107 protein-coding genes, 2 tRNA genes and 2 pseudogenes are annotated in these 110,616 nt (G+C 72.2%); 66 read left to right on the top strand and 45 right to left on the bottom strand.

From position 1 onward, the window contains the following. Window positions 1-111 precede the first annotated feature (111 nt). Window positions 112-645, top strand: a complete 534-nt coding sequence (locus tag ADL34_RS09535) for a peptidylprolyl isomerase (protein WP_062665966.1) — start codon at window positions 112-114, stop codon at window positions 643-645. A gap of 124 nt (window positions 646-769) precedes the next feature. After that, window positions 770-1,654 carry a rhomboid family intramembrane serine protease gene (locus tag ADL34_RS09530; RefSeq protein WP_062666075.1) on the top strand — a complete coding sequence of 295 codons (885 nt, stop codon included), beginning with the start codon at window positions 770-772 and terminating at the stop codon, window positions 1,652-1,654. Window positions 1,655-1,967: 313 nt separating this feature from the next. Here ADL34_RS09530 and crgA read toward each other — a convergent pair whose 3' ends face one another. Continuing rightward, window positions 1,968-2,222, bottom strand: a complete 255-nt coding sequence (crgA, locus tag ADL34_RS09525) for a cell division protein CrgA (protein ID WP_062665968.1) — start codon at window positions 2,220-2,222, stop codon at window positions 1,968-1,970. Between the two features lie 140 nt (window positions 2,223-2,362). Here crgA and ADL34_RS09520 point away from each other — a divergent pair, with 140 nt between their 5' ends. The 6 genes from ADL34_RS09520 to ADL34_RS09500 are packed head-to-tail and all read left to right on the top strand — an operon-like array spanning window position 2,363 to window position 6,811. Continuing rightward, window positions 2,363-3,139 (top strand): DUF881 domain-containing protein, encoded by a 777-nt coding sequence (locus ADL34_RS09520; RefSeq protein WP_079034058.1) that lies wholly within the window; start codon window positions 2,363-2,365, stop codon window positions 3,137-3,139. Window positions 3,140-3,157: 18 nt separating this feature from the next. Continuing rightward, entirely contained in the window at window positions 3,158-3,892 is a 735-nt protein-coding gene (locus ADL34_RS09515) for a class E sortase (RefSeq protein WP_062665973.1), read from the top strand. 53 nt (window positions 3,893-3,945) lie between these two features. Continuing rightward, the gene (locus tag ADL34_RS35575) at window positions 3,946-4,107 is read left to right on the top strand and encodes a hypothetical protein (RefSeq protein WP_086866155.1); all 162 of its coding nucleotides are present in this window, start codon (window positions 3,946-3,948) and stop codon (window positions 4,105-4,107) included. Further along, the gene (locus ADL34_RS09510; RefSeq protein ID WP_062665976.1) at window positions 4,104-4,742 is read left to right on the top strand and encodes an aminodeoxychorismate/anthranilate synthase component II; all 639 of its coding nucleotides are present in this window, start codon (window positions 4,104-4,106) and stop codon (window positions 4,740-4,742) included. Before ADL34_RS35575 ends, ADL34_RS09510 begins: the two co-directional genes overlap by 4 nt. Beyond that, window positions 4,739-6,031 (top strand): class E sortase, encoded by a 1,293-nt coding sequence (locus ADL34_RS09505; RefSeq protein WP_062665978.1) that lies wholly within the window; start codon window positions 4,739-4,741, stop codon window positions 6,029-6,031. The genes ADL34_RS09510 and ADL34_RS09505 overlap by 4 nt, the downstream gene beginning before the upstream one ends. A gap of 6 nt (window positions 6,032-6,037) precedes the next feature. Continuing rightward, on the top strand, window positions 6,038-6,811 hold the full coding sequence (locus tag ADL34_RS09500) for a class E sortase (RefSeq protein ID WP_179199224.1): 774 nt from the start codon (window positions 6,038-6,040) through the stop codon (window positions 6,809-6,811). An 84-nt stretch (window positions 6,812-6,895) separates the two neighbouring features. Here the strand turns inward: ADL34_RS09500 and pknB are convergent, their stop codons facing one another. From pknB to ADL34_RS09470, 6 genes are all read right to left on the bottom strand, one after another. After that, window positions 6,896-8,884: a Stk1 family PASTA domain-containing Ser/Thr kinase gene (gene pknB, locus ADL34_RS09495; RefSeq protein ID WP_062665980.1), complete on the bottom strand. Its 1,989-nt coding sequence runs from the start codon at window positions 8,882-8,884 to the stop codon at window positions 6,896-6,898. Window positions 8,885-9,053: 169 nt separating this feature from the next. Continuing rightward, complete coding sequence (locus tag ADL34_RS09490; RefSeq protein WP_062665982.1) at window positions 9,054-10,529, bottom strand: peptidoglycan D,D-transpeptidase FtsI family protein; 1,476 nt, start codon at window positions 10,527-10,529, stop codon at window positions 9,054-9,056. Beyond that, window positions 10,526-11,968, bottom strand: a complete 1,443-nt coding sequence (locus tag ADL34_RS09485; RefSeq protein WP_062665983.1) for an FtsW/RodA/SpoVE family cell cycle protein — start codon at window positions 11,966-11,968, stop codon at window positions 10,526-10,528. Before ADL34_RS09485 ends, ADL34_RS09490 begins: the two co-directional genes overlap by 4 nt. A 27-nt stretch (window positions 11,969-11,995) precedes the next feature. Beyond that, a complete protein-coding gene (locus tag ADL34_RS09480; protein WP_062666078.1) occupies window positions 11,996-13,570 on the bottom strand; it encodes a Stp1/IreP family PP2C-type Ser/Thr phosphatase in 1,575 nt (524 codons plus the stop codon). 90 nt (window positions 13,571-13,660) lie between these two features. Continuing rightward, the gene (locus ADL34_RS09475; RefSeq protein ID WP_062665985.1) at window positions 13,661-14,176 is read right to left on the bottom strand and encodes an FHA domain-containing protein FhaB/FipA; all 516 of its coding nucleotides are present in this window, start codon (window positions 14,174-14,176) and stop codon (window positions 13,661-13,663) included. Window positions 14,177-14,186: 10 nt separating this feature from the next. Continuing rightward, window positions 14,187-15,050 (bottom strand): FhaA domain-containing protein, encoded by an 864-nt coding sequence (locus ADL34_RS09470; RefSeq protein ID WP_062665987.1) that lies wholly within the window; start codon window positions 15,048-15,050, stop codon window positions 14,187-14,189. A 581-nt stretch (window positions 15,051-15,631) separates the two neighbouring features. Here ADL34_RS09470 and ADL34_RS09465 point away from each other — a divergent pair. Further along, window positions 15,632-15,715, top strand: a tRNA-Leu gene (locus tag ADL34_RS09465). Between the two features lie 139 nt (window positions 15,716-15,854). Here the strand turns inward: ADL34_RS09465 and ADL34_RS09460 are convergent. Further along, window positions 15,855-16,505: an FMN-dependent NADH-azoreductase gene (locus ADL34_RS09460; protein ID WP_062665989.1), complete on the bottom strand. Its 651-nt coding sequence runs from the start codon at window positions 16,503-16,505 to the stop codon at window positions 15,855-15,857. 157 nt (window positions 16,506-16,662) lie between these two features. On the opposite strand from ADL34_RS09460, the gene ADL34_RS09455 reads away from it, so the two are divergent. The 4 genes from ADL34_RS09455 (at window position 16,663) to ADL34_RS09440 (ending at window position 20,185) form a co-directional block, all read left to right on the top strand. Further along, window positions 16,663-17,025, top strand: coding sequence for a winged helix-turn-helix transcriptional regulator (locus tag ADL34_RS09455; RefSeq protein WP_062665991.1), 363 nt, complete (start codon window positions 16,663-16,665; stop codon window positions 17,023-17,025). A gap of 256 nt (window positions 17,026-17,281) precedes the next feature. Then, on the top strand, window positions 17,282-18,733 hold the full coding sequence (locus ADL34_RS09450; RefSeq protein WP_062666080.1) for a DUF2252 domain-containing protein: 1,452 nt from the start codon (window positions 17,282-17,284) through the stop codon (window positions 18,731-18,733). A 112-nt stretch (window positions 18,734-18,845) separates the two neighbouring features. Next, window positions 18,846-19,760 carry a hypothetical protein gene (locus ADL34_RS09445; protein WP_062665993.1) on the top strand — a complete coding sequence of 305 codons (915 nt, stop codon included), beginning with the start codon at window positions 18,846-18,848 and terminating at the stop codon, window positions 19,758-19,760. 77 nt (window positions 19,761-19,837) lie between these two features. Next, window positions 19,838-20,185 carry a rhodanese-like domain-containing protein gene (locus ADL34_RS09440; RefSeq protein ID WP_062665995.1) on the top strand — a complete coding sequence of 116 codons (348 nt, stop codon included), beginning with the start codon at window positions 19,838-19,840 and terminating at the stop codon, window positions 20,183-20,185. A gap of 37 nt (window positions 20,186-20,222) precedes the next feature. Here the strand turns inward: ADL34_RS09440 and ADL34_RS09435 are convergent, their stop codons facing one another. Further along, a complete protein-coding gene (locus tag ADL34_RS09435; RefSeq protein ID WP_062665996.1) occupies window positions 20,223-21,356 on the bottom strand; it encodes an acyl-CoA dehydrogenase family protein in 1,134 nt (377 codons plus the stop codon). A gap of 206 nt (window positions 21,357-21,562) precedes the next feature. Between ADL34_RS09435 and ADL34_RS09430 the strand changes: the two genes are divergently transcribed. The 3 genes from ADL34_RS09430 to ADL34_RS09420 are packed head-to-tail and all read left to right on the top strand — an operon-like array spanning window position 21,563 to window position 24,308. Continuing rightward, on the top strand, window positions 21,563-22,321 hold the full coding sequence (locus tag ADL34_RS09430) for a DUF5819 family protein (RefSeq protein WP_062665998.1): 759 nt from the start codon (window positions 21,563-21,565) through the stop codon (window positions 22,319-22,321). Continuing rightward, on the top strand, window positions 22,318-23,544 hold the full coding sequence (locus ADL34_RS09425) for an HTTM domain-containing protein (protein ID WP_062666000.1): 1,227 nt from the start codon (window positions 22,318-22,320) through the stop codon (window positions 23,542-23,544). The genes ADL34_RS09430 and ADL34_RS09425 overlap by 4 nt, the downstream gene beginning before the upstream one ends. Continuing rightward, on the top strand, window positions 23,541-24,308 hold the full coding sequence (locus ADL34_RS09420) for a TrmH family RNA methyltransferase (protein WP_062666002.1): 768 nt from the start codon (window positions 23,541-23,543) through the stop codon (window positions 24,306-24,308). The genes ADL34_RS09425 and ADL34_RS09420 overlap by 4 nt, the downstream gene beginning before the upstream one ends. Here the strand turns inward: ADL34_RS09420 and paaN are convergent. Next, a complete protein-coding gene (gene paaN, locus ADL34_RS09415) occupies window positions 24,293-25,999 on the bottom strand; it encodes a phenylacetic acid degradation protein PaaN (RefSeq protein WP_062666004.1) in 1,707 nt (568 codons plus the stop codon). The genes ADL34_RS09420 and paaN overlap by 16 nt on opposite strands. 160 nt (window positions 26,000-26,159) lie before the next feature. Between paaN and ADL34_RS09410 the strand changes: the two genes are divergently transcribed. Both ADL34_RS09410 and ADL34_RS09405 read left to right on the top strand, forming a co-directional pair. Continuing rightward, window positions 26,160-27,683 (top strand): 3-hydroxyacyl-CoA dehydrogenase, encoded by a 1,524-nt coding sequence (locus ADL34_RS09410; RefSeq protein WP_062666006.1) that lies wholly within the window; start codon window positions 26,160-26,162, stop codon window positions 27,681-27,683. A 19-nt stretch (window positions 27,684-27,702) separates the two neighbouring features. Then, a complete protein-coding gene (locus ADL34_RS09405) occupies window positions 27,703-28,293 on the top strand; it encodes a TetR/AcrR family transcriptional regulator (RefSeq protein ID WP_062666008.1) in 591 nt (196 codons plus the stop codon). A 27-nt stretch (window positions 28,294-28,320) separates the two neighbouring features. Here the strand turns inward: ADL34_RS09405 and ADL34_RS09400 are convergent, their stop codons facing one another. Further along, the gene (locus tag ADL34_RS09400; RefSeq protein WP_062666010.1) at window positions 28,321-28,806 is read right to left on the bottom strand and encodes an Lrp/AsnC family transcriptional regulator; all 486 of its coding nucleotides are present in this window, start codon (window positions 28,804-28,806) and stop codon (window positions 28,321-28,323) included. A 190-nt stretch (window positions 28,807-28,996) separates the two neighbouring features. Between ADL34_RS09400 and pdhA (ADL34_RS09395) the strand changes: the two genes are divergently transcribed. The 6 genes from pdhA (ADL34_RS09395) (at window position 28,997) to ADL34_RS09370 (ending at window position 36,061) form a co-directional block, all read left to right on the top strand. Then, window positions 28,997-30,142 carry a pyruvate dehydrogenase (acetyl-transferring) E1 component subunit alpha gene (gene pdhA / locus ADL34_RS09395; RefSeq protein ID WP_062666012.1) on the top strand — a complete coding sequence of 382 codons (1,146 nt, stop codon included), beginning with the start codon at window positions 28,997-28,999 and terminating at the stop codon, window positions 30,140-30,142. Beyond that, the gene (locus ADL34_RS09390; RefSeq protein WP_062666014.1) at window positions 30,139-31,143 is read left to right on the top strand and encodes an alpha-ketoacid dehydrogenase subunit beta; all 1,005 of its coding nucleotides are present in this window, start codon (window positions 30,139-30,141) and stop codon (window positions 31,141-31,143) included. The genes pdhA (ADL34_RS09395) and ADL34_RS09390 overlap by 4 nt, the downstream gene beginning before the upstream one ends. Continuing rightward, window positions 31,143-32,546: a dihydrolipoamide acetyltransferase family protein gene (locus ADL34_RS09385; RefSeq protein WP_062666016.1), complete on the top strand. Its 1,404-nt coding sequence runs from the start codon at window positions 31,143-31,145 to the stop codon at window positions 32,544-32,546. Before ADL34_RS09390 ends, ADL34_RS09385 begins: the two co-directional genes overlap by 1 nt. A gap of 67 nt (window positions 32,547-32,613) precedes the next feature. Further along, window positions 32,614-33,588: an NTP transferase domain-containing protein gene (locus ADL34_RS09380; RefSeq protein ID WP_063892271.1), complete on the top strand. Its 975-nt coding sequence runs from the start codon at window positions 32,614-32,616 to the stop codon at window positions 33,586-33,588. Then, window positions 33,585-34,967, top strand: coding sequence for a molybdopterin molybdotransferase MoeA (locus ADL34_RS09375; RefSeq protein ID WP_062666018.1), 1,383 nt, complete (start codon window positions 33,585-33,587; stop codon window positions 34,965-34,967). Before ADL34_RS09380 ends, ADL34_RS09375 begins: the two co-directional genes overlap by 4 nt. Continuing rightward, window positions 34,955-36,061, top strand: coding sequence for a potassium channel family protein (locus tag ADL34_RS09370; RefSeq protein ID WP_079034060.1), 1,107 nt, complete (start codon window positions 34,955-34,957; stop codon window positions 36,059-36,061). Before ADL34_RS09375 ends, ADL34_RS09370 begins: the two co-directional genes overlap by 13 nt. A 14-nt stretch (window positions 36,062-36,075) precedes the next feature. Here ADL34_RS09370 and ADL34_RS09365 read toward each other — a convergent pair whose 3' ends face one another. After that, a complete protein-coding gene (locus ADL34_RS09365; protein ID WP_062666021.1) occupies window positions 36,076-36,924 on the bottom strand; it encodes an ABC transporter permease in 849 nt (282 codons plus the stop codon). Continuing rightward, on the bottom strand, window positions 36,921-37,928 hold the full coding sequence (locus tag ADL34_RS09360) for an ATP-binding cassette domain-containing protein (protein WP_062666023.1): 1,008 nt from the start codon (window positions 37,926-37,928) through the stop codon (window positions 36,921-36,923). The genes ADL34_RS09365 and ADL34_RS09360 overlap by 4 nt, the downstream gene beginning before the upstream one ends. A gap of 192 nt (window positions 37,929-38,120) precedes the next feature. Here ADL34_RS09360 and ADL34_RS09355 point away from each other — a divergent pair, with 192 nt between their 5' ends. Further along, window positions 38,121-39,101, top strand: a complete 981-nt coding sequence (locus tag ADL34_RS09355) for an NAD(P)H-quinone oxidoreductase (RefSeq protein WP_062666084.1) — start codon at window positions 38,121-38,123, stop codon at window positions 39,099-39,101. Window positions 39,102-39,108: 7 nt separating this feature from the next. Here the strand turns inward: ADL34_RS09355 and ADL34_RS09350 are convergent, their stop codons facing one another. Further along, window positions 39,109-39,831 carry a hypothetical protein gene (locus ADL34_RS09350; RefSeq protein ID WP_159038905.1) on the bottom strand — a complete coding sequence of 241 codons (723 nt, stop codon included), beginning with the start codon at window positions 39,829-39,831 and terminating at the stop codon, window positions 39,109-39,111. Window positions 39,832-40,065: 234 nt separating this feature from the next. Between ADL34_RS09350 and ADL34_RS09345 the strand changes: the two genes are divergently transcribed. Next, window positions 40,066-40,605 carry a bacterial proteasome activator family protein gene (locus ADL34_RS09345; RefSeq protein WP_062666027.1) on the top strand — a complete coding sequence of 180 codons (540 nt, stop codon included), beginning with the start codon at window positions 40,066-40,068 and terminating at the stop codon, window positions 40,603-40,605. A gap of 67 nt (window positions 40,606-40,672) precedes the next feature. Here the strand turns inward: ADL34_RS09345 and ADL34_RS09340 are convergent, their stop codons facing one another. Continuing rightward, window positions 40,673-42,307 carry a protein kinase domain-containing protein gene (locus ADL34_RS09340; RefSeq protein WP_062666029.1) on the bottom strand — a complete coding sequence of 545 codons (1,635 nt, stop codon included), beginning with the start codon at window positions 42,305-42,307 and terminating at the stop codon, window positions 40,673-40,675. 351 nt (window positions 42,308-42,658) lie between these two features. Between ADL34_RS09340 and ADL34_RS09335 the strand changes: the two genes are divergently transcribed. The 4 genes from ADL34_RS09335 to ADL34_RS09320 all read left to right on the top strand — a co-directional run bounded on the left by ADL34_RS09335 (window position 42,659) and on the right by ADL34_RS09320 (window position 48,265). Further along, window positions 42,659-44,215, top strand: a complete 1,557-nt coding sequence (locus ADL34_RS09335; RefSeq protein ID WP_062666031.1) for a protein kinase domain-containing protein — start codon at window positions 42,659-42,661, stop codon at window positions 44,213-44,215. Window positions 44,216-44,672: 457 nt separating this feature from the next. Beyond that, window positions 44,673-45,851 carry a pyruvate dehydrogenase (acetyl-transferring) E1 component subunit alpha gene (pdhA, locus tag ADL34_RS09330; protein WP_062666033.1) on the top strand — a complete coding sequence of 393 codons (1,179 nt, stop codon included), beginning with the start codon at window positions 44,673-44,675 and terminating at the stop codon, window positions 45,849-45,851. Window position 45,852: 1 nt separating this feature from the next. Next, window positions 45,853-46,833: an alpha-ketoacid dehydrogenase subunit beta gene (locus ADL34_RS09325; protein ID WP_062666035.1), complete on the top strand. Its 981-nt coding sequence runs from the start codon at window positions 45,853-45,855 to the stop codon at window positions 46,831-46,833. Window positions 46,834-46,843: 10 nt separating this feature from the next. Further along, window positions 46,844-48,265, top strand: coding sequence for a dihydrolipoamide acetyltransferase family protein (locus tag ADL34_RS09320; protein ID WP_062666037.1), 1,422 nt, complete (start codon window positions 46,844-46,846; stop codon window positions 48,263-48,265). 76 nt (window positions 48,266-48,341) lie between these two features. Here the strand turns inward: ADL34_RS09320 and ADL34_RS09315 are convergent, their stop codons facing one another. After that, the gene (locus ADL34_RS09315; RefSeq protein ID WP_062666040.1) at window positions 48,342-49,220 is read right to left on the bottom strand and encodes a D-alanyl-D-alanine carboxypeptidase family protein; all 879 of its coding nucleotides are present in this window, start codon (window positions 49,218-49,220) and stop codon (window positions 48,342-48,344) included. A 231-nt stretch (window positions 49,221-49,451) separates the two neighbouring features. Between ADL34_RS09315 and ADL34_RS09310 the strand changes: the two genes are divergently transcribed. Continuing rightward, window positions 49,452-50,114, top strand: coding sequence for a GntR family transcriptional regulator (locus tag ADL34_RS09310; protein WP_062666086.1), 663 nt, complete (start codon window positions 49,452-49,454; stop codon window positions 50,112-50,114). After that, entirely contained in the window at window positions 50,111-51,409 is a 1,299-nt protein-coding gene (locus tag ADL34_RS09305) for an MFS transporter (protein WP_062666042.1), read from the top strand. The genes ADL34_RS09310 and ADL34_RS09305 overlap by 4 nt, the downstream gene beginning before the upstream one ends. A gap of 2 nt (window positions 51,410-51,411) precedes the next feature. On the opposite strand, the gene ADL34_RS09300 is transcribed toward ADL34_RS09305, so the two are convergent. Together ADL34_RS09300 and ADL34_RS09295 are read right to left on the bottom strand one after the other, a co-directional pair. After that, entirely contained in the window at window positions 51,412-52,197 is a 786-nt protein-coding gene (locus ADL34_RS09300) for an SAM-dependent methyltransferase (RefSeq protein ID WP_062666044.1), read from the bottom strand. A gap of 73 nt (window positions 52,198-52,270) precedes the next feature. Beyond that, the gene (locus ADL34_RS09295) at window positions 52,271-53,095 is read right to left on the bottom strand and encodes a maleylpyruvate isomerase family mycothiol-dependent enzyme (RefSeq protein WP_062666046.1); all 825 of its coding nucleotides are present in this window, start codon (window positions 53,093-53,095) and stop codon (window positions 52,271-52,273) included. Window positions 53,096-53,324: 229 nt separating this feature from the next. On the opposite strand from ADL34_RS09295, the gene ADL34_RS09290 reads away from it, so the two are divergent. Then, on the top strand, window positions 53,325-54,119 hold the full coding sequence (locus ADL34_RS09290) for a carbon-nitrogen family hydrolase (protein ID WP_062666047.1): 795 nt from the start codon (window positions 53,325-53,327) through the stop codon (window positions 54,117-54,119). Between the two features lie 8 nt (window positions 54,120-54,127). Here the strand turns inward: ADL34_RS09290 and ADL34_RS09285 are convergent, their stop codons facing one another. Then, window positions 54,128-54,625: an LURP-one-related/scramblase family protein gene (locus ADL34_RS09285; protein WP_062666049.1), complete on the bottom strand. Its 498-nt coding sequence runs from the start codon at window positions 54,623-54,625 to the stop codon at window positions 54,128-54,130. Between the two features lie 89 nt (window positions 54,626-54,714). Here ADL34_RS09285 and ADL34_RS09280 point away from each other — a divergent pair, with 89 nt between their 5' ends. Then, window positions 54,715-56,541 carry an NHL domain-containing thioredoxin family protein gene (locus tag ADL34_RS09280; RefSeq protein ID WP_062666052.1) on the top strand — a complete coding sequence of 609 codons (1,827 nt, stop codon included), beginning with the start codon at window positions 54,715-54,717 and terminating at the stop codon, window positions 56,539-56,541. Here ADL34_RS09280 and ADL34_RS09275 read toward each other — a convergent pair. The 3 genes from ADL34_RS09275 to ADL34_RS09265 all read right to left on the bottom strand — a co-directional run bounded on the left by ADL34_RS09275 (window position 56,529) and on the right by ADL34_RS09265 (window position 60,282). Continuing rightward, the gene (locus ADL34_RS09275) at window positions 56,529-56,774 is read right to left on the bottom strand and encodes a DUF6458 family protein (protein WP_062666054.1); all 246 of its coding nucleotides are present in this window, start codon (window positions 56,772-56,774) and stop codon (window positions 56,529-56,531) included. The two genes, ADL34_RS09280 and ADL34_RS09275, sit on opposite strands and share 13 nt — an antisense overlap. Before the next feature lie 253 nt (window positions 56,775-57,027). Then, window positions 57,028-58,323 carry a M18 family aminopeptidase gene (locus ADL34_RS09270; RefSeq protein WP_062666056.1) on the bottom strand — a complete coding sequence of 432 codons (1,296 nt, stop codon included), beginning with the start codon at window positions 58,321-58,323 and terminating at the stop codon, window positions 57,028-57,030. Between the two features lie 132 nt (window positions 58,324-58,455). Then, the gene (locus ADL34_RS09265; RefSeq protein WP_062666058.1) at window positions 58,456-60,282 is read right to left on the bottom strand and encodes an acyl-CoA dehydrogenase; all 1,827 of its coding nucleotides are present in this window, start codon (window positions 60,280-60,282) and stop codon (window positions 58,456-58,458) included. Between the two features lie 194 nt (window positions 60,283-60,476). Here ADL34_RS09265 and ADL34_RS09260 point away from each other — a divergent pair, with 194 nt between their 5' ends. From ADL34_RS09260 to ADL34_RS09250, 3 genes are all read left to right on the top strand, one after another. After that, on the top strand, window positions 60,477-60,959 hold the full coding sequence (locus ADL34_RS09260) for an SseB family protein (RefSeq protein ID WP_062666060.1): 483 nt from the start codon (window positions 60,477-60,479) through the stop codon (window positions 60,957-60,959). 180 nt (window positions 60,960-61,139) lie between these two features. Next, window positions 61,140-62,120: a pirin family protein gene (locus ADL34_RS09255; protein WP_062666062.1), complete on the top strand. Its 981-nt coding sequence runs from the start codon at window positions 61,140-61,142 to the stop codon at window positions 62,118-62,120. Window positions 62,121-62,241: 121 nt separating this feature from the next. Then, window positions 62,242-63,336, top strand: coding sequence for an AI-2E family transporter (locus ADL34_RS09250; protein WP_062666063.1), 1,095 nt, complete (start codon window positions 62,242-62,244; stop codon window positions 63,334-63,336). Here the strand turns inward: ADL34_RS09250 and ADL34_RS09245 are convergent. Beyond that, entirely contained in the window at window positions 63,270-65,366 is a 2,097-nt protein-coding gene (locus ADL34_RS09245; RefSeq protein ID WP_420714241.1) for an ATP-binding SpoIIE family protein phosphatase, read from the bottom strand. The two genes, ADL34_RS09250 and ADL34_RS09245, sit on opposite strands and share 67 nt — an antisense overlap. A 286-nt stretch (window positions 65,367-65,652) precedes the next feature. Between ADL34_RS09245 and aspS the strand changes: the two genes are divergently transcribed. Continuing rightward, window positions 65,653-67,416: an aspartate--tRNA ligase gene (aspS, locus tag ADL34_RS09240; RefSeq protein WP_062666065.1), complete on the top strand. Its 1,764-nt coding sequence runs from the start codon at window positions 65,653-65,655 to the stop codon at window positions 67,414-67,416. 75 nt (window positions 67,417-67,491) lie between these two features. On the opposite strand, the gene ADL34_RS09235 is transcribed toward aspS, so the two are convergent. The 5 genes from ADL34_RS09235 to ADL34_RS09215 form a co-directional block, all read right to left on the bottom strand. Further along, window positions 67,492-68,262, bottom strand: a complete 771-nt coding sequence (locus ADL34_RS09235) for a nucleotidyl transferase AbiEii/AbiGii toxin family protein (protein ID WP_062666067.1) — start codon at window positions 68,260-68,262, stop codon at window positions 67,492-67,494. A gap of 19 nt (window positions 68,263-68,281) precedes the next feature. Beyond that, entirely contained in the window at window positions 68,282-68,647 is a 366-nt protein-coding gene (locus ADL34_RS09230) for a PH domain-containing protein (RefSeq protein WP_062666069.1), read from the bottom strand. Between the two features lie 58 nt (window positions 68,648-68,705). After that, on the bottom strand, window positions 68,706-69,182 hold the full coding sequence (locus ADL34_RS09225; RefSeq protein WP_062666071.1) for a hypothetical protein: 477 nt from the start codon (window positions 69,180-69,182) through the stop codon (window positions 68,706-68,708). Between the two features lie 146 nt (window positions 69,183-69,328). Further along, window positions 69,329-70,204 (bottom strand): hypothetical protein, encoded by an 876-nt coding sequence (locus ADL34_RS09220; protein WP_062739783.1) that lies wholly within the window; start codon window positions 70,202-70,204, stop codon window positions 69,329-69,331. Between the two features lie 149 nt (window positions 70,205-70,353). Next, on the bottom strand, window positions 70,354-70,899 hold the full coding sequence (locus ADL34_RS09215) for an ATP-binding protein (RefSeq protein WP_062673038.1): 546 nt from the start codon (window positions 70,897-70,899) through the stop codon (window positions 70,354-70,356). Window positions 70,900-71,054: 155 nt separating this feature from the next. Between ADL34_RS09215 and ADL34_RS09210 the strand changes: the two genes are divergently transcribed. Next, window positions 71,055-71,906, top strand: a complete 852-nt coding sequence (locus tag ADL34_RS09210; protein ID WP_062673036.1) for a helix-turn-helix domain-containing protein — start codon at window positions 71,055-71,057, stop codon at window positions 71,904-71,906. Continuing rightward, entirely contained in the window at window positions 71,903-72,121 is a 219-nt protein-coding gene (locus tag ADL34_RS09205) for a DUF397 domain-containing protein (RefSeq protein WP_062673034.1), read from the top strand. Before ADL34_RS09210 ends, ADL34_RS09205 begins: the two co-directional genes overlap by 4 nt. Here the strand turns inward: ADL34_RS09205 and metG are convergent. Next, the gene (gene metG / locus ADL34_RS09200) at window positions 72,094-73,803 is read right to left on the bottom strand and encodes a methionine--tRNA ligase (protein ID WP_062673032.1); all 1,710 of its coding nucleotides are present in this window, start codon (window positions 73,801-73,803) and stop codon (window positions 72,094-72,096) included. The genes ADL34_RS09205 and metG overlap by 28 nt on opposite strands. 168 nt (window positions 73,804-73,971) lie before the next feature. After that, window positions 73,972-75,300, bottom strand: coding sequence for a VWA domain-containing protein (locus ADL34_RS09195; RefSeq protein ID WP_062673030.1), 1,329 nt, complete (start codon window positions 75,298-75,300; stop codon window positions 73,972-73,974). A 265-nt stretch (window positions 75,301-75,565) separates the two neighbouring features. Between ADL34_RS09195 and ADL34_RS09190 the strand changes: the two genes are divergently transcribed. Beyond that, window positions 75,566-77,629, top strand: coding sequence for a PhoX family protein (locus ADL34_RS09190; protein WP_062673028.1), 2,064 nt, complete (start codon window positions 75,566-75,568; stop codon window positions 77,627-77,629). Window positions 77,630-77,646: 17 nt separating this feature from the next. On the opposite strand, the gene ADL34_RS09185 is transcribed toward ADL34_RS09190, so the two are convergent. Next, window positions 77,647-78,594: a LysR family transcriptional regulator gene (locus ADL34_RS09185; RefSeq protein ID WP_062673026.1), complete on the bottom strand. Its 948-nt coding sequence runs from the start codon at window positions 78,592-78,594 to the stop codon at window positions 77,647-77,649. Between the two features lie 172 nt (window positions 78,595-78,766). On the opposite strand from ADL34_RS09185, the gene snpA reads away from it, so the two are divergent. Beyond that, the gene (gene snpA / locus ADL34_RS09180) at window positions 78,767-79,438 is read left to right on the top strand and encodes a snapalysin (RefSeq protein WP_062673024.1); all 672 of its coding nucleotides are present in this window, start codon (window positions 78,767-78,769) and stop codon (window positions 79,436-79,438) included. A 72-nt stretch (window positions 79,439-79,510) separates the two neighbouring features. On the opposite strand, the gene ADL34_RS09175 is transcribed toward snpA, so the two are convergent. The 3 genes from ADL34_RS09175 to ADL34_RS09165 form a co-directional block, all read right to left on the bottom strand. Next, entirely contained in the window at window positions 79,511-80,488 is a 978-nt protein-coding gene (locus ADL34_RS09175) for an endonuclease/exonuclease/phosphatase family protein (RefSeq protein ID WP_062673023.1), read from the bottom strand. A 64-nt stretch (window positions 80,489-80,552) separates the two neighbouring features. Continuing rightward, a complete protein-coding gene (locus ADL34_RS09170; protein ID WP_062673021.1) occupies window positions 80,553-81,470 on the bottom strand; it encodes a hypothetical protein in 918 nt (305 codons plus the stop codon). 223 nt (window positions 81,471-81,693) lie between these two features. Continuing rightward, window positions 81,694-82,137: a hypothetical protein gene (locus tag ADL34_RS09165; protein WP_062673019.1), complete on the bottom strand. Its 444-nt coding sequence runs from the start codon at window positions 82,135-82,137 to the stop codon at window positions 81,694-81,696. 143 nt (window positions 82,138-82,280) lie between these two features. Between ADL34_RS09165 and ADL34_RS09160 the strand changes: the two genes are divergently transcribed. Further along, window positions 82,281-83,468: a PP2C family protein-serine/threonine phosphatase gene (locus tag ADL34_RS09160; RefSeq protein WP_234374972.1), complete on the top strand. Its 1,188-nt coding sequence runs from the start codon at window positions 82,281-82,283 to the stop codon at window positions 83,466-83,468. 70 nt (window positions 83,469-83,538) lie between these two features. Next, window positions 83,539-84,603, top strand: a complete 1,065-nt coding sequence (locus tag ADL34_RS09155) for a hypothetical protein (protein WP_062673017.1) — start codon at window positions 83,539-83,541, stop codon at window positions 84,601-84,603. Between the two features lie 35 nt (window positions 84,604-84,638). On the opposite strand, the gene ADL34_RS36340 is transcribed toward ADL34_RS09155, so the two are convergent. Next, window positions 84,639-84,809, bottom strand: a complete 171-nt coding sequence (locus ADL34_RS36340; RefSeq protein ID WP_179199353.1) for a hypothetical protein — start codon at window positions 84,807-84,809, stop codon at window positions 84,639-84,641. 98 nt (window positions 84,810-84,907) lie between these two features. Here ADL34_RS36340 and ADL34_RS09150 point away from each other — a divergent pair, with 98 nt between their 5' ends. From ADL34_RS09150 to ADL34_RS09140, 3 genes are all read left to right on the top strand, one after another. Beyond that, complete coding sequence (locus tag ADL34_RS09150; RefSeq protein WP_062673015.1) at window positions 84,908-86,257, top strand: helix-turn-helix domain-containing protein; 1,350 nt, start codon at window positions 84,908-84,910, stop codon at window positions 86,255-86,257. Between the two features lie 260 nt (window positions 86,258-86,517). Next, window positions 86,518-87,255, top strand: a complete 738-nt coding sequence (locus ADL34_RS09145; RefSeq protein WP_062673013.1) for a GAF and ANTAR domain-containing protein — start codon at window positions 86,518-86,520, stop codon at window positions 87,253-87,255. Window positions 87,256-87,287: 32 nt separating this feature from the next. Continuing rightward, entirely contained in the window at window positions 87,288-87,566 is a 279-nt protein-coding gene (locus ADL34_RS09140; RefSeq protein ID WP_062673044.1) for a ribosomal protein L7/L12, read from the top strand. 25 nt (window positions 87,567-87,591) lie between these two features. Here the strand turns inward: ADL34_RS09140 and ADL34_RS09135 are convergent, their stop codons facing one another. Then, a complete protein-coding gene (locus tag ADL34_RS09135; protein ID WP_062673011.1) occupies window positions 87,592-88,350 on the bottom strand; it encodes a hypothetical protein in 759 nt (252 codons plus the stop codon). Between the two features lie 310 nt (window positions 88,351-88,660). Here ADL34_RS09135 and ADL34_RS09130 point away from each other — a divergent pair, with 310 nt between their 5' ends. Beyond that, window positions 88,661-89,632, top strand: coding sequence for a nucleoside hydrolase (locus tag ADL34_RS09130; RefSeq protein ID WP_062673009.1), 972 nt, complete (start codon window positions 88,661-88,663; stop codon window positions 89,630-89,632). Window positions 89,633-89,708: 76 nt separating this feature from the next. Here the strand turns inward: ADL34_RS09130 and ADL34_RS09125 are convergent, their stop codons facing one another. Then, on the bottom strand, window positions 89,709-90,647 hold the full coding sequence (locus tag ADL34_RS09125; protein WP_062673007.1) for an LAETG motif-containing sortase-dependent surface protein: 939 nt from the start codon (window positions 90,645-90,647) through the stop codon (window positions 89,709-89,711). A gap of 253 nt (window positions 90,648-90,900) precedes the next feature. On the opposite strand from ADL34_RS09125, the gene ADL34_RS09120 reads away from it, so the two are divergent. Further along, window positions 90,901-92,565, top strand: a complete 1,665-nt coding sequence (locus ADL34_RS09120) for an alpha-amylase family glycosyl hydrolase (RefSeq protein WP_062673006.1) — start codon at window positions 90,901-90,903, stop codon at window positions 92,563-92,565. A gap of 187 nt (window positions 92,566-92,752) precedes the next feature. Continuing rightward, window positions 92,753-93,508, top strand: coding sequence for a hypothetical protein (locus ADL34_RS09115; protein WP_062673004.1), 756 nt, complete (start codon window positions 92,753-92,755; stop codon window positions 93,506-93,508). Window positions 93,509-93,538: 30 nt separating this feature from the next. On the opposite strand, the gene ADL34_RS09110 is transcribed toward ADL34_RS09115, so the two are convergent. Beyond that, window positions 93,539-93,997 (bottom strand): FxLYD domain-containing protein, encoded by a 459-nt coding sequence (locus ADL34_RS09110; RefSeq protein ID WP_062673002.1) that lies wholly within the window; start codon window positions 93,995-93,997, stop codon window positions 93,539-93,541. A 186-nt stretch (window positions 93,998-94,183) separates the two neighbouring features. Between ADL34_RS09110 and ADL34_RS09105 the strand changes: the two genes are divergently transcribed. Continuing rightward, window positions 94,184-94,672: a DUF7144 family membrane protein gene (locus ADL34_RS09105; protein WP_062673000.1), complete on the top strand. Its 489-nt coding sequence runs from the start codon at window positions 94,184-94,186 to the stop codon at window positions 94,670-94,672. A 43-nt stretch (window positions 94,673-94,715) separates the two neighbouring features. Here the strand turns inward: ADL34_RS09105 and ADL34_RS09100 are convergent, their stop codons facing one another. Both ADL34_RS09100 and ADL34_RS09095 read right to left on the bottom strand, forming a co-directional pair. Continuing rightward, a complete protein-coding gene (locus ADL34_RS09100) occupies window positions 94,716-95,084 on the bottom strand; it encodes a DUF6479 family protein (protein WP_062672999.1) in 369 nt (122 codons plus the stop codon). Window positions 95,085-95,115: 31 nt separating this feature from the next. Beyond that, entirely contained in the window at window positions 95,116-95,574 is a 459-nt protein-coding gene (locus ADL34_RS09095) for a VOC family protein (protein ID WP_062672998.1), read from the bottom strand. 225 nt (window positions 95,575-95,799) lie between these two features. On the opposite strand from ADL34_RS09095, the gene ADL34_RS09090 reads away from it, so the two are divergent. The 6 genes from ADL34_RS09090 (at window position 95,800) to ADL34_RS09065 (ending at window position 99,854) form a co-directional block, all read left to right on the top strand. After that, on the top strand, window positions 95,800-96,189 hold the full coding sequence (locus tag ADL34_RS09090) for a hypothetical protein (RefSeq protein ID WP_062672997.1): 390 nt from the start codon (window positions 95,800-95,802) through the stop codon (window positions 96,187-96,189). Beyond that, the gene (locus tag ADL34_RS09085) at window positions 96,186-96,815 is read left to right on the top strand and encodes a class F sortase (protein WP_062672996.1); all 630 of its coding nucleotides are present in this window, start codon (window positions 96,186-96,188) and stop codon (window positions 96,813-96,815) included. Before ADL34_RS09090 ends, ADL34_RS09085 begins: the two co-directional genes overlap by 4 nt. Before the next feature lie 116 nt (window positions 96,816-96,931). After that, entirely contained in the window at window positions 96,932-97,423 is a 492-nt protein-coding gene (locus ADL34_RS09080) for an RNA polymerase sigma factor (RefSeq protein WP_062672995.1), read from the top strand. After that, on the top strand, window positions 97,407-97,937 hold the full coding sequence (locus tag ADL34_RS09075; protein WP_062672994.1) for a hypothetical protein: 531 nt from the start codon (window positions 97,407-97,409) through the stop codon (window positions 97,935-97,937). Before ADL34_RS09080 ends, ADL34_RS09075 begins: the two co-directional genes overlap by 17 nt. A 163-nt stretch (window positions 97,938-98,100) precedes the next feature. Next, entirely contained in the window at window positions 98,101-99,360 is a 1,260-nt protein-coding gene (locus ADL34_RS09070) for an SLC13 family permease (protein ID WP_062673042.1), read from the top strand. A gap of 5 nt (window positions 99,361-99,365) precedes the next feature. Further along, window positions 99,366-99,854: a universal stress protein gene (locus tag ADL34_RS09065; RefSeq protein ID WP_062672993.1), complete on the top strand. Its 489-nt coding sequence runs from the start codon at window positions 99,366-99,368 to the stop codon at window positions 99,852-99,854. 21 nt (window positions 99,855-99,875) lie between these two features. Here the strand turns inward: ADL34_RS09065 and ADL34_RS09060 are convergent, their stop codons facing one another. Beyond that, a complete protein-coding gene (locus ADL34_RS09060; RefSeq protein ID WP_062673040.1) occupies window positions 99,876-100,421 on the bottom strand; it encodes a tellurite resistance TerB family protein in 546 nt (181 codons plus the stop codon). Between the two features lie 224 nt (window positions 100,422-100,645). Here ADL34_RS09060 and ADL34_RS09055 point away from each other — a divergent pair, with 224 nt between their 5' ends. Further along, window positions 100,646-100,858: a DUF4287 domain-containing protein gene (locus ADL34_RS09055; RefSeq protein ID WP_062672991.1), complete on the top strand. Its 213-nt coding sequence runs from the start codon at window positions 100,646-100,648 to the stop codon at window positions 100,856-100,858. A gap of 20 nt (window positions 100,859-100,878) precedes the next feature. Here ADL34_RS09055 and ADL34_RS09050 read toward each other — a convergent pair whose 3' ends face one another. After that, on the bottom strand, window positions 100,879-101,217 hold the full coding sequence (locus tag ADL34_RS09050; protein ID WP_062672989.1) for a GYD domain-containing protein: 339 nt from the start codon (window positions 101,215-101,217) through the stop codon (window positions 100,879-100,881). A gap of 264 nt (window positions 101,218-101,481) precedes the next feature. On the opposite strand from ADL34_RS09050, the gene ADL34_RS09045 reads away from it, so the two are divergent. The 6 genes from ADL34_RS09045 to ADL34_RS09020 all read left to right on the top strand — a co-directional run bounded on the left by ADL34_RS09045 (window position 101,482) and on the right by ADL34_RS09020 (window position 108,287). Beyond that, window positions 101,482-101,790, top strand: a complete 309-nt coding sequence (locus tag ADL34_RS09045; protein ID WP_062672987.1) for a hypothetical protein — start codon at window positions 101,482-101,484, stop codon at window positions 101,788-101,790. Window positions 101,791-101,976: 186 nt separating this feature from the next. Beyond that, window positions 101,977-103,386: an FG-GAP-like repeat-containing protein gene (locus tag ADL34_RS09040; RefSeq protein WP_062672985.1), complete on the top strand. Its 1,410-nt coding sequence runs from the start codon at window positions 101,977-101,979 to the stop codon at window positions 103,384-103,386. Between the two features lie 99 nt (window positions 103,387-103,485). Beyond that, the gene (locus ADL34_RS09035; RefSeq protein WP_062672983.1) at window positions 103,486-104,919 is read left to right on the top strand and encodes an FG-GAP-like repeat-containing protein; all 1,434 of its coding nucleotides are present in this window, start codon (window positions 103,486-103,488) and stop codon (window positions 104,917-104,919) included. A gap of 55 nt (window positions 104,920-104,974) precedes the next feature. Then, window positions 104,975-106,423, top strand: coding sequence for an FG-GAP and VCBS repeat-containing protein (locus tag ADL34_RS09030; RefSeq protein WP_062672981.1), 1,449 nt, complete (start codon window positions 104,975-104,977; stop codon window positions 106,421-106,423). Window positions 106,424-106,545: 122 nt separating this feature from the next. Then, a complete protein-coding gene (locus tag ADL34_RS09025; protein ID WP_062672978.1) occupies window positions 106,546-107,439 on the top strand; it encodes a Yip1 family protein in 894 nt (297 codons plus the stop codon). 179 nt (window positions 107,440-107,618) lie between these two features. Further along, a complete protein-coding gene (locus ADL34_RS09020) occupies window positions 107,619-108,287 on the top strand; it encodes a Type 1 glutamine amidotransferase-like domain-containing protein (protein ID WP_062672976.1) in 669 nt (222 codons plus the stop codon). A gap of 32 nt (window positions 108,288-108,319) precedes the next feature. Here ADL34_RS09020 and ADL34_RS09015 read toward each other — a convergent pair whose 3' ends face one another. After that, window positions 108,320-108,835: a phosphoribosyltransferase gene (locus ADL34_RS09015; protein WP_062672974.1), complete on the bottom strand. Its 516-nt coding sequence runs from the start codon at window positions 108,833-108,835 to the stop codon at window positions 108,320-108,322. Between the two features lie 7 nt (window positions 108,836-108,842). Next, entirely contained in the window at window positions 108,843-109,418 is a 576-nt protein-coding gene (gene dcd, locus ADL34_RS09010; RefSeq protein ID WP_055621172.1) for a dCTP deaminase, read from the bottom strand. A gap of 526 nt (window positions 109,419-109,944) precedes the next feature. Between dcd and ADL34_RS09005 the strand changes: the two genes are divergently transcribed. Then, window positions 109,945-110,018: transfer RNA gene (locus ADL34_RS09005), tRNA-Gly, on the top strand. A 77-nt stretch (window positions 110,019-110,095) separates the two neighbouring features. Here the strand turns inward: ADL34_RS09005 and ADL34_RS36590 are convergent. Beyond that, window positions 110,096-110,498 (bottom strand): annotated as a pseudogene (locus ADL34_RS36590) (site-specific integrase); the annotation flags it as partial. Here ADL34_RS36590 and ADL34_RS35565 point away from each other — a divergent pair. Beyond that, window positions 110,498-110,616, top strand: a pseudogene (locus ADL34_RS35565) (DUF1152 domain-containing protein); the annotation flags it as partial. The pseudogenes ADL34_RS36590 and ADL34_RS35565 overlap by 1 nt on opposite strands.

Raw genomic sequence — 110,616 nt, 5'->3', positions numbered from 1 at the left:
TTTTCCGCAAGGGATCTGCCCGGTTGGGTGCCGGTTCACGAGCGTCGGGCATCCGCCGAGACCGTCCGTGCGAGGATCGAGGGATCACAGAACGACGACGGAAGGCAGATCGTGGCCGAGCAGCTCTACGCCACCCTGAAGACCAACCACGGCGACATCGCGGTGCGGCTTCTCCCCAACCACGCGCCGGTCACGGTCAGGAACTTCGTCGAACTCGCCCAGGGCGAGCGTGAGTGGACCAACCCCGCCACCGGCGAGAAGTCCACGGCCAGGCTCTACGACGGCACTGTCTTCCACCGGGTCATCAGCGGCTTCATGATCCAGGGCGGTGACCCGCTGGGCAACGGCACCGGCGGCCCCGGCTACCAGTTCCCGGACGAGTTCCACCCCGACCTGGCCTTCGACAAGCCGTACCTGCTGGCCATGGCGAACGCCGGTCCGGGCACCAACGGCTCGCAGTTCTTCATCACCGTCGCCCCGACGACGTGGCTGAACCGCAAGCACACGATCTTCGGCGAGGTCGCCGACGCGGCCGGCCAGAAGGTCGTCGACGCGATCGCCTCGCTGCAGACCAACCCGCGCACCGACCGCCCGGTGAACGACGTCGTCATCGAGTCCGTCATGATCGAGACGCGTCAGGGCTGAGGCGGGACCGTCCGCTCGGACGTCCGACACCTCCCGCAGGGAACCAATCGCCCCGCTCGTCCGTAAGGATGGGCGGGGGCGGTGTATGGGCCTGTGCGCCGCGGACGACGACCTAGGGGATCCGATGGACCAGCCGGTGGGTAGCCCGCAGGACGCCCGGAGCCTGCCTGTCTGCTACCGCCACCCGGACCGTGAGACCGGTGTCCGCTGCACCCGCTGCGACCGTCCCATCTGTCCGGAGTGCATGATCAGCGCCTCTGTCGGCTTCCAGTGCCCGGAGTGCGTCCGCACCGGCTCCGGCACGGGCCACGCCCCGGAGGCCTCCCGGCCGCGCACGCTCGCGGGCGGCAGCATCGCCACGGATCCCCGTCTGATCACCAAGATCCTCATCGGGATCAACCTCGCGGTGTTCATCGCCGTAAAGGCTGATGAAGCGCTGCTGTCCGACCTCTGGCTGATCGGCGCCTGGCCGCCCGCTCCCTTCCAGACGACCTCGGGGGTCGCGGACGGCGAGTGGTACCGCCTGGTGACCTCGATGTTCACGCACGAGGCGATCTGGCACTTCGCCTTCAACATGCTCGGCCTGTGGTGGCTGGGAGGCCCGCTCGAAGCGGCGCTCGGACGGGCCCGATATCTCGCGCTCTACTTCGGCTCCGGACTCGCGGGCAGTGCCCTCACCTATCTGCTGGCCGCGCCGACCACGGCCACGCTCGGGGCGTCCGGCGCGATCTTCGGCCTGTTCGGCGCGACGGCCGTCCTGGTGCGCCGCCTCCAGTACGACATGCGCCCGATCATCGCCCTGCTGGTGATCAACCTGATCTTCACCTTCGGGTGGAGCAACATCGCCTGGCAGGCCCATATCGGTGGTCTGGTGGCCGGGGTGATCATCGGTTACGCCATGGTCCACGCCCCACGCGAGCACCGCGCGCTGATCCAGTACGGCACCTGTGCCGCGGTGCTGGCGGTGGTCGTTCTGGTGACCGCGCTCAGAACCCTCCAGCTCACCTGAGCAGCGGGTTCTGCCACCTGAGACGCACAGTTGTCCACAGCGGGTGGCGGATCTTGTGCACAGTGTGCGGACAGCGCGACGCCCCCTGTCCTGGACCAACGTTTCCGCAGGTCAGACAGGGGGCGAACAAGCTTTCGACTGTCCATGATCACCGGTAGTTCCGTCACACCGGTGTCAATGCCCCGTTGGTTATCCACAGATCGTCGTTCTTTTTCAACACTGTGGAAAACCGCTGTGGATAACTCAGTGGATAGCCGTGGGCAGAGCTGCGTTCACCGCGAAGCGGCCGCCGCTTTCCGGGCCGGGCGGGCCGTCACTTCCACTGCGTGGAGACGCCGAATCCGGCGGCGATGAAACCGAAGCCCACCACGATGTTCCAGTTGCCCAGTGCCTCGATGGGCAGGGAACCGTCGGTCACATAGAAGACGACGATCCAGGCGAGACCGATCACGAACATGGCCAGCATGACCGGTGCGACCCAGGTACGGCTGGTCAGCTTGATGGCGGTCGCCTGCTTCGACGGCGGCGGCGTGTAATCGGCCTTCTTGCGGATACGTGACTTCGGCACGAGGGTCTCTCCTGTCGATGCGCTGCGTGGCCGCGCAGGGAACTGGTCGGGCTCGGGGCAGCGTACAAGGGGACACTGTGGGCTCCCCCGGGCGTCCGTTAGCGTAGTGCTTCCGTGGCGCCGAAGGAGATAAGGGTACGTTGAGCAATTCTGCCGACTCCCCCGGTACGGGATCCAGCCCTGTCCGTGGCCGATTCCGTCCCGTACGGGTGCTCACCGCCGCCGTCTTCGCCCTCGCCGGCCTCATCTTCTTCACCAGTTTCAACACCGCCAAGGGCACCGACATCCGTACGGACGCCTCGCTGCTGAAACTCTCCGACCTCATCCAGGAGCGCAGCCACGAGAACGGCCGGCTCGACGAGACCAACGCGGCCCTGCGGAACGACGTGGAGGCGCTCGCCGAACGGGACGACGGCAGCACCAAGGCCGAGGACGCCAAGCTGTCCGCGCTGGAGGCCCGCGCGGGGACGAAGAGGCTGACCGGTGAGGCGATCACCGTCACGCTGAACGACGCCCCGCCGGACGCCACCGCCAAGCTCCCCGGCTACCCCGAGCCCCAGCCGGACTACCTGGTCATCCACCAGCAGGACCTCCAGGCCGTGGTCAACGCCCTCTGGGAGAGCGGCGCCAAGGGGATCAAGGTCATGGATCAGCGGCTGATCTCCACGAGCGCCGTGCGCTGTGTGGGCAACACCCTGATCCTCCAGGGCCGGGTCTACTCGCCGCCGTACAAGATCACGGCTGTCGGTGATCCGGAGAAGATGCAGCAGGCCCTCGCGGCCTCGCGGGCGATCCAGAACTACATGGTCTACGTCAACGTCTACGGCCTCGGCTGGAAAGTCACGGAGGACGGGACGGTGACTCTGCCGGGCTACTCGGGCACAGTGGATCTGCAGTACGCCAAGCCCGTGGAGTGAGCCTCACTGGAGCTGCCGGTGCGCGTCGTCGTCAGGACCGTCAGCGAGCTGTGCGTCACCGTCGGCACGGTGATCGTTCTCTTCGTCGTCTACGTGCTGTTCTGGACCGGCGTGCGGGCCGACACCGTCATGGACGACCAGATCGACCAGTTACAGGAGCAGTGGGCCCAGAGCGCGATGCGGCCCTCGCCCGGGGCGTCCGGCGCATCGCGGGCGTCCGGTGCTCCGCAGGCCTCCGGCGCACCGCAGGCGCCCGCGACTCCGCCGGGGCCCGCCCCGTACACGGCGGACAAGCCTTTCGCGATCATGTACATCCCGCGGCTTGGTTTCACGTGGAACAAGCCGGTGCTCGAAGGCACGGCCACCGGGACCCTGAAGAAAGGGCTCGGCCACTACGCGAACACCGCCCGGCTGGGGCAGAAGGGCAACTTCTCGGTCGCCGGTCACCGGCGGACCTATGGGGACCCCTTCAAGGACTTCCCCAGGCTGCGGAGGGGCGACGCGGTGGTGCTGACGGACGGAACCTCATGGTTCACGTACAGGATCGACAAAGGCCCCTACAAAACAGTGCCCTCCGACATTGAGGTGATCGACCCTGTGCCCCGTAAGTCGGGGTATACGGGTGAGGGCCGCTATCTGACGCTGACCACGTGTGATCCCGAGTGGGGGCACAGTCACCGCCTGATCGTGTGGGCCCACCTGGACTCCACGCAGCCTGTGGAGGCCGGGAAACCGAAGGCCCTGCGCCGTTAGTCTGGTGACCGTGCGGCGTGATTCTGGTGCCGTGGTGCGACGGAAGGGACGGCATGTACGGCTGGATCTGGCGGCATCTGCCGGGGAACGCATGGCTGAAGGCGTTGATCTCCCTCGTGCTGGTCATGGCCGTGGTCTACGTCCTCTTCAACTACGTCTTCCCGTGGGCCGAACCTCTGCTGCCCTTCAACGATGTGACGGTGGACAACCAGTGAGCGCGCGCATCCTCGTCGTGGACAACTACGACAGCTTCGTCTTCAACCTGGTCCAGTACCTCTACCAGCTGGGCGCCGAGTGCGAGGTCCTCCGCAACGACGAGGTCTCCACGGCCCACGCCCAGGACGGCTTCGACGGCGTCCTGCTCTCGCCGGGCCCAGGCACCCCTGAGGAGGCCGGGGTCTGCGTCGACATGGTCCGGCACTGTGCCGCGACCGGCGTCCCGGTCTTCGGGGTCTGCCTCGGCATGCAGTCGATGCAGGTGGCGTACGGCGGTGTGGTGGACCGGGCCCCCGAGCTGCTGCACGGCAAGACCTCGCTCGTCGAGCACGAGGGCAGGGGCGTCTTCGCCGGACTGCCGACCCCGTTCACGGCGACCCGCTACCACTCGCTGGCCGCCGAGCCGGCGACCGTGCCCGCCGAGCTGGAAGTGACGGCCCGCACCCACGACGGCATCGTGATGGGCTTGCGGCACCGTGAACTCCCGGTGGAGGGGGTGCAGTTCCACCCCGAGTCCGTGCTGACCGAGCACGGGCACCGGATGCTGGCCAACTGGCTGGCCGAATGCGGCGACGAGGGCGCGGTGGCGAGGTCGTCGGGGCTCGCCCCGGTGGTGGGCAGGGCCACGGCGTGACCGCGCTGCGCCCCGAGCGCGAGTCCGGCACCGCCTACGGGCAGTCCTCCGGGGACTCCTACGGCGGCGCCGGCGACCAGGGAACCCCGTACGGGCAGCAGCCGTACGGGGACCCCGGTGCGCACGGGGACTGGCACGGCGGCCCCGCGGCCGCCGCGCAGGCCCAGGCCGGCTACGGAGGCGACGGCTACGGCAGCGAGCGGTACGGGGCGCAGACGTACGGCACGGACGCGTACCAGGAGCCGTACGCCCAGCCACACCACCCGCAGCCGCAGCACCCGCACCCGCACCCGCAGCACCCGCAGGCGCAGCAGCCCGGCCGGCCGCAGCACGCGGAGCCTCAGCAGACGTACATACCGCCTCCGGACGACGAGACCGTCGCCCTGCGGATAGCGGACACCGCTGCCGCCGTTGGAGCGCGCTCTGGGGCCCGTTCGGCGGAGAGCCTCGACGAATCCCCCGTGGGTGGCCGCGCGGCCCGCAGGAAGGCCGCCAAGCGGCGTCATGGGCGCCGTGGCGCCGGACGAGCGGACCTGGAGACCGCGGAGACGGAGTCGGACGCTCCCTCGGCCCCCCGCTCGCGCCTGGAGGCCCGGCGGCAGGCGCGCGCCCGCAAACCGAGCGCCGCGACGCTGGTGAGCCGGGCCCTCGGCGAGGTGTTCATCACCACCGGCGTGCTGATGCTGCTTTTCGTGAGCTACCAGTTGTGGTGGACGAACGTCCGGGCGCACGCACAGGCGGACAAGGAGGCCAGCAGCCTCCAGAACGACTGGGCGAGCGGCAAGCGCAACCCGGGCAGCTTCGAGCCGGGCCAGGGCTTCGCGCTGCTGCACATCCCGAAGCTGGACGTCGTCGTGCCGATCGCCGAGGGCATCAGCAACAAGCAGGTGCTGGACCGGGGCATGGTCGGCCACTACGGCGAGGGCAAGCTGAAGACGGCGATGCCGGACGCCAGGACCGGCAACTTCGGTCTGGCCGGGCACCGCAACACCCATGGGGAGCCGTTCCGGTACATCAACCGGCTCACCCCGGGGGACGACATCGTCGTGGAGACGCAGGACAAGTTCTTCGTGTACAAGATGGCGTCGGTCCTGCCGGTGACGTCGCCGAGCAACGTCAGTGTGCTGGAGCCGGTCCCGAAGGGGTCGGGATTCACCAAGCCGGGCCGCTACATCACGCTCACCACGTGTACGCCGGAGTTCACGAGTAAGTACCGGTTGATCGTCTGGGGCAAGATGGTCGAGGAACGGCCGCGCAGCAAGGGCAAGCCGGATGCGCTCGTCAGTTAAGGGCAGATGAACGTGGCATCGACCACCGACGACACCGAGTACGCGGACCGCTCCGCGACGCGTCAGTCCCCGCGCCGGCCGGATCGCCGCCGCCGTCTGGGTCCCGTCGCGGCGGTGATCAGCGTCTTCGGCGAACTCCTCATCACGGCGGGCCTGGTGATGGGCCTGTTCGTCGTCTACTCCCTCTGGTGGACGAACGTCCTCGCCGACCGCGCGGCCGACAAGGAGGCCGACAAGGTCCGCGACGGCTGGGCGCATCAGGACGACGGCTCCCGCCGCCCCCCGGAGTTCGACTCCGGAGCCGGCATCGGCTTCCTCCACGTCCCCGCGATGAGCAAGAGCGAGATCCTCGTCGAGAAGGGCACGACGGCGAAGATCCTCAACGACGGTGTCGCCGGGTACTACACCGACCCGGTCAAGGCGACGCTGCCGACGTCGGACAAGAAGGGCAACTTCTCCCTCGCGGCGCACCGCGACGGGCACGGCGCGAAGTTCCACAACATCCACAAGATCGCCAAGGGCGATCCGATCGTCTTCGAGACGAAGGACAAGTGGTACGTCTACAAGGTCTACTCGGTCCTTCCCGAGACCTCGAAGTACAACGTCCAGGTCCTCGGGGACGTCCCGAAGGAGTCCGGGAAGACCAAGGCGGGCCGCTACATCACCCTGACGACCTGCACGCCGGTCTACACGAGCCGCTACCGGTACGTCGTGTGGGGCGAGCTGGAGCGCGTCGAGAAGGTGGACGAGCAGCGCACACCGCCGGAGGAACTGCGCTGACGCGGACGTGAGAAGAGCCCCGGTGTCCTCTCTAGGACGCCGGGGCTCTTTCGTGTGGTGCGGTCTGCGGTCTGCGGTCTCCGGTCAGCCGAAGGGGCCGCCGCCGCCCGGGCCACCTCCGTTGTCGCCGCCGCCGAAGCCGACCGTGGTCAGCTTGACCGTGGTCTTCGCGGGGTCGACCTGCTGGCCGGCGTTGGGGTCCTGCCGGACGACGAGGGCGTTGTCGTTCTGGTCGCTGCCGTTCTCCAACTGGATGTTGGTGAACCCGGCCTGCCCCAGGGTCTGCTTGGCCTGGCCGAGCGTCTGACCGACGACGTTGGGCATCTGCGCCTTCTGCGCGGCCTGCTTGCCGATCTGGATGGTCACCGTGGAGTTCTTGTCGACCTTGCTGTTGGCCGCCGGGGACGTGGAGATGACCTTGCCGACCTGGTTCGGGTCCTGGGTCTCGACCTCGGTGCAGTTGCCGGTGAGGTCGTTGTCCTGCATCTGGGCCTTCGCCTCGTCACAGGTACGGCCGGCGACGTCCGGGACGGTCGACTGCTCCTGCTCCTTGGCGACGGTCAGGGTGATCGTGGAGCCCTTCTCGACCTCTTCGCCGCGCGCCGGGTCCTGGTCGAGGACGGTGCCGGGCTCCTCGGAGGAGACCTCGCGCGTCTCGGTCTTGATCGTGAACTGGAAGTCGTCGCCCTCCAGCTTCTTCCGGGCGTCCTCGAGGCTGATCCCGATCACGCTCGGCACGGTCACCTTCGGGGCGCCCGTGGACACCACGACGTCGACCTTGGAGCCCTTGTCCACCTTGGTCTTGGAGTCGGGGCTCTGCGAGCAGATCTTGCCCTTGGGCTGGTTCTCGCACTCGTCCTGCTTGACCTCGCCCAGCTCGAGGTCGACGTTGGCGAGGAGCTCGCGGGCGGCGCTCTGGCTCTCGCCGACCAGGCTCGGGACGGCGACGGAGTCGTTGCTCGCCGTGCCTCCGTCGAAGACCCACTTGCCGATGAGGATCGCGCCCACGAGGACCAGCACGGCCGCGACGGCCAGCAGGATCGTGGAGGTGTTGGACTTCTTCTGCCGGCGCCGGTCGACGCGGTCGTCGTAGCCGAATCCGCCGTCGTCCGGGTTCATGGGCGGCAGCATCGACGTGGCGCCGGCGTCCTGCTGGCGCAGGGCCGTCGTCGGCTGGTCGTCGGGGTAGCCGCCGTAGCCCACGGAACCCATCGCGGCCGTGGCGGCGACGGGCTGGCCGTCGAGGCAGGCCTCGATGTCGGCGCGCATCTCGTCGGCCGACTGGTAGCGGTAGTTGGGGTCCTTCGTCAGGGCCTTCAGCACGATCGCGTCCATCTCGGGCGTGATCTCGGGGTCGAAGACCGACGGGGCCTGGGCCTCCTCGCGCACGTGCTGGTACGCGACGGCGACCGGGGAGTCGCCGACGAACGGCGGCCGGACCGTCAGGAGCTCGTACAGCAGACAGCCGGTGGAGTACAGGTCCGACCGGGCGTCGACCTGCTCGCCCTTGGCCTGCTCCGGCGAGAGGTACTGGGCGGTGCCGATGACGGCCGCGGTCTGGGTCATCGTCATCCCGGAGTCGCCCATGGCGCGGGCGATGCCGAAGTCCATGACCTTGACCTGGCCGTTGCGCGTCAGCATGACGTTCGCCGGCTTGATGTCCCGGTGGACGATGCCGTTGCGGTGGGCGTACTCCAGACCCTGGAGGATGCCGATGGTCATCTCCATCGCCCGCTCCGGCAGCAGCTTGCGGCCGCTGTGCAGGAGCTCACGCAGCGTGGACCCGTCGACGTACTCCATGACGATGTACGGGATCGACACGTTGTCGATGTAGTCCTCGCCCGTGTCGTAGACCGCCACGATCGCGGGATGGTTGAGCGAGGCGGCCGACTGGGCCTCCCGGCGGAACCGGGCCTGGAAGGACGGGTCGCGCGCGAGGTCCGCCCGCAGCGTCTTCACCGCCACGGTGCGGCCGAGCCGGGTGTCATGCGCGAGGTAGACCTCCGCCATGCCACCACGACCGAGCACCTGGCCCAGTTCGTACCGGCCGCCGAGGCGACGCGGCTCTTCCATAGCTACCTACCAGCCCTCTCCGTCGGTCCCGCCCTCACCCTTGTGGGTGTGGCGGTGGTCCGTCCGGGCATACCGTACCCGGCTCATCCTGCGTGACCTGGCCAAGCCCGTAACCCGATACAGGACCGGTATCGCAACGTGCACCGATGTGAAGGGGACGTGAGCGGGGTCACTTCTTGCTGTTGATGACCGCCTCCATGACGCTCTTCGCGATGGGCGCCGCCAGACCGCCGCCGGAGATGTCGTCACGGACGGCGTTCTCGTCCTCGACCACCACGGCCACGGCCACGGGCGCGCTGTCGTCGACCTTGGCGTAGGAGATGAACCACGCGTAGGGGTTCTCGCTGTTGTCCACGCCGTGCTGCGCGGTACCGGTCTTGCCGCCGACGGTGGCGTTCGGGATCTGCGCCTTTTGGCCGGTGCCCTTCTCGACGACCGTCTCCATCATCGACTGCAGGATCTGGGCGTTCGCGGCCGACAGCGGCCTGCCCAGCTCCTCCGGGTCGGTCTTCTCGATGGCGTCCAGGTTGTGCGTCTGGAGCTCGTCCACCATGTACGGCTTCATCAGCGTGCCGCCGTTGGCGACGGCGGAGGCGACCATGGCCATCTGCAGCGGCGTCGCGGCGGTGTTGAACTGGCCGATGGAGGACAGCGCGGTCTGCGAGGGGTTCATGTCGTCGGAGAAGACGGAGGCGGTGGCGCGGACCGGGGTGAACTGCTCCTCGGTGAAGCCGAACGCCTTCGCGGTCTCCAGCATCTTCTCGTTGCCGAGGTCCGCCCCGACCTTGCCGAAGACGGTGTTGCAGGAGTACTGCAGGGCGACCCGAAGCGTCGCGTTCTTGCAGGGGATGTTGCCCTCGTTGGGGAGCTTGGTGTTCGTCCCCGTCATGACCCACGGGTCGGGGGAGTCCGTCTTCTCGTCCGCGTCCTTGTAGAGGCCGTGCTGCAGGGCGGCGGCCGCGGTGACGACCTTGAACGTCGAGCCGGGCGGGTAGACCTCGCGCAGCGCCCGGTTGAGCATCGGGTCGGCGGCGTTGTTCTTCTTCTGCAGGCCCGTCCACGCCTTGGTGTCGGTCGTCGTGGAGTTGCCCGCGAAGGACGACGGGTCGTACGACGGGAAGGACGCCAGCGCCAGGATCTTGCCGGTGGACGGCTCGATGGCCGCGACGGCACCCTTGCCGCCCTGCGCCTTCAGGCCGTTGTACGCGGCCTTCTGCGCGGCGGCGTTGAGCGTGGTGACGACGTTGCCGCCCTTGTTCTCCTTGCCCGTGATCATGTCGAGGGTGTTGCGGAAGAACAGGCGGTCGTCGTTGCCGGTGAGGATGCCGTCCTCGATGGACTCCAGCTGCGTGGCCCCGAAGGCCTGCGAGGCGTACCCGGTGACCGGCGCCCACATGGGGCCGTTGGTGTACGTCCGCTTGTACTTGAAGTCGCTGCCGCTCGTCTCCTTGAAGCCGGTGATGGCCTTGCCGTCGACGATGATGTTGCCGCGCGGGGTGCTGTAGCGCTCGATGATGACGCGACGGTTGTTCTTGTCGGTCCTCAGCTCGTCGGCCTGGACGTACTGGATCCAGTTGTCACGGATCAGCAGGGCCAGAACGAGGAGTCCGCAGAAGATCGCGATCCGGCGTAGGGGCTTGTTCATGACGGGCGGACCACCTGGGTCATCTCGGCGTCGGGGTTGGGCGCCGGGGCCGGCGCGGGACGGCGGGCCGTATCGCTGATCCGGAGCAGGATGCCGATCAGGGCCCAGTTGGCGATCACGGAGGAACCGCCGTACGCCACGAAGGGCAGCGTCATACCGGTCAGCGGGATGAGACCCATGACACCGCCGGCGACGACGAAGACCTGGAGGGCGAAGGCGCCGGACAGGCCGACGGCCAGCAGCTTGCCGAAGGGGTCGCGGGCCGCGAGGGCCGTGCGAACGCCGCGTTCGACGATCAGGCCGTAGAGCAGCAGGATCGCCATGACGCCGGCCAGGCCGAGCTCCTCGCCGAAGGTGGCGAGGATGAAGTCGGAGTTGGCGGCGAAGCCGATGAGGTCGGAGTTGCCCTGGCCGAGGCCGGTGCCGAGGGTGCCGCCGGAGCCGAAGGCCCAGAGGGCCTGCATGGCCTGCTCGGTGTGACCGAGCGCGCCCGACCGACTGAGCTTGAACTCGTTCGCGGGGTCGAGCCAGGCGTTCACACGCGTCTGGATGTGGGGCTCGAAGCTCGCCACACCGACGGCGCCGACCGCGGACATCAGCAGACCGAAGACGATCCAGCTGGTCCGCTCGGTGGCGACGTACAGCATGATGACGAACATCCCGAAGAACAGCAGGGACGTACCGAGGTCGGTCTCGAAGACCAGGATCAGGATCGAGATCATCCATACGACGATGATCGGTCCGAGGTCGCGGCCACGGGGCAGGTACAGGCCCATGAAGCGGCGGCTGGCCAGCGCAAGGGCGTCTCTCTTGACCATGAGGTAGCCGGCGAAGAAGACCGCGAGGACGATCTTCGCGAACTCGCCGGGCTGCAGCGTGCCGAGGCCGGGGATCTTGATCCAGATCTTGGCGCCGTAGACGTTGGCGCCGAGTCCGGGCACCAGCGGCAGGAGCAGGAGGAACAGCGCACCCGCCATGGAGATGTAGGTGTAGCGCTGCAGGACGCGGTGGTCCTTGAGGAAGATCAGCACGGCCACCAGCAGGGCCACGCCCATGGCCGAGTACAGCAGCTGACGCGGTGCCGCCTCGACGAACGTCTTGCTCGCCTGGAGACGCTTCGACTGGTCCAGGCGCCAGATGATGACCAGCCCGAGCCCGTTCAGCAGGGTCGCCAGCGGGAGCATCAGCGGGTCCGCGTACGGCGCGAACTTGCGTACGGCGAGATGGCCTATGCCTGCCAGCAGGCCCAGGCCGATGCCGTAGGCGAGCAGGCCGGCCGGCACTTCGTCGTTGATCGCCAGACCCACGTTGGCGTAGGCGAACACCGGGATCACGACCGCGAAGACCAGCAACCCGAGTTCGGTGTTGCGGCGGCTCGGCGCTCCGATGGCGCCGATCGTGGACGTGTGGTGCGTCGGCGAGTTCGTAGTACTGCTCATCGTGTGACGGGGCCTCTCACGGCTTGCCTACTGCGTACCGCAGTTCGAGACGACCTTCTGCTCTTCCTCCGAGAGGGTCGGGCCGGGGCTTGGCGTCGCAGTCGGTGTCGGGGAGGTGGACGAGGGAGGTGAAGTGGACGAGTTGGGCGACGGCGTCGATGTCGCCTTGGACGTGAGGGAGGTGCGGGTGGTTCCCGTGGTGCCTCCGGCCTCGCCCTCACCCGTCTTCGCGTTCTTCTCGCTCTCGGCGGCCTGGCGGTCGGCCCGCTTCTTGCACGCGGACGCCTGCAGCGCCAGTTCGTCGATCTTCGCCTGGGCGTCCTTGAGACCGCCTTCGGCGATGGTCGCCTCGACCAGCTTCTGCTGGTAGGGCGGCAGGTACTTGAGTTCGATCTCGGGGTGGTCCTTCTCCACCTTCGACAACGACACCCAGGCCAGGTCCTGGCTGATCCCGCGGTACAGCGCGACGTGCTCGTCGTTCGTGCCGACGTAGTACTGCGTCTGCGTCCAGCGGTAGCCGCCGTACATGCCGCCGCCGATGACGGCGAGCGCGAGGACCGTGTAGAGGGATCTCTTCAGCCACTTGCGGCCCTTGCCGGGCTTGACGAAGTCGTCGTCGGTGTAGGCGCCGAAGCCGTCCGTCGGCGCATAGCCGGTGGTGTCGCCGGAGCCGGGCGGGCCGAACTCGCCGCCCCCGCCCTGGCCGGGCACCTGGCGGCCGAGCCCGGAGGCGCGGCCCGCGGGCGTCTGCATGATGCCGTTGTCGTGCGGGTGGTGCTGCTGGTTCTCGGCGACGGCGCCGACCACGACCGGGGTGTCGGAGAGCTGCCCGGCGAGGGTGTCCCCGGTGTCCAGGTCGAGGACGTCCGCGACGATCACCGTGATGTTGTCGGGGCCGCCGCCGCGCAGGGCGAGCTGGATCAGCTCCTGGACCGTCTCCTGCGGGCCCTGGTAGCTGGCGAGGGTGTCCTCCAGGGTCTGGTGGGACACGACGCCGGACAGGCCGTCGGAGCAGATCAGGTACCGGTCGCCGGCGCGGACCTCGCGGATCGACAGGTCGGGGTCCACATGGTCGCCGCTGCCCAGTGCGCGCATCAGGAGGGAGCGCTGCGGGTGGGTGGTGGCCTCTTCCTCGGTGATCCGGCCCTCGTCGACCAGCCGCTGCACCCAGGTGTGGTCCTGCGTGATCTGGGTGAGGACGCCGTCGCGCAGCAGGTACGCGCGCGAGTCGCCGACGTGGACGAGGCCGAGGCGCTGTCCGGTCCACAGCAGGGCGGTGAGTGTGGTGCCCATGCCCTCCAGCTGCGGGTCCTCCTCGACCATCGAGCGCAGCTGGTCGTTGGCGCGCTGCACGGCGGTGCCGAGCGAGGTGAGCAGGTCGGAGCCCGGGACGTCGTCGTCGAGCGCCACGATCGTGGAGATGGCCTCGGAGGAGGCGACCTCGCCGGCGGCCGCGCCGCCCATGCCGTCGGCGATGGCGAGCAGGCGGGGCCCGGCGTATCCGGAGTCCTCGTTGCCCTCCCGGATCATGCCTTTGTGCGATCCGGCGGCGAAGCGCAGTGACAGACTCATGCGCACCTCGCCCGTCGGCTCCGGGTACATCCGCACGGTGCCCACCCTCCGGTCGGGAGCGCGCCGGGGCCCTGGGTGGGGGCCACCGCTGCGTGCTCGCTCCGCTCGCTCATGTTCGTACTACTTCCGCAGCTCGATGACGGTCTTGCCGATGCGGATCGGCGCGCCCAGCGGAACAGGCGTGGGGGTCGTCAGCCGCGTTCGGTCGAGGTACGTGCCGTTGGTGGAGCCAAGGTCCTCGACGATCCACTGGCCGTCGCGGTCCGGGTAGATCCTGGCATGCCGGCTGGATGCGTAGTCGTCGTCCAGCACGATCGTGCTGTCGTGCGCCCGGCCCAGGGTGATCGTCTGGCCCTGGAGGGCGACGGTGGTGCCGGTGAGCGTGCCCTCGGACACGACCAGCTTGGTGGGGGCGTTGCGGCGCTGGCGGCCGCCGCCCTGCTGGCCGCGCTGCTGTGGCGGCGCGGCGGCCTGGCGGGCGGCCTGCTGCTGCCGTCCGGCCTCTCGCCTGGACCCGCGCTGGGTGACACGCGTACCGAACAGGTCGCTGCGGATGACCTGCACGGCCACGATCACGAACAGCCACAGTACGGCCAGGAAACCCAGCCGCATGACCGTGAGGGTCAGCTCTGACATTGCCCCCGCTTCACCCTTCGGCTTGCCGGTAAATGATGGTGGTGCTGCCCACGACGATCCGCGAGCCGTCGCGGAGCGTAGCGCGGGTGGTGTGCTGCCCGTCCACCACGATGCCGTTGGTGGACCCGAGATCCTGGATCGTCGAGGGCGTTCCGGTCCGGATCTCGCAGTGCCGGCGGGACACGCCGGGGTCGTCGATCCGCACGTCGGCGTCGGTGCTGCGGCCCAGCACGAGCGTGGCGCGGGAGATCTGGTGGCGGGTGCCGTTGATCTCGATCCAGTAGCGGGTGCGTCCGCCGGGTGCCGGGGCGGCGGGAGGACGCGCGCCGCCGGCGGGCTGCGGGTAGCCGTAGCCGCCGGGACGTCCGCCGGGGGGCGGAGCGGCCGGCATCGGCGGGGCGCCCGTGGGCGCGGCGGCCGGCGGGTAGCCGTAGCCGCCCGGGGCGCCGGGGCGTCCGGCCGGGGCGGGCCGCTGGGGGCCGCCGGCCTGCTGGTCGGTGGAGCCGGCGAGGGTGCGGCTGCGCACCCGGTACAGGCCGGTGTCGAGGTCGTCGGCCTTCTCGAGGTGGACCTTGATCGGACCCATGAAGGTGTAGCGCTGCTGCTTGGCGTAGTCGCGGACCATGCCCGCGAGCTCGTCGCCGAGCTGGCCGGAGTAGGGGCTCAGCCGCTCGTAGTCCGGTGTGCTCAGCTCCACGATGAAGTCGTTGGGGACGACCGTGCGGTCGCGGTTCCAGATCGTGGCGTTGTTGTCGCACTCGCGCTGCAGCGCTCCGGCGATCTCCACGGGCTGCACCTCGGACTTGAACACCTTGGCGAAGGTGCCGTTGACCAGACCTTCGAGACGCTGCTCGAACTTCTTCAGGACTCCCATGGGGCACCTCCTCCGTCGTTGCCTACGTCCTGCATCCCGCGGGGCGGGTACTGCCTTACCTGGTACTGCTTACTGATCGTATCCACGCGCCGGTCGATCGGCTGGTTCCCCCTGTCGGCCCGGTCGACAGGTGTCGACGCCCTCGAAGTTCCCCTGGGAGGTCCCCTTCGAACTCCTCATGGGCGGTGTCCTGCCATGGATCGTAGAGGGGGCCGCAGACCAGTGTCCCGCACCTGACCGCGGACCCCGGTCCCGTCCTGGGGAGATGCGCGGTACCGGTACGAGGTTGATACGTGAACAAGTTCTCGTCGATACGGAGCGAACGGGGCTGTGGCCTGGCCGTGGCCTCGCCGTGGCCCGGTGGCGTGGCCGGCGAACGTGGCCCTCGCCACGCGCGTGGGTGGGGCGGCCGTCGGGTCAGGACGCGACCGCGCTGGTGGGCGCGCGCATGTCGTCCGTACGCCGGTCGCACGGCGGCTGCCTGGGGATAAGGGATGTGAATCCACCCTGGCGAGCGTGCTAATGTTCTGGGTGTCGGAAGGCGCCGGACCGCACGGAAAGGCCCTGAAGACACACCCAATGCGCGGGTGGCGGAATAGGCAGACGCGCTGGATTCAGGTTCCAGTGCCCGCAAGGGCGTGGGGGTTCAACTCCCCCCTCGCGCACAGACGAAGAGGCGGCACCGTTCACACGGTGCCGCCTCTTCTGTTGTGTTCACCACGTGGCCGCCGCGCTGGACGGGCCGACGGCTGTCCCTGACGACCCGTCCTGTGATGAACCTCTCAGGTCGGAAGCCCGCGGGCGTCAGGCCGCGAGGCGCTGCACCAGGGACTTGGCCGTCGTGGCGGCCTCGTCGAGGGCGCGCTGGCGCGAGGCCTCGAAGAGGGGGACCAGGTCGGCCATCTTCGGGTCGGCCGGGGCCATGGTGAGCTCCGGCACGATGAACGTGAGGTCGGCGCCGAGGAAGTCCTTGAAGATCGCCGACAGGTAGTTCTGCACGTACTCGTACCCCTCGCGCGGGCTGCCCGGGCCGTACGCGCCGCCGCGGCTGGCGACGACGGTGACCGGCGTGCCCTTCAGTGGCTGGACCTCGCCGACGGTGCGGCCCATCAGGATCACGTTGTCCAGCCACGCCTTGAGCGTCGACGGGATCGCGAGGTTGTACATCGGCGCGCCGACCAGGAGGGCGTCCGCGGACTCCAGCTCCTCGATCAGCTTCACGCGCTCCGCGAAGGCGGCGGCCTGGTCGGGGGTGTGCGTGGCCGGGTCGGCGAAGCCGGCGGTGTGGGCGGCTGCGGAGATGTGCGGCACCGGGTGCGCGGCGAGGTCGCGGTGGATCACCGTGCCGCCGGGGTGCTGCTCCTCCCAGGTGCGCCGGAAGGCCTCGGTGACGGTGCGGGACGAAGAGATACCGGTCGGAAAGACCGAGGAGTCGATGTGCAGAAGGGTGGCCATGACGTCTCCAGGATGAGGATCAAAAGGGCATAGGGGGGTGATCTGCCGCCATGAGGGTTGAGCTTTCCTCAGGGGCTCTAACTTCGTACATGACTATGGATAACACAGTCACTTACTTTTTTTCATCCCCACACGGAAGGCCAGTACTCTTGAAGGCATGGCGGGTGAGGAGAGTCACGACGTAGCGAGCTGCAAGCGGGTGGATGAAGGCATCACCCGCGTCTTCCAGCTGCTCGGCAAGCGCTGGACCGGACCGATCGTCTCGGTGCTGACCGCAGGCCCCGCCTACTTCGTCTCCCTGCGCCGGGCCATCCCCGGGATCAGCGAGCGCATGCTGTCCGACCGGCTCACGGAGCTGACGCAGGCGGGGCTCGTGGTGCGCGAGGTGTACGAGGGGCCGCCGTTGCGTGTGGTGTACCGCCTGACGGAGGCCGGTGCCGCGCTGGAGCCCGCGCTGACGGAACTGGGGGGCTGGGCGATGAAGCATCTGCCGGAGAAGGACCGGCCCGGCAACTGCTGACGGTGCCGATGGTGCGTCCCGGGTACGTCCGAAGTACGTCCCGGGTGTCCGAGGTGCGCCGGGTGCGTCCCGGGTATGTCCGGGGGGCGGGTCTGCGCGGATCCGTACGGGTCCACACGGGTCCCCTCATTCCACAGGCCCGGAGTTGTCCACAGGCCCTGACGCCTTTCGGCCACCCGCTGTACGGTCGGCACGAGTTGATGTTCGTGCGGAACGCCGGAGTGCGGGAGCGCGGGATGTGGGGGAGGCGGTCGTGATGGCCGAGGTCGTTGCCGAGCGCGCGGCGGGCGCGGTCGAGTCGGGGTCGGATCCGGGCACGGGCGTCGCGCGACTGCCGCAGGTGCGCGGGTTCGCCGACCGGGGCGCCGGGGGTACGTCCAAGGCGGAGGGGAAGTCGCTGCGCGCGCGGTTGCCGCGGACGGAGCACGCCCGCTTCGACGTGGACGCCGCCCGCCCGGACGCCGTGGCCGCCGTCGAGGAGTCGAACCTCGGCCGGATCGCCGAGCTGACTCCGATACGGGTGGGCCGGATGGCGGCGACGCCGTTCGCCTTCCTGCGCGGTTCCGCCGGGCTCATGGCGTACGACCTGGCCCGCACGCCGGTGACCGGGATCGGCGCGCAGATATGCGGGGACGCGCACGCGGCGAACTTCGGTCTGTACGGCGACGCGCGCGGCGGCCTGATCATCGACCTGAACGACTTCGACGAGACCCTGTGGGGCCCCTGGGAGTGGGACCTGAAGCGGCTCGCGACCTCGCTGGTGCTCGCGGGCCGGGAGGCCGGCGCGGACGAGGACGTCTGCCGCCTGGCGGCTCGGGACGCGGTCGGCGCCTACCGGCGCACCATGCGCCTGCTCGCCCGGCTCCCTGTGCTCGACGCGTGGAACGCCATCGCGGACGAGGAACTCGTCTCCCACACCGACGCCCATGACCTGCTCGGCACCCTGGAGCGGGTCGCGGAGAAGGCCCGGGCCAACACGAGCGGCCGTTTCGCTGCGAAGTCGACGGAGCGGACCGAGGACGGCGGATGCCGGTTCGTGGACGCGCCGCCTGTGCTGCGCCGGGTCGGGGACGCGGAGGCGGCGGCGGTCGTGGCGTCGCTGGAGAGCTATGTCACGACGCTCCCCGAGGACCGGCACCCCCTGCTGGCGCGGCACGCGGTGCACGACGTGGCGTTCCGGGTCGTGGGCACCGGCAGTGTGGGCACGCGGTCCTACGTCGTCCTGCTCCTGGACCACCGCGGTGAGCCCCTGGTCCTCCAGGTGAAGGAGGCCCGCACGTCGGCGCTGGTCCCGCATCTGCCGGCGGCCGGTTTCGAGGCGCCGGCGCCGGAGCACGAGGGGCGGCGCGTGGTGCTCGGGCAGAAGCGCATCCAGGTGGTCAGCGACGTGCTGCTGGGGTGGACGACCGTGGAGGGGCGGCCCTTCCAGGTGCGCCAGTTCCGCAACCGCAAGGGCAGCGTCGACCCCGCGGCGCTGGCCGCCGACCAGATCGACGACTACGCCCGGATGACCGGCGCACTGCTGGCCCGCGCCCACGCGCACAGCGCCGACCCGCGGCTGATCTCCGGCTACTGCGGCAAGAACGAGGAGCTGGACGAGGCGATAGCCGCCTTCTCCGTCGCCTACGCCGACCGCACCGAGGCGGATCACGCCGACCTGGTGGCGGCCGTGCGGTCGGGGCGGATCGCGGCGGAGCTGGGGGTGTGAGGGGACCGGAGCCGGGAGTGCGAGGGGGCCGGAGCCTGGGGTGTGAGGGGCTGGCGGCGGGCGGAGCGGCGGTGTTCGAACAGCCGGCGGCCGGGTGGCCTACGCTGGGCGGGTGACTACGCCGGAAGCTGAGCAGTCCCAGGCCGAGACCGCCGACGCGGCGGCGCCCGGCGGTGCCGAGGTGCCCGCCGGCGACACGACCGCGCAGGACGGTGGGGCACGGCCCGAGGAGCGGCTGGAGAAGGCCGTACGGGCCGCCGAGCAGGCGTTGATCGAGTACGAGATCGCGGTGGAGACCTTCCGCGTCGAGGTCGACAACTTCTCGCGGCTGCACCACCAGAAGCTCGGCCCGATGTACGCCCGGCTCGACGAGCTGGACGCCCGGATCGCCGAGGCGGTCGCCGCGCGCACCGGCGACCCCGAGGACATCCGCAAGGCCGACGAGGCGCGGGCCCGGGTGATGCCGATGCCCGGCGTCGAGGAGCTGTTCCACGGGTGGATGGACGACTCGGGGCTGTTCCCGGAGGCCGTGGCGATGCTCACGGACCAGCCGGTGCGGCCGCCGCAGCGGGTGCGTCCCAGCGACGAGGCACGCAAGCTCTACCGCGAGCTGGCCCGCAAGGCGCACCCCGACCTGGCCCAGGAGGCCGGTGAGCGGTCCCGGCGCGAGGAGTTCATCACCCGCGTCAACGCGGCCTACGCCCGGGGCGACGAGGCGCTGCTGCGCGCGCTGGCCGAGGAGTGGGCGGCGGGGCCCAAGCCCGCGGAGCAGGGGCCGACCCCGGCGGAGGAGCTGTACGCCCGCCTGGAGTGGCTGTCCCAGCGCAAGGAGATGCTCACCCTGGTCGCGAAGGAGCTGGAGGAGAGCGCGATCGGGGCGATGCTCCGGCTGGCTCCCGACGACCCCGACCGCCTCCTCGACGAGATCGCCGAGCAGCTGCTGGCGCAGGTCGCCGAGCGGGAGTCGGAGCTGGCGTCGCTGCTCGCGCGGGCGGACGGCGGCCCTGCGGACGGTACGGGCGCCTGAGAGGGCCTGACCGGGGCGTGAGAGCGCGGTGGCCCGTGCGGCCGCGGCGCGGGGTGCGGGTCGGGTAGCGTCGGAGTATGCATTTCGGATCTGGCGTACCGGCGGTCGAGGTCACGGACCTCAAGGACGACGACTTCCTGCTGGACGTCCGCGAGGACGACGAGTGGCAGGCGGGTCACGCCGAGGGCGCCCTGCACATTCCCATGAGCGAGTTCGTGGCGCGTTACGGCGAGCTGACCGAGGCCGCCCCGCAGGACGGGCGGGTGCATGTGATCTGCCGTTCGGGCGGGCGTTCGGCGCAGGTCACGATGTATCTCGCCCAGCAGGGCCTCGACGCGGTGAACGTCGAGGGCGGCATGCAGGTGTGGGCCGCGTCGGGGCGTCCCGTGGTGACCGACGAGGGCCGGACGGGGCACGTGCTCTGACGCGTCGTGGCGGTCCGGCCGGCCGTCACGGTGGTTCTCACCCCAGGGGGTGGGCCGCCAGCAGGTCGCCGAGGGTCTCTTCGTGGGCCGCGGCCGGGCCGAGCGAAAGTTCCAGGTGCTTGGCCCAGGCGTGGTAGCGGTGCAGCGGGTAGTCGACGTCGGCGCCGAAGCCGCCGTGCAGGTGCTGTGCGGTCTGGACGACGCGCCGGACGCCGTCCGAGGCCCAGATCTTGGCCACGGCGACGTCCCCGGCGGCGGGCAGGGCGCCCGGCGCCCCCGAGCCGATCCGCCAAGCCCCCTGCCACAGCGTGGCCTCCATCGCGCAGAGGTCGATGTAGCGGTCCGCGCACTGCACCGCGACCGCCTGGAACGTCGCGACGGGATGCCCGAACTGTTCGCGCCCTGCGGTGTAGGCGGAGGTCATGCGGAGGACCTGTTCGCCCAGGCCGAGGGCGAGCGCGCAGGTGCCGGTGGCCAGCAGCTGCCGTAGCCACTCCCAGGCGTCCGGGGTGTCCATCACGTCCCGTGCGGTGATCCGCACCGCGTCCAGGCGCAGTTCCCCCAGCCGTTCGCCGCTGGTGGAGAACTGTTCGGCGAGCGTCAGGCCCGCGGTCTCGCGCGGTACCACCGCGAGGACGGTGCGGTCGGCGGGGGTACGGGCCGGGACGACGACGAGATCGGCGTCGTGGGCCCAGGCGATCGCCGTCTGTGTCCCGTCGAGCAGCCAGTCCCGGCCGTCCGGCCGGGCGGTGACGGCGAGTTCGGCCGGGCCGTGCCCGGTGCGGCCGTGCGCGGCGACGGTCAGGACGAGGTCCCCGCGTCCCGCCCGGCGCAGGACGCGGTCCTTGAGCTCCCCGGTGCCGAACGCCTGGACGGCGGCCGTGGCGGCGCAGCTCTCCAGCAGCGGCACGCGTGCCAGTACCTTCGCGGACTCGCGCAGGACGAGGCAGAGCGCGATCGGGTCGAGGCCGGCCCCGCCGTACTCCTCCGCGAGCAGCAGGCTCAGCAGGTCCGCCTCCGCCAGCCGGTCCCACAGGGTGCGGTCGAAGCCGTCGGCGACGGCGCCGGGCACCAGGGCGGGCGAGGGCACCGCGTCGGGCGTGACGCCGGCGAACACCCCGCGGGCCGCCTCGGCCGCCGCCTGCTGCTCCTCGCTGAAGGTGAAGTCCACGGTCCCTGCCCTCCGCACGTCCGGCACGGTGATCTGACGGAGCGTCAAGATAGAACAGGTTCTAGAAGAAGGGAATGCCCTCTGCCGGACCCCCGTATGGTGTGGGCAACGGCGGCCCGGCAGGGGCTGTGCCCGGCGGCCAGGCCTGAGTACCGTTCCCGTGCGACGCCTGGGCAGGACCGACCGGAATCGGGAGACGGGGCAGGATGGACGCGCACGAGGCAGGCTCGGCCGTGCGGCACGGGCCCGGCGGGGAGCCGCACGACGCTCCGGCCGTCGACGTGCCCCCGCCCCCGCCCGAACCGGAAGCGGAACCCCGTGCGGGAGTGGCCGCGCTCTCCCTGCGGTACCAGATCGCCGCGGCCCTCGCCCTCGCGGTCGTGGCCATCACCGTCTGCGTCCACACCGGCATGGTCTTCCTGCACGTCGCGCCGTCGAACACGGTCACCAAGCAGCACGGCCAGGCGATAGACGACTGGATATACCCGGAGTTCGAGCAGAACTGGAAGCTGTTCGCGCCCAATCCGCTCCAGCAGAACATCGCCGTCCAGGCCCGCGCCAGCGTGGCGACGGCCGACGGCCGGATCCGCACCACCCGCTGGCACGACCTGTCCGCCGAGGACGGCCGGGCCATCGACGGCAATCCGCTGCCCAGCCACACCCAGCAGAACGCGCTGCGCCGGGCCTGGGACTTCTTCGTCGCCACGCACGACGCCGAGAACCGCCCGGTGGGTTTGCGCGGGGCGCTCTCCGAGTCCTATCTGCGGCGGATCGTCGAGCTTCGGCTGGGCCGGGAGGACGTGGCCGGTGAGGGCGGCGCCGTGGAACGCGTCCAGGTGCGATCCCGCACCACCAACGTGCGCCCCCCGAAGTGGAGCGACGAGCGGGTCTCCGACCGGCCCACCTACCGTGTGCTGCCCTGGTGGCGGATCCCGGAGACGCATGAGCGGGAGGACGCCCGGTGAACCGCGTCTCCCTCGCCGTCTCCGCCGCCATCGCCCGGGTGACCGAGTCCGCTCTCGGCCCGTACCAGACGGCCGTGATCCGTATCGGGTTCACGGCGACCTGGCTGCTGTTCCTGCTGCGGGAGTTCCCGCACCGCCAGGAGCTGTACGGGCCGGACGGCCCCTGGGACTTCGGCCTCGCCCAGCAGCTCGTCGGGACGAACGGGGCGTTCACCGCCCTGATGTGGTCGGGGAGCCAGGTCTGGTTCGAGACCGTCTACGCCTTCGCCGTGCTGACGTCGGTGCTCCTCCTGCTCGGCTGGCGCACCCGGACGATGTCCGTGCTGTTCATGGTCGGGGTGCTCTCGCTGCAGAACCGCTCGGTCTTCGTGGGCGACGGCGGCGACAACGTGCTGCACCTGATGTGCGTCTATCTGGTCTTCACCCGCTGCGGCCAGGTCTGGTCGCTGGACGCGCGCCGGGCGCGCCGCGCCGGTGAGGCACGCGCGCGCGGCGAGCATGCCGGCCCCGACCGGGTGGGCCCCGTGCTGTGGGCGGTGCTCGGTCTCGTGCTGGGCGCGGTCACCGCCGTGGGCCGGCTCGACGGGGACCCGACGATCCCGGTGATCCTGTGGGCGGTGTGGCTCGGCACGGCCCTGTGGTGGGTGGTGGACCGCCGGGCGCGCACCGACCAGCCGCGCATCCTGCTCGACGTCGTCGGGAACATCGCGCACAACGGCGCCCTGCTCGTGATCATGGCGGAGGCGTGCCTGATCTACGCGACCGCCGGCTGGTACAAGATCCAGGGCTCCCGCTGGCAGGACGGCACGGCCGTCTACTACCCGCTGCACCTGGAGTACTTCTCGCCCTGGCCGGGCCTCGCCGACCTGCTGTCCGCCAGCGGCACGATGGTCATGCTCATCACCTACGGCACGGTCCTCGTCCAGGTCGCCTTCCCGTTCACCCTGTTCCACCGCAGGGTGAAGAACGTCCTGCTCGCCGCGATGATGACCGAGCACGCCGTGATCGCGGTCGTGCTCGGGCTGCCGTTCTTCTCGCTGGCGATGATCGCGGCGGACGCGGTGTTCCTGCCGACGCCGTTCCTGCGCCGGGTCGGCGCGGGGGCGGATCGCGCCCGGGCCCGGCTGGCGCGGACGGTCCGGCGCCGCGACGACGGGACGCGGGTGCCGGAGCCGCGCACCCCGGAGGACCCGGAGCCGGCGCACGTAGGCTTCACGGCATGACCGACTCCGCCCCCGGTGCCGTGCGTGTCTGGCACCGCCTCTCCGGCACGTCCGTCCTGCTCGACGGCTTCCACGCCCTCAAGCACGCCGTCCGCTTCGGCGCCGAGGTCCCGGTGGCGGTGGCCGTCGACCGCGAGGCCGCGCTCGCCCTCGCCGAGGAGCTGGCCCCGGACGTGCGGGACGCCCTGGACGGGCTGCTGACCGAGGTCACGGAGACGGAGTACGCCGCGCTCGTGCCGCGCCCGCACCCCACCGCGGTGGCCGCGCTGGCCGTACGCCCGTCCCGCGAGGCCAACCTGGCGAGGCTGGCGCGGACCGGGCGCAACGCCCCGGTCGTGGTCCTCGACGACCCGCGCCACCTCGGCAACGCGGGTGCCGTGATCCGGCTGGCCGCCGGGTTCGGCGCGACCGGCGTGGTCACCACCGGAACCCTGGACCCCTGGCACCCGACGGTCGTGCGCGGCGGGGCGGGCCTGCACTTCGCCACGGCCGTGGAACGGCTGGCCGTGGCGGAGCTGCCGCCGGGTCCGCTGTTCGCGCTGGACCCGGAGGGCGACGACATCCGGGGGGTGGAGATCCCGGACGACGCCGTCCTCGCCTTCGGGTCCGAGCGCAGCGGTCTGTCGGCCGCGCTACGCGCGCGGGCCGACCGCTCGGTGGCGCTGCCGATGCGCCCCCAGGTCTCCAGCTACAACCTGGCCACCAGCGTGGCGATGACCCTGTACCACTGGAGTCTGACCGGCGAGGCTCAGGACAGGCCCTGAGCCTCGCGGCGCACCTCGACGACACGGAAGCGGTTGGCGACGAACGCGCCGTCGCACAGGGCCGCGTTGGCGGCCGGGTTGCCGCCGGAGCCGTGGAAGTCGGAAAACGCGGCCGTCTGGTTGACGTACACGCCGCCCGTGAGGTTCAGCGACAGCTGGGCCGCCTCCTCCAGGCACACCTCCTGCACGGCCTGCTCGACCTCCTCGTCGGTGGTGTACGCCCCGACGGTCATCGCGCCCTTGTCGCGCACCGTGCGCCGCAGCAGCTCCACCGCGTCGGCCGCCGAGTCGACGGCGACGGCGAAGGACACCGGCCCGAAGCACTCGCTCATGTAGGCGGCCTCGTCGTCGGGCTTGGCGCCGTCGAGCTTCACGATGACGGGGGTGCGCACGACCGCGCCCGGGAAGTCCGGGTGGGCGATCTCCCGTGAGGCGAGGGCGACTTCGCCGAGACCGGGGGCGGCCTCCAGCCGGGACTTCACGTCCGGGTTGACCAGGGCGCCGAGGAGGGCGTTCGCGCGGGCGTCGTCGCCGAGGAGGCCGTCGACCGCGCGCGCGAGGTCGGCGACGACCTCGTCGTAGGTCTTGGGGCCCTGGTCGGTGCGGATGCCGTCGCGCGGGACGAGCAGGTTCTGCGGGGTGGTGCACATCTGGCCGCTGTACAGGGACAGCGAGAACGCCAGGTTGGAGAGCATCCCCTTGTAGTCGTCCGTGGAGTCCACGACGACCGTGTTGACGCCGGCCTTCTCCGTGTAGACCTGCGCCTGGCGGGCGTTGGCCTCCAGCCAGTCGCCGAACTCGGTGGAGCCGGTGTAGTCGATGATCCGGATCTCGGGGCGGGTCGCCAGGGTCTTGGCGATGCCCTCGCCGGGGCGCTCGGCGGCCAGCGCGACCAGGTTGGGGTCGAAACCGGCCTCGGTGAGCACCTGACGCGCGACCTGGACGGTGAGTGCGAGCGGCAGCACCGCGCGCGGGTGCGGCTTGACCAGGACGGCGTTGCCGGTGGCGAGGGAGGCGAACAGGCCCGGGTAGCCGTTCCACGTCGGGAAGGTGTTGCAGCCGATGAGCAGGGCGATGCCGCGCGGGACGGGCGTGAACCGCTTGTTCAGCGCCAGCGGGTCGCGCTTGCCCTGGGGCTTGGTCCACTCGGCGTTGTCGGGGGTGCGGACCTGCTCGACGTACGCGTAGGCCACCGCCTCCAGGCCGCGGTCCTGCGCGTGGGGGCCGCCCGCCTGGAGCGCCATCATGAACGCCTGGCCGGAGGTGTGCATGACCGCGTGGGCGAGCTCGTGGGTCCGGTCGCTGATCCGCTTGAGGATCTCCAGACAGACCACCGCGCGCGTCTCGGCGCCCGCGTCCCGCCACTGCCGCATGCCGGCGCGCATGGCCGGGAGCAGCTCGTCGAGGTCGGCGTGCGGGTACTCCACGCCCAGCTCGATGCCGTACGGGGAGACCTCGCCGCCGACCCAGTCGTCCGTGCCGGGCTGGCCGAGGTCGAGGCGGCTGCCGAGGACGGCGTCGAAGGCGGCCTTGCCGGCCGCCGCGTCCAGGCTGCCGTTCTCCCCGTAGGCCTTGGGGTGCTCCGGGTGCGGAGACCAGTAGGCGCGGGTACGGATCGCCTCCAGGGCCTGGTCGAGAGTGGGCCGGTGCTTGGCGATCAGCTCGTGGGCGGTGAGTTCGGCGGTGGCCATGCGGGACCAACTCCTCGTTTCCTGAGCTCTCCGTCGAGCTCATGACCTGGGCAGAAACATGGGCAGGAACAGGCGGTCAGAGTTAGAGTAACCGAACGATCGGTCGGTTCAAGGGGGTCCGCCGCATCTGTGGAAAACCCCGTGCGGGAGGATCGCGCCCATGACAGCACTCGACCTCAGCAGCCCCGTGGCCGTCGTCGGCACCGGCACCATGGGCCAGGGCATCGCCCAGGTCGCACTGGTCGCGGGGCATCCCGTACGGCTGTACGACGCCGCCCCGGGGAGGGCGCGGGCCGCCGCCGACGCCATCGTCGCCCGGCTGGACCGGCTCGTGGAGAAGGAGCGGCTGACCGGCGCGGACCGCGACGCGGCGCGGGACCGGCTGCGGCCCGCCGAGTCGCTCGGCGACCTCGCGGAGTGCGCCCTGGTCGTCGAGGCCGTCCTGGAGCGTCTCGACGTCAAGCAGGAGCTGTTCCGCGAGCTGGAGGGCATCGTCGGCGAGGACTGCCTGCTCGCCACCAACACCTCGTCCCTGTCGGTGACGGCCATCGGCGGCGCGCTGGCCAACCCGGGCCGGTTCGTCGGCCTGCACTTCTTCAACCCCGCGCCGCTGCTGCCGCTGGTCGAGGTCGTCTCCGGGTTCGCCACCGACGTCACGTCGGCCACGCGCGCGTACGAGACGGCCCGCGCGTGGGGCAAGACGCCCGTGGCCTGCGCCGACACCCCCGGCTTCATCGTCAACCGGATCGCGCGGCCCTTCTACGCCGAGGCGTTCGCGGTGTACGAGGCGCAGGGCGCCGACCCGGCCACCATCGACGCGGTGCTGCGCGAGTGCGGCGGCTTCAGGATGGGCGCCTTCGAGCTGACCGACCTGATCGGGCAGGACGTCAACGAGTCGGTGACGCACTCGGTGTGGGAGTCCTTCTTCCAGGACGTGCGCTTCACGCCCTCGCTCGCCCAGCGGCGCCTGGTCGAGTCGGGCCGGCTCGGCCGCAAGACCGGGCACGGCTGGTACGACTACGCGGACGGGGCCGGCGGCGGGCGGCCCGAGCCGCACACCGCCGAGCCCGGCCGCACGCCGGCCCACGTCGTCGCCGAGGGCGATCTCGGCCCGGCCTCCGAGCTGCTGGCGCTGATCCGTGAGGCCGGCATCCAGGTGCGCGAGGAGGACGAGGACCACGGCACCCGCCTGGTGCTGCCGAGCGGCGGCCAGCTCGCCCTCGCCGACGGGCAGACCTCGGTGGAGTTCCGCGACGTCGTGTACTTCGACCTCGCCCTCGACTACCGGCGGGCCACCCGGATCGCGCTGTCCGCCTCCCAGGACACCTCGCCGCAGACGCTCGCGGAGGCCACCGGGCTCTTCCAGGCGCTCGGCAAGGACGTCAGCGTCATCGGCGACGTCCCCGGCATGATCGTCGCCCGGACCGTGGCGCGGATCGTCGACCTGGCGCACGACGCCGTCGCCAAGGGCGTCGCCACCGAGGAGGACATCGACACCGCGATGCGCCTGGGCGTCAACTACCCCCTCGGCCCCTTCGAGTGGAGCCGCAGGCTGGGGCGCAACTGGGCCTACGCCCTCCTCGACGACCTGCACCTGCGCGACCCGTCGGGCCGCTACGCCCCGTCCCTCGCGCTGTACCGCCACGCCTACGCCTCCGACAAGCGCCAGGGCGGCTCCTCATGACCCGGGAGGGCAGCACCCCATGACCACTGCCAAGCGCGACACGTACACGCCGGAGACCCTGCTCTCCGTCGCCGTCCAGGTCTTCAACGAGCGCGGCTACGACGGCACCTCCATGGAGCACCTGTCCAAGGCGGCCGGCATCTCCAAGTCGTCGATCTACCACCATGTGACCGGCAAGGAGGAGCTGCTGCAGCGTGCCGTCAGCCGGGCCCTGGACGGTCTGTTCGGCATCCTCGACGAGGAGCACGCGCGCACGGGGCACGCCGCCGACCGGCTGGAGTACGTCGTACGCCGCATGGTCGAGGTGCTGATAACCGAGCTGCCGTACGTGACGCTGCTGCTGCGGGTGCGGGGCAACACCGACACCGAGCGGTGGGCGCTGGAGCGGCGCCGGGACTTCGACCACCGGGTCGCCGCGCTGCTGAAGGCGGCCGCCGCGGACGGCGAGGTGCGCGCCGACGTGGAGGTGCGGCTGGCCACCCGGCTCGTCTTCGGCATGATCAACTCGATCGTCGAGTGGTACCGGCCGGACGGCCGCGGCACGAGTCGGCGCGAGGTCGCCGAGACGGTGGTCCGCCTGGTCTTCGACGGGCTGCGCAAGGCCGGCTGACCGGCCCGCGGGGGCCTACGCGCGTGGTCAGCCCTGCGGCTCCAGGTCCTCCTCCTCGAAGACCAGCAGGGTGCGGGTGCTGAGCACCTCCGGGATCGCCTGGAGCCGGGTGAGGACCAGCTCGCGCAGGGCCCTGTTGTCGGGGGTGTGCACCAGCAGCAGGACGTCGAAGTCGCCGCCGACCAGGGCGATGTGGGAGGCGCCGGGCAGCCTGCGCAGCTCCTCGCGGACCGTGCGCCAAGAGTTCTGGACGATCTTCAACGTGATGTAGGCCGAGGTGCCGTGGCCCGCCCTCTCGTGGTCGACGCGGGCGCCGAAACCGCGGATCACGCCGTCCTCGACGAGCCGGTTGATGCGCGCGTAGGCGTTGGCCCGGGAGACGTGCACCCGCTCGGCGACCGACCGGATCGAGGCGCGGCCGTCCGCCTGGAGCATCTGGAGGATGTCCTGGTCTATGGCGTCCAGCGGACGGACGGGCGGCCGGAGAGGACCTCCCCCGTCGTCTTCGGCCATTTGTTCAGAGTCCATGTCCCCCCACCCTCCTCGCGTGGACGTCCTGCGTTCATTGGAGGTTGTGGAGAACCGTTTGTCCACAGCCTGGGGGCGCCTGTAGCCAAAATGTGCCGACGACCGAACAATCGGTAGGTGAGGCGCGTCACGGACGCCGCGCCTCCCGTAGCCGCTCCCACGAGGAGGTGCCGTCATGACGGTCATGGAGCAGCGAGGCGCGTACCGGCCATCGCCGCCGCCCGCCTGGCAGCCCCGCATGGACCCCGCGCCCCTGCTGCCCGACGCGGAGCCCCACCGCGTTCTCGGCACCGAGGCCGCCGCGGAGGCCGACCCGGACCTGCTGCGCCGGCTGTACGCCGAGCTGGTGCGCGGCCGCCGGTACAACGCGCAGGCGACCGCGCTGACCAAGCAGGGCCGCCTCGCCGTCTACCCGTCCAGCACCGGCCAGGAGGCCTGCGAGGTCGCCGCCGCGCTGGCCCTGGAGGAGCGCGACTGGCTCTTCCCGAGCTACCGCGACACCCTCGCCGCCGTCGCACGCGGTGTGGACCCCGTCGAGGCGCTGACGCTGCTCCGCGGCGACTGGCACACCGGCTACGACCCCCGCGAGCACCGCGTGGCCCCGCTGTCCACGCCGCTCGCCACCCAGCTGCCGCACGCCGTCGGCCTCGCGCACGCCGCCCGCCTCAAGGGCGACGACGTGGTCGCGCTGGCCATGGTCGGCGACGGCGGCACCAGCGAGGGCGACTTCCACGAGGCGCTGAACTTCGCGGCCGTCTGGCAGGCGCCGGTCGTCTTCCTCGTGCAGAACAACGGCTTCGCGATCTCCGTCCCGCTCGCCAAGCAGACCGCGGCCCCGTCGCTGGCCCACAAGGCCGTCGGCTACGGCATGCCCGGCCGCCTGGTCGACGGCAACGACGCGGTCGCCGTGCACGAGGTGCTCGGCGAGGCCGTACGCCGCGCCCGCGAGGGCGGCGGTCCCACGCTGATCGAGGCGATCACCTACCGGATCGACGCCCACACCAACGCCGACGACGCCACCCGCTACCGCGGGGACGCCGAGGTGGATGCCTGGCGCGACCATGACCCGATCGCGCTCCTGGACCACGAGCTGACCGAGCGCGGCCTGCTCGACGACGCCGGCCGGCAGGCCGCCCGGGACGCCGCCGAGGCCATGGCCGCCGATCTGCGCGAGCGCATGAACCAGGACGCGGCGCTCGACCCGGCGGACCTGTTCGCCCACGTGTACGCCGAGCCCACCCCGCAGCTGCGGGAGCAGCAGGCGCAGTTGCAGGCAGAGCTCGACGCCGAGCACGACTCCCACGGGGGTGCCCACCGATGACCACCGTCGCCGTCAAGCCGGCCACCATGGCGCAGGCCCTCACGCGCGCGATGCGCGACGCCATGGCCGCCGACCCGTCCGTGCACGTCATGGGCGAGGACGTCGGCACCCTCGGCGGTGTCTTCCGTGTCACCGACGGACTCGCCGCCGAGTTCGGCGAGGACCGCTGCACGGACACCCCGCTGGCCGAGGCGGGCATCCTCGGCACCGCGGTCGGCATGGCCATGTACGGGCTGCGCCCGGTCGTGGAGATGCAGTTCGACGCCTTCGCCTACCCCGCGTTCGAGCAGCTCGTCTCGCACGTCGCGAAGATGCGCAACCGCACCCGCGGCAGGATGCCGCTCCCCCTGACGATCCGCATCCCCTACGGCGGCGGCATCGGCGGCGTCGAGCACCACAGCGACGCGTCCGAGGCGTACTACATGGCGACCCCGGGCCTGCACGTCGTCACGCCCGCGACCGTCGCCGACGCCTACGGCCTGCTGCGCGCCTCCATCGCCTCCGACGACCCGGTCGTCTTCCTGGAGCCCAAGCGGCTCTACTGGTCGAAGGCCGACTGGAACCCGGACGAGCCGCAGTCCGTGGAGCCCATCGGCCGCGCGGTGGTGCGGCGCTCCGGCCGCAGTGCCACGCTCATCACGTACGGACCGTCCGTGCCGGTCTGCCTCGAAGCCGCCGAGGCGGCCCGCGAGGAGGGCTGGGACCTGGAGGTCGTCGACCTGCGCTCGCTGGTGCCGTTCGACGACGAGACGGTCGCCGCCTCGGTCCGGCGGACCGGACGCGCGGTCGTCGTGCACGAGTCGGGTGGCTTCGGCGGCCCGGGCGGGGAGATCGCCGCCCGTGTCACGGAGCGCTGCTTCCACCACCTGGAGGCGCCGGTGCTGCGCGTGGCCGGGTTCGACATCCCCTACCCGCCGCCGATGCTGGAGCGGCACCACCTGCCCGGCGTGGACCGCATCCTGGACGCCGTCGGGCGTCTGCAGTGGGAGGCCGAGAGCTGATGGCACAGGTGCTGGAGTTCAAGCTCCCCGACCTCGGGGAGGGGCTCACCGAGGCGGAGATCGTGCGCTGGCTGGTCCAGGTCGGCGACGTCGTCGCGATCGACCAGCCGGTCGTCGAGGTCGAGACGGCCAAGGCGATGGTCGAGGTGCCCTGCCCCTACGGCGGTGTCGTCACCGCCCGCTTCGGCGAGGAGGGCACCGAACTGCCGGTCGGCGCCCCGCTGCTGACGGTCGCCGTCGGCGCGCCGGCCTCCGGCGAGGAGTCAGAGGGCTCGGGCAACGTGCTCGTGGGCTACGGCACCTCCGAGGCACCCGCACGCCGCCGCCGCGTGCGGCCGGCCACCCCGGCGGCGCCGGCCCGGGACAGCGCGGCGAACGGCGCCCCGCGCGCAGACGCCCCGTCCGCCGAGCGCGTGGCGCGGCCCGTCGGCACCGCCGCCGGCCACGGCACGGACACCCCGGCGGCCTCCGAGCCGGTCCGCCACGACGGACCCGTGCCCGTGATCTCCCCCCTCGTCCGCCGCCTCGCCCGGGAGAACGGCCTGGACCTGCGTGAGCTCCACGGCTCCGGACCCGACGGGCTCATCCTGCGGGCCGACGTCGAGTACGCCCTGCGGGCCGCCGGGTCCGGACGTACCGCGCAGCCCGCCGCCCCCGCACCCCGCGAGGCGTCAACGCCCGCGCAGACCCCCGTCCGTTCCTCCGCGCCCGCCGCCGGTGTCCGTGTCCCCCTCAAGGGCGTGCGCGGCGCCGTCGCCGACAAGCTGTCCCGCAGCCGGCGCGAGATCCCGGACGCGACCTGCTGGGTGGACGCGGACGCGACGGAACTCATGCGGGCGCGCGCGGCGATGAACGCCGTGGGCGGGCCGAAGATCTCCCTGCTCGCGCTGCTGGCCCGGATCTGCACGGCTGCCCTCGCCCGGTTCCCCGAGCTGAACTCCATGGTCGACATGGAGGCCAGGGAGGTCGTCCAGCTGGAGCACGTGAACCTGGGCTTCGCCGCGCAGACCGAGCGGGGTCTCGTCGTCCCGGTCGTCCGGGACGCCCACGCGCGGGACGCGGAGTCGCTGACCGCCGAGTTCGCCCGGCTGACCGAGGCCGCCCGGGCGGGCACCCTGACCCCGGCCGACCTGACGGGTGGCACGTTCACGCTGAACAACTACGGCGTGTTCGGCGTCGACGGCTCCACCCCGATCATCAACCACCCGGAAGCCGCGATGCTCGGCGTCGGCCGCATCATCCCCAAGCCCTGGGTGCACGAAGGGGAGCTGGCGGTGCGCCAGGTCGTCGAGCTCTCGCTGACCTTCGACCACCGGGTCTGCGACGGCGGTACGGCGGGCGGCTTCCTGCGTCACGTGGCGGACTGCGTCGAGAACCCGGCGGTGCTGCTGCGCACCCTGTGACGCACCCGTCGCGACGGGCCGCCCCGCGTGCGTTCCCTGTGATCGCGGGGACACGCATACTCGGGGGGTGACCGCGTACGAACCCACGCCCCCGCCGGGCGCTCCCCCCGCCGCGTACGACGCCGTCGTGCTCGCCGGCGGCGGGGCGCGGCGGCTGGGCGGCGTGGACAAACCGGCGGTGCGCGTGGGCGGCCGGGCCCTGCTCGACCGGGTCCTCGGCGCCTGCGCCGACGCGCGGCAGACCGTCGTCGTCGCGGCCCCGCGGCCCACCGCCCGTCCGGTGCGCTGGGCGCGGGAGGACCCGCCCGGCGGCGGCCCGCTCGCCGCCCTGGACGCCGGGCTCCGGCACACCACCGCCGACGTGGTCGTCGTCCTCTCCGCCGATCTGCCGTTCCTCCACGGGGACACGGTGCGCACCCTGCGGGCCGTCCTGAGCGGCGACCCGGACACGGCCGGTGCGCTGCTCACCGACGCCGACGGCCGTGACCAGCCGCTCGTCGCCGCCTACCGCGCCCCGGCCCTGCACCGTGAACTGGCCGCGCTCGCCAGGGAGCACGGCGCGCTGACCGGGCTCCCCCTGCGCCGGCTGACCGGCGCCCTCGACCTCACCCGCGTCCCCGACCCCGTCGCGTCCTTCGACTGCGACACCTGGGACGACATCGCCACCGCCAGGGCACGCATCAGGGAGCATGGGCACGTGTTGGATGAATGGATCTCCGCAGCCAAGGACGAACTGGGCATCGACCTCGACGTCGACATCAAGGTCCTGCTGGACCTCGCCCGGGACGCGGCGCACGGCGTCGCGCGGCCCGCGGCACCCCTGACCACCTTCCTCGTCGGCTATGCGGCGGGCCGGGCCCAGGGAGGCCCCGAGGCCGTCGCCGAGGCGTCCCGCAAGGCCGCCGCCCTAGCCCAGCGCTGGGCGGACGAGGCCACCGCCGCCAAGGCCGACGCGGCGCCCGACGCCACCAAGGCCGACGCCGCCACCGAGGCCACCCCCAAGGCCGACGCCGCCCCCGACGCCCGCCCGGACGCCGGATGACCGCCGGCGGTACGCGTGCGGGCCAGGACGCCGAGGACCTCGACATCGAGGAGGTGCTCGCCCTCGTGAACGAAGGCCACGGCCCGTCCGGGCACGGCGACTCCGTGCCCGCCCCCGCCCCCACCCCGCGCCCCCACGGCTCCGGGCGGACCGGGGAGGACGGCCACCACCGGGCCACGCCCTGGCCCGACGCCCGCGAGGTCGCCGCACGGGCGGCCCGCGCGGCGGTGAAGGCCGCACGCCGCGCCCCCGTCTCGGTGCCGCTGGACGCCGCTCTCGGCCTCACCCTGGCCGCCCCGCTCAGCGCGCTGACCGACCTGCCCTCTTTCGACACCTCCGCGATGGACGGCTGGGCGATCGCCGGGCCCGGCCCCTGGGCGGTGCGCGAGGAGGGTGTCCTCGCCGGGCACGCCGAGGCCGACGCACTGACCGACGGGGAGGCCGTGCGGATCGCGACCGGCGCCCGTATCCCCCCGGACACCACCGCCGTGCTGCGCTCGGAGCACGGCACCATCGACGCCAAGGGCCGGCTGCACGCCGGACGGGACATCGAGCCCGGCCAGGACATCCGCCCGCGCGGCCAGGAGTGCCGTACCGGCGACCATCTCCTCGCGACCGGCACCATCGTGACGCCGGCCGTGCTCGGCCTGGCCGCGGCAGCCGGGTACGACACGCTCACGGCCGTACCCCGCCCCCGGGTGGAAGTCCTCGTCCTCGGCGACGAGTTGCTCACCGAGGGACTCCCCCACGACGGGCTGATCCGTGACGCCCTCGGGCCGATGCTGCCGCCGTGGCTGCGTGCCCTCGGGGCCGAGATCCTCGCCGTGCGCCGGCTCGGAGACTCCGCCAAGGCCCTGCAGAAGGCGCTCACCGCCTCCCGCGCCGATCTCGTCGTCACCACGGGCGGCACCGCCGCCGGCCCCGTCGACCACGTCCATCCCACGCTGGAGCGCATGGGCGCCGATCTGCTGGTGGACGGCGTCAAGGTGCGCCCCGGCCACCCCATGCTGCTGGCCCGCCTCAAGGAGGACCAGCACCTCGTCGGCCTGCCCGGCAACCCCCTGGCCGCCGTGTCGGGGCTGCTCACGCTCGCCGAGCCGCTGCTGCGGACGCTCGCGGCACGTCCCGCGCCGGAGTCCTACACGCTTCCGCTGAAGGAGGCCGTGCACGGGCATCCGCGGGACACCCGGCTGGTGCCGGTCGTCCTGCGCGGCGACCACGCCGAGCCGCTGCGCTACCACGGTCCGGCCATGCTGCGGGGCATGGCGGCGGCCGACGCCCTGGCCGTCGTACCGCCCGGCGGTGCCCGGGCCGGTCAGGAGACCGCACTGCTGGATCTGCCCTGGGCGGCCGCCGGTATCGAGGTGTGTTTCACGTGAAACTTCCGGGTCAGGACGCGATCGCCCGTCAGGCGGACGAGCGGATCGCGACCTATCGGGTCACGCTCCCGAAGAAGATCGTGGAGCACCCCTTCCGGCAGGTCGCCAAGCGGGTGTCGCTGGCCCTCGCCCTGCTCGTGCTCACGGCGCTGATCGTCTACGCCGACCACGGGGGCTACAACGACAGCTCCGACGGCTCGGTCGACCTCCTCGACGCCTTCTACTACTCGACCGTCACGCTGTCGACCACCGGGTACGGGGACATCACCCCGGTCAGTGACGCCGCCCGGTTCACCAATATCTTCGTCATCACGCCCATGCGGGTGCTGTTCCTGATCATCCTGGTCGGCACCACGCTCGAGGTCCTGACCGAACGGACCCGCGAGGAATGGCGCCTGAACCGCTGGAGGTCCACCTTGCGTGACCACACCGTCGTCGTCGGCTTCGGCACCAAGGGCCGCTCGGCGATCCAGACCGTCTGCGCGACCGGGCTGAGCAAGAACCAGGTCGTCGTGGTCGACCCCAGCTCCAAGGTGATCGAGGCGGCCGTCGCCGAGGGCTACGCCGGTGTGACCGGGGACGCGACGCGCAGCGAGGTCCTGAAGCGGGCCGAGGTGCACAAGGCGCGGAAGATCATCATCGCGACCCAGCGCGACGACACGGCCGTGCTGGTGACCCTCACGGCCCGCCAGCTCAACCGGGGCGCGAAGATCGTGGCCGCGGTCCGCGAGGAGGAGAACGCGCCGCTGCTGAAGCAGTCCGGGGCGGACGCCGTCATCACCAGCGCCAGCGCGGCCGGACGGCTGCTCGGCCTGTCCGTGCTCAGTCCCGCCGCCGGCATGGTGCTGGAGGACCTGATCCACCAGGGCACCGGGCTCGACATCGTCGAACGGCCGGTCATAAAGGCCGAGGTGGGCAAGAAACCCAGGGAGCTGGACGACCTGGTGATCAGTGTCCTTCGCGGGCACCGGGTGCTCGGCTACGACGACCCGGACGTCGGCACCCTGGAGCTGACGGACCGGCTCATCACCATCGTGCGGATGACGCCGGGCGCACACGTGGCGCCCGACGCCCGGCCGCTGCCCCAGGACTGACGCCCCGCCCGGTTCTACTTGCGGTTGTACAGCCGCATCGTGATCGGCCCGAAGACCAGCACGAACAGGCACGTCCAGCCGAGCGACCAGGCGATGTCGGCCGCCGGCCAGTCGCCCGCCATCAGTCCGCGCACCGCCGTGGCCAGATGCGTGATCGGGCTGTTGTTGACGAACGCCTGGAGCCAGCCCGGCATGGTCTTCGGGTCGACGAAGACGTTGGACAGGAAGGTCAGCGGGAAGATCACCATCATGCTGACGCCCATCACCGACTTCTCGGAGCGCAGCATCAGACCGAACATCGTCCAGATCCACGAGAAGGCGAAGGAGAAGGCGACCAGCAGCGCGATGCCCGCGACGACGCCGCCCACCCCGCCGTCCGGGCGGAAGCCGAGGATCATGCCGACGGTGAGCATGACGACGGACGCGATCGTGTAACGCAGGGCGTCGCCCAGCAGGTAGCCGACCATCGTGGACGGACGCCAGATCGGCAGCGTCCGGAACCGGTCGAAGACGCCCTTCTCGATGTCGGTGTTCACCGAGACGCCGGTGTACATGGTGATCATCACGACCGACATCACCAGGATGCCCGGCAGCAGGAACTGGATGTACGCCGTCGGGGACCCGGCCAGGGCGCCCCCGAACAGGTACGTGTACATCAGCACCAGCATGATCGGGAACGCGGTGACGTCGAAGAGCTGCTCGGGCACATGCTTGATCTTCAGGATGGCCCGCCAGCCGAACGTCATCGACGCCGACCAGGCGCTCGGCCGCGGTGGCCGGTCCTTGGCGATCAGCAGCGCGGCCAGCGATTCGGTGCTGACGGGGGCGAGTTCCCTGCCCTCGGTCTGTGTCACGGTGCTCATGCCGCCACCTCGTCCTGGCCGCCCTCGGCCTCGTGCGTGTCGTGTCCGGTCAGGGCGAGGAACACCTCGTCCAGGCTGGGCTGGCCCAGCGAGAAGTTGTCGACGGTGATGCCGCCGCGGGCCAGCTCGGCGAGCGCGCGACCGGCCTGCTCCGCCGCGCCCTGCCCGTTCCCGGCGCCGCCGACGCGGGCGGTGAGGGCCACGGGGTCGGGCTCGGACTGCACCTCGGCGTCCAGGGCCAGCCGCAGGATCCGCGCCGCCTCCGGCCGCTGTGCCGGGTCGCGCAGCCGCAGATGGACGGTGCCGGCGCCGACGGACGCCTTCAGCTCGCCCTTGGTGCCCTCCGCGATCACCCGGCCCTGGTCGATCACGGCGATCCGCGACGCCAGCTGGTCCGCCTCGTCCAGATACTGCGTGGTCAGCAGGACGGTGGTGCCCTGCGCGACGACCGCGCGGACGATGTCCCACACCTGGTTGCGGCTGCGCGGGTCGAGACCGGTCGTCGGCTCGTCGAGGAAGAGCAGGTCGGGGGTGTTGAGGATCGACGCGGCGATGTCGATACGGCGGCGCATGCCGCCCGAGTAGTTCTTGACCTGCTTGCCCGCCGCGTCCGTCAGCCCGAAGGCCTCCAGCAGCTGTGCCGCGCGCTCGCGTGCGGCCGGCTTGCGGTGGCCGAGGAGGCGGGCCAGCAGCACCAGGTTCTCCGTGCCGGTGAGGTCCTCGTCGACCGAGGCGTACTGGCCGGTCAGGCTGACGCGGCCACGCACCGCGTCGGCCTCGCGCACCACGTCGTGCCCGAAGACATGGGCCTCGCCGCCGTCCGGGCGCAGCAGGGTGGCGAGCATCTTCACCGTGGTCGTCTTGCCGGCGCCGTTCGGTCCGAGGACGCCGTAGACCGTTCCGGCCGGAACCGCGAGGTCCACGCCGTCGACGGCCCGTGTCTCACCGAATGTCTTCACCAGGCCCGCGGTCTCGATGGCGAGACCGGTCGTCTGCGTGCTCATGCTGTCGGGTTCCTTCCGGAAGGGTCCTTCCACGGTCTTGGGCTACGCATGGGGAGACCTTTACGGTCCCGCAAACTCATCGGTGACGCACAGGATTTTCACGAGGACGGGCGCGGCACGTTCCCGCGACGGGTGCGGCACACGGGACGGCGGACGGTGGTGGACGCGGGCACCGGGGGTAGCGTCCGTGACATGCATGCGATCACGATTGCGGAACCGGGCGGGCCCGAGGCGCTGGTGTGGGACGAGGTCCCCGATCCCGTGCCGGGCGAGGGCGAAGTGCTGGTCGAGGTGGCGGCGGGCGCCGTCAACCGGGCCGACCTGCTGCAACGGCAGGGCTTCTACGACCCGCCGCCCGGCTCCTCCCCGTACCCCGGTCTGGAGTGCTCCGGCCGGATCGCCGAGGTGGGGCCCGGTGTCTCCGGCTGGGCCGTGGGCGACGAGGTCTGCGCGCTGCTCGCGGGCGGCGGATACGCCGAGAAGGTGGCCGTGCCGGCCGGGCAGCTGCTGCCGGTCCCGGAGGGGGTGAGCCTGACCGGGGCGGCGGCGCTGCCCGAGGTGGTGTGCACGGTGTGGTCGAACGTCTTCATGGTCGCCCACCTGCGTCCCGGGGAGACGCTGCTCGTGCACGGCGGGTCCAGCGGTATCGGCACCATGGCGATCCAGCTCGCCAAGGCGGTCGGCGCGAGGGTCGCGGTCACGGCCGGCAGCAAGGAGAAGCTCGAGCGGTGCGCCGAGCTCGGCGCCGACATCCTGATCGACTACCGGGAGCAGGACTTCGTCGAGGAGATCAAGGGGGCCACGGGCGGTGCCGGGGCCGACGTGATCCTCGACATCATGGGAGCGAAGTACCTCGACCGCAACGTCCGGGCCCTCGCCGTCAACGGCCGTCTCGCGATCATCGGGCTGCAGGGCGGGGTGAAGGGCGAACTCAACCTGGGCGCCCTGCTGGCCAAACGCGCCGCCATCACCGCGACCTCGCTGCGGTCCCGGCCGCTGGAGGAGAAGGCGTCGATCGTCGCGGCCGTACGCGAGCACGTGTGGCCGCTGCTGAAGGCCGGCCACGTCCGTCCGGTCGTCGACCGCGAGATCCCGATGGACGACGCCGCCGAGGCGCACCGGGTGGTCGAGGAGAGCGGTCACATCGGCAAGGTGCTGCTGGTCGTGCCGTAGCGGGAGGCTACCCGCGGCGCAGGCGCAGTCCGACGAAGGTCAGGCCGAGGCCGAGGCCGACGAGGACGAGGCCCATGCCGAGGGGCAGGACCTGCAGGACGGGCTGCTGCGCCCGCTCCCGGGTGCCGGCGCCCTGCGCGTCGTCCGCCGCCCGGCCGGACGGCGGCGCGGTGGCGCCGGCGGTGGCCTCGTCGTCCGGCAGGGTCGCGGTGTCCTCCTCGTCGGCCGGCGGTGCCGTGTCGTCCCGGTCGCCGGCCGGGCGCACCGCCGCCTCCGACTCCTCCAGGGGCACCTTCTGCCGTCCCGGCCGCTCACGGCCCTCGCCCGGCCGGCTTCCGGCCCGGGACGGCTCGTCGGAGGGCTTGGTCCGCCCGGCGGCGGGTCCGTGGGCGCTGGCGCTGGGCGACGGCTCGTGCCGTCCGGAGTGCCAGGTCTCCCGCACCTCCTCCCGGTCACGGGGCTCCTCGCGCCCGCCCGGCCGGTGGTGCTCGCCGTGCTCCGCGTGCCGCGACGGCGTGGCGGAGGGCTTCCCGGAGGAGGAAGGGGCCGAGGGGCGCCCGGAACCCGGGCCCTCCGGCTCGCCGGCGGACGGGTCCGGGGACGGCGACCCCCGAAGACCCGCCGTAGGACCCTGAGCGGGATGCCCGGCCTCGGCGCCGAGGGCCGCGCCGGTGCCACCGCCCGCGACCAGTCCCATGACGAGCACACCCAGCAGCCCGGTCGTGCGCATGACCCCCATCGCTCCCACTGCCTTCACCACCCAAGAGTCCGCGGCACCCCGAGCCAGCACCCCCGTCCTCGCAGGACAAGCCTCACAGGAGCCGGCGCACCCGGCATTCCGGGCGCCGCCACCCGGCCGACCCGCCCTGCCGGGCCCGCGGAATCCCCGGTGGCGCGAACGGTCGATCGGCCTCCGCGGGGGGCACCACGATGATGAGCTGTACGGGTGCGAGAGAATGGCGGCATGGAGATGCCGAGGAACGACAGGCAACCCGAGAACCCCCAGATCCTGGTCGTGGGCCAGGACGGCATGGCGCTCGGTGGCGGCGGCGGGGACGACGACTCCCGCGAGATCCCGGTGACGGAGCAGGTGGAGCAGCCCGCGAAGGTCATGCGCATCGGCAGCATGATCAAGCAGCTGCTCGAAGAGGTGCGCGCCGCTCCCCTCGACGAGGCGAGCCGGGTCCGGCTGAAGGAGATCCACGCCAGTTCCGTCAAGGAACTGGAGGACGGCCTGGCCCCCGAGCTCGTCGAGGAGCTGGAACGGCTGTCGCTGCCGTTCACGGACGAGGGGACACCGTCCGACGCGGAACTGCGCATCGCGCAGGCCCAGTTGGTCGGCTGGCTGGAGGGCCTCTTCCACGGCATCCAGACCACCCTGTTCGCCCAGCAGATGGCGGCGCGCGCCCAGCTGGAGCAGATGCGCCGTGCCCTCCCGCCGGGTGTCGGCGGCGACGACGGCGACCACCCGCAGGCCGGCCGGACGGGCGGCCCCTACCTGTAGGGCGTCTTGAGCCAGACACGACGAGGGCCCGGCGGCCGATGCCGCCGGGCCCTTCTGTGTCTCCGCGTCACTCCGGATTGCCGGTGGACACCGTGAACTTCATCACCGGGGGGTTGTCCGGGTCGAAGTCCTGGCGGACCTTGGGGTCCTGTTCCATGACGGTGCCCTGGCCGTACGTGTTCTCGTTCTTGTCGATCTTCTCGTACTTCCAGCCGGCGGCCTTCAGGCACTTCTCGACCGACGGCCAGTACCGGAAGGTCATGTCCGGCATCGTCACCTTGTCGGGGTCGAGGTAGGCCTCGCGCGGCTCGGTGCACTCGCTCGTCTCGACGGTCCGCGAGGTGTCGCCCTGCCGCCAGCCCGGCGCCTTGGAGATCTCGGTGGCCGTGGTCGAGCCGCCGCCTCCCTTGCCCTCGTCGCCCCCGCCGCCGTTCATCGACAGCGCGGCGATCAGACCGCCCACGGCGGCCAGGGACACGACGATCGAGCCGATGATCACGCCCCGGTTGCGCTTCCCGCCGCCCGGCGCGCCCTGCCCCTGCGGCGCGATCGTGTACGGCGGAGGCGTCGCGTGGCCGGGCTGCGGGGAGTAGGAGGCGGGCGCCGGCGTCGTGAAGCCGGACTGCTGCGGATAGCCGTACGCCGGAGTCGGCCCGGACGGCGGCGGGGTGCCGTACGGAGAGGGCGTCGGCGTCGGCTGGTAGGGCTGCTGGACGGGCCCCGTGCTCGGGGGCGTCTGCCCGACGGGCGGGAACACCGAGGCGCCGACGCCCTGACCGCTCTGCGTCTGCGCGCCCGGCACGATGCTCGGCGGCGCCGCGTGGAAGGACTGCGCGATGCGCAGGCACTCGTCGCGCATGGCCTCGGCGCTGGGGAAGCGTTCGTTCGGGTTCTTCTTCAGCGCGCGGGCCACCAGCGCGTCCACCGCCGGGGGCAGGGAGCGGTTGATCGAGGAGGGCGCGACCGGCTTCTCCTGCACGTGCGCGTACGCGATGGCCAGCGGCGAGTCCGCGTCGAACGGCAGCCGTCCGGTGACGAGCTGGAACAGCATGATGCCGACCGAGTACAGGTCGGAGCGGGCGTCCACGCCCCGGCCGAGGGCCTGCTCCGGAGAGAGGTACTGCGGGGTGCCGACCACCATGCCGGTCTGCGTCATCGACGTCACGCCGGACTGCATGGCGCGCGCGATGCCGAAGTCCATGACCTTGACGACGCCGCGCTTGTTCAGCATCACGTTGCCCGGCTTGATGTCGCGGTGGACCAGGCCCATCTCGTGGCTGATCTCCAGGGCGGCGAGCACGTCCGCGGTGATCTTCAGGGCCTGGTCGGCGGGCATCGCCCCGGCCTGCCGTACGGCCTCGTCGAAGACGGAGCTGAGCGGACGGCCCTCGATGTACTCCATGACGATGTACGGCGTCGTCATGCCGTCCATCTCGTCCTCGCCGGTGTCGAAGACGGAGACGATGTTGGTGTGCGTGAGCTTGGCCACTGCCTGGGCCTCGCGGCGGAACCGCTCGCGGAACGCCGGCTCGCGGCCCAGCTCGGTGTGCAGCGTCTTGACCGCGACCTGGCGGTCGAGCACGGAGTCGTAGGCGAGGTGGACGGACGCCATGCCGCCCTGGCCGAGCAGGTCGCGCAGCTGGTAGCGGCCACCGGCCAGCGACCGTCCCGCGTGCGCGTTCTGTGCGCCGTCCTGGCTCATGTTCTGCGTCCCCCGTGCCCCTTGGGCGCCTGCGGCTGCCCGGGATCCGCTGATCCCGGTTGATCCAATGTGCTATTCCCGGCCAAGTCTGCCCCACGGCACCGACAGGTCAAGCGAGGTGCCCGTTCCGTGACCGTACGCGAAGGCGGCGTCGCCCAAGCGTTACAGGGGTCGTACCGTCGGTGCACACAATTTGCACGTGGGGGACGGGTGAAGGTTTCATGACCGGTCCGTCTTCGCCGGACCGGGGCGGCCGTCCCGGACCGGCGGCTTGCGCCGAGGCTGTAGCGTGGCCGACGGAGACCGTAACAACACCGCGCGCACCGCGGGCAGAAACGACGGCGAGGACCGATGGCACAGCAGCAGCGCGCTCAGGGCCCGTCCGACCCCGAGGCGGCTGGCGGCGGTATGTCAGACGCGCCGGAGATGTGGGGTAACGGCGGGCTGGTCGGGGACGGCCGGTACCGGCTGACCCGCAGACTCGGCCGGGGCGGCATGGCCGAGGTGTTCGCGGCCGAGGACGTCCGGCTGGGCCGCACCGTGGCGGTCAAGCTGCTGCGCTCCGACCTCGCCGAGGACCCGGTGTCCAAGGCCCGCTTCACGCGTGAGGCCCAGTCCGTGGCCGGCCTCAACCACCACGCGATCGTCGCCGTGTACGACTCCGGCGAGGACGTCGTCGGCGGCCACTCCGTGCCGTACATCGTCATGGAGATCGTCGAGGGCCGCACCATCCGCGACCTCCTGATCAACGCCGAGGCGCCCGGACCCGAGCAGGCGCTCATCATCGTCTCCGGCGTCCTGGAGGCCCTCGCCTACTCGCACCAGCACGGCATCGTGCACCGCGACATCAAGCCCGCCAACGTGATCATCACCAACAACGGCGCCGTGAAGGTGATGGACTTCGGCATCGCGCGCGCCCTGCACGGCGCGCAGTCGACGATGACCCAGACCGGCATGGTGATGGGCACCCCGCAGTACCTCTCGCCCGAGCAGGCGCTCGGCAAGGCGGTCGACCACCGCTCCGACCTGTACGCGACCGGCTGCCTCCTCTACGAACTGCTCGCGCTGCGCCCCCCCTTCACCGGCGAGACCCCGCTGTCCGTGGTCTACCAGCACGTCCAGGACATCCCGACCCCGCCGTCCGAGGCGTCCGACGCCGCGCCGCCCGAGCTCGACGGCCTGGTCATGCGCTCGCTCGCCAAGGAGCCGGACGACCGGTTCCAGACGGCCGAGGAGATGCGCGGCCTCGTCCAGTACGCCCTCCAGATGCTGTACGACCAGGGCGGCCACACCGGCACCTGGAACACCGGCCCGGTGACGATGCACGAGGGCCGGCACACCCCGGCCGGCGGCTTCGCGCACACGGCCGTCATGGGCCACCCGGGAGACCCGGCCTCCGGTACGACGCAGATCCCGCAGCCGATCCTGCCCGGCGGCTACGGCGGCGGGGACGACGGCGGTTTCGAGGGGCACGGCAACCGGGGCAGCGGCCGCGGCAAGCTGTGGATCCTCGCCGTCCTCGCGGTCATCGCGATCGCGGCCGGTGTCGCGCTCGCCGTCAACAACGGCAAGGGCGGCGGCGACGACAACACGCCGACGAAGCCGACCGCCACGCAGAGCGAGGACCGGGACAAGCCGTCCGAGGAGCCCACCGACGAGGCCACCGAGGACCAGACCGGCGGCTTCGACGACGGCGGTACGGACACGGGCTCCGACCCCGACTGGTCGCCGACCCAGGAGCCGACGCAGGAGCAGACGCAGAAGCCGACGCAGGAGCCGACCCAGGACCCGACGACGCAGGAGCCGACGGAGGACCCGACGGATGACCCGACGGATCCCGCGACGGAAGACCCGACCACGCCGCCGCCGGATCCGACAGCGACGGGGACCGCGGCGGGCAACCAATAGCTGACCGGCACCCCTCCACCCCCGCGCGCGTGCGCCCCGAAACGGGCTCACGCGCGCTTTTCACATCCCTGAGCTGCACTTTGTCACTCCGTGTGGCCCCCGGACACGAACCGTGACACGACGACTCTTCCCGTGACCTGGCTCACCGATATAACGTGCCGTTGTTCCGGCCCCCTGCAAGGCTGTGACCAGGACCGTTCCCGACTTTCGCGATTTACTTGGATTTCCAAGCAAAATCCCAGGTCAGGAGGGGTTTCACAGAAATGTGGAGCACTGGGTAACGTGCCTTTTGCAGGGCGCTCGCCGGGGCACCTGTCACGCCTGTCCCCAACGAGCCGCACCCACCCCGTGCGTCCGAGGGCCGCAGGTGAGCCGCGCCCCCACGTTCCCACCGCGGAACAGGGGGTAACCCCAGCACCCGGCGAACCCGGGTAGCCGGACCGACGGAGGAGCACACGTGACCGTGGAGAGCACTGCCGCGCGAAAGCCGCGACGCAGCGCCGGTACCAAGAGCACGGCCGGCAAGACCACATCCGCGAGGAAGACGGCGAGCGCCGAACCCGAGCTCGTCCAGCTGCTGACGCCCGAGGGCAAGCGCGTCAAGAACGCCGAGTTCGACAAGTACGTCGCCGGCATCACCCCCGAAGAGCTCCGCGGCCTCTACCGCGACATGGTGCTCACCCGCCGCTTCGACGCCGAGGCCACCGCCCTGCAGCGCCAGGGCGAGCTGGGCCTGTGGGCCTCGCTGCTCGGCCAGGAGGCCGCCCAGATCGGCTCCGGTCGCGCCACCCGCGAGGACGACTACGTCTTCCCGACGTACCGCGAGCACGGCGTCGCCTGGTGCCGGGGCGTCGACCCCACCAACCTGCTCGGCATGTTCCGCGGGGTGAACAACGGCGGCTGGGACCCGAACAGCAACAACTTCCAGCTGTACACGATCGTCATCGGCTCCCAGACGCTGCACGCCACCGGCTACGCGATGGGCGTCGCCAAGGACGGCGCGGACAGCGCGGTCATCGCCTACTTCGGCGACGGCGCCTCCAGCCAGGGCGACGTGGCCGAGTCCTTCACGTTCTCCGCGGTCTACAACGCCCCCGTGGTGTTCTTCTGCCAGAACAACCAGTGGGCGATCTCCGAGCCCACCGAGAAGCAGACCCGCGTGCCGCTGTACCAGCGCGCGCAGGGCTACGGCTTCCCCGGCGTCCGCGTCGACGGCAACGACGTCCTCGCCTGCCTCGCCGTGACGAAGTGGGCGCTGGAGCGCGCCCGCAACGGTGAGGGCCCGACGCTGGTCGAGGCGTTCACGTACCGCATGGGCGCCCACACCACCTCCGACGACCCGACCCGCTACCGCGGGGACGAGGAGCGCCAGTCCTGGGAGGCGAAGGACCCGATCCTGCGCCTTCGCGCGTACCTGGAGTCCGCAAACCACGCGGACGAGGGATTCTTCGCGGAACTGGAGACCGAGAGCGAGGCGTTGGGCAAACGAGTGCGCGAAGCGGTCCGCGCCATGCCGGACCCGGACCGTTTCGCCATCTTCGAGAACGTGTACGCGGACGGGCACGCGCTCGTCGACGAGGAGCGCGCCCAGTTCGCCGCCTACCAGGCGTCGTTCGCGGACGTAGAGGGGGCCTGACATGGCAGCGGAGAAGATGGCTCTGGCCAAGGCGATCAACGAGTCGCTGCGCCGCGCCCTGGAGACGGACCCGAAGGTCCTCGTGATGGGTGAGGACGTCGGCAAGCTCGGCGGCGTCTTCCGCGTCACCGACGGCCTGCAGAAGGACTTCGGCGAGAGCCGGGTCATCGACACCCCCCTCGCCGAGTCCGGCATCGTGGGCACCGCGATCGGTCTCGCCCTGCGCGGCTACCGCCCGGTGGTGGAGATCCAGTTCGACGGTTTCGTCTTCCCGGCGTACGACCAGATCGTCACGCAGCTCGCGAAGATGCACGCCCGCTCGCTGGGCAAGGTCAAGCTCCCCGTCGTCGTGCGCATCCCCTACGGCGGCGGCATCGGCGCGGTCGAGCACCACTCGGAGTCTCCGGAGTCGCTGTTCGCGCACGTCGCCGGTCTGAAGATCGTCTCCCCGTCGAACGCGTCCGACGCGTACTGGATGATGCAGCAGGCCATCCAGAGCGACGACCCGGTGATCTTCTTCGAGCCCAAGCGCCGCTACTGGGACAAGGGCGAGGTCGTCACCGACGCGATCCCCGGCCCGCTGCACAAGGCGAAGGTGGTCCGCGAGGGCCGCGACCTGACGCTCGCCGCCTACGGCCCCATGGTGAAGACCTGCCTGGAGGTCGCCGCGGCGGCCGCCGAGGAGGGCCGCGACCTGGAGGTCCTGGACCTGCGGTCGGTCTCGCCGCTCGACTTCGACTCCATCCAGACGTCGGTGGAGAAGACCCGCCGGCTGGTCGTGGTCCACGAGGCCCCGGTGTTCTTCGGTTCCGGCGCGGAGATCGCCGCCCGGATCACCGAGCGCTGCTTCTACCACCTGGAGGCCCCGGTGCTCCGGGTCGGCGGCTACCACGCCCCGTACCCGCCGGCGCGCCTGGAGGAGGAGTACCTGCCGGGTCTGGACCGGGTGCTCGACGCCGTCGACCGTGCCCTGGCGTACTGAGGAGAGGGTCGTGACGACGATGACAGACGCGTCCGTGCGCGAGTTCAAGATGCCCGACGTCGGTGAGGGACTCACCGAGGCCGAGATCCTCAAGTGGTACGTCCAGCCGGGCGACACCGTCACCGACGGGCAGGTGGTCTGCGAGGTCGAGACCGCCAAGGCGGCCGTCGAGCTGCCCATCCCGTACGACGGCGTGGTCCGCGCCCTGCACTTCCCCGAGGGCACCACGGTCGACGTCGGCACGTCGATCATCGCGGTCGACGTCTCGGGAGGGGCGGCCCCGGCCGCCGAGGAGCCGGCGGCACCCGCGCCGGCGCAGGAGGAGGAGACCGAGCCGCAGGGCCGCCAGCCGGTGCTCGTCGGCTACGGCGTCTCCGCCTCGTCCACCAAGCGCCGCCCGCGCAAGGGCGCCGAGGCGCCGCGCCAGGAGGCCGAGCCGGCGACGCAGGCCCTCCAGGCCGAGCTGAACGGCCACGGCCCCGCCGCCGCGCCGGCCCTGGGCCGCCCGCTGGCCAAGCCGCCGGTGCGCAAGCTGGCGAAGGACCTGGGCGTCGACCTGGCCACGGTCACGCCGACCGGCCCCGACGGCGTCATCACCCGCGAGGACGTCCACGCGGCGGTGGGGGCGCAGGCCCCGGCCGGCGAGCCGGTGCGGGAGGCCCCCCAGGCCCCCCAGGCGGCCGCGCCCGCCCCGGCGGCCGTCCCGGCGCCCGCCGCCTCGTACGACGGCGCCCGGGAGACCCGCATCCCGGTCAAGGGCGTCCGCAAGGCCACGGCCGCGGCGATGGTGGGCTCGGCGTTCACGGCCCCGCATGTCACGGAGTTCGTGACCGTGGACGTGACGCGGACCCTGAAGCTGGTCGAGGAACTGAAGGCGGACAAGGAGTTCGCGGGGCTGCGGGTGAACCCGCTGCTGCTGATCTCCAAGGCCCTTCTGGTCGCGATCAAGCGCAACCCGGACGTCAACGCGTCCTGGGACGAGGCGAACCAGGAGATCGTGCGCAAGCACTACGTGAACCTGGGCATCGCGGCGGCGACCCCGCGCGGCCTGATCGTGCCGAACATCAAGGACGCCGACGCCAAGACGCTGCCGCAGCTGGCGGAGGCGCTGGGCGAGCTGGTGTCCACGGCCCGTGAGGGCAGGACGTCCCCGGGCGCGATGCAGGGCGGCACGGTCACCATCACCAACGTCGGCGTCTTCGGCGTCGACACCGGCACCCCGATCCTCAACCCGGGCGAGTCGGCGATCCTCGCGGTCGGCGCCATCAAGCTCCAGCCGTGGGTGCACAAGGGCAAGGTGAAGCCGCGTCAGGTCACCACGCTGGCGCTGAGCTTCGACCACCGCCTGGTCGACGGCGAGCTGGGCTCCAAGGTGCTCGCGGACGTGGCGGCGATCCTGGAGCAGCCCAAGCGGCTGATCACCTGGGCGTGAGCCCCGGAAGGCGCTGAAAGGGGCGGTCACCTCGCGGTGACCGCCCCTTTCGTCATGCCCGACCGCTCGCCGAAGATCAGCTGATCTTGGCGTAGCCGTAGGTGATGAGCTTCTTCACGTCCGCCGTGCGGTTGGCCTCCGAGGAGGCGGTGAGCACGGTGCCGATCACGGACTCGCCGTTGAGGGTGGCCGCGAAGACGAGGCAGTACTTCGCCTCGCTGCCCGAGCCGGTCTTCACGCCGAGCGTGCCGTTCCAGCCGAGCAGGGTGTTGGTGTTCTTCCAGGCCGCCATCGTGCGGGTGGAGCCGGTCTTGGTGATGGTCTTCGCCGTGTAGGACTTCGTCTTGACGACGGTCTTGAACGTCGAGGACTTCATCGCGCTGCGGGCCAGCTTGGTCAGGTCGCGCGGGGTCGAGTAGTTCGAGCCGTTGCTGATGCCGTCGAACGAGTCGAAGTGCGTGTTCGTCATGCCCAGGCTCTTCGCCATGGTGTTCATCTTGCCGATGAACGACTTCACGCGGGCGTTGACCGTGGAGCCGGTGCCGAACTTGTCGGCGAGCGTCATCGCGGCGTCGCAGCCGGACTTGAGCATCATCCCGTACAGCAGCTGACGGACGGTGACCTTGTCACCGACGATCAGGTTCGCCGAGGACGCCCCCTTGGACACGATGTAGTTGCTGACCTCCTTCTTTATGGTCACCTTCGTGTCGAGATTGAGGTTCGACTGCGAGAGGACGACCTTCGCGGTCATGACCTTCGTCGTCGAGGCGGTCAGCCGCTTCGTGTCCGCCGACTTCGTGAAAAGCGTCTTGCCGTCGGCGCTGTTCATCAGGAACCCGCCCTTGGCATTGATCGAGGGCGTGGTGACGGCCTGCGCGGGCGCCGCGGTGAGGGCGCCGGAGGCGAGAACGGCGCCGGTCGTGAGGACGACGGCGGCGGCTCTGCGCACGCGCATACCCTTGTGTGCAGTTATCAACTGATTTACCCCGATTACGTCTTGTGCCCCTGCGGTGCGGCCGAGTTGGAGGGGAAGAAAGTGGGGCCGCACGTGTGTGACACGTAAGTAGCACACATGGTTGTGCCGCCGCTGGCCCGGACGGTGCTTCTTTGCCGGGAGATTCCACCGGACGGGTCCGCATCGTGGACCGGCCGACCCTTGCGTACGTGTTGTATCTATGCTGTGGGCATGCCTGTCGCCCCGCCCGCCCCCGTGAAGCAGCCGCCCGCCGCCGACCGCGTCTACGGCCATGTGAAACAGGGCGTCCTGGAACGCCGGTACGAGGGCGGCACGCTGCTCACCGAGGGCGAACTCGCCGACGCCGTCGGGGTCTCCCGCACCCCCGTCCGCGAGGCGCTGCTGCGGCTGGAGGCCGAGGGGCTGCTCAAGCTCTACCCGAAGAAGGGCGCCCTGGTCCTGCCGGTCTCCGCGCAGGAGATCAAGGACGTCGTGGAGACGCGCATGCTCGTCGAGGAGCACGCGGCGCGCAAGGCGGTCCCCGCGCCCCCCGGGCTCCTGGAGCGCCTGGAGGAGCTGCTCGACCGGCAGAAGGCCCAGGCCGCCGCAGGCGACTTCGCCGCGGCCGCCGTCACCGACCGCTGCTTCCACGCCGAGATCGTCCGCAGCGGCGGCAACGAGATCCTCTCCCGTCTCTACGACCAGCTCCGCGACCGGCAGTTGCGCATGGGCGCCGCCGTGATGCACTCCCACCCCGACCGGATCGCCAAGACGCTCAGCGAGCACGAGGAGATCCTCACCGCGCTGCGCTCGGGCGACCCGCAGGCGGCGGTCGCGCTGGTCCACCGGCACATCGACTGGTTCTCGCACCTCGCGCGGGGTGAGGAACGATGAGGCCGGCCACCATCCTGCCCGGTGACCCTCCGGGCGGGCGGCGCGCGATCGCCGTCTGGGGCATCGGCGTCTCCGTCTACTTCGTCGCCGTCATCTTCCGCACCTCGCTCGGGGTCGCCGGACTCGACGCGGCCGACCGCTTCGGCGTGAACGCCTCCGCCCTGTCGACGTTCTCGATCCTCCAGCTGCTCGTGTACGCGGGCATGCAGATACCCGTCGGCCTGCTCGTCGACCGGCTCGGCACCAAGAAGGTGCTCGCCATGGGCGCCGTGCTGTTCACCGCGGGGCAGCTCGCCTTCGCCTTCTCCCCGTCGTACGGCATGGCCCTCGCCTCCCGGGCCCTGCTGGGCTGCGGCGACGCGCTGACGTTCATCAGCGTCCTCAGGCTGGGCACCCGCTGGTTCCCGGCCCGGCGCGGCCCGCTGGTCGCCCAGCTCGCCGGCCTCGCGGGCATGGCCGGCAACCTCGTCTCCACCCTGGTCCTGGCCCGGGTGCTGCACGGCGTCGGCTGGACCGCGGCCTTCGCGGGCAGCGCGGGCGCGGGCGCCGTGGTGCTCGTGCTCACCCTGCTGTTCCTGAAGGACCACCCGGAGGGCCACGAGCCGCAGCCGGTGCCGCACCAGGGCGCCGCCTACGTCCGCCGTCAGATCGCCGCGTCCTGGCGGGAGCCCGGCACCCGGCTGGGCATGTGGGTGCACTTCACGACGCAGTTCCCGGCGATGGTGTTCCTGCTGCTGTGGGGGCTGCCCTTCCTGGTCGAGGCCCAGGGCCTGACCCGCGCCACCGCCGGTGAGCTGCTCACCCTCGTCGTCCTGTCCAACATGGCCGTCGGCCTCGTCTACGGACAGGTCGTCGCCCGGCACCACGGCGCCCGGCTGCCGCTCGCCCTCGGCACGGTCGCCGCCACCGCCGTCCTGTGGGCGACGACCCTGGCCTGGCCGGGGGAGACGGCGCCGATGGGCCTGCTCGTCGTGCTGTGCGTGGTGCTCGGCGCCTGCGGACCGGCCTCCATGCTGGGCTTCGACTTCGCCCGCCCGGCCAACCCGCCCGAGCGGCAGGGCACGGCCTCCGGCATCACCAACATGGGCGGCTTCATCGCCTCCATGACGACGCTGTTCGCGGTCGGTGTGCTGCTGGACGCCACCGGCGACGACTACCGGATCGCCTTCTCGGCGGTCTTCGTCCTGCAGGCCCTCGGCGTCAGCCAGATCCTGCGCCTGCGCGGACGCGCCGCCCGCCGCGAGCGGGAGCGCCTGGTCGCCAGCCGGGTGGAGACGGTGCACGTCCCCGCGTGAGTTCAGCGCGCGGGCACCAGCGTGAGGTAGGCGAGCCCGAGGATGCCGCGATAGCTCATCCACTGGGCGCGGTGCCGGTCGAGGCGCTCCCGCGTCTCGGCCGCCCGGGGGTGGTCCGGGTGCCCGGCCAGCCACACCTCGGTGTCCGCCTGGTACGCCGACTCGAACTCCTCCCACTCCCCGGCGTCCGCCGTCTCCGTCCACTCCGGACGGAAACCGGCCTCCACGGCGAGGTCGAGGAGGGTGCCCAGGTCGTGGTGGTCGGCGGCGCTCGCGCCCGGCCACATCCCCGCGAGCTCGGCCTCGGCCGGCGGACGCTGCCAGAAGCCCTCCCCGAGCAGCACCCGGCCCCCGTCGGCGACCAGGCCGCGCAGCGCCCGCAGCGCCTCGGCGGTGTGACCGGGCGGCTCCAGCGTGGTGAGGGCCTGGCTGGACCCGACGCACAGCACCAGGTCGGCCGGGCCGCGGGACGTCCCCGTAGCCGACTCCTCCACGAACCGCACCCGTCCGGCCAGTCCGCGCTCCTCGGCGGCGCGCCGGCCCCGGGCCAGGTCCTGGGTGTTCAGGTCGATCCCGACCCCGGTGGCCTCCGGCGCCGCTTCCAGAACCCGCAGCATCAACTCGCCCCAGCCGCAGCCGATGTCCAGGACGGTGGCGGGCTCGGTCCGGGCCAGCCGCTCGACCAGCCGGCCGGCGCGGTGCTCGGACAGGGGGCCGTGGAAGGTCAGCCGGGTCAGCCGCGGCGGCTCGGCGGAGAGGGGCGCGGGGTGCGTGTCTGCGTCGGTCACGGCGGGGACGGTAGCCGCCACCGGGGCGGCGGCGACACCGGTTTTCGGGGCCCGCCGCCGCGTCCGTGACCGGTTACTGGGTGACCGTGAAGTTCTTCAGGATGGCCGCCGTCAGATCGGGGTCGCCCTCCGTCTTCACCCGGTCCGCCACCGCCTCCGGCGTGACCCGGCCGCAGGCCAGCCGTACGAAGGTCTCCCAGTCCAGGGTCAGGGAGGCGGCCGGGCCCAGTGCGGGGGCCGTCTCCAGGGTGCCGCGGCCCTGGATGTCGATCCGGATCGTGCGCAGGAACTCGACCGGGCCGTGCACGTCGAGGACGATCGCCGAACTGCGGGGCGCCTCCACCTTCGTGGCCATGACCTCCGGCAGCCGGCCCAGCAGCACGTCCCGGGCGATGAGCGCGCCGGGGGAGTCCAGGTTCCCGGGGCGGCCCAGCGCGGCTCGCAGGTCCTGCTCGTGCGCCCACACGGCGAAGGCGTGCGTGCGCATCGCCTCCTCCAGGGTCAGCTCCGCGCCCAGCGGGCCGCGCACCTTGGTGCCGGGGTCACGGCTCTCGTTCCGCAGCTGGCGGTTGCGGCGGATGATCGTGTACTCCAGCTCCGACGTCATCTCCGGCGCCGTGTGGTGGCGGCGGACGTCGACCTGCATCTCCATGTAGCGCTGGTGGTCGTTGGTGACGTGGAAGAGGTCGCGCGGCAGCGTGTGGATGGGGCGCGGGTCGCCCAGCATCTCGCAGTCCAGCCCGATGACATGGGAGACGACGTCGCGCACCGACCAGCCGGGGCAGGGGGTGCGCCGGTTCCACTCGCCTTCGACGAGCGGTGTCACCAGCTCGGATATCGCTTCGATGGAGTGGGTCCAGGCGTCGGCGTAGGGCTGGAGGGTGGGATGCAGACTCACGGAACGGGACCCCTCGGCGGTTGGTACGTCGGTTCGCGGGCAGGTTCTGGCGGCGGTGCCAGTGGGCGGCGGCGGCTGTCGGCGGGTGTCTCGGCGGTCCCCCACGTTCTCGGCTGCGCTCGAACAGGGGGGACCCCCAAAGTTACGCTGCTGTGAGGCACCCCGGCAGTGCTTTCGTGTGACGATCGTAGGCCCGTGTGGACGGCTCGAATGCCAGGACGGTGGTAGTGTGCGCGCCTCTTTGCTCCAGATCGACGTGAACGAGGACGAATCGGTGGAATCACGCCGGGTGAGGGTCGCCTCCCTGGTACGAGAACAAGCCGGAGCGGATCTCGTCGTCCTGCCCGAGCTGTGGACCACCGGCGCCTTCGCCTACGAGGAGTTCGGCACCGAGGCCGAACCGCTCGAAGGGCCCACGTACGAGGCGATGGCCAAGGCGGCGAGCGACGCCGGTGTCTGGCTGCACGCCGGGTCGGTCCCCGAACGCGACCCGGACGGACCGCTCTACAACACGTCGCTGGTCTTCTCCCCCTCCGGCGACCTGGCCGCCGCCTACCGCAAGATCCACCGGTTCGGCTTCGACAAGGGCGAGGCCGTGCTGATGGGCGCGGGCCGGGACCTCGTGACGGTCCGGCTGCCGGACACCACGCTGGGCCTCGCCACCTGCTACGACCTGCGCTTCCCCGAACTCTTCCGGGGCCTCGTCGACGCGGGCGCCGAGACCCTCGTGATCCCCGCCGGCTGGCCGGAACGGCGCCGGGCGCACTGGACACTGCTCGCCCAGGCCCGTGCCGTCGAGAACCAGGCGTACGTGCTCGCCTGCGGGACGGCCGGGTCGCACGCGGGAGTTCCGCAGGCCGGCCACTCGATCGTGGTGGACCCCTGGGGCGAGGTCCTGGCCGAGGCCGGGCCCGGCGAGCAGGTCCTCACCGTGGAGTTCGACCCGGCCCGGGCCGCGGTGACACGGGATCAGTTCCCGGCCCTGAAGGACCGTGTGCTCGGGCTGGCCCCGCCCCGGCGCTGATCCGCGCCTCAGTCGTCCCCGCGCTCCTTCTCCGCCAGGTGGATCACACACACCGCCACCGCGATCAGCAGCGCCGGATCGGCGTCCTCGCGCACCACGTCCACGCCGTACGTCTCCCGGACGTGCAGCCAGCGGCGCGAGACCACGGCCAGCAGTTCGCCGTCGTACTCGACGGCGAACTCCCGGTCGAGGATCTTGCCGCTGACGTCCAGCTCGGTGCTGCCGTCCGCGAGCGCGACCCGGTAGTGGTTGCGCAGCAGCGACAGCCGCTTGCGCCGGATCGTCGCCAGCGGCCTGCCGTCCCGCTCGATCACCATGGTGTCGCGCAGCGCGAACATCTTCTGGTGGATGTCGATGAGGACGCGTCCCTGCACGTCCTTCAGCTCGAAGGTGTCCCGCAGCCGCATGGCCTTGCCGTCGACGAGGAAGACCTTCTCCCCCCGGTCGTCCTCGATCCAGTAGTCGTCCCCGAAGCCGAGCAGCCGGTCCCGCACGAGAAATCTCATGTCACGAGGGCTTCCCCGCCGCCCGCCCCGAAACCCCCGCGTGTAGGCCGACGGGCTGATCGAGGCCCCCCCGGTGGCACCCTGGGGACATGACCGACCCCGCACCCCGGCACGCCCGCGTCCGCGCCCCCGAGCTGACCGGGGCGGGGGGCTGGCTCAACACGGGCGGCCGCTCGTACCGCCTGGCCGACCTGCGCGGACGGATCGTGCTGCTCGACTTCTGGACGGCGGGCTGCGTCAACTGCCAGCACGTGATCGACGAGCTGCGCGAGCTGGAGGCCGGGCACCCGGACACCCTCGTCGTGGTCGGGGTGCACTCGCCCAAGTTCGCGCACGAGACCGAGCACACGGCCGTCGCCGACGCCGTGCAGCGGTACGGCGTGGAGCACCCGGTGCTGGACGACCCGGACCTCGCGACGTGGAGGCAGTACGCGGTGCGGGCGTGGCCGACGCTCGCCGTGATCGACCCGGAGGGGTACGTCGTCGCGCAGCACTCCGGCGAGGGGCACGCGCCGGAGATCGAGCGGCTGGTGACCGAGCTGGAGGCCGAGCACACGGCGAAGGGCACGCTGCGGCGCGGCGACGGGCCGTACGTGCCGCCGGAGCCGGAGCCGACGGAGCTGCGCTTCCCGGGGAAGATCGTGGCGCTGCCCGGCGGCGGGTTCCTGGTGAGCGACACGTCCCGGCACCGGCTGGTGGAGTTCGCGCGGGACGGTGAGAGCGTCGTACGGCGAATCGGCTCCGGCGCGCGCGGATTCGCCGACGGTCCCGCGGGCGCGGCGTCGTTCAGCGAGCCGCAGGGGCTGCTGCTCCTGGACGACGGGTCGGTGCTCGTCGCCGACACCGTCAACCACGCGCTGCGCCGCGTCGGCCTCGCGACCGGTGAGGTGACGACGGTGGCGGGCACCGGACGGCAGTGGCGGCGCGGTGCGGCCACGGCGGGCCCGGCGCGGGAGGTGGACCTGTCCTCGCCGTGGGACGTGGCGCTGTTCGCCGGGCGGGTGTGGATCGCGATGGCCGGGATCCACCAGTTGTGGACGTACGACCCGGCGGTGGGGACCGTCGAGGTGGCGGCGGGGACGAGGGACGAGGGACTGGTCGACGGACCGGCGGACGAGGCGTGGTTCGCGCAGCCGTCGGGGCTCGCCGTGTCACCGGACGGGGAGCGGCTGTGGGTGGCGGACGCGGAGACCAGCGCGCTGCGCTGGGTGGACCCGCGGGGTGTGGTGCGCACGGCGGTCGGCACCGGGCTGTTCGACTTCGGGCACCGCGACGGCCCGGCCGGGCAGGCGCTCCTCCAGCATCCGCTGGGGGTCACGGCGCTCGCGGACGGCTCGGTCGCCGTCAGCGACACCTACAACGACGCGCTGCGCCGCTACGACCCGGCGACCGGTGAGGTCTCCACGGTGGCCGGGGATCTGCGGGAGCCGTCGGGCGCCGTGGCGGTGGGCGGGGACGTCGTGGTCGTGGAATCGGCCCGGCACCGGCTGACCCGGCTGCGGCTGCCCGAGGAGGCCGTACGGGCGGCGGAGGGCCCCGCGCGGCGGGCGGTGACGGACGTGGCCGCCGGCGAGGTGGTGCTCGACGTGCTCTTCGAGGCGCCGGAAGGACAGCGCCCGGACGACCGGTACGGGCCGCCGGCCCGGCTGCTGGTGTCCGCGACGCCACCGGAGCTGCTGCGCACGGGCGAGGGTGCGGGGACGTCGCTCTCCCGCACCCTCGTGTTCGACCCGTCCGCCGGGTCCGGCGTCCTGCACGTCTCGGCGAGGGTGGCGTCCTGCGACGACGATCCCTCGGTCCCGTACCCGGCGTGCCGACTGCACCGGCGGGACTGGGACGTCCCCGTGCGGCCGGCCGGCGGGGGCGCCGGGCGGCTGCCGCTGGTGTTCGCCGGACCGGACGGTCAGACGCCGTAGCCGCCGTTGTAGCCGTCCCGCCGGTGCGGGTCCTCGCTGACGACCGGGGTCGCGGGCGGCACCACTACGCGCTTGCGCCGGGCGATGCTGCTGAAGGTCGTGACGCCGATGAGGCCCACGATCATCAGGATGATCCCGACGAGGTCGAGGTTCACCCCGTCCATGTCCCAGTCGGTCGCAAACGTGAGGATGGCTCCCGCGGCGATGAGGATGATGCATCCGCCGAGGCCCATGGTGTCGCCTCCTGTCCGGTCCGGACGTTCCGGTCCGGACGTCCGGGTACCCCGGCTCCGGGCGCCCATGCCGCAGCCGCCCCAACTAGCGCTGTGACCGGGAAGGTTCACCGGCTCGCGGCGCCCGGCACGGCACCTCGCCGCGTTGTCGCATGACCCGCCCGAGTACATCCAGTACGCGGGTCATGCTCCGCCTTGCGATGCACCGCACCGGACGCCGCGAGCTTCCCGGCGAACCTTCCCGGTCACAGCACTAGCCCTCCAGGAAGGCCGCCAGGGAGGTGGCGAGCAGCCACGGGTCGTCGACGCCGCACAACTCCCGTGCGCTGTGCATGGAGAGGATCGCGACGCCGATGTCGACGGTGCGGATGCCGTGCCGGGCGGCCGTGATGGGACCGATGGTGGTGCCGCACGGCATGGAGTTGTTGGAGACGAAGGACTGGAAGGGGACGTCCGCCTTCTCGCAGGCCGCCGCCCACACGGCACGGCCCGAACCGTCGGTCGCGTAGCGGTTGTTGACGTTGACCTTGAGGATGGGGCCGCCGTTGACGCGCGGGTGGTGCGTGGGGTCGTGCCGCTCGGCGTAGTTGGGGTGGACGGCGTGGCCGGTGTCGGAGGAGAGGCAGACGGTGCCGGCGAAGGCCCGGGCCTTGTCCTCGTAGGAGCCGCCGCGGGCGAACACCGAGCGCTCCAGGACGCCGCCGAGCAGCGGTCCGTCGGCGCCCGTGTCGCTCTGGGAGCCGTTCTCCTCGTGGTCGAAGGCGGCGAGCACCGGGATGCAGGGCAGCCCGGCGCCGGAGCCGGCCACGGCGGTCAGCGCGGCCGTGCCGGCGTGCACGGAGAGCAGGTTGTCCATCCGGGGACCCGCGAGGAGTTCCTTGTCGCGGCCCAGGTAGGCCGGGGGCTCGACGGAGTGGACCATGAGGTCCCAGCCGGTGACCTCGCCGGGGGCGATGCCCGCGGTCTCCTCCAGGAAGGCGATCAGGTCGCCGTCGCGGACGTCGCCGAGGCCCCACACGGGCTGGAGATGGCGCTGCTTGTCGAGCTTGAGGCCGTCCGAGGAGACCGCGCGGTCGAGGTGGATGGCGAGCTGGGGGACGCGCAGCAGGGGGCGGTCCACGTTGACCAGCCGGGTCGAGCCGTCCCGCAGGGTGAGCCGGCCCGCGAGGCCGAGGTCGCGGTCGAGCCAGGAGTTCAGCAGCGGTCCGCCGTAGATCTCGACGGCGACCTGGCGCCAGCCGTGCGCGCCGGTGTCGGGGAGCGGCTTGACGCGCAGGTTGGGGGAGTCGGTGTGGGCGCCGATGATCCGGAACGGCGTGTGGGGCGCAGCGCCTTCGGGGACGTACCAGGCGACGATGGCGCCGCCGCGCAGCACATACTTGCCGCCGCTCGACCCGTCCCAGGCGTCCGTCTCCGCGACCTGGCGGAAGCCGGCCTTCTCGAGCCGTTCGGCGGTGTTCGCCACGGCGTGGTACGGCGACGGGCTCGCCGCGAGGAAGGACATCAGGTCGTCGGTGTGGCCGCGGTCGAAGCGGGGGGGTGCGCTCATGGGTTCACCTTAACGACGTGCGAGGGCCCGCTCCCGGGGAAGGGGAGCGGGCCCTCGTGCGGGCGATGTGGATTGTCCGTGAGTGACGGGAACGGCCCGTTGCCGGTGAGCCGTTCCGGGCGGGGGGAGGGCCTAGAAGGCCGCCTCGTCCAGCTCCATCAGGTCCAGCTCGACGCCCTCGGCGAGCTTGCGCGCGCCGGTCACGCCGGGCAGGACGTTGGCCGCGAAGAACTTCGCCGCCGCGATCTTGCCGGTGTAGAACGCCTTGTCCTTGGCGGAGGCCGTCGGGAGCTTCTCGGCGGCGACCGCGGCGCCCTTGAGCAGCAGGTAGCCGACGACGACGTCACCGGAGGCCATCAGCAGCCGGGTGGTGTTCAGGCCGACCTTGTAGATGTTCTTGACGTTCTGCTCGGTGGCCGCGAGGTCGGTGAGCATGAGGCCGACGATGGCCTCCAGCTCGACGGCGGCCTTGGCCAGGTGCTCGCGGGCGCCCGCCAGCTCCTCGCCGCCCTCGCCGACCGCGAGGAACTTCTTGATGTCCTCGGCGAGCGAGTTCAGGGCGGCGCCCTGGTTGCGGACGATCTTCCGGAAGAAGAAGTCCTGGCCCTGGATGGCGGTGGTGCCCTCGTACAGGGTGTCGATCTTGGAGTCCCGGATGTACTGCTCGATCGGGTACTCCTGCAGGAAGCCGGAGCCGCCGAAGGTCTGGAGCGACTGGGCGAGCTGCTCGTAGGCCTTCTCGGAGCCGTAGCCCTTGACGATCGGCAGGAGCAGGTCGTTCAGCGCGTGCTCGGTCTTGGCGTCCTCGCCGTTCGCCTCCTTGACCTGGATGGCGTCCTGGACGGAGGCGGTGTACATCACCAGGGCGCGCATGCCCTCCGCGTACGCCTTCTGCGTCATGAGGGCGCGGCGCACGTCGGGGTGGTGGGTGATGGTGACCTTGGGGGCGGTCTTGTCCATGAAGTTCGCCAGGTCGGGGCCCTGGACGCGCTCCTTGGCGTACTCCAGCGCGTTGAGGTAGCCCGTCGACAGCGTGGAGATCGCCTTCGTGCCGACCATCATGCGGGCGAACTCGATGATGCGGAACATCTGGCGGATGCCGTCGTGCTTGTCGCCGATCAGCCAGCCCTTGGCGGGGTGCTTGTCGCCGAACGTCATCTCGCAGGTGTTGGACGCCTTGAGGCCCATCTTGTGCTCGACGTTCGTGGCGTAGACGCCGTTGCGCTCGCCCAGCTCGCCGGTCTCGAAGTCGAAGAGGTACTTCGGGACCATGAACAGGGACAGGCCCTTGGTGCCCGGTCCGGCGCCCTCGGGGCGGGCCAGCACGTAGTGGATGATGTTCTCCGACATGTCGTGCTCGCCGGACGTGATGAAGCGCTTCACGCCCTCGATGTGCCAGGAGCCGTCCTCCTGCTGCACGGCCTTGGTGCGGCCGGCGCCGACGTCCGAGCCGGCGTCCGGCTCGGTGAGGACCATCGTGGACCCCCACTGCTTCTCGGTGGCGATCTGCGCGATGTGCTTCTGGACCTCGTTGCCCTCCTCGAAGAGGATGCCCGCGAACGCGGGGCCCGAGGAGTACATCCACACGGCCGGGTTGGCGCCCAGGATCAGCTCGGCGTAGGCCCAGATGAGGGAGCGGGGCGCGGTGGTGCCGCCGATCTCCTCGGGCAGGCCGAGACGCCAGTACTCGGAGTCCATGAAGGCCTGGTAGCTCTTCTTGAAGGACGCCGGGACGGGCGCGGTGTTGGTCTCCGGGTCGAAGACCGGCGGGTTGCGGTCGGCGTCGGCGAAGGACTCCGCGAGCTCGTTCTCGGAGAGGCGGGTCAGCTCCTCCAGGATGCTCTTCGCGGTCTCGACGTCCATCTCCTCGAACGGACCCGTGCCGTACAGCTTGTCGCGTCCGAGTACTTCGAAGAGGTTGAACTCGATGTCGCGGAGGTTCGACTTGTAGTGCCCCATGGTCACGGCTCCGTAGCGGGTCGGCGAGGCACTGGATCCTCGCGCTCGTTCACATACCAACAAGTAGCTACGATGATGCTACCCGCCAGTAATAAGACGCAACCCCGATCCCCGATCTGTGACAGGTCCCACCGGACCGGCCTTGGCGGCCGTACCGGTCCACTGCTCCGGTCGCGGTGGGTACGCTTGCGCGCATGTATGGATACGGCCAGCCCATGGACGGTGGAGCCGCACAGCAGCAGTACGCCCCGCCGCAGCAGCCCATGGCCGGTGGCGCCGGCGGGTACGGCCAGCAGCCGCCGCTCTACCCCGAGCCGTCCCCGCCCTCGCTCGCGGACGCGGTGCGCGCCTTCACCACGGGTCAGGTGACGGCCGAGGACTTCCAGCAGGTCTTCGCGACCTCGAAGGTCTACTGTCCGCGCGGCGACAACCCCGGCTTCCTCGCCCTGCACAACACCCAGCAGCCGGTGATCCCGATGTTCACCTCGCTCAAGGAGCTGCGCCGGTACGCGGGCAAGGAGTCGAAGTACTTCGTCATCACCGGCGCCGAGGTGATCGACCTGCTGCCGACCGGCTACGGCTTCGTCCTCGACATGGAGGGCGAGCACCGCATGGTCTTCGACGCGAAGGCCGTCGAGCAGATGGTCGAGTTCGCCATGCGCCGCATGTACGGCTAGAACACACCGGACCAGGTGGGCCGGAGCCGGGGACCCCGGCGCGGCCGACCGGCTCGTGCTGTCACACTGAGCCGCTTTCCCGGATCAAGCGCCCGGAGGGAATGCCCTCCGGGCTTTGTGCGTTCGGGGTGGCAGAAAGTTCAACGCTCAACTAAACTGGCCGCACAAGGAGGTACCGACATGCCTGCAGTGACCGTCGAGAACCCGCTGACGCTGCCCCGTGTCGCCGCGCCCGCGGAGGCCGTGGCCCGTCCCGTGCTCGTTGTCACGACCGCGCCGAGCGGTTTCGAGGGTGAGGGCTTCCCGGTGCGCCGCGCGTTCGCCGGGATCAACTACCGTCATCTGGACCCGTTCATCATGATGGACCAGATGGGTGAGGTGGAGTACGCGCCTGGCGAGCCCAAGGGGACCCCGTGGCACCCGCACCGCGGCTTCGAGACCGTCACCTACATCATCGACGGGATCTTCGACCACCAGGACAGCAACGGCGGCGGTGGCACGATCACCAACGGCGACACCCAGTGGATGACCGCGGGCTCGGGCCTCCTGCACATCGAGGCTCCGCCGGAGTCCCTCGTCATGTCCGGCGGCCTCTTCCACGGCCTGCAGCTGTGGGTGAACCTCCCGGCCAAGGACAAGATGATGGCCCCGCGCTACCAGGACATCCGCGGCGGCAACGTCCAGCTGCTCACCACCCCCGACGGCGGCGCGCTCCTGCGGGTCATCGCCGGTGAGCTGGACGGGCACGCCGGACCCGGCATCACGCACACGCCGATCACGATGATCCACGCCACGGTGGCGCCGGGCGCCGAGGTCACCCTGCCCTGGCGCGAGGACTTCAACGGGCTGGCGTACGTGCTCGCGGGCAAGGGCTCGGTCGGTGCCGAGCGGCGGCCGATCCACGTGGGGCAGACCGCGGTCTTCGGCGCCGGCGGCTCGCTGACCGTCCGCGCCGACGAGAAGCAGGACTCGAACACGCCGGACCTGGAGGTCGTGCTCCTGGGCGGACAGCCCATCCGGGAGCCGATGGCCCACTACGGCCCGTTCGTGATGAACACCAAGGACGAGCTGATGCAGGCCTTCGAGGACTTCCAGAAGGGCCGCCTGGGCACCGTCCCCGCGGTGCACGGCATGAGCGCCGCCGGACCCGCGCAGGACTGACCCTCGCATCACGAGGCCCGCGGCCGCACCGACCCGGTGCGGCCGCGGGCCTCTCGCCGTCCGTCACCCGCCCGGATCGCCCGCGCACGACACCCGGCCCCGCGCATGATCCGCTGGAGGCGTGCAGGCTCCCACCCCGTTGCTGCCCGAGCCCGTCCGGCGGCTCGCCGCCTGGTGCGCCGTCGTCCTGCTCGTCGCCGGAGTCGTCTACGTCGGCATCCGGCTGACGGTGGAGCTGAGCACCGCGGTCGTGCCCGTCCTGCTCGCGCTGCTCGGGACGGCACTGCTGGGCCCGCTGCACCGGCGGCTGGTCAAGGCGGGCGTGAACCGGTCCCTGGCCGCCGGGCTCACCTGTGTCGCCGTGGTGGCCGTGGTCGGCGGGGCCGTCTACATCGTCGCCGCCGCCATCGTGGAGAGCGGCGACGAGATCGTCGCCTCGCTCCGGCAGGCGGGGCGCGACCTCACGGAGCGCTTCGGGCCCGCCGGGACCTCGCTGGACGACCTCGCCGGCAACTCCCGCGAACTGTTCTCCCGGTTCGGCGAGACCGCCGCCTCCGGTGTCATCAGCGGGGTCAGCGTGGTCGGCGAGACCATCGCGATCGGCGTGCTCGCGCTGCTGCTCGTGTTCTTCTTCCTGCGCGACTCCCACCGCGCCGCCGGCGCGCTGCGCTCCCTGGTGCCCCGGCACAGCGGCGACCTCACCGAGGCCATGGCCCGGCGGGCCTTCCGGGCCGTCGAGGGGTTCATGCGCGGGACCACCTTCATCGCCCTCATCGACGCCGTGTGCATCACCATCGGGCTGCTGATCCTGGACGTGCCGGGCGCGGTCGGGCTGGGCGCGCTCGTCTTCATCGGCGCGTACATCCCCTACCTGGGCGCCTTCATCTCCGGTGCCGTCGCCGTCCTCGTCGCGCTCGCCGACCGGGGGTTCGTCATCGCGCTGTGGGTGCTCGGCATCGTGCTCGCCGTGCAGCAGCTGGAGGGCCATGTGCTGACCCCGATGATCCAGAGCCGCACGGTCCAGATGCACCCGGCCGTCGTCATGGTGACGATCACCGCGGGCGCCTCCGTCGCCGGCATCCTGGGGATGCTGCTCGCCGTGCCCCTGACGGCCGCCGCCACCGGCGTCGCCCATGAACTCAGAGAGCGTTACGCCCGCCCCGACCCGCCCGGCGCCACCGCCGTCCCCGAGCCGTCGCCACCGCCGGACTCGTAGAGCTCGAACCAGATGCTCTTGCCCTCGCCCCGGGGGTCCACCCCCCACGCGTGGGCCAGCAGCTCGATCAGGACCAGGCCCCGCCCGGACGACGCCAGCTCCCCGGGCCGGCGCATGTGCGGCAGGTCGTCACTGGTGTCGGACACCTCCACCCGCAGCCGGCGGTCCCCCGGCCCGCCCCGCACCTCGGCCAGGAACAGGGCGTCCGCATCCGTGTGCACGAGGACGTTCGTCAGCGTCTCCGACAGCAGCAGCACCGCCGAGTCGACGTGGTCGGCTACCGGCCAGTCGTGCAGCAGCTCCCGCAGCTGCTGGCGCGCCACCGCCACACGCTCCGGCTCCGCCTGGGCCACCGACATCATCGTGCGGCGGACCGCGGCCCGTGCGGCGTCCCGGGTTCCGGCCGTGCCCTCGACCTTCCGGCGCAGCAGCAGCACCGCGATGTCGTCCTCGCGCCGGTCCGCGAGCGGCCCGGTGGTGTGGTGCGAGGACGGGCCGTGGACAGCCTGCACGAGCGCGTCGGCGAGTTCCTCCAGATCGCCGTCATGGCCGTCCAGGACCGTACGGATGCGGTTCCAGCCGGTGTCGAGGTCGTGGCCGCCGGTCTCGATCAGGCCGTCCGTGCAGATCAGCATGGTCTCGCCGGGGCCCAGGGCGATCGTGGTGGTCGGGTAGTCGGCGTCCGGGTCGATGCCGAGCGGCAGTCCGCCGGCCGTCGGGCGGTGCAGCACCGTGCCGTCGGCCATCCGGACGGCCGGGTCCGGGTGCCCGGCCCGGGCGATCTCCAGCAGACCGGTCGCCGGGTCGACCTCCACGTACAGACAGGTCGCGAAGCGCAGCGCCGCCGGGTCCTCGTCGGGGGAGCCGAACGTCATGCCGTGCAGGAAGCGGGAGGCACGGGAGAGCACCGCGTCGGGGCGGTGGCCCTCGGAGGCGTAGGCGCGCAGGGCGATCCGCAGCTGGCCCATCAGCCCGGCCGCCCGTACGTCGTGGCCCTGCACATCGCCGATGACCAGGGCGAAGCGTCCACCGCCGGTGGACGGTCCGCCGGGCAGCGGGATCATGTCGTACCAGTCACCGCCGACCTGGAGCCCGCCGCCGGTCGGGACATAGCGCGCGGCGACGGCCATGCCCGGTATCTCGGGGCCCAGCCGGGGCAGCATCGAGCGCTGGAGACCGTCCGTCAGCTCGCGCGCGGACTCGGCGGCCTCGGCCCGCGACAGCGCCTGGGCGAGCATGCGGGCCACCGTCGTGAGCACCGAGCGCTCGTCGGGGGTGAAGGCGACCGGATAGGCGAAGGCGGCCATCCAGGCGCCCATCGTGCGGCCGGCCACGACCAGCGGCAGGAACGCCCAGGACCGCCGGTCGAAGTGCGCGGCCAGCGGCCAGGTCGCCGGATAGCGCTCCTTGTACTGCTCGGGGGAGGACAGATAGACGGCACGGCCGGTGCGGACGACCTCGGCGGCCGGGTAGTCCGAGTCCAGGGTCAGCCCCTTGAAGGGGTCCTCGTCGCCGGGCTCGTGGCCGTGGTGGCCGATGACCGTCAGCCGGTCGCCCGTCACACCGAACACCGCGAGCCCGTCCGGGGAGAAGCCCGGCATGGCGAGGCCCGCCGCCACCCGCAGCACCTCCGACGTCGAGCGTGCCTCGGCCAGCGCCCGGCCCGCGTCCAGCAGGAACGCCTCCCGTGAGCGGCGCCAGTCGCCGGTGACGGCGGTGCGCTCCGCGGAGGTGCCCGGCGCCGGCTCGGTGACCTCCTGGAGGGGGGCTGTGGCACTGGGACACGGACACGGGGCTGGTCGCGGTCGACGCGGAGGCGGCACGCCTGCTCGGGCTGCCCGCCGAGGGGTCACCTCGTACGCGTGCTTCTCCCGGTCGAAGGCCGCGTGGAAGCGGCTGCGCCCGACCCGGACGACCCGTCCCTGGTCGTCCATGATCCGTACGCGCACCTCGCCGAGCGTGCCCTCGGCCCGCACGCTCAGCCAGGCCCAGGTCCGCGCACGCCTGCACCCGGTGGACTGGAACGAGATCACGTCCGTGATCCAGCTGGCGGTGGCCCGTCGCGAGGACGGTGAGGACCTCCTCCACGGCGGGCAGGGCCTCACCAGTACGCATGGCCCCACTGTAAGAAGAGCTGATCGCACCGTGCCACCGAAGCCGGGCGGGCCCGGCGGCCGGTCGGAGCCAAGGGGCGCGGGGAAACGGTGGGGAGGCGATCATGGGCTGCCCGGTAGGCTTGGGTGGAGTTTCACGTGAAACAAAGCCTCTCCTTCACGGGAACCACGCCCCCGATCCGCGAAGACTGGATGAACGACGATGCATCGGTACAGGTCCCACACCTGCGGCGAGCTCCGCTCCTCTGACGTCGGCACCGACGTCCGGCTGAGTGGCTGGCTGCACAATCGGCGCGACCTGGGCGGCATCCTCTTCATCGATCTGCGCGACCACTACGGCATCACGCAGCTCGTCGCCCGCCCCGGAACCCCCTCCTACGAGGCCCTGGACAAGGTCTCCAAGGAGTCCACGGTCCGCGTCGACGGCAAGGTCGTCTCCCGCGGCACCGAGAACGTCAACCCCGACCTCCCCACCGGTGAGATCGAGGTCGAGGTCGGCGAGGTCGAGGTGCTCGGCGCCGCCGCCCCGCTGCCGTTCACGATCAACGCCGAGGACGGGGTCAACGAGGAGCGGCGCCTGGAGTACCGCTTCCTCGACCTGCGCCGCGAGCGCATGCACAAGAACATCATGCTGCGGTCGTCGGTCATCGCCTCGATCCGCTCGAAGATGGTCGCCCTCGGCTTCAACGAGATGGCGACGCCGATCCTGTCCGCGACCTCCCCCGAGGGCGCCCGTGACTTCGTCGTCCCGTCCCGTCTGAACCCGGGCAAGTTCTACGCCCTGCCGCAGGCGCCGCAGCAGTTCAAGCAGCTGCTGATGATCTCGGGCTTCGACCGCTACTTCCAGATCGCGCCCTGCTTCCGCGACGAGGACGCCCGCGCCGACCGCTCGCCCGGCGAGTTCTACCAGCTCGACGTCGAGATGAGCTTCGTCGAGCAGGAGGACGTCTTCCAGCCGATCGAGAAGCTCATGACCGAGCTGTTCGAGGAGTTCGGCAACGGCCGCCACGTGACGTCGCCGTTCCCGCGCATCCCGTTCCGCGAGGCGATGCTGAAGTACGGCTCCGACAAGCCGGACCTGCGGGCCCAGCTGGAGCTCGTCGACATCACCGACATCTTCGAGGGCTCGGAGTTCAAGGCGTTCGCCGGCAAGCACGTGCGCGCGCTGCCGGTGCCGGACGTCTCCGGACAGCCCCGCAAGTTCTTCGACCAGCTCGGCGACTACGCGGTCTCGCAGGGCGCCAAGGGCCTGGCCTGGGTGCGGGTCGGCGAGGACGGCTCACTGACCGGCCCGATCGCGAAGTTCCTCACCGAGGGCAACGTCGCCGAGCTGACCAAGCGCCTCGCGCTGGCCCCCGGCCACGCGGTGTTCTTCGGCGCCGGCGAGTTCGACGAGGTCTCCAAGATCATGGGCGCGGTCCGCGTCGAGGCCGCCAAGCGTGCCGGCCACTTCGAGGAGAACGTCTTCCGCTTCTGCTGGATCGTCGACTTCCCGATGTACGAGAAGGACGAGGAGACCGGCGCGATCGACTTCTCGCACAACCCCTTCTCGATGCCGCAGGGCGGCCTGGAGGCCCTGGAGACGCAGGACCCGCTGGACATCCTCGGCTGGCAGTACGACATCGTCTGCAACGGCGTCGAGCTGTCCTCCGGCGCCATCCGGAACCACGAGCCGGAGATCATGCTCAAGGCGTTCGAGATCGCCGGCTACGACCGCGAGACGGTCGAGGAGAAGTTCGCCGGCATGCTGCGCGCCTTCCGCTTCGGCGCCCCGCCGCACGGCGGCATCGCCCCCGGCGTCGACCGCATCGTGATGCTCCTCGCCGACGAGCCGAACATCCGCGAGACGATCGCCTTCCCGCTCAACGGCAACGCCCAGGACCTGATGATGGGCGCGCCGACGGAGCTGGAGGAGGCCCGGCTGAAGGAGCTGCACCTGTCGGTGCGCAAGCCCCAGCCGAAGTAGGCGGAACGCGCGAAGGGCGGTGGCCCGGAACCCTTACCGGTTCCGGGCCACCGCCCTTTCGCGCATGTCCTCCGCTCACTCCTCGGGGGGTGGCCGCAGGGCCTCCTCCTCCAGCAGGCGCTCGGCGATGTCGTCGGCCCAGGTGCGGATCCAGCGGCGCAGCGCCGGCACGGCGTCCTCGGGGAGCCCCCGGGCGGTGAACTCCCGGTCGTCCAGGAGGTCCGTCGCCTCCAGACGGGACTGCAGGTCGGCGGGGTCGAGCGCGTCCCACGCGTGCCGTCGGCCCTGCTCCTCCAGGTCGGGGAAGGTCCAGCCGGGCGCGGCCAGGTACACGTCGACGACGTCCCGGGCGGTGCCCCGGTCGGCCAGGGCGCGGACCTTCGTGCCGATGACGTCCTCCAGGGCGAGCGCCGGGCCCAGATCGGTGGTGACCGGGGGCCGCCAGAAGGTCTCCTTGACGACGTCGACCGTGCGCTCCTCGCCGGTGTCCGGGTCGGTGACGAGCAGCCGCGCCGACAGCGGGTCGGTCTCCACCGGCCGCACCTCCCAGCCGCGTTCGGCGAGACCGGCGCGCAGCACGGCCGCGATCCGGTCCATGGGGTCGGCGGCCTGCGTGGCGACCTCCACCGGACGCGGGCGGCGCGGCCGGCGGCGCCGCCGGGCCCAGCCGTCGTCGCCGCCCGGCAGCTCCAGCGGCTCCGCGCCCGCGGCCGGCGCCGGTGTCTCCCCCTTCGGGGCGGGGGCGAGCCCGTGGGCGCGCACGGCGCACTCGCCGGCCAGGACGAGCGCGTAACGGGCGCCCACGGTCAGGACGTCGGCGGTGAGATGGCGGCGGGGTGGGATCATGGTCCGCCGATTATGGTCCCTACTTGGCGACGAACTGCGTCAGGATCGCCTGCACCTCGTAGATGTCGACACCCTTGGTGAACGTCTTCTCGATCGGGACGGAGTTGCCCGAGACCCAGATCTTCAGCTCGGCGTCGAGGTCGAAGGTGCCGGCCGTCTCCACCGCGAAGTGCGTGATGCTGCGGTACGGGATGGAGTGGTACTCCACCTTCTTCCCGGTGATCCCCTGCTTGTCGACCAGGATCAGCCGGCGGTCGGTGAACAGGATGGTGTCCCGTATCAGCAGATACGCGGCGTGCACGTGTTCGCCGTGGCCCAGCAGCCGCGCGTAGTCCTGCTGCGCCTGCCCCTGGTCGATCGTGTGCGCGTTGCCGAACAGTGCCATGGAAGGCCCCCCTTGGTAGGCCAGCCATCGTAGGCGACAGTCGCCGGAACGCGGCCGGTCAGGTGTCGTACGAGCCGTCCCACGGCTCGCCGAAGCCGAGGTGGTCCGGGTACAGCTCGGCCCAGCCCTCCCCGTCGTCCTCACCGGTGACCAGGCCGAACAGGACGTTGTCGACGGTGAGTTGGAAGGGCCGCACGGCGATGTCCGTGTACGTGCGCCGCGGGAGGCCGCGCAGCCGGGTCGCGAGGTGGACGCGGGCCCGCGAGAGCACGGAGTCCGGGCCGTCGGGCTCGCGCTGCTGCTCGGCCCAGGTGCCCGCGCACCATATCTCCGAGTCGCGGTAGGTGCCGTCGGGATCGAAGGTGTGCAGCACCGCGTAGAGGCGTTTCTGTTCTTCCCAGCCGGGACCGAGCTCGAAGCCCTTGGGGAAGGCGTAGGTGACGGACCCCATGAACTGCCCGTCTTCGTAACAGCCGATCGCCTCGGTGCGGCCGTGGGGCGCGTAGGCGATCGGAATGACCTCTGGGACTGCCATGGCGAAAACCATACGGTCGTAACGGGGGTGGTGGTGGCGGTGGGGTCCGATCGTTGCCGACTGGTTGGCCAAAACTTCTCTATGGTCCCGAGTCGGTGTGGGTCTCGGTTCGAAGTCGCACATGGCCCGGTACAGGGTCGTCGCCGTCATGCGAGGTGCCCTTCGGTGTGGCGATCGGATCGGCAGTCGCGGCAGTGGCCTGGGGTGGGGGAGCGGAAGGCTCGGTCGCAGCCTTCGCAGGTCTGGAGCCGGTGGCGGGGTTCAGGGGCCGGTGGCGCCTGGGGGCGGGACGGGGGTGGGGGTGGGAGTTGGGCCGTCAGGCGGTGGGCCAGGAAGGCCGCCGGGCGGATCAGGGGCTCGTGCGGCAGGTTCTCGGTCAGGGCGTGGCGTACGGCGGTGGGGGTGACGTCGCGCTCCAGCCAGGCGGCGACACCGGGGGCGAGATGTTCGGCGTCGGTGGCGGAGAGGAGCAGGCGCGGGTCCTCGCGGCGCAGGCCCGACAGGACGTCGACGGCCGTCTGGAGGAGGGCCGGCCAGGGGCGGGACGGCTGGGGGACGGCGGGCAGCCGCTTGCGGGGTGCGGGCTCCTCGGGGGAGGTGCGGCGGGCGGGCCTGCGGGTGGCCTGCTCGCGGGCGCCCCGGTGGCCCGGCCGGTTGCAGGAGATCGTGCGGGTGACGATCCGGCCCGTGGCCGTGCGTTCGCGGGTGCGGCGCAGGTAGCCGTGCGCCTCGAGTTCGCGCAGGGCGGCGGCGATCCGCGTGGGGCCCTCGGGGAAGCGGGCGGCGAGGGTCTTGATGTCGACTGCGGTGCCCCGCCGCACGGACTGGATGTAACAGGCCAGTCCGATGGCGAGCAGGGACAGGTCCGGGTGCTGGGTCAGGTCGTTGCCGATCACCGTGAAGTTCTCGGTGTGGCGGACGTGGTCGTGGACGACGCCGGCGATCCGGTGCCCGTCGGGGTGGTTCTTGCCCGGGATGCGGGACTGGGGGCGCGCGGGCGCGCTAGGGTTTTCGGTGTCCATCGGGAAGCCGTTTCTTCCTCGGTGGTCAGGCCCTCGCATCGGGATGCCAGTCCCGGCGAGGGCCGTCGCATGTCTGGGGGTCGTCTCGTGCTGCTGGCGCTGAGCGTACGGCAGGCAACCGGTCCCGAATCCAGCCCAGTTGGGCATATTCACTCGCCGGAGTGAGTTTGCCCGGCGGGAGGGAGGGGTGGGGCTTGGCGGGGTGCTTTATCCCTCGTGGGTAGTGCATAGGGACCGCAGGTGGGACCGGAGCGTGGGCGTTCACGTTCCGGTGCCTGAGGGGCGGCGAGGGTGACCTCGGCCCAGACGGTCTTGCGGGGTGGCAGGCTGCGGGAGACGCCCCAGCGGTCGGCGAGGGCGGTCACGAGGGTCAGTCCGCGGCCGGACTCGGAGGTCGGGTCGGCGTGCCGGCGGTGCGGGACTTCGTCACCGCGCGTGTCCGTGACCTCGATGCGGAGCGTCTCGCCGACCACGTAGAGCAGGAGCTGGAAGTTCCGGCCGGGGACGCGTCCGTGGGTGGCGGCGTTGTTCGCCAGTTCCGCCACGATGAGCTGGGCCGGATCCAACGGCAGTCCCCAGACGAGCAGTTGCTGGGTGGCGAGCAGGCGGGCGAGACGGGCGCCCCGGGGTGTGGGGGACAGCAGGACGCTGAAGTTGCGGATGGCGTGTTCGGGGGCGGCGAGCTTCTGGTTCACGTCACTCAGAGTGGCCGACCGCACCTACCGTGGGGAGTGACGCCATGGTTGCGTACGGTGACTGTCCGGTCGTTGTCCGGTGCTGTCCGGGCCTGTCGGGACGTTGCGTACGGGTAGGGCGTCGCTGGTACGAGCGGTACGACGGAGGGGTGCGCATGCTGAGGACGGAGGCCGACGAACCGGGGTGGGAGGTCGACCCGGACGACGAGTGGGGCGTGGCCGTGGTCGCCACCGTGGGGCGGCAGTTGAAGCTCCGGCGCGAGGCCGTGGGGATGCGGGCCGGGGAGTTCGGCAAGGCGGTGGGGTACGGCGAGGACCTCGTCTACAAGATCGAGAGCGGCAAGCGGATTCCCCGGCAGGAGTATCTGGACAGGGCGGACGAGGTGCTGGGGGCGGGTGGGCTCATCGCGGCCGCCTGGGAGGACGTGAAGAGGGTCCGTTACCCGAAGCGGGTCCGGGAGCTCGGACAGTTGGAGGCGAGGGCGGTGGAGATCGCCCTGTACGAGTGCCACATCATCCCCGGCCTGCTGCAGACACCGGAACACGCTCGGTCGGTGATCGGTGCGGCGCAGCCTCCGTACTCGCCAGACGACGCGGAACGCATGGTGGCCGCCCGTCTGGCACGGCAGTCGGTCTTCCAGCGCTCACCTGCGCCGGCGATGAGCTTCGTCCTGGAAGAGGGGGTCCTGCGGCGTCCCATCGGGGGCACAATGGCGTGGCGTCAGCAGCTCGAACGTCTGCTGGAGGTGGGGCGTTCGCATCACGTCGTGCTTCAGGTGATGCCGATGGGCAGCGACACCCACTCGGGTCTGGACGGCCGGATCGAGCTGCTGAAGTTCCCGGACGGCACGGCGGTGGGCCGCTCCGACGGTGCGTTCAACGGGCGGCCGACCCATGAACCCAAACACCTGCGCATTCTCGAACTGCGGTATGGCACCATCCGGGCTCAGGCGCTCTCGCCGAGGGAGTCGCTAGCCCTGATCGAGCGAATGCTGGGAGAGACATGAACCGCGAGACCGAGCTGGTGTGGTTCAAGAGCAGCCACAGCGGCGGCAACGACGGCAACTCCTGTGTCGAGCTCGCCCTCAGCCCCGGAACCGTGCACGTCCGGGACTCCAAGTACGGAGACGCCGGCCCCCGCCTCGCGCTCGGGGCGGAGGCGTGGGCCGGCTTCGTCGGGTGGCCGGCGTCGGACTACTCGCCGCCGAAGCGCTCCTTGTAGAGCTCCAGGTCGTCGTCCGTCAGCTTCGCGAAGAGGACCGGCGGGACGATGAAGGGGGTGCCGACCGGGACGGCGGTGAGGGAGCGCGCCTCCTCCGGGGAGACCCAGGTCGCCGTGTCGTCCGGCAGGGAGAACGCCTCACGCATGGCCTTCGACGACGTCGGGATGAACGGCTCCGACACCACCGCGTACAGGTGGATCAGGTTCATCGCCGTACGCAGGGTGAGGGCCGCGCCGTCCTTGTCCGTCTTGATCTCCAGCCAGGGGGCCTTCTCCTCCAGGTAGGAGTTGCCCGCCGACCACAGCGCCCGCAGGGCCGCCGCCGCCTTGCGGAACTGCAGCGACTCCATGTGGGACTCGTACTCGGCCAGCAGCTCCGCGATCTGCTCGCCCAGCTTCGTCTCCGCCTCGCCGGGCTCGCCGCCCGCCGGGACCTGCTCGCCGAAGCGCTTCTTCGAGAAGGACAGGACGCGGTTGACGAAGTTGCCCAGGGTGTCGGCGAGGTCCTTGTTCACCGTCGCGGTGAAGTGCTCCCAGGTGAACGACGCGTCGTCCGACTCGGGGGCGTTGGCGATCAGGAAGTAGCGCCAGTAGTCGGCGGGCAGGATCTCCAGCGCCTGGTCGGTGAAGACACCGCGCTTCTGCGACGTGGAGAACTTGCCGCCGTAGTACGTCAGCCAGTTGAACGCCTTGACGAAGTCGACCTTCTTCCACGGCTCCCGGATGCCCAGCTCGGTCGCCGGGAACATCACGGTGTGGAAGGGGACGTTGTCCTTCGCCATGAACTGCGTGTAGCGGACGTCGGTGTCGACGTCGTACCACCACGACTTCCAGTCCCGGTTCTCCGGGTCCTGGTCGGCCCACTCCTTCGTCGACCCCAGGTACTCGATCGGGGCGTCGAACCACACGTAGAAGACCTTGCCCTCGGCCGCCAGCTCCGGCCAGGTGTCCGCCGGTACGGGCACGCCCCAGTCCAGGTCACGGGTGATCGCGCGGTCGTGCAGGCCCTCCGTCAGCCACTTGTGGGCGATGGAGGAGGCCAGGTGCGGCCAGACGCCGTCGTGGCGGCTCACCCACTCCGCGACCTCGTTCTGGAGCTTGGACTGGAGGAGGAAGAGGTGCTTGGTCTCGCGGACCTCCAGGTCCGTGGAACCGGAGATCGCCGAGCGCGGCTCGATCAGGTCCGTCGGGTCCAGGACGCGCGTGCAGTTCTCGCACTGGTCGCCGCGGGCCTTGTCGTAGCCGCAGTGCGGGCAGGTGCCCTCGACGTAGCGGTCCGGGAGGAAGCGGCCGTCGGCCGGGCTGTAGACCTGGCGGATCGCGCGCTCTTCGATGAAGCCGTTCTCGTGCAGCTTGCGGGCGAAGTGCTGGGTGATCTCGACGTTCTCCGCGCTGGAGCTGCGGCCGAAATGGTCGAAGGCGAGGGCGAAGCCGTCGTAGACCGCCTTCTGCGCGTCGTGCGCCTGGGCGCAGAACACGTCCACGGGGAGGCCCTGCTCCTTCGCAGCCAGTTCGGCCGGGGTGCCGTGCTCGTCCGTCGCGCAGATGTACAGGACGTCGTGACCGCGCTGGCGCAGGTAGCGGGAGTACACGTCCGCCGGGAGCATGGACCCCACCATGTTGCCCAGGTGCTTGATCCCGTTGATGTACGGAAGGGCGCTGGTGATGAGGTGTCGAGCCATCGCGGGCTGCTCCCAAGTCGTTACGTGGGGTGACGGATGCCGGGTTCTGCGACCGCTGCCGTCACTTTCGAACCTTGAAATCGTAGCCGACATGGGCGAGCCGCCCGTCTTCCGTTTTGCAGGGTGGGAAGCGGGCGGCTCGGAGTGTGGTGCGTCTGCCTACGGTGCCTACGGGCGCCAGGACGACAGGATGCCGTCGTAGAGCTGGTCGTCTGTGAGCTCCAGGGGGGACTCGCCGGCGAAGAAGGTGGCGGTGTTGCCCGTCTTCAGCTTGCGGAGGTAGTCGAACGCCTTCTGCTCGGGGTCTCCGAAGGCGACGATCGAGAAGAAGACGTTCGGGTGCTTCTTCGCCGCGTCCGTGAGGGCCTGGTTGGCCGGGGTCTTGGCGTCGGGGGCACCGTCCGTCTGGAAGACGACCAGGGCCGGGGTCTCGGGGGCCGTCTTGGCGTGGTGGGCGACGACCTCCTCCACGGCGACGTGGTAGCTGGTGCGGCCCATGCGGCCGAGGGCGGCGTGGAGTTCGTCGATCTTGTTCTCGTGCTCGGTGAGGGTGAGTTCGCCGGTGCCGTCGAGTTCGGTGGAGAAGAAGACGACGTGGACGGTCGGGTCCGTGTCGTCCAGGTGGGCGGCGAGGGCGAGGGTCTGCTCGGCGAGGGCCTGGGCGGAGCCGTCCTTGTAGTACGCGCGCATGGAGGCGGAGCGGTCGAGGACGAGGTAGGTCTTGGCGCGGGTGCCGGTCAGGTTGTGGGTGGTGAGGGCGTGGCCTGCGGCGGTGTGGGCGGTACGGAGGTTTGTGGGGACGGGTGTCTCGGCCTCGGCTTCGCCTTCGGCCTCGTTGTTCCCACCCGCACCACCCGTGCTGCTTTCGTCGTCGGCTGCCGGTTCGGCTTCGCCGGTGGGGGTGGTCGGCTCGGCCTCGGCTTCGCCTTCGGCCTCGTTGTTCCCACCCGCACCACCCGTGCTGCCTTCGTCGTCGGCTGCGGGTGGCCCCTGTGGGGCTTCCTCGCCGTCGGCGGCCTCCGGCTTCGGCTCGGGCTCGGGGGTGACCTCGGCCACCGGTTCCGGCTCGGGGTCGGGCTCGGGGGTGACCTCGGCCACCGGCTCCGGCTCAGGGGTCGCCTCGGCGACCGCCTCCGGCTTCTCCTCGGCCTTCGGCTCCTCGGCCTCGGCCTCTTCGGCCTTCGGTGCTTCCGGTTCCGGCTCCGGCTCGGGCTCGGGGGTCGGCTTCTCTGCCTTCGGCGTCTCCGGCGCGGGCTCGGCGACCGGCTCCTCCGCCGGAGGCGTCTGCTTGGGGACCGTGATGTTGTCGAAGGCCGCCGTGACGAGGTCGTGCTCGTTGTCGTCCGCCGTCGGCTCCGGCTCCGCCGTGCGCGGTTCCGGGACCGTCGGCGTGGCGGTCGGCTGCGGTTCCTGCGAAGGAGTCGCACCCTCCGCCTCGGCGGTCTGGGCCTTGCGTGACCGGCCGAACGCGTTCCGCAGGAGAGTGAGAATGCCCATGTGCGCAACCCTTCGCGTGAGTTGATGCCCGTAGATCCCTGGCCAGGACGGACACGTAAGGTTAGCGGCCCCTGGTGGTGATCTTGGGGAGGGGTGAACACAGGCTCTTTCGCCCGTCAAGGTCGCATCGAGCCGCCTGCCGGCGATCCGTACAGCCACCCTCGCTTCACTCCTCGTTCACGCTCACGCCCTGCTGCCGCTCGCACGCACCCCTACCGTCACCGACGCCGCATCTCAAGGGGAAGCAAGGGGAGTACCAGCAGCCATGCGTATCCAGTTGCCGATCATCAGCGTCGACGGCGCCCCGCGCCACGGTGCCAGGGCCGCCCTGACCTGCCGTTTCCGGTGTGGGGACGCCTGTTTCCACGAGGTCCCGAACACCACCGCCAACCCGTACGTCGGGGATGTCGTCGCCGACGCCCTCAGCCGCCGTACCGTGATGCGGGCCGCCGCCGTCGTCACCGCGGCCGCCGCGGTCGGGGCCTCCGCGACCCTCTCCGCGCCGCAGGCGAGCGCCGCCCCGGCGACCGGTTCCCGGCCCGGCGCCCAGGGCGCGCGCGGGCTGCGGTTCACGCCCGTCGCGCCCAACACCGCCGACGCCGTGACCATCCCGGACGGGTACGCCCAGAACGTCGTCATCCGCTGGGGCGAGCCCATCCTGCGCGGGGCGCCCGCCTTCGACCCGGACCGGCAGACCGCCGAGGCGCAGGCGAAGCAGTTCGGCTACAACAACGACTTCCTCGCCCTGCTCCCGCTGCACGGCGAGCCCCACCGGCAGATCCTCGTCGCCAACCACGAGTACACCGACGAGGTGCTCATGTTCCGCGGCTACGACGCCGAGAACCCGACCCGGCAGCAGGTCGAGGTCGCCTGGGCGGCCCACGGGCTGTCCGCCGTGGTCGTGGAGGAGGACCGCCGGTCCGGGAAGCTCACGCCGGTGCCCCGGCACCCGCTGAACCGGCGCGTGACGGCGACCACCGAGTTCCGGGTGACCGGTCCGGCCGCCGGGTCCGACCTGCTGAAGACCTCCGCCGACCGGACCGGCACCAAGGTCCTCGGCACCCTCAACAACTGCTCCGGCGGCGTCACCCCGTGGGGCACCACGCTGCACGGCGAGGAGAACTTCAACCAGTACTTCTCGGGCGCCACCCGTGCCACCGACAAGCGGTACGGGCTGGGCAGCGGCGCGAGCGAGCGCAAGTGGGAGCGGTTCGACCGGCGCTTCGACGTGGCCCGGGAGCCCAACGAGCCGCACCGCTTCGGGTGGGTCGTCGAGCTGGACCCGTACGACCCGACGTCCACGCCCCGCAAGCGCACCGCGCTGGGCCGGTTCAAGCACGAGGGCGCGACCGTGCGGCTGACCGACGACGGGCGGCCGGTCGTGTACTCCGGTGACGACGAGCGCTTCGACTACTTCTACAAGTTCGTCGGCAGCAAGCGGATGCGGAAGGGGTCGAGCCGGGCCGTCCGTGAGCACAATCTGTCGCTGCTCGACGAAGGGACGCTGTATGTCGCCCGGCTCAGCGGCGACTCCCCCGCCATCGAGATCGACGGGACCGGGAAGCTGCCCGCCGACGGCGAGTTCGACGGCAGCGGCGAGTGGATCCCGCTGGCCACCGCCACCGCGCACGGGGCCGTCTCGCACGTCGAGGGGATGAGCGCGGAGGAGGTCTTCGTCTTCACGCGGCTCGCCGGGGACAAGGTGGGGGCCACCAAGATGGACCGGCCCGAGGACATCGAGCCCAGCCCGCACACCGGCAAGGTGTACGTCGCCCTGACGAACAACTCCAACCGCGGTGTGGGGACCAACCCCCGGGCCGACGAGGCCAACCCGCGCAACGCCAACAAGCACGGCCAGATCCTGGAGCTGACCGAGCACCGCAACCGGGCCGACAGCGAGCGGTTCGCCTGGTCGCTGTTCCTGGTGGCGGGCGACCCGGACGACCCGGCCACCTACTTCGCCGGGTTCCCGAAGGACGAGGTCTCGCCGATCTCCTGCCCGGACAACGTGGCCTTCGACCCCTACGGCAACCTGTGGATCTCCACGGACGGCAACGCCCTCGGCAACCACGACGGCCTCTTCGGTGTCGCCACACGGGGGGAGCGGCGGGGTGAGCTCAAGCAGTTCCTGACGATGCCGAAGGGCGCCGAGACCTGCGGTCCGCTCGTGCAGGACCGGCGGGTGCTCGTCGCCGTGCAGCACCCGGGCGAGATCGACGGGGCGACGGCCGAGAAGCCGCTGAGCGCCTGGCCCGACGGGCCCGGCCGGATCAACCGGCCCGCTGTGGTGGCGGTGTGGCGCCGGGACGGGCGCGACATCGGCGTCTGAGGCCGGTCGCACGCCGGTCAGGGGAGCGCCGGGACACGCGGCGGACGCCGTTCGCCGTCGTGTTCCAGCCACTCCCGGTACGCCGGTGCCTGCCGGGCCGCCTCCCAGTACGCCTGCTCCAGCGCGGGGTAGACGCCGTCGAGGTCGGTCTCCGTGCGGGCGGCCAGCAGCAGCCGTACGCCCAGGGGGTCGCCGCGCAGCCGCCGTACGGCCATGGTGGGGCTGTCGGCGTGGGTGGGCTGGCAGACGGTGACGACCTCGCCGGTGGCCACCAGGGCGTCGGCGGTGTAGTAGTCGCCGTGCAGGACCTGCGGGCTGACGCCGGCCGCGCGGAACATCCGCTGGACGGCGTCCCATTCGCCGTCGACGGTCGGGTCGACCATCCAGCGGTCGCCGGCGAGATCGCGCAGGTCGACCTCGCGCCGGGCGGCGGCCGGGTGGTCGGTGGGCAGGGACACGAACTGCGGTTCGCGGTCCATCAGCACGCGCAGCCGCAGCTCGGCCGGGATGCGCAGGGGGCAGCCCTCCACCTCGTGCACGAAGGCGACGTCCAGCTGTCCGTCGGCGACCATGCGCAGCAGGGCGTTGGGGGAGACGTTCATGTGGAGGCTCGGGTCCTGGCCGTGGCCGCGCAGCCGGCGCAGCCAGCCCGCCAGGGCCTTGCTCGCGGTCGAGCCGACCCGCAGGGCGGCGCCGCCCATCGCGGCGGCCCGCGCCTCGGTGACGAGGGCGCGCATCTCGGACACCAGGGGGCGGGCGCGGCTGAGGACCAGGCGGCCCAGCGGCGTGGGCCGGCAGCCGGTGCGGGCCCGCAGGAACAGCGGGCCGCCGAGCTCCTGCTCGATGCGGCGCAGTTGTGTGCTCAACGATGGCTGGGCGACGCCCAGTTGCCGCGCGGCCCGGTGCAGACTGCCGGTGTCGGCTATCGCGCACAGCGCGCGGAGGTGTCTCACCTCGAGCTCCATGCCCTGGGAGACTAAAGCGGAAGGACTGGTTTCACCAGCCACCCAAATCCCCTCCGAACGCGGCGAATCGGGGCCCTGATAGGCCCGTGCTATCGCCGATTGCCATCATCACAGCGGCTTTTCGGACGCGGACACTCGCTTTGACGACTCACCCCCCACCTAGGAGTCATCGATGCGCATGTCCTTCGCCCTGTCCGCCCGTACGACGGCGGCGGCCGCTCTCGGTGTCGCGGCCCTCGGCCTCGGCATGGTCGCCCCGGCGACCGCGGCCCCGGCCCACACTCACGCCCAGGCCGGTTTCGTCGCCGGCCCGTCCCACTCCGACGCCTCGAAGGCCTTCTTCCAGGCCGTGCTGAAGTCGGTCGCCGAGAAGCAGGCCGCCCGGCCGACGGCCGCCGCGGCGGTCACCGTCGTCTACGACGCCTCGGGCGCGCCCACGTTCAGCGCGCAGATAGCCCGCAGCGCCCAGATCTGGAACAGCTCGGTCTCCAACGTCAAGCTCCAGTCCGGTTCGAACGCCGACTTCACCTACCGCGAGGGCAACGACTCACGCGGCTCGTACGCCTCGACCGACGGACACGGCAACGGGTACGTCTTCCTCGACTACCAGCAGAACCAGGAGTACGACTCCACCCGTGTCACCACGCACGAGACGGGCCACGTCCTCGGGCTGCCGGACCACTACGAGGGCCCGTGCAGCGAGCTGATGTCGGGCGGCGGACCCGGCCCGTCGTGCACCAACTCCCAGCCGGACTCCAACGAGCGGGCCCGGGTCGAGCAGCTGTGGGCCAACGGCTTCGCGGCCGCGCTCGACAAGGCCCTCGACAAGGGAGCCCGCCGCTGAGGCGGTTCCTCCACGTTCCACCCCCCACATGGCGCGGCCGCCCTCCTGCACGGGGCGGCCGCGCCCATGTCGTCAGCCGGGCCGCCGGTGCAGGGTGATGTCGGCGAGCAGGGCGCGGTGGTCGGTGCCGGGCAGGTCGAGGAAGCGGGTGGCGCGCACGGAGAAGTCCCGGGAGAGCAGCACGTGGTCGATCTGCGCGCCGAGCGGCGGTGCGGTGCGGGCCGGCCAGCTCGGGGTGCGGTCGTGGCCGCCGAGCCGGGCCGCGTCCTGGAGGCCGGTGTCGAGGATGCGGCGGAAGGCGGCGTGGTCCTGGGAGGCGTTGAAGTCCCCGGCGAGCACGAGCGGGGTGCGGCCGCGTCCGGCGGCGTGGTCGCGCAGCCGCCCCAGTTCGCGGCGCCAGGGCCCGGTCCGGCCGGGCAGCGGCGGCATGGGGTGCGCGAGCTGGAGCCGTACCGGCCGCCCGCGCACGTCGGCGACGGCGCCCGGCATGGCCATGGTGCCGTCGACGCCCTCGGCGGGGGCGAGCGGGAACCGGCTGAGCAGCACCGAGCCGTGGGACCCGGCGGCCACCTCCGCCACCCGGTGCCGATACGCGGAGCCGAGCTCCCGGCGGAGGACGGCGTCGCAGGTCTGCTCGCACTCCTGGACGAACACGAGGTCCGGTTCCTCGCGGCGGACGGCGGCGGCCAGCGCGCCCGCCGCCTGCCCGAACTCGACGTTCGAGGTCAGGACGCGCACGGAGGCCAGCGGCGGCCCGTCCGGCCGGCGGCTCTTGCCGTACGGCTCGATGAACCAGGCCAGCAGGCCGAGCAGCGCGACCGCCCACACCAGGCCGGTCCACCAGCGGGCGAGCAGGGCGAGCAGCAGCCCGGCCACGGTGGGCACGAGCAGCCAGGGCAGGAAGGCCAGCAGCTGCGGGACGGGGGTCAGGGCGTCGGTGTCGGCGGCCCGGCAGGCGACGACGGCGGTGACGGCGAGCAGGAGCAGCGCGCCGAGCCACCGGCCGGCCCGGTGGCGGCGGCGTCCGTTCCGGCTCCCCCGGTCTGTCACGGCGACGACGTTACGAGATGGGGTGCCGATGGTGCCAGGAGCACCGGGTGTCCCCCGGGTCCCGTCAGACCCGGGCGCGGGTCGGCGGAGGGGCGGGGTCCGTGGCGGGCCGGGCGGCCTCGCGGCGGCGCCGGGCCAGGTGGGCGGCGAGGCGGGCCGTGAGGGCCACGGCCAGGCCGAGGGCGACCAGTGACCAGGCCACCGAGCGCAGCGGCTGGGTCAGCGCGTCGTACACGGCGCCGGCGGCCGGGCGGTGGGCGGCCTCGGGCAGGTCGGCGAGCGTGAGCCGGCGGCCGAGGGTCACGGCGAGGACGAGGAGCGCGCCGCCCAGGGCCGTGCCGAGCGCGGCCGCGGTGACCGCGCGGCGGCGGCAGGCGGCCACGGCGATCCCGGCCACCGCGAGCACGGCGGCGGCCACGGGCAGCCAGAACCCGGCGACCTCCAGCACGTCGTACCCCTTCCTGAGCCGGGCCAGCTCGTCGGCGCCGAGCACGGGCACCTCGGTGTGCTCGACCGGGATGTGCCGGGCGACCGTCACGTGGTCGTCCAGCAGCCGCTCCTTGACCTGCGCGGTGATCGGCGCGAGATCGACGGTGACGGGGCCCGCGCGGCCGTCGCGCAGGGCGTCCAGGACGGCGTCGTGCACGGCCCGGTTTCCGGCGTCCCAGGCGGTGCGGAAGGTCGCGGTGCGGGTGAAGGAGTCGGCCGCGTCCCGGACGAAGGGGCGGACCGTGCCGGGCGCGGGTGACGCGGGCGCCCCGGCCAGCCGCCGGTCGACCTCGCGCATGATCCCGGTGCCCAGGGCGTCGGCGGCCGCGCGCCGCACGGCCGGGTCGGACGCGAGCGGTGCCATGGCCGTGACGTAGCGGCCGGTGTCGGCGAGCCCGTACGCGGCCCAGGACGCCGCCGCGCCGAACGGCAGGAGGAGGCACGACAGCGCGATCAGCGCCGCCGACAGACCGTCGCGCAACCGTGTGGACACCCCTCAAGCGAAGGACCGCGCGGCCCGGGGCGCCCGCCGGGTGCCTGCATCCGGGCGCACGGTTCCCCTCTCCGGTGGAGGGTTCACCCGAACGGGTGTCTCATGGATCGGGGGAGCGAGGAGAAACCCCCGGGCCCCCAGGTGGATGGATGCAGGTGGATGCAGGGGAAGGAGCTCGGCCCCGGCGCGCGGCCGGGGCCGAGCCGTGTGCTTGTGCGTGTGCTCAGGAGGCGCGCCGGCCCTCGGCGTCCTCGTGCGTGTAGTAGCGGTAGAACAGCACGACGAAGCAGACCGCGCCGAACACGACCCCCATCAGGGACGACCTGACGACGCTGTGGCCGGTCTGGCTGTACAGGAACCCGAGCGCGCAGCCGGTGAAGGCGGCCCACAGGATCGCGTGCATCTCGCGCCGCATCTGGCCGGAGACGGCCCGGACGGCGACGAACAGCAGCATGAACACCGCCGCGGAGACGAAGCCGAGGAGCAGGTTCCAGCCGGTGATCTCGCCGCCTGCACGGCGGTCCGCCGCCACCCAGTAGCCGTAGACCAGGCCGAGGACGATCGGAACGGCCACGCTCGCGACGCGGTGAGCGCGCGGGCTGAGGATGTCGGTCGCCGGGCGTCTGCTCACCATGCGCCGCCGGGACGCGGGTGCCGCATGAGCCATGAGAGCACTCCTTCCTCTCCGCCCCCGCCCTCCAGAGCACACCTGGGGCGGCGGCCTGGCAAGTCGGCGTCGCGCGCCGGCTCGGTGCCGTCGGCCCGGGTACCCGGATGCGGCCCGCCGGACGCCGTGTTTCGCTGAGGCGCATGAGGGCCGTCAGCGACGGTGAGGTCAGCCCGCTGGGTGGCATGCGCCGGGCGCGGCCTCTGCGTGTGCGGGGCAGGAGCGTGGCCTGGGCGCCGCCGCTGCTGCTGCTCGTCGGCATCGTCGCCGTGGACTTCCGCACCAGCAGCGACTTCCGCATCCTGTCCTGGATCGTGCTGGTGCCCGGCATCGCGGCCGCGATCTGCGGGGTGTGGGGGACGGCCGTGTACGCCGTGCTCGCGCCGCTGACCTACATCGCCGCCGACGCGGTCCTGCCGCACCAGTTCCAGGCCGGCCTGCCCGACCTGGTCCTCGCCGCCATCGGCGGTGTCCTCGCCACGCTGGCCTGCGTGGTCCGGGTGCGCGGCGAGGAGCGGATGCTGCACATCGAGGACGTGGCGGCCACCATCCGGCACACCGTGCTGCGCGAGCTGCCGCCCGGCTGGGGCGGTCTGGAGCACGCGGCCGTCTATCTCGCCTCCGACAGCGAGGCCCGGGTCGGCGGCGACTTCTACGACATCCAGGCCGGGCCGCACGGCACACGCGTGATCCTCGGTGACGTCCAGGGCAAAGGGCTCGGCGCGGTCGAGGTGGCCGCCGCACTGCTCAGCACGTTCCGGGAGGCCGGCTACCACGAGCCGGACCTGCCGACGATCGCCGCCCGGCTGGAGCTGCGCCTCCAGCGGCATATGGGGATGCGGGCCGCGCTCGGCCGGGAGGACGGCGACCGGTTCGCGACGGTCGTCCTGGTCGCGTTCCCGGACGCGGAGCCGGAGATCATCGAGGCCCTCGTGCTCGGGCACGACAGCCCTCTCGTCGTCGGGCCCGACGGGGTGCGGCAGGTGCGGAACCGGGCCCACCTCCCCGTCGGGATGAGCGAACTCGACCCGTCCCCCGGGCCGCCGCCGGTGCTGCGGGCCCCTCTGCGGTACGGCGAGACGCTGCTGATGACGACCGACGGGGTCACCGAGGCACGGGACGGCCGCGGCGTCTTCTTCCCGCTGGCCCGCACGGTCGCCGACGCCGTCGCCGCCGATCCCGGTCTGGCCCTGCCGGGCCGGCTGGTCGACTTCGTCCGGGAGAGCACGCTGCGGCACAGCGGCGGGCATCTCACCGACGACACCACGGTGTTCGCGGTCCGGCGCATCCCCCCGGCGGGGGAGGAACATCCGGGGGACGGACGTCCCTGAGATCCCCTTCCCGCACGCGCAGCGGTTACGGTGCTGCCGTACGTGATCGACGGGGGACGGGGAGGGAACGATGCCCGGGACAGTGCTGCTGCTCGCCGCCGCTCCGGCCGGCCGGGGGCGTCTGGTGGACGCCGCCTCCGTGCTCCCGGTCCTGGCCGCCGTGCCGCCGCCCGTGCTGTCCGGCACCAGCACCGCGAACGTCGTCGAGCTCGCCGACCCGCTGGAGCCGCAGGCCGTGCTGACCCGCCTGCGGGCCGCCGCCGTCTCCCCCGGCCCGCTCACCGTGTTCGTCACCGGCCAGCTGCACCTGGACCGCCGCCAGCGGCTCCCGCATCTCGCGCTGGCCCGCTCGACACGGGCCACCGTGCGCTACACGGGCCTTCCCTGGCACTGGTTCCGGGACGAGCTGCGTCTGCGCCCGCCGGGGTCGACGTCCCTCCTCCTCGATCTGCACGCCGACGCCGAGACCTGGGAGTGGCTGCGCGCCCACCCGCTGGACTGCGGCCGCGGCACCACCGTCCTCGGCCGGATCGCCCCGCCGCCGGGCCGTCGGGCGCCGGGCGGCCCGGTGTACATGAAGGCGGTGGCCACGCTGCTGCGCAGCGGGCTGCGGCCGCCGCTGGACCGGCTCCACGAGCAGGCGCTGGCCCGGATCGCGCCGGAGGCCGGGGTCGGCGTCGACCTGGTACTGACCGCTCACCCGCCCGCGCCGGGCGACCCGCACGCCGCGATCTCCGAGGCCGCGCGGGCCGGGCGGCACGCGGAGGCGGACGCGCTGGCCGCCGGGCACGAGCGGACGGCCGTGCACACCCACGGCCCGGCCTCCGAGCAGGCGCTGCACTGGATCGAGGTCCGCGCGGACCTCGCGATGCTGGCGGGGGACCCGGTGCGCAGCTGCCGTACCTGGCTGACGGTGGCGTCGGCGCGGCTGACCGCCGGGCAGTCCCCGGACGCGCCCGCGGTGGAGTCCGCGGTCGACCACGCCCACCACCAGTGGCGCCGGATCGACGACCCGGCGCGCGCCCGTGAACTCGGGCCGATCCTGGTGGAGCTGCGCAGCCGGGTGCCGGGCCGCCGGCAGGGCGCCCTGGAGAACGTGCACCGGCAGCTGCGCCAGCTCCAGGTCACCGGGTGAGAACCGGGGCCGGGCACGTGGTGATTCCGTGAGACCTACCGCGTGGCGGCCTGCGGAATGACATGCTGAGTCCGCTGCTGTGCCGGTCTCGGCTCCATCGCTCTCGCCGGTCCCGCGTTGGCCGCCAGGATCAGGGTCGTCACGGCGACCACCGCGGCGGCGACGCCCCGGGTGTAGCGCTCGGTGGTGCTGGTGCGTTGCTGCACGGCGACCTCGCAACAGCCAAGGGTTAACCACGTTTAATACGCGGTTTAACCTAGGGGCTGTCGCAGTGGAACGGCAAGGGCGCCAGGGGGAGTTGAGCGTGTCGGACCGTGATGATCCGGGGACCATCGGACGCCGGGTGCAGCAGTTGCGCGCCGACCGGGGCCTGACCCAGCGGCAGCTGGCCGAACCGGCGTACACCCCCGCCTACATCTCCACCCTGGAGGCCGGCCGGGTGCGCGCCTCCGACGAGGCGCTGCGGCACATCGCCGACCGGCTCGGGGTCGCTTTCGAGGAGCTGGCCACCGGCCGGCCCGCCCATCTCGTCACCGATCTGCGGCTGCGGCTCACCGAGGCGCAGCGCGTCCTCGCCACCGGCGACACCGGCACGGCGGACGGGCAGTTCACCGCCCTGCTCGCCGAGGCGACGGCCCACGGTCTCGCCGAGGAACGGGCCGCCGCCCTGCTCGGGCTCGGCGACTGCGCCCTCGACGCCGGTGAACTGGACGCCGCGCGCGGCCACTTCGAGGAGGCCGAGCAGGTGCTCGCGGCGGCCGGGGCGCCGCTGCCCGCCCGGGCTCCGGCCGTGCGGGGCCGGGCCGTCTCCCACTACCTCACCGGTGAACTGCGGTACGCCGTCTACCTCCTGGAGTCCGCCCTCGACGAGCTGAACCGCGGCGGACTGCACGACCCGGACGCGCTCCTGCTGCTGTACGCCAGCGTCATCGGGCCCTACATGGACATGGGCGCCCACGCCCGCGCCGCCCAGGCCGCCGAGTACGCCCTGGCCCTCGCCCCGCAGGCCGGGGACCCGGCGCTGGTGGCCCGGATGCACCGGTCCGTGGCCCGCACCCTGCTCGCCGAGGGCCGGACCGCGGAGGCCGACGCCTCGCTCGCGAAGGCCGCCGAGCTGTACCGGCAGCTCCAGATCCGCACCGAGCTCGCCAACTGCCACTGGATGCGGGGCTACGTCTATGCCCAGAACGGCGACCTGGAGCGCGCCGAGGCGGAGATGCGCGAGGCGCAGACCATGCTGACGGCCCAGCGCGCCACCCTCTACACCAGCCAGGTCGCCGTCGAGCTGGCCGACGTGCTGCACCGGCGCGGCAAGTCCGCCGAGGCCGCCGCCCTGCTGCACGAGGTCCTCAGCGACCTCAGCTCCGAGCGCGGCGCGCTGCACTCCGCCGCCGCGCACCGGCTGCTCGGCATCATCGCCGAGGACTCCCGGGACACCGAGGCCGCCGAGGAGCACTACGTCCGCGCCCTGAGCCTGCTGGAGCGCGCGGGCGCGGCCGGAGACCTGGCCGACCTGTGCCGCCTGCTGGGCGACCTGCTCCGCCGCACCGGCCGCGTCGAGGCCGCCCTGGACGCCTACCGCACCGGCCTCGGCCACCGCACGGCCCCCGGCACCACCACCCTGGGCCCGGCCCCGGCACAGCCACCGTTGTGACCGGTGTCCGGGGCGTGCTCCCCGACGTCCCTCGCACCCGGTCCGGCACCGTGTGGTCCTCTCCGGGCGGACTGCCCGGGGAGCGGCCCGGAGGCGTGCGTCGGCCGGGGAGAGGGCTTTGGGTGCCTGCCTGGTGAGGGTGCCGCCGTGACCGGGGCGGGCGGGGTTTCGGGGGAGGGCGGACGGGTAGTCGGGGCTGGTCCGGGGTGGGCGGTCGGGAGCCTCCGGATCGCTGCCCGTTGCCACACCGGGAGGCATGTGTGCGGCGCAGAGACGGCCATCGCGGTGGACCGGGGCCCGAGCCACGGCGTGCCGCGGACGCGATCGCCGAGAGCCTGCGCGGTGCCGGTCCCGGTGAGGCGCCGGTGCGGCTGTGCCGGGTCGCCGTCGACCTGCTGCCCGTCACCGGAGCCAGTGTGTCGCTGCACAACGACGGGATGCCGGTCCAGCTCGTTGCGACCGGCCCGCGAGCCGCGTACGTGACGGAGATCCAGGCCACCCTGGGCGACGGCCCCTGCCAGTGGGCCGCCCGCAGCCGCGCCCCCGTGCTCGCCGGCGATCTGACCGCCGGGCGGGACGCGGCACGCTGGCCGGTCTTCGCCCAGCAGGCCACGGCGGCCGGAGTGCGGGCGGTGTACTCGCTGCCCCTCGGCGACGCCCATGTCTGCGTCGGCACCCTCGACCTCTACGGCGACACCCCCGGCGAGCTCACCGGCCAGGACCTGCGCACGGCGCGGCTGGTCGCCAGGACGCTGACGATGGCGCTGATGGCGCTGCCGCACGCCTCGGACGGGCAGGACGAGGAGCTGTGGCTGGGCGGCCTCGCCGCCGACCACGACCCCCTCTACCAGGCGACCGGCATGATCATGGCCCAGCTCGCCGTCGGCACGGACGAGGCGCTGGCCCGGCTGCGGGCGCACGCGTTCGCGCAGGGCCGTACCGCCCTCGACGTCTCCCAGGACGTGGTGGCCCACCGGTTGCGCTTCGACATCGAGTGAACCCCGGCGGCCCGGGCGGCGTCCTCCACGGTATGGAGACGATGGCTGTGATCCTCGCGGTGGCCGCCGGCGTCCTGCTCCTGCTGAGCATGCAGAGCCGGATGTCCCAGGCGGAGCGGCGCGCGGCCCGGCTCGAGCACAAGCTCGACCTGGTCCTCGGGCACCTGGGGCTGCGGGAGGAGGACCCGCGCCTGGCCGAGGTGGCGGCCCTGCTGCGGGCCGACAAGAAGATCCAGGCGATCAAGGTGTACCGGGAGGTCACCGGCGCGGGCCTCGCGGAGGCCAAGAACGCCGTGGAGCGCATGGTCTGAGGGGCTTGAAGGGGGAGTTCCCCGTTCAGACCTCGGCCCGGCCCCGCTTCCTGACCTCCTCCAGCCGGCTCGTGCCCAGCTCGACGGCGGTCAGGGTGGCCTCGGACGGCACCTCGCCGAGGCTGCCGTTGGTGACGGCGATCGCGTCGTCGCCCACCCGGACGGCGGCCACGTCGAGGGTGAGCCGCGGCGCGTCCTCGTACTCGGAGACGGCGCCGACGACGATCCGCAGGGCCTGCCGGGCGTCCCCGATCTCCGGCAGGCCGACCGCCCTGACCTCCACGGACAGCGGCCCGCCCGCCGCCTCCGCGGTGAACGACCCGCACCGCTCCGGCAGTTCGCCGAGCCGGCGCAGTGCCTGGTCCAGAGCGTCCGGGCGGTGGGCGACGACCTGGTAGCGCAGCTGGGCGCCGCCCCACTCGTCGTCCAGCCCGACCGCCGCCCGTGTGGTGGCGTCAGGCCCGAAGAAGTCGTCCGCGTACAGCGCGTCGAGCAGGCCCGCGCACTCACCCGGCTCGGCGGTCGCCTTCAGCATGGCCTCACGCCAGGTCGCGAAGCCACGGGTGGGCACCCACGATTCCCCGAGGTCGGCCTCGGTGACGAGCGCGGCCCTGGCCTGCGCCTCGGTGAGGGTCGGGGCGGCGGCCGGGGACTGCGAGGCGGGGACGTTCACGGGCGGGGGCGCGGCCTGTTCCTGACCGGCGAGCGCGCACGCGGAGACGGACAGCAGGGCGGCGGCCGAGAGCGCCGGGGCGACGAGTGCACGGGCCGGGGGACGGGGCATCGCAGGGCCTCCCTGGGCTGGGACGGGGGACGCGCTCGAGGTCGGCACGTGTTCCCAAGGCACCACCGCGGGCCCCGCCCCACCAGCGCGCCGGTCCGTCCGGGTGACACCCCGGCCGCGCGGCCCGCCGTCCACGGCACCGGCCCCGAACGCGCGAGAGGCACCCGGCCCCGGACAGCGGAGACGCCGTATGACGCCGCGCACGCGCATCCGCGTGGCGACGTCATACGGCGACGCACTCCACCTGTACGACACCGTAAGGTCGGTTCGTAGGGCCCGCCACCGCACTGCTCCAGACAGGAGACCCGCCGTGACGAACGACGGCCGGCCGATCCCGGTGATCATCGACTGTGACACGGGCGTGGACGACGCCCTCGCGCTGCTGTTCGCGGTACGCCATCCGGGGCTGGACCTGCGCGCGGTGACCTGCGTGGCCGGCAACACGGACGTGGACGGCGTCGTCCGCAACACCCTGACCGTGCTGGAGGTGGCCGGCGCCCCGGACGTCCCGGTCGCCCGCGGGGCCGCCCGCCCGCTGATCGAGCCGTCCCGTTCGGCCCGCCATGTGCACGGCGACGACGGCATGGGCGACATGAGCCTGCCCGCCCCGACCCGCGCCCCGTCCGACACCGGCGCGGTGGAACTGCTGCGCCGGGAGATCCTGGCGTCCCCGCGCCCGGTCACCCTGATCCCGACGGCGCCCCTCACCAACATCGCCCTGCTGCTGCGCACCCACCCCGAGGTCACGGACAACATCGAGCGGATCGTCTTCATGGGCGGCGCGGTCGCCTGCGGCAACGCCACGCCGGTCGCGGAGTTCAACGTGTGGCACGACCCGGAGGCCGCCGCGATCCTGCTCTCCGCCGGGGTGCCGACCACCATGTACGGGCTGGACGTCTTCCAGCGGGTCGTGGTGTCCGGCGCCGACGTCCGCCGGCTGCGGGAGAGCGCGGAACCGGGCGCCCGGCTCGCCGGCGACCTCCTCGCGCACCGGCCCGCCGCACCGGACGTCGACGGCGACCCGGAGGCCGGCGGCATCGGGGACGCGGGCGCGGTCTGCGCGGTCGTGGACCCGGCGGGGATCACGACCCGGCTGCTCCCGGTGGAGGTGTCCCTGGCACCCGGGCCCACGCGCGGGCAGACCCTCGTGGACCGGCGCGCCCGGCCCGGCGAGTCCGAGATCCACGCCGGGCTGCGCGAGCAGTCCCTGGTGGACGTGGCCCTCGATGTCGACGTGGACCGGTTCGTGAAGCTCTATCTGGAGACGGTCGCGGGCTTCTGACGGCCCGTCGGCCCCCCCTACGCACACGCACGGGGGCCCGGGGCGGTGAACCCCGGGCCCCCGTCGGCGTCCTCGCTCAGGAGCGGGCCGAGCGGCGCCGCTTGGAGGCGACGACGAACGCCGCGCCGCCCGCGACCAGCACCACGGCGCCGAGCGCGATCGGACCGGTCGCGCTGCTGCCACCGGTCTCCGCGAGGTCGCCGCCGCCCCCCTGGGGCTTCGGCGCCGGCGCGCTCGTCGAGCCGGACGGCTCCGGGGCCGGCGACTCGTCACCGGGCGTCTCGGAGGCGGGCGGGGCCGTCTCGTCGGCCGGGGTGGACGGCGCCGGCTCCGAGGGGGTGCCGGGCTCGGTGGCCGGGGGCTCGGTGGCGGGGGGCTCCTCGGTGGCCGGCGGTTCGGTGGTGCAGTCCTTCGTGCCGCCGTTCCAGGCGGCGATCAGCTTGTCCTTGATGACCGGGCGGTCCGGACCCTTGGGCAGGTCGCCGTGCTCGAAGCCGTCGTTCGCGTCGTGCTTCCCGTCGAACTTCACGGCCCCGCGGTACAGGTCGATCTGCGCGAAGCAGCCGGCGTCCGGGACGGCGATGTCGAGGGTGTCGGTGGCGCCCGGCTTCACCGTGACCGTGTCGAAGTCGACGAAGACCTGCTCGCCGGAGGTGGCGAAGGTCGAGCCGTGGGCGAGGTAGGACGCGAGCGAGGCGGTGCAGGTCGTGGCGTCGGAGGCGGCGCGCACGGTGATGTGGGCCTTGCCGTCGCCGGTGACCTTCAGGTTCTGGTCGTCGACCTTCACGGAGGCCGTGAAGTGCGTGCCGTCGAGCGAGAACTCGCAGCGGTCGGTTGCGGTCCGGGTGCCGGCGCCGGTGCCCGGCCGGTAGCTGCCGCCGGAGTTCCAGCCGTCGCCGCCCGAGCCGTGGGCCCAGGCGCCGGAGGCGGAGGCGACGGTCGCGGCGCACAGGGCGAGCGACGCGGCGCCCGCCCCCAGCAGGCGCCGTCCGGTGACACGTCTCGCTATGGACATGCGTATCCCCTCGTGGGGTGGAGAGTGGTCGAAGAAGAAAACACTGGGCCCACTGGTCACATGCGCCACAGCGTGAGCACATCGTCTTGGGGCGGATCACTCGTGTCAACCTGCGGAAACACAAGGGAAGTTCAAACGGTCATCACGATCTCGTCACACGAGGAATGATTCGATCCGCTCTGCGCGGTGTTCGCTTTCCGGGCCAAGTGGACAGTGTTGGTGATGTCGCCGTACCCATCCACGAGGAGACCGCGTGACCGTCCGCACCACCACGCCCGACCTCTCGTCCAGCAATCCCGACTGGTGGCGCCAGGCCGTCATCTACCAGGTGTACCCGCGCAGCTTCGCCGACGGCGACGGCGACGGGCTCGGGGACCTGAAGGGCGTCGCCCAGCGCCTGGGCCACATCGCCGCCCTCGGCGCCGACGCCCTGTGGCTGAGCCCCTTCTACCCGTCCGAGCTGGCCGACGGCGGCTACGACGTCGCCGACTACCGGGACGTCGACCCGCGCCTGGGCACCCTGGACGACTTCGACGTCCTCGTCGCCGAGGCCCACCGCCTCGGTCTGAAGGTCATCGTCGACCTGGTCCCCAACCACACCTCCCACCAGCACGTCTGGTTCCAGGAGGCCCTGCGCGCCGGACCCGGCTCGGCCGCCCGGGAACGCTACGTCTTCCGCGACGGACGCGGCGCGCACGGCGAACTCCCGCCCACCGACTGGCAGTCCGTGTTCGGCGGCAGCGCCTGGCAGCGGGTGCCCGACGGGCAGTGGTACCTGCACCTGTTCACCCCGCAGCAGCCGGACCTGAACTGGGGGAACGAGGAGGTCCGCGCCGACTTCCGGACCACACTGCGGTTCTGGTCCGACCGGGGCGTCGACGGCTTCCGCGTCGACGTCGCCCACGCCCTCGCCAAGGATCTGAGCGAACCGCTGCGCGACCTCGGCACTCCCGAGCTGAGCCGCGAGGACGCGCTCCCGGACCTCCCGCCCGGCAGCCACCCCTTCTACGACCGCGACGAGGTCCACGAGATCTACCGCGACTGGCGCAAGATCCTCGACTCCTACCGCCCGCCCCGCATGGCCGTCGCCGAGGCCTGGGTGAACCCGAGCGCCCGCCGAGCCCTGTACGCCCGCCCGGACGAACTCGGCCAGGCGTTCAACTTCGAGTACCTCCAGGCCGGCTGGGACGCCGAGGAGCTGCGCCGGATCATCACCGACTCCCTCGCCACCGCCCGCTCGGCCGGCGCGTCCGCCACCTGGGTGCTGTCCAACCACGACGTCGTCCGGCACACCTCCCGGCTGATGCTGCCGCCCGGCACCGACGACAACGCCTGGCTGCTGTCCGGCGGGCACGCCCCCGAGGTCGACGAGGCGGCGGGCCTGCGCCGCGCCCGCGCCGCCACCCTGCTCATGCTGGCGCTGCCCGGCTCGTCGTACGTCTACCAGGGCGAGGAGCTCGGGCTTCCCGAGGTCGCCGACCTGCCCGTCGAGGTCCTCCAGGACCCGGTGTGGGAGCAGACCGGACGGGTGCGCAAGGGCCGCGACGGCTGCCGGGTGCCGCTGCCGTGGACGACGACCGGCCCCTCGTACGGCTTCGGCGCGGGCGGCGCCTGGCTGCCGCAGCCCGAGCGCTTCGCCGCGTACGCCGTCGAGGCGCAGGACGGCGTGGAGGGCTCGACCCTGGAGCTGTACCGCCGGGCCCTGCGGCTGCGCCGCAAGCTACTGGACGGCGAGGAAATGCGCTGGGCGCCGGACGCCCCGGCCGGGGTGCTGCACTTCGCCCGCTCGGACGGCTGGCGCTGCGTGGCCAACCTCTCCGCCGGGACCGTCGACCTGCCACCGGGGGAGGTGCTGCTCACCAGCGCCCCGCTGGAGTCGGGCCGGCTCGCCCCGGACACGACGGCCTGGCTCGCCTGAGGGCTGTCCCGTGATCCCCGGCGGGCGCGCGACGCCTGGCCCGGGAGCGCCGCCGCGCCCGGACGGGTGGTAGCAGTCCTCCCTCCGGCCCCGTCCGGGCGCCGAGCGCGGGCCGGGCGGGGCCGGGGCCGCGAGAATCGCGGCGAGGGGGGGGTACCGCCGAGGTATGTGAGGAGCTCCCCCGACGATGAGCAGGACCCGGAAGACGACGATCCTCGCCGCGCTGGCCGCCGCCGGCGCACTGTTCGCGGCCGGCCCGCCCGGTACGGCGCGCGCGGCCGGCGGCTCACCCGATCCCGTGGGCCACGAGCTGTGGGCGTCCGCCACCATCGAGCCCGGCCGCGCGGGCATCGTCCAGGCCGGCGGCTACGAGGGCGCGCCCCTCGGGGCCGGCAGCGTGCTGACGCTGACGGCACCGGCCGGCACCCGGGTGACGGGTGTGCCGTTCGCCGCCTCCGGCTTCCGGGGCTCGGTGGCCGCCGGCGGGCACAGCGCCTCGTACGCCTTCCAGGGGACGGCCGCCGCCGGCGCCTGGCACGGCCGTACGTTCCCCTTCGTGCTGACGGTGTCGCCGGACGCCGAACCGGGCACCCGGCTCCCCGACTGCACCCTGGACCTGCGGGACGCCAAGGGCACCGTCCACCAGCGCGGCGGCTGCGCGGTGACGGTGGGGCTGCCCGCGCCCACGCTGTCCCGCCCCGACTCCGGGGTGGCGCTGGGCGGCTCGCCCGAGACCTCGGGCACCGCCTACCCGGGCGCCCAGGTCACCGTGGTGGACGCGCTGGAGCAGGAGGTCTGCTCGGCGACCGCCGCGCCGGACGGCACCTGGTCGTGCGTGCCGGGTATCCCCCTGGCCGCCGGGCCGGGCCGCCTCCAGGCGACGGCCACGCTGAACGGGGTGTCCGCCACGAGCGAGCAGATCGACATCACCGTGGCCGGCTGACGGCCGTACCGAGAGCCGTAAGGGCACCGCTCAGTAGCGCACCGCCCGCGCCACCTCCGCGCGCACCTGGCCGCCGAGGTCGCGGGTGCTGCGGGCGGTGCCCTTGGCCGTGCCGCCCGCCGCCACGTCGGACACGGTCACCACGGCCGCGTCCAGCAGATTGCCGTCCTCGTCCTTGAAGTCGACCTGCACGGCGAAGGACTTCGTCGAGCCGGTGGTGTTCTCCACCGTGATCTCCGCCTCCGCGCGCCCGTCGGAGTTCGTCGTGGTGCCGCCCACCTTCACGGCGCTCTTGGCGTTCACCCCGCCCTTGATCTCGTCGAGCGCGCGGCCCGCCTCCGCCGTCGCCGAGGCGTACGCGGACGCCGCCCTGCTCGCGACCGAGGAGGGGGTGGAGTCGTCCGAGCACGAGGTGAGGGCCGCGACGCCGAGCGCGGCGGCCGTCAGCAGGACTGCGGTCCGGGTCCGCGGGGTGCGGTGAGGGGGCATGACGGCTCCAGGGGTGTCCGGCGGTTCCTCCAGTGAAGGGCGCGACCGGTCCGCCCGCACCCCGGCCGTCACCCGATCGGCCCGTGCCCCGTGGTGGGCGGCTCCGGGCGCCCGGATCGTCGTACCGACCGCAGCACCCGTTCGACGACCGATCGCGGGCACCGCGAGAAGTGGGGTACGGCAGCCATGACCCAGCAGCAGCAGCCACCGCAGGCGCACGCCACCGACGCGGCCCACAGCGCGTTCGGCCCGTCCGCGCCCCGGACGGCACGGCCCGTCCCGGCGGCCGCGACCGGTCGATCGTCCGACTGGTTCACCGGCGGGCTGGTCTTCGCCGGTGTGCTGATGCTGGTCGACGGGGTGCTCGCCATCCTGCAGGGCATCTCCGCCCTGGCCGCCGACGACGTGTACGCGCGGGTCGGCGACTACGTCTTCAAGGGGACCCTGACGACCTGGGGCTGGGTCCTGCTCGCGCTGGGCGTGGCCGCCGTGTGCGTGGGCTACGGCATCCTCAAGGGCGCCTGGTGGGCCCGGATCACCGGCATCTTCCTGGCGTCGCTCGGCATGGTCGCCCACTTCCTGTTCCTGCCGTACGCGCCGGTCTGGTCCGTGATCATGGTGGCCGTGGACTTCTTCGTGATCCTGGCCCTGGCGCTTGCCCCTGACCCCTCCTGACCCGTGCGGGGCCGGGGCGGGGGCCAGGGCAGGGGCGGCCGGGTCAGCGGTGGCCGATGCCGCCGCCGCCGAAGGACCCGCTGTGGCCCGGATCCCACCGCCTGCGGTGCTGGTCCTCGCTGCGCCTGCTGCTCGCGGCGTGCAGCTCGTGCGGCAGGAGACGGGTCGCGCCCTCCGCGTGCGGGACCTCGTCGGGTTCCCGCACCTCACGGATCTCGTGGACGGCACCGGTCTCGGGGAGGTGCGTCTGTTCCTCGGGGGTGGGCCGCGGCGACTCCTTGTCGCGGACCCGCATGCCGAACTGCACCGCCCACACCAGTGCGCCGGCGATGAAAATGCCACCTGCCAGGGCGGCGATCCAGCGAAGGACATCGCCCGCCGCGGCCGCCAGTTCAAGCGTCGCCGTATTCATGCCTCAATTATCACCAAAACGGACGAATAGGCTACGGCTGGGAGGAATCGCCCTGTGCCGCTTCCTCCGTCGTCTCCCCCAGTTCCGTGAACAGCGTCAGCTGCAGGGCGCCCGGTGCCTCGAGGCGGGAGTTCAGGGAGTTCCAGGGCGTCCGCGTCGGTTCGGCCAGGACCTCGGCGCCGGCCGCCGCGAGCCGGGCGGTGACCGCAGGGGAGTCGTCCACCTGGAAGGCGACCCGGACGTGCCCGGCGACCCGCCGGCCCACCTCGACCTCGTCGATGTACTCCGCGTGGCGCGGGTCGGTCAGCTCCAGGGTGGCCCGGCCCGCGTCCAGGATGGTGACCCGGCCGTCCGGGGAGGAGAACGCCGCCTGTTCGGGCAGGCCGAGCACGTCCCGGTAGAAGCGCAGCGCCTCGTCGTAGTCCTCGGCCGTGACCACGAGCCGGAGCTCACGTACCCGGCCGGGGCGCTCGTCGGGGTTCTCGGGCATGGCGTTCTCCTTCGTCGGCGGACGTGACCGGTCAACCGCCCCGCGCGGCACGGGAATTCCCGGCGCCCGCCTCCTGTCACCCGGGCGCCGGGTTCCAGGAAACCGTGTCCTCCGCGGCTTTGCCATCTCTTTACAACCTGCCCGGGGGCCGTGTCGTCTCTCCGCTCGACCCGTCACCATCCGCCCGCCGTTCCGGCCGGGCGAACGACGAAAGAGAGCGACCCGATGCGCCGAACCGTGTTCAGTGCCCTGGCCCTCACCTGCACCGCCCTCCTGGCGAGCGCCGCCCCGGCCCTCGCCGACAGCTCCACCCCCAGCCCGGTGCCGACCCGCGTGGCGGAGGACGCCGCCTCGCCGGTGCCCTCGACCGGCCCCGCCGACGAGGCGGCCTCCCCGGTGCCCTCGACCCGTCCCGCGGACGACGCGGCCTCCCCCGTGCCGGCCGAGCGCGGCCAGGTCGCCGTCCGCCCGTCCGGGGCGCCCGACACCGGCGTGGCCGACACCTCCTCCGGCACCGCCACGGGCGGTCTGGTCGGCGGCGGCGCGGCCGCGCTGCTCCTCGCCGGAGGCGCGGCGACGTTCGTCGTCCGGCGCCGGCGGACGCACGGCGTATGACGCCGCTGTCCCGGCGCGCGTTCGGCACCGCAGCGCTCGCCTCGGTCCTGGTGGGATGCGGCGGCGCGGCCTCGGAGCCCGCGAGCGCGCCCGCCCGCCGGACGCGGGGCACCCGGCAGACCGGCGACCGGTCCGCCGACGCGACCGCGAACCCCGCACGCGCCCTGGGGCGTTCGGCCCCCGTCCGGCTGCGCATCCCCGCCATCGACGTCGACACCCCGGTGATCCGGCTGGGCCTGGAACGGGACGGCACCGTCGAGGTGCCGCCCATCACGGCCCACGACCGCGCCGGTTGGTACCGGCACTCGCCCACCCCCGGCGAGGTCGGCCCGTCGGTCGTCCTCGGCCACGTCCACGTGGGCGAGTTCGGCGACGGCGTGTTCCGCGACCTCGTGCGGCTGCGCAAGGGGGACGCGATCGAGGCGCGCCGGCAGGACGGCAGCACCGCGCGGTTCACCGTCGACTCCGTCCGCACGGTCGCCAAGGCCGACTTCCCCGCCGACGACGTCTACGGGGACGTCGACCGGCCCGAGTTGCGGCTGATCACCTGCGGCGGGCCCAAGGAAGGACAGGAGTACCGCGACAACGTGATCGTGTTCGCGGTGCTCGGCTCCACGTCCCCCTGAACCGGCCCGCCGGGGCGGAACCCGGTACGGGCGCGCAACGCGCGCGGCCGTACCGGCATCCTCCCCCGTGACACCCCGGCCACCGCACCCGGTCGCCGGCCCGACCATGGAGAGCGTTGAAACGGTCCCGAGACGAGGCGGCGTCCGAGCTGTTCGCCGCCCTCTACCCCCGTCTGGCCGGCTGGTGCCGCCGGCTGGTCGACGACGACGAGACGGCGCACGAGATCGCGTCGGAGTCCTTCACCCGGCTCTGGGCCCGCTGGAACCGGGTCGAGGAACCCCGCGGCTTCCTCTACGTCACCGCGGCCAACCTGGTCCGCGACCACTGGCGCAAACTGGAGCGCGAACGCCGGGCCGTGCGCCGCGCGACCACGGAGGCCGCCGTCGCCCCGCACCCCGAACAGGCCGACCCGTCGGTCCGGCTGCTGGTGCAGTCCCTGCCGGAACGACTGCGCATCCCCATCCTTCTCCACTACTACGCTGACATGCCGATCCGGGAGGTGTCCGTGCTGACCGGGCGCAAGGAAGGAACCGTCAAGGCCGACCTGCACGCGGCCCGCGAACTGCTCCGCGTCCACCTGAGGAGAAGCCTTGACCACTCGCATTGACGGCGACGAACCGGACGGCCGCGCCCTCGCCGACGACGACCCCCTGGTCGTCGTCCTGCGCCCGCCGTCCGAGCACCTGGCCCCGCCGCCCGGCCGCTACGAGGCGATCCGCCGCCGCGCGTCCCGCCGGCGCCTGGCGCGTACGGCCGCCGGAGTGGGCGTCACCTGTGCCGTGGCGCTGCTGGCCGCCCTGCCGTTCGCCTCGCAGCGCGCGGACCCGCCGACGACCCCGGCGCCGCCGCTCGCGCCTCCCACGGGCGGCCGTTCGGCACCGGCGACCCCGGTGCCGCTGCCGACGCCCAGCACGGGGCCGTCCCCGAGCCGCACCCCGGTGTCGCCCCCGGCGCGCACGGGTCCCTCCGTGCCCACCGAGGGCACGCGGGAAGATGTGACGCGCGCGCCGCGGGACGAGGCGGCGGCCCGGCCCACGGCGGAGACGACGGCGTCCCCGTCGGCGCGGGGGGACGTTCCGCAGAGGGTGGTGCCCACCCGCGAGGCGGCGGAGCGCGGCTGAGGGACAGCCCTTGGCAGACGAGATCCGGGAACCCCTGGTGAGCCGCCCGGTCGGGATCGGGCCGGGCGCAGGGGGTGGGACGGACGGAGGGCCGTCCGCGCGGAGTACCGTGCGGCGAGATCGTGACCGGCGGACCCTCCGCCCCACCCGGAAGGACCGGAAGCTGAACGCCTCGCTCGCGGAGACGTTGTCCGTGGCCCTGCTCGTGCTCGTGCTGGCCGGTGCCGTCGTCCGTCCCTTCGGACTGCCCGAGGCGGTGACCGCCGTGCCGGCCGCGGCGCTGGTCGTCGCCACCGGTGCCCTCTCCCCCGCCCACGCGCTGGACGAGGCCGAACGCCTCGGCCCGGTCATCGGCTTCCTCGCGGCCGTGCTGGTCCTCGCCCAGCTCTGCGACGACGAGGGGCTGTTCCAGGCGTGCGGGGCGTGGATGGCGCGGACGGCGGCGGGCCGGCCCCGCCGGCTGCTCGGCCAGGTGTTCCTGGCCGCGTCCGCGATCACGGCCGTGCTCAGCCTGGACGCCACCGTCGTCCTGCTCACCCCCGTCGTGTTCGCGACGGCCGCCCGGCTCGGCGCCCGCCCGAAACCGCACGTCTACGCCTGCACCCATCTGTCCAACACGGCGTCCCTGCTGCTGCCGGTGTCCAACCTGACCAACCTGCTGGCGTTCGCGGCCAGCGGGCTGACCTTCACCCGGTTCGCCGCGCTGATGGCACTGCCGTGGCTGGCCGCCATCGCCGTCGAGTACGCCGTCTTCCGGCGCTTCTTCGCCACCGACCTGGACGCGGGCGCGCAGGCCCCGTCCGGTGGCGACGCACCCGAACTGCCGCTGTTCGCCCTGGTGACGGTGGCCTGCACCCTGGCCGGGTTCGTCGTGACCTCGGCCGTCGGCGTCGACCCGGCCTGGGCGGCCCTGGCGGGCGCGGCCGTGCTCGCCGTGCGGGCCCTGCTGCGGCGCCGCACCACCGCGAAGGCGCTGCTGAACGCCGCGTCCGTGCCGTTCCTCGCGTTCGTCCTGGCCCTCGGGATCGTCGTCCGCGCGGTCGTGGACAACGGACTCGACACCGCTCTCGGGCGCCTCGTGCCCGACGGCACCGGACTGGCCGCCCTGTTCGGCCTCGCCGTGCTGGCCGCCGTCCTCGCCAACGTCATCAACAACCTGCCGGCCGTCCTGGTCCTGCTGCCGCTGACCGCCGGGTCCGGGCCCGGCGCCGTCCTCGCGGTGCTGCTCGGCGTGAACATCGGGCCGAACCTGACCTACGCGGGGTCTCTGGCCACCCTGCTGTGGCGGCGTATCGTGCACGCCCACGACACCGAGGTACGGCTGGGGGAGTTCACCCGGCTCGGCCTGTACGCCGTACCCGCGAGCCTGTGCGCCGCCGTGGTGGCACTGTGGGCCTCACTGGCCGTGATCGGAGGAGGATGAAGCCGATGGCCGTGGTCGTCTGGATCGTCGAGGGCACCTGGCCGGCCTGCGTGGACGCCGCGCGCCGGCACGCACCCGAGGACGCCGAGATCGTCCTGCTGCACGTCACCGGGGACGACGTGGCCGACGCCGCGCACGGCGCGTTCGCCGGGCTGCTGGGCCGCGGCCACCCCGAACGCGACCCGGGCACCCGGGTCGAGCACCTCGCCGCCGCCTCCGCCGAGACCCTCCTCGGCGCCGCCGCCGAACGGCTGGGCCGGCCCTGCACCCGCACCGAGCGCACCGGCCGCGTCGAACGCGAGGTCGTCGCGGCGGCGGACGGCGCCGAGCTGCTCGTCCTGGCCCGCGACGGCGACCGGAGCCGGCTCGGCCCGCACAGCCTCGGCCCCGCCAGCCGCTTCGTCGTGGACCACGCCCCGTGCCCGCTGCTGCTGGTCTGGCCCGAAGCGGCACCGGACCTCACGACCATGCCGGGACCGCCGCACCACGATTGAGCCGTCACCGGCTCCCCGGTGTCAGAGCCCGAACTCCTGCGGCGACAGGTTGAGCACCCCGCACGCCTCCCGCAGCACCTGCTCCTCGGCGGGGGCCACATAGCCGTCCGCCCCGGCCACGACGAAGCCGGTCTGGACGACGGCACGGGCCTCGGTCGGCTTCTTCGCGGCCTTGGCGATCTCCTGGAGCGCGTCCGCCTTGCCCTGCGGGAAGTTGGCGGCCATCTGGTCCACGTGCTTGTTGAAGCGCTGGCGCAGCTGCTCGGACGGGAAGTTCTGCAGGACGTCGTTGCTCAGGATCAGCGACTCCACGTGCTGCCGCTCGGCCGGGTCGACGTGCCCGTCGGCGGCCGCCACCAGCGCGCACATGGCCATGCTCGCGTCCCGGTACGCGCCGCTCTTCAACTCCGTCTTGAGCGAGGTGAGCTGGTTCTTCAGCGTGCTCACCAGCTGCGCCTTCGAGCCCCCGGACCCGGAGCCCGGCCGCCCGTGCCCGCCGGAGCCGCGGCCCTGGGCCTGCTGCTGCAACCCCTTGGCCTGGTCCTTGATCCGGTCCCACATCGCCATGCGTGCCACCTCGGCTTCGTATCCGTCGGCTCGGTCGTCCGCGCGCTCCCGCACGTCACGTCACATCACGAGGAGAACTCCCGCCGCTTCCGCGGAGTTCCGCGCGGATGTCACTCCATCCGGTGACCGTGGTGACGCGGTTCACAGGCGTACGGCGATGAGGCCGGCAGCCCTCACGGGTCTGCATCGACGACAGGACAAGCCAACTGAACGGACGGACCGACATGAGCGCACCGGTGAAGGGCCCCGCCTCCTACTTCCCCGCGATCGAGAAGAAGTACGGCCGTCCGGTCGCGTACTGGAAGGACCTCGTCCGCACCTCGCCGCTGACCCGGCACATGGAGCTGGTCGGCTGGTTGAAGACCGAGCACGGCCTCGGGCACGGGCACGCCAACGCGCTCGTCGCCCACACGCTGGCCGAGCGGTCCGGCGACTGAGCCCGGTCCGGCGACCGAGCTCAGGTACCGGCGGGGTCCTGCCCCCCGGGCGCCCGGAAGGGCACCTGGCGGTGTGCGGCCTCGTCGAGCTCGTCCAGGGCGAGCAGGGGAGTGGCCCGTGTGTGCAGGGCGCCGCTCGCCTTGACGGTGAGGCTGGCGGCGGCCATCGCGGCCGCGTCGGGGAAGTCGACGATCACGACGATGTCGTACTCGCCGAACGCGAAGTACATCGCCTCGACCGTCCCGCCGAGCCCGGACACGGCCTGCTCGACCGCCGCCCGGCGCCCGCTCGCCCCCTCCTCCAGCAGCCCCCGCGTGCCCTCGGCCGTGTAGGTGGCCTGGATGAGGAACTTCGGCATCGGACACTCCTGACCTGCTCGCCGCGACTGCGCTCCGGCCGAGGGCCTTCCCGTCCCGCCGCGGGCCCAGCGGCCGGCGCGTCCGCATTCACCCGATGGGCCCCGGAAATCCCTGCGCACGCGCATACAACCCTTGGGCCCGGCTGAAGGTCTCCTGAGAGTCGACCCTTCGTAAAGCCATGGCCAAGGCCAGGTGGACGATGCCGGTCGCAGCCCCGTCTGCGATGCCCCGCCGGGCATCCCGCATGCCGCAGGAGAACCCGCATGCATCACGCGTACGCGCCCGCGCACCCGCGCCGGCACGCCGGCCGCCGACGTGCCCCCGGGACGGCGGCCGCGGCCGCACGGACCGGCCGCGGGGCCGCTCCGCGCGGCACCGCCTGTCCGGTCGTCGTGCGCGGCACGGTCCGCCCGGTCGTCGTGCGCGGCACCGCAGGTCCCGTCGTCGCAGGCGGCACCGCCTGTCCGGTCGTCGTGCGCGCCACCGCCCGCCCGGTCGTCGCAGGCGCCACCGTCCGCCGTACCCAGGCCGCCGCCGGAAGCGCGCGCCCGCGCGTCCTCCCCGCCGCCTGAGCCACGTCCGGCCACCGGCCGCCCGCCCTCCCCGACGACCGGGGAGCCGGACGGCCACCCCCGCGGCGGACCCCAACGTCCCGCACCGCGTCACCCGCACGGTCGCGGACGTCCCGCCGCACGCCGGGCCCGTCCCCCACCGTCCCCACGGGCCCGGCCCCGACCCGTCACCATGGAGCACCCACCTTGCGCAAGCGCCCCCTCCTCCTCGTCGCCACCCTCACCACCGGCCTCCTCACCGCGCTCCCCGCGACCGGCGCCTCGGCCGCGCCCTCCAAGCTGGCCGGTGACTTCAACGGCGACGGCTACCGCGACGTCGCCGTGTCCGCCCAGTGCGCCCAGGTCGGCTCCCAGTCCTGCGCGGGCGCCGTCATCGTGCTGTACGGCTCCTCCTCGGGCCTCTCCGCGAGCCGCAAGGCCGTGATCACCCAGAACTCCACCGGCGTCCCGGGCACCGCCGAGTCCGGCGACCTCTTCGGCTCCTCCCTCGCGGCCGCCGACCTCGACCGCGACGGCTACTCCGACCTCGTCGTCGGCGCGTCCGGCGAGACCGTCGGCACCAACGTGAGTGTCGGCTCCGGCACCGTCCTGTGGGGTTCCAAGTCCGGCCTGAGCGGCGGCAAGGGCCTGCCCCAGCCGTCCGGCCTCGCCCAGTACGGCGGCTACTCGTGGGGTGCCGCGGCCGCCGACTTCGACGGTGACGGCGACGTCGACGTCACGCTGACCGGGCAGAACCACACCCACCTCTACCAGGGCCCGTTCACCCGCACCGGCGGCCCGCTCAGCCACCAGCGCGTCGGCGAGGTCGGCACGACGTACGACGTCATCGCCGGCGACCTGAGCGGCGACGGCGCGGCCGAACGCGTCTACCCCATGCTGGTGGACGGCGACCCCGGCGGGACGGTCCTCACCTACCGCTGGACCGGTACGAGCTACAAGTTCGGCGAACTCGCCCAGGCCGACGGCCTGCACGGTTCCATCGCCGACATCAACCGCGACGGCTACGGCGACCTCGTCCTCGGCGACTCCTCCGACCCGGACGCCGACAAGCCCGGCGGCCACAAGGGCGGCCAGATCACCGTCTGGTACGGCGGCCCGACCGGCCCCGACCCCGCCCAGAAGCCGACCGTCATCCACCAGGACTCCACGGACGTCCCCGGCTCCGGCGAGACCGGCGACTCCTTCGGCTCCGCCCTGAGCACCGGCGACATCAACGGCGACGGCTACGCCGACGTCGTCGTGGGCGCCCCCGGAGAGGACATCGACAAGGCCAAGGACGCGGGCTCGGTCACCGTCCTGTTCGGCTCGGCGTCCGGGCTGAAGACGTCCGGCGCGAAGTCGTACACCCAGGACACCGCGGGCGTCCCCGGCAGCGCCGAGACCGGCGACCGCTTCGGTTCCGCCGTCGACCTCACCGACGTCACCAAGGACGGCCGGGCCGACCTCACCGTCGGCGTCGACGGCGAGAACGGCACCGGCGGCGTCTGGACCCTGCGCGGCTCCGCCACCGGCCTTTCCACCAGCGGTGCCCAGGGCATCACCGCCGTCGGCGTCTCCGTGAAGGGCTACTACTTCGGCATGGTGATCGCCCAGTGACGTCCGGCCCGGTGATCGCCGGGCGACGTCCCGCCCGGTGACGCGCCCCGCTCCCGCTCTCCACTCCCGAACTCCTCCCTCTCGAAAGGGGACCCGACCGTGCGCAAGCGCAGCGTCCTGCTGGCGGCGGCCCTCACCACGGGCCTGCTGACCGCGCTCCCGGCCACCACGGCCACCGCCGCCCCCTCGGGCCTGGCCGGCGACATCAACGGCGACGGCTACCGCGACACCGTCATCGGCGCGCCCCTCGCCAAGGTCGCCGGCAAGAGCAAGGCCGGCTACGTCGCCGTCGTCTACGGCAGCTCCAGCGGCCCGAACACCGGCAAGCGGCAGATCATCAGCCAGGACACCGCCGGCATCCCCGGCGTCCCCGAGAGCGGCGACTACTTCGGCGACCGCGTCACCACCGGTGATCTCGACGGTGACGGCTACACCGACATCGTCGTCGGCGTGCACGGCGAACGGATCGGCTCCACCGACGACTTCGGCGCCCTCACCGTGCTGTGGGGCGGCGCCAGCGGCGTCACGTCCGGCACCGACGTCTCCTCCCCGCTGCCCGAGTACCGCAGCGAGCTGGGCTGGTCCGTGGCCACCGGCGACTTCGACGGCGACGGCGCCACCGACCTCGCCGCGGTGAACCTGGCCTACCCGGAGCTGAACATCTTCAAGGGCCCGCTGACCCGCACCGGCAAGGCCGCCGCGCTCACCGGCATCGACACCAACGAGCAGACCGGCATCAACGCCGACCAGATCACCTCCGGCGACGTCACCGGCGACGGCCGTACCGACCTGCTCGTCATGGGCCAGGAGGAGTACAGCGGCGGCTACCGCACCCGCGGCGTCCTCTACAAGGGCTCGGCCTCCGGCCTCACCCCCGGCGCCAAGGTCGCGGGCGGCTACGCGTCCGTCATCGGCGACGTCGACAAGGACGGCTACGGCGACATCGTCACCGGCAACTTCATGGAGAAGTCCGCCGACGAGCCCAACGGCGGCCTCGGCGGCGCCGTCACCGTGACCTACGGCGCGGCCGGCGGCCTGAGCACCCGCACGCCGGTCCGCATCACGCAGGACACCGCGAACGTGCCCGGCGCCTCCGAGGAGAACGACGCCTTCGGCTGGAGCCTGGACGCCGGCGACACCAACGGCGACGGCTACACCGACATCGCGGTCGGCGTCGCCGAGGAGGACCTCGGCAGCAAGCGGGACGCCGGATCGGTCGTCGTCCTGCGCGGCTCCTCCTCCGGCCTGACCGGCACCGGCTCCAAGTCGTTCACGCAGGACACGAGCGGTGTCCCCGGCACCGCCGAGTCCTACGACTACTTCGGCCACTCCGTCCTGCTCACCGACGCCAGCAAGGACGGCCGCGCGGAGCTCGTCGCCGGCGCCCGCGGCGAGAACGACGGCGCCGGCTCCGTCTGGACGCTGCGCGGCACCTCCTCCGGCGTCACCGCCACCGGCGCCAAGTCCTTCGGCAGCACCACGGTCGGCGGCGCCTCCGGCCTCGCCTACTTCGGCGACGTCCTGGCCGGCTGACCCGACCCACCACCCGGACCCCCACGGGCCATCCCGACACCGCAGGAGACCTCACATGCTCCGGCACCACCGCAAGCGCCTCCACTCCCTCGCGCTCGCCACGGCCACCGTCGCCGCGACCCTGACCGCCGCCCCGCTGCTGACCGCGGCCCCGGCGGCCGCCGCGCCCGCGAAGTACGCGGACGACTTCAACGGCGACGGCTACCGCGACCTCGCGACGGCGGCGCCGTACACCCCGGTCGGCGGCAAGACCGACGCGGGCGCCGTCGTCGTCACCTACGGCTCCAAGAACGGCATCAGCGCCTCCAACCGCACGATGATCACGCAGAACACCGCGGGCGTCCCCGGCACCGCCGAGCAGGGCGACCGCTTCGGCAAGGCCCTCGCGTCCGGCGACCTCAACCGGGACGGCTACGCCGACCTCGTGATCGCCAGCCCCGGCGAGGACGTCGACTCGGACGTGGACGGCGGCGGCGTCGCGATCGTCTGGGGCGGCAAGAACGGCCTGTCCGGCGGCCAGTCCGTCCCCGACGGCGCACCCTCCGCCCACGACGAGTACGGCATGTCCCTGACCGTCGGCGACTTCACCGGCGACGGCAAGGCCGACCTCGCCGTCGGCAGCACGGGCAAGGACGTCTGGATCCACAAGGGCGGCTTCCTGAAGGCGTCGGGCGCCGCGTCCCGCGAGGCCCTCACCACCGACCTGCACACCGGCTCCATCTACGGCTCCCAGAGCCTCGCCGCAGGCGACGTCAACGGTGACGGCACCGACGACCTGGTCATCAGCGGCACCCAGGACGAGACCTACGACGACGGCGCCTTCGTCTACCTGGGATCCCCTTCCGGCCTGACCCGCCAGACCCTCCTGGTCAACGGCGCCTACGAGATCGCCGCCACCGGCGACCTCAACGGCGACGGCTACGACGACATCGTCACCTCGACCTACGGCGACGGCGTGAAGAGCCTCGGCGGCTCCGTCAGCGCCTACCTCGGCACCCCGAACGGCATCAGCACCCGCGCCCAGACGACGATCGACCAGGACACCCCCGGCGTCCCGGGCGCCGACGAGGAAGGCGACTGGTTCGGCAACGCGCTCTCCCTCGGCGACATCGACAAGGACGGCTACGCCGACCTCGCCGTCGGCACCCTGCACGAGACGATCGGCGACGCCGAGATCGCCGGCAGCGTCACCGTGCTCCGGGGCTCCGCCGCCGGCCTGACCGCGACCGGCGCGAAGACCTTCACCCAGAACACGGCCGGCGTCCCCGGCACCGCCGAGTCCGCCGACCGCTTCGGCGCCTCCGTCCGCCTGTCCGACCTGACCGGCGACGGCCGGGCCGACCTGTCCGTCGGCGCCGACGGCGAGAACCACCCGGCGGGCTCGATCTACAGCCTGCGCGGCTCCGCCACCGGCGTGACCACGACGAACGCGACCAGCTTCGGCCCCGGCTCGCTGGGTCTGCCGTCGGGCTACCTGCGCCTCGGCCAGGACATGCTCCGCTGACGGCGTCCCCCGTGACATCCCCTCGGGGCACCCCCTAGGGGATGTCACAGCTCGGCAGCAAAGCCGGGCCCTAACCCCGGGGCCCGGCACGCCGTTTGCCAGGACCAGGTACGTTCGAAGACGTGGCTGGATTCAGGATCGGACGGGGCGGCAGGAACAACGGCACCCCGCACACGCAGCAGACGCCCCAGGGACCGTCGTACGGCTACCCTCCGCCGCCGCAGCAGCCGTACGGCGGCTCGGGCGGCGGAGGCGGCTGGCCGCAGGCGCACGGCGGCGGGCACGGCGGCTACGGCCCCGGTCCCGCGAACCACGGCGAGCCGGAGTACTTCGGCGACGGCGGCTACCCGCACGCGCCCGCCGACCCGTACGCGGCGAACAACCCCGGTCACACCCAGGCGTTCTCCGTCGGCGAGGACCCGTACACGCAGGGCGACACCTACCGCGCGGGCACGGCCCCGGCCGGCCCGATCGGCCCCCGCCTGCACTGGAAGGACCTGCTGCGCGGCGTGATCCTCTCGCCCCAGCAGACGTTCCTGCGGATGCGGGACTACGCGATGTGGGGCCCCGCCCTGATCGTGACGTTCCTCTACGGCCTTCTCGCGGTCTTCGGCTTCGACGGCGCACGCGAGGACGCGATCAACGCGACCCTCTCCAACGCCATCCCGATCGTCCTGACCACCGCCGTCGCCATGGTCCTGTCGGCGTTCGTCCTGGGCGTCGTCACCCACACCCTGGCCCGCCAGCTCGGCGGCGACGGCGCCTGGCAGCCCACGGTCGGCCTCTCCATGCTGATCATGTCCCTCACGGACGCCCCGCGCCTGATCGTCGCGATGTTCGCGGGCGGCGACGCCTCCTTCGTCCAGATCCTCGGCTGGGTCACCTGGGTGGCGGGCGGCGCCCTGCTCACCCTGATGGTCTCCAAGTCCCACGACCTCCCCTGGCCGAAGGCCCTGGGCGCGAGCGCGATCCAGCTGGTCGCCCTCCTGTCGATCGTGAAACTGGGCACCTTCTAGCCCCACAGCCCACGGAAGGGGCCCCTGCCGCGATCGCCGGCGAGGGCCCCTTTCTCTCGGCTCCCGGTACGTGGACGCCCTGGCGATCCGCCGCCCTCCCGCCCGCCCGGCGATGAGTTTCGAGGTGTTCCCCGGTCCACCCGTCGGACCGCTCCCTCGCACTCGTGTCAGGAGTCATCGTGAAGCTTCTTCTTACGGCGGCGGGCATCACCAACCCGAGCATCCGGGACGCGCTCGTCCGGCTGCTGGGCAAGCCGATCGCCGAGTCCGACGCCCTGTGCGTCCCCACCGCGGGGTACGGGCACCCCATGGGCAGTCCTGCCGGGGCCTGGCGGTTCATCAGTGGGCAGTCCCCCCTGCCCATGTGCGACCTGGGCTGGAAGTCCCTGGGAGTGCTGGAGCTCACCGCGCTGCCCAGCATCGGTGCGGAGCGCTGGGTCCCCTGGGTCCAGGAGGCGGACGTCCTGCTGGTGAACGGCGGCGACGCGCTGTACCTGGCCCACTGGATGCGGGAGTCCGGCCTGGCGGAGCTGCTGCCGTCGTGGGGCGGGAAGGTGTGGGTGGGGCTGAGCGCCGGGAGCATGGCGATGACCCCTCGCATCGGCGAGTACTTCGTCGAGTGGACGGCGCCCACCGGGGACGACAGCGCGCTGGGCGTCGTCGACTTCTCGATCTTCCCGCACGTGGATCACCCGGACCTGCCGGAGAACACCATGGCGGAGGCGGAGAAGTGGGCAGCCGGCCTCCCGAACCCCGCGTACGCGATCGACGACGACACCGCCATCACGGTCGCCGACGGTGCGGTCGAGGTCGTCTCCGAGGGCAGGTGGCGTCACTTCCCCGCCTGACCGGGCGCGGCCCCGGCGCCCGGCGGTGCCGGTCAGAGGGCTTCCGTGTTCCCCTTCGGGACGTCCCCCGACTTGTGTACGGGAGGCAGAACGCTCCACGGGAAGTTGATCCAGTCGTCCGTGCGCTTCCAGACGTACTCGCACTTCACGAGGGAGTGGGACTTCTCGTAGATCACGGCGGAGCGGACCTCGGCGACGTGCTCGACGCAGAAGTCGTGGACGAGCTTGAGCGTCTTGCCGGTGTCGGCGACGTCGTCCGCGATCAGTACCTTCTTGTCGGTGAAGTCGATCGCGTTCGGGACGGGCGCCAGCATGACCGGCATCTCCAGCGTGGTCCCGACGCCGGTGTAGAACTCGACGTTCACCAGGTGCAGGTTCTTGCAGTCGAGCGCGTACGCGAGGCCGCCGGCGACGAAGACGCCGCCCCGGGCGATGCTCAGCACGATGTCCGGCTGGTACCCGTCGTCGGCGATGGTCTGTGCCAGCTCGCGGACGGCGGTGCCGAAGCGCTCGTAGGTCAGGTTCTCCCGTACGGGGGCGTCGCTCATGCCGTCCTCACACCTGGGTCCGATGGAAGTTCTGGAAGGACCGGGACGCGGTCGGCCCGCGCTGCCCCTGGTACCGCGACCCGTACCGCTCGCTGCCGTAGGGGAACTCGGCGGGCGAGGTCAGCCGGAACATGCACAGCTGCCCGATCTTCATGCCGGGCCACAGCTTGATCGGCAGCGTGGCGAGGTTCGACAGCTCCAGGGTGACGTGTCCGCTGAACCCCGGGTCGATGAACCCGGCGGTCGAGTGCGTGACGAGCCCGAGCCGTCCGAGGGAGGACTTGCCCTCCAGCCGCGAGGCGAGGTCGTCGGGCAGCGTGATGACCTCGTACGTGGAGGCCAGCACGAACTCCCCGGGGTGCAGGATGAACGGCTCGTCGCCCTCCGGCTCCACCAGCCGCGTGAGGTCCGCCTGCTCGATGGAGGGGTCGATGTGCGGGTACCGGTGGTTCTCGAACACCCGGAAGTACCGGTCCAGCCGTACGTCGATGCTGGACGGCTGCACCATGGAGTGGTCGTAGGGATCGATCCGTACCCGCCCGGCGTCGATCTCGGCCCGGATGTCCTTGTCTGAGAGAAGCACGCCCCGAGGATACGCAAGGCGCGCGTACCGGCCACAACCGCACCGTCCGCGCGCCCCACGCCTGCCCTGTCCGTACGTCGGCTACCGCTTCTCCACCTGGACCGGCACCGCGCTGCGGAGCCGGGCACAGCGGGGACATCGGACGAGCCGGCCGGGGCCGAGCCGGTCGGCCTGCTGCATCGGGAACGACGCGGTGCTGAACACGTGCCCATCGGCACACTGGACGACGGTGCGCTCCATCAAGTCCTAGAGTCCCTTCCCCAAGAGCCGCGCCCGGCTGCTGCCTGCCGGGCGACGCGAGGCCACATTACGGGATCAAAGGGACGGCCCTCCAGGCGGCACTCCGACCCCGCCCGGGACCCTCTTCCACCCCTCCACGGTACGCCTCAACTCCGGCGCCCCGCAGTCGCGTCCACGCCCTGAAAAGCACTCAGGCCCCGACGCGACAGCGCCCGGGCCCGGAGATGAGGTAGAGTGACGAGGCGATCGGACACCCCCTCCGGTTACCCCGGATCGGGCGTCTTACGCGGGTGTAGTTTAATGGTAGAACATCAGCTTCCCAAGCTGAGAGCGCGAGTTCGATTCTCGTCACCCGCTCCATGCGAAACCCCCAGGTCATCGACCCGGGGGTTTTGTTGTCCAGACCGGCGAGCGGGTGCCGCACCACAACCGCGCCATTAGCCCACCGACGGCTCCTCCCTGTGGTGCGCACGGTCGCCGGTGTGGTGCTTCGCACGCTCGGCGCGTACGAGGTCGTCGAGCCCGGCGGCGACCTCCCGTTGCCGGTCCGGAGTGCTGATAGATCAGCGCCGCCTTCTCGGAGGACTGGCCGGCACGCACCATCGTGTCCCGGAGGGTGGCGCCCGAACGGGTCGACAGGGTGTGCCCGGTGTGGCGGAGGTCGTAGAAGCGGAAGCCGTCCGGGAGACCGGCTACCTCGCGAGCCCGCCGCCACCTCCGCCCGAAGGTCGTACGCCGGAAGGCCGCTCCCTTCTCTCCCGCAAAGACCAACCCGTCCGGACCCTTCTCGGCGAACGAGTCGAGGTGCCGCTTCACCTCCTTCCGAAGGAAGGGCGGCACACCACGGCGCCGAGGGGAACACCCGCCAACTCGAAGAACTGGTGTCTCACCTGGCCCCGGCATCGATCGATCTGCTCGACGTAGGCGGTGACATCCTCGCCCAGGGCGATGAACCCAC

Origin of the sequence: Streptomyces sp. NRRL WC-3605 (assembly GCF_001509795.1) — a bacterium.
Classification (GTDB): domain Bacteria; phylum Actinomycetota; class Actinomycetes; order Streptomycetales; family Streptomycetaceae; genus Streptomyces; species Streptomyces viridochromogenes.
The sequence above is the reverse complement of the archived record's forward strand: the minus strand, read 5'-3'. Positions and strand labels throughout refer to the sequence as shown.

What these genes read in the sequence shown, in the direction of transcription:
- ADL34_RS09235 (WP_062666067.1), bottom strand. Translation starts at nt 68,262, where the DNA reads ATGATCCCACCCCGCCGCCATCTCACCGCCGACGTCCTGACCGTGGGC.
- ADL34_RS09030 (WP_062672981.1), top strand. Translation starts at nt 104,975, where the DNA reads ATGCTCCGGCACCACCGCAAGCGCCTCCACTCCCTCGCGCTCGCCACG.
- ADL34_RS09055 (WP_062672991.1), top strand. Translation starts at nt 100,646, where the DNA reads ATGAGCGCACCGGTGAAGGGCCCCGCCTCCTACTTCCCCGCGATCGAG.
- snpA (WP_062673024.1), top strand. Translation starts at nt 78,767, where the DNA reads ATGCGCATGTCCTTCGCCCTGTCCGCCCGTACGACGGCGGCGGCCGCT.
- ADL34_RS09230 (WP_062666069.1), bottom strand. Translation starts at nt 68,647, where the DNA reads ATGGCACTGTTCGGCAACGCGCACACGATCGACCAGGGGCAGGCGCAG.
- ADL34_RS09100 (WP_062672999.1), bottom strand. Translation starts at nt 95,084, where the DNA reads ATGAATACGGCGACGCTTGAACTGGCGGCCGCGGCGGGCGATGTCCTT.
- ADL34_RS09135 (WP_062673011.1), bottom strand. Translation starts at nt 88,350, where the DNA reads ATGCCCCGTCCCCCGGCCCGTGCACTCGTCGCCCCGGCGCTCTCGGCC.
- ADL34_RS09260 (WP_062666060.1), top strand. Translation starts at nt 60,477, where the DNA reads ATGTATGGATACGGCCAGCCCATGGACGGTGGAGCCGCACAGCAGCAG.
- ADL34_RS09105 (WP_062673000.1), top strand. Translation starts at nt 94,184, where the DNA reads ATGACCCAGCAGCAGCAGCCACCGCAGGCGCACGCCACCGACGCGGCC.
- ADL34_RS09210 (WP_062673036.1), top strand. Translation starts at nt 71,055, where the DNA reads ATGCTGAGGACGGAGGCCGACGAACCGGGGTGGGAGGTCGACCCGGAC.
- ADL34_RS09315 (WP_062666040.1), bottom strand. Translation starts at nt 49,220, where the DNA reads ATGCGCGTGCGCAGAGCCGCCGCCGTCGTCCTCACGACCGGCGCCGTT.
- ADL34_RS09015 (WP_062672974.1), bottom strand. Translation starts at nt 108,835, where the DNA reads ATGAGCGACGCCCCCGTACGGGAGAACCTGACCTACGAGCGCTTCGGC.
- ADL34_RS09480 (WP_062666078.1), bottom strand. Translation starts at nt 13,570, where the DNA reads ATGTACCCGGAGCCGACGGGCGAGGTGCGCATGAGTCTGTCACTGCGC.
- ADL34_RS09455 (WP_062665991.1), top strand. Translation starts at nt 16,663, where the DNA reads ATGGCGGGTGAGGAGAGTCACGACGTAGCGAGCTGCAAGCGGGTGGAT.
- ADL34_RS09265 (WP_062666058.1), bottom strand. Translation starts at nt 60,282, where the DNA reads ATGGGGCACTACAAGTCGAACCTCCGCGACATCGAGTTCAACCTCTTC.
- ADL34_RS09085 (WP_062672996.1), top strand. Translation starts at nt 96,186, where the DNA reads ATGACGCCGCTGTCCCGGCGCGCGTTCGGCACCGCAGCGCTCGCCTCG.
- ADL34_RS09360 (WP_062666023.1), bottom strand. Translation starts at nt 37,928, where the DNA reads ATGAGCACGCAGACGACCGGTCTCGCCATCGAGACCGCGGGCCTGGTG.
- pknB (WP_062665980.1), bottom strand. Translation starts at nt 8,884, where the DNA reads ATGGAAGAGCCGCGTCGCCTCGGCGGCCGGTACGAACTGGGCCAGGTG.
- ADL34_RS09500 (WP_179199224.1), top strand. Translation starts at nt 6,038, where the DNA reads ATGAACGTGGCATCGACCACCGACGACACCGAGTACGCGGACCGCTCC.
- ADL34_RS09280 (WP_062666052.1), top strand. Translation starts at nt 54,715, where the DNA reads ATGACCGACCCCGCACCCCGGCACGCCCGCGTCCGCGCCCCCGAGCTG.
- ADL34_RS09420 (WP_062666002.1), top strand. Translation starts at nt 23,541, where the DNA reads ATGACCGACTCCGCCCCCGGTGCCGTGCGTGTCTGGCACCGCCTCTCC.
- paaN (WP_062666004.1), bottom strand. Translation starts at nt 25,999, where the DNA reads ATGGCCACCGCCGAACTCACCGCCCACGAGCTGATCGCCAAGCACCGG.
- ADL34_RS09220 (WP_062739783.1), bottom strand. Translation starts at nt 70,204, where the DNA reads ATGGACACCGAAAACCCTAGCGCGCCCGCGCGCCCCCAGTCCCGCATC.
- ADL34_RS09190 (WP_062673028.1), top strand. Translation starts at nt 75,566, where the DNA reads ATGCGTATCCAGTTGCCGATCATCAGCGTCGACGGCGCCCCGCGCCAC.
- ADL34_RS09045 (WP_062672987.1), top strand. Translation starts at nt 101,482, where the DNA reads ATGCATCACGCGTACGCGCCCGCGCACCCGCGCCGGCACGCCGGCCGC.
- ADL34_RS09410 (WP_062666006.1), top strand. Translation starts at nt 26,160, where the DNA reads ATGACAGCACTCGACCTCAGCAGCCCCGTGGCCGTCGTCGGCACCGGC.
- ADL34_RS09160 (WP_234374972.1), top strand. Translation starts at nt 82,281, where the DNA reads ATGAGGGCCGTCAGCGACGGTGAGGTCAGCCCGCTGGGTGGCATGCGC.
- ADL34_RS09490 (WP_062665982.1), bottom strand. Translation starts at nt 10,529, where the DNA reads ATGAACAAGCCCCTACGCCGGATCGCGATCTTCTGCGGACTCCTCGTT.
- ADL34_RS09485 (WP_062665983.1), bottom strand. Translation starts at nt 11,968, where the DNA reads ATGAGCAGTACTACGAACTCGCCGACGCACCACACGTCCACGATCGGC.
- ADL34_RS09355 (WP_062666084.1), top strand. Translation starts at nt 38,121, where the DNA reads ATGCATGCGATCACGATTGCGGAACCGGGCGGGCCCGAGGCGCTGGTG.
- ADL34_RS09460 (WP_062665989.1), bottom strand. Translation starts at nt 16,505, where the DNA reads ATGGCCACCCTTCTGCACATCGACTCCTCGGTCTTTCCGACCGGTATC.
- ADL34_RS09110 (WP_062673002.1), bottom strand. Translation starts at nt 93,997, where the DNA reads ATGCCCCCTCACCGCACCCCGCGGACCCGGACCGCAGTCCTGCTGACG.
- ADL34_RS09125 (WP_062673007.1), bottom strand. Translation starts at nt 90,647, where the DNA reads ATGTCCATAGCGAGACGTGTCACCGGACGGCGCCTGCTGGGGGCGGGC.
- ADL34_RS09060 (WP_062673040.1), bottom strand. Translation starts at nt 100,421, where the DNA reads ATGGCGATGTGGGACCGGATCAAGGACCAGGCCAAGGGGTTGCAGCAG.
- ADL34_RS09475 (WP_062665985.1), bottom strand. Translation starts at nt 14,176, where the DNA reads ATGTCAGAGCTGACCCTCACGGTCATGCGGCTGGGTTTCCTGGCCGTA.
- ADL34_RS09450 (WP_062666080.1), top strand. Translation starts at nt 17,282, where the DNA reads ATGGCCGAGGTCGTTGCCGAGCGCGCGGCGGGCGCGGTCGAGTCGGGG.
- ADL34_RS09225 (WP_062666071.1), bottom strand. Translation starts at nt 69,182, where the DNA reads ATGGCAGTCCCAGAGGTCATTCCGATCGCCTACGCGCCCCACGGCCGC.
- ADL34_RS09155 (WP_062673017.1), top strand. Translation starts at nt 83,539, where the DNA reads ATGCCCGGGACAGTGCTGCTGCTCGCCGCCGCTCCGGCCGGCCGGGGG.
- ADL34_RS09440 (WP_062665995.1), top strand. Translation starts at nt 19,838, where the DNA reads ATGCATTTCGGATCTGGCGTACCGGCGGTCGAGGTCACGGACCTCAAG.
- ADL34_RS09050 (WP_062672989.1), bottom strand. Translation starts at nt 101,217, where the DNA reads ATGCCGAAGTTCCTCATCCAGGCCACCTACACGGCCGAGGGCACGCGG.
- pdhA (WP_062666012.1), top strand. Translation starts at nt 28,997, where the DNA reads ATGACGGTCATGGAGCAGCGAGGCGCGTACCGGCCATCGCCGCCGCCC.
- ADL34_RS09255 (WP_062666062.1), top strand. Translation starts at nt 61,140, where the DNA reads ATGCCTGCAGTGACCGTCGAGAACCCGCTGACGCTGCCCCGTGTCGCC.
- ADL34_RS09430 (WP_062665998.1), top strand. Translation starts at nt 21,563, where the DNA reads ATGGACGCGCACGAGGCAGGCTCGGCCGTGCGGCACGGGCCCGGCGGG.
- ADL34_RS09335 (WP_062666031.1), top strand. Translation starts at nt 42,659, where the DNA reads ATGGCACAGCAGCAGCGCGCTCAGGGCCCGTCCGACCCCGAGGCGGCT.
- ADL34_RS09375 (WP_062666018.1), top strand. Translation starts at nt 33,585, where the DNA reads ATGACCGCCGGCGGTACGCGTGCGGGCCAGGACGCCGAGGACCTCGAC.
- aspS (WP_062666065.1), top strand. Translation starts at nt 65,653, where the DNA reads ATGCATCGGTACAGGTCCCACACCTGCGGCGAGCTCCGCTCCTCTGAC.
- ADL34_RS09185 (WP_062673026.1), bottom strand. Translation starts at nt 78,594, where the DNA reads ATGGAGCTCGAGGTGAGACACCTCCGCGCGCTGTGCGCGATAGCCGAC.
- metG (WP_062673032.1), bottom strand. Translation starts at nt 73,803, where the DNA reads ATGGCTCGACACCTCATCACCAGCGCCCTTCCGTACATCAACGGGATC.
- ADL34_RS35575 (WP_086866155.1), top strand. Translation starts at nt 3,946, where the DNA reads ATGTACGGCTGGATCTGGCGGCATCTGCCGGGGAACGCATGGCTGAAG.
- ADL34_RS09305 (WP_062666042.1), top strand. Translation starts at nt 50,111, where the DNA reads ATGAGGCCGGCCACCATCCTGCCCGGTGACCCTCCGGGCGGGCGGCGC.
- ADL34_RS09530 (WP_062666075.1), top strand. Translation starts at nt 770, where the DNA reads ATGGACCAGCCGGTGGGTAGCCCGCAGGACGCCCGGAGCCTGCCTGTC.
- ADL34_RS09195 (WP_062673030.1), bottom strand. Translation starts at nt 75,300, where the DNA reads ATGGGCATTCTCACTCTCCTGCGGAACGCGTTCGGCCGGTCACGCAAG.
- ADL34_RS09390 (WP_062666014.1), top strand. Translation starts at nt 30,139, where the DNA reads ATGACCACCGTCGCCGTCAAGCCGGCCACCATGGCGCAGGCCCTCACG.
- ADL34_RS09285 (WP_062666049.1), bottom strand. Translation starts at nt 54,625, where the DNA reads ATGAGATTTCTCGTGCGGGACCGGCTGCTCGGCTTCGGGGACGACTAC.
- ADL34_RS09405 (WP_062666008.1), top strand. Translation starts at nt 27,703, where the DNA reads ATGACCACTGCCAAGCGCGACACGTACACGCCGGAGACCCTGCTCTCC.
- ADL34_RS09340 (WP_062666029.1), bottom strand. Translation starts at nt 42,307, where the DNA reads ATGAGCCAGGACGGCGCACAGAACGCGCACGCGGGACGGTCGCTGGCC.
- ADL34_RS09470 (WP_062665987.1), bottom strand. Translation starts at nt 15,050, where the DNA reads ATGGGAGTCCTGAAGAAGTTCGAGCAGCGTCTCGAAGGTCTGGTCAAC.
- ADL34_RS09205 (WP_062673034.1), top strand. Translation starts at nt 71,903, where the DNA reads ATGAACCGCGAGACCGAGCTGGTGTGGTTCAAGAGCAGCCACAGCGGC.
- ADL34_RS09140 (WP_062673044.1), top strand. Translation starts at nt 87,288, where the DNA reads ATGGAGACGATGGCTGTGATCCTCGCGGTGGCCGCCGGCGTCCTGCTC.
- ADL34_RS09270 (WP_062666056.1), bottom strand. Translation starts at nt 58,323, where the DNA reads ATGAGCGCACCCCCCCGCTTCGACCGCGGCCACACCGACGACCTGATG.
- ADL34_RS09385 (WP_062666016.1), top strand. Translation starts at nt 31,143, where the DNA reads ATGGCACAGGTGCTGGAGTTCAAGCTCCCCGACCTCGGGGAGGGGCTC.
- ADL34_RS09095 (WP_062672998.1), bottom strand. Translation starts at nt 95,574, where the DNA reads ATGCCCGAGAACCCCGACGAGCGCCCCGGCCGGGTACGTGAGCTCCGG.
- ADL34_RS09345 (WP_062666027.1), top strand. Translation starts at nt 40,066, where the DNA reads ATGGAGATGCCGAGGAACGACAGGCAACCCGAGAACCCCCAGATCCTG.
- ADL34_RS09400 (WP_062666010.1), bottom strand. Translation starts at nt 28,806, where the DNA reads ATGGCCGAAGACGACGGGGGAGGTCCTCTCCGGCCGCCCGTCCGTCCG.
- ADL34_RS09365 (WP_062666021.1), bottom strand. Translation starts at nt 36,924, where the DNA reads ATGAGCACCGTGACACAGACCGAGGGCAGGGAACTCGCCCCCGTCAGC.
- ADL34_RS09065 (WP_062672993.1), top strand. Translation starts at nt 99,366, where the DNA reads ATGGCCGTGGTCGTCTGGATCGTCGAGGGCACCTGGCCGGCCTGCGTG.
- ADL34_RS09350 (WP_159038905.1), bottom strand. Translation starts at nt 39,831, where the DNA reads ATGCGCACGACCGGGCTGCTGGGTGTGCTCGTCATGGGACTGGTCGCG.
- ADL34_RS09115 (WP_062673004.1), top strand. Translation starts at nt 92,753, where the DNA reads ATGAGCAGGACCCGGAAGACGACGATCCTCGCCGCGCTGGCCGCCGCC.
- ADL34_RS09090 (WP_062672997.1), top strand. Translation starts at nt 95,800, where the DNA reads ATGCGCCGAACCGTGTTCAGTGCCCTGGCCCTCACCTGCACCGCCCTC.
- ADL34_RS09275 (WP_062666054.1), bottom strand. Translation starts at nt 56,774, where the DNA reads ATGGGCCTCGGCGGATGCATCATCCTCATCGCCGCGGGAGCCATCCTC.
- ADL34_RS09165 (WP_062673019.1), bottom strand. Translation starts at nt 82,137, where the DNA reads ATGGCTCATGCGGCACCCGCGTCCCGGCGGCGCATGGTGAGCAGACGC.
- ADL34_RS09325 (WP_062666035.1), top strand. Translation starts at nt 45,853, where the DNA reads ATGGCAGCGGAGAAGATGGCTCTGGCCAAGGCGATCAACGAGTCGCTG.
- ADL34_RS09310 (WP_062666086.1), top strand. Translation starts at nt 49,452, where the DNA reads ATGCCTGTCGCCCCGCCCGCCCCCGTGAAGCAGCCGCCCGCCGCCGAC.